Source organism: Bradyrhizobium genosp. A, from assembly GCF_049949275.1.
Classification (GTDB): domain Bacteria; phylum Pseudomonadota; class Alphaproteobacteria; order Rhizobiales; family Xanthobacteraceae; genus Bradyrhizobium.
In genome coordinates this window covers 6,546,964-6,656,768 of sequence record NZ_CP188196.1, presented here as the reverse complement: position 1 = coordinate 6,656,768, position 109,805 = coordinate 6,546,964, and the positions used below count along the sequence as shown (strand labels likewise).

The window sequence follows — 109,805 nt, the reverse complement described above, 5'->3', positions numbered from 1 at the left end:
CAGCCGGGCATGGCGGGGTGCAAGGATTGCGGAGACCTTGCGGCCGAGCAGCCGGCGAAGGTCGGCAGCTTCAAGCCGAATCCGTTCGGCCTCTACGATATGGGTGGCAGTATCGATCAGTGGGTCGAGGATTGCTGGCGCAAAAACTATCAGGGCGCAACCGGTGACGGCTCGGCATGGAGCGGCGGGGATTGCGCGTCGCATGTCCTGCGCTCGGGCTCCTGGAAGAACGATTCGAGATATGTGAGGCCGTCCAATCGCGATGGCTACGACACCAATGTCCGCTATCCGACGCACGGCTTCCGCGTCGCGCTCAGTCCTTGAGCACAGTCCATTGAGTGCAGGAGTTGGTTTGATGCAAATCATTCGCTGCATCGCGCTGTCGGCGGTGCTCGTATTGCTTCCCGGCGCCGCCTTTTCGCAAGGCAAGTCCGCTCCCAAGGACGCAAAGCTCTATTTCATCACTCCGCATGACGGGCAGAGGGTTCGCGGTACCTTCCTGGTCCGGTTCGGCTTGCGTAACATGGGTGTTACCCATGCCGGCGACGACTATCAGAACTCCGGTCATCATCATCTGCTGATCGACGTCAACGATCCCATCGATCCCAAGGAGCCGATCCTGCAGGACAAGTCGCATCTGCATTTCGGGGCAGGGCAGACCGAGACCCAGCTCGAGCTACCGCCGGGGACCCACACGCTCCAGCTGGTGCTGGGCGATGCGAAGCACTATCCGTTCGAGCCGCCCGTCGTGTCGGAGAAGATCTCCGTACGCGTCAGGCCGCCCGCTTCGGCGCGGTAGAGCGTTGGCGAGAGATCACCGCAGGCTGGCGTTGAACTTGTCCAGCGCCGCCGAGCCCGGGCAGAGCGTGTCGGCTTCCAGCGAATTGAGCGGCGTCTCGACCGTGTTGAGATGGCTGTGCAGATCTTCCGCATCGGGATCGACGTAAAGCAGCCCGGTGACGATCTGGCCCTTGGCGGCGTGCCTCGCGAGGAAGGTCTGGGCACCGAGCCGGTCATGCGGATCGTAGTCGGCATCAATCTTGCGCAATGCGATCTTGCTGCCATCGTGCTGCTCGACCACCTGCACCGTGCCCGGCGCATAATCGACCGCGATCGGATCGCGGCCGACCAGCACGTCGAGCCGGTTCACGGCGTCGTTGTGCTCGCGGACATAGTCAAAGCTCTTGGTCGAGCCCGCGTGGTTGTTGAAGGCGATGCAGGGGCTGATGACGTCGATGAAGGACGCGCCCTTGTGGCCGATCGCAGCCGCGATCAGCGGCACGAGCTGGCTCTTGTCGCCGGAGAACGAGCGCGCCACGAAGGTCGCACCGAGCTGCAGCGCGATTGCGACCAGGTCGATGGCGTTGTCGGTGTTGGTCACGCCCTTCTTCGACTTCGAGCCGCGGTCGGCGGTGGCCGAGAACTGGCCCTTGGTCAGGCCGTAGACGCCGTTGTTCTCGACGATATAGGTCATGTTGACGCCGCGCCGGATCGAATGCGCGAACTGGCCGAAGCCGATCGAGGCGGAATCACCATCGCCGGAGACACCGAGATAGATCAGGTCGCGGTTGGCGAGATTGGCGCCGGTCAGCACGCTGGGCATGCGGCCGTGCACGGAGTTGAAGCCGTGCGAATTGCCGAGGAAGTAGTCCGGCGTCTTCGACGAACAGCCGATGCCGGAGATCTTTGCCACCCGGTGCGGCTCGATCGAGAGCTCGTAGCAGGCCTCGATGATCGACGCGGTGATCGAATCGTGGCCGCAGCCGGCGCACAGCGTCGAGATCTTGCCCTCGTAATCGCGATGGGTGTAGCCGAGCTCGTTCTTCTTGAGCCCGGGATGATGGAATTTCGGTTTTGCGATGTAGGTCATGACCGTCTCTCTCCACTCCCTCTCCCCGCCCTTCGCGGGGAGAGGGTTGGGGTGAGGGGCTCTTTCGACGAGCTCGACTCGTGGAGAGTCCCCCTCACCCGGATTGCTGCGCAATCCGACCTCTCCCCGCACGCGGGGAGAGGTGATTGCATCCGATCCTTGCGATTTGCCATCATGACACGGCCTTGCGGAGCGGGGTCACCTTGAGGTGATCCTGGTGGTCGCCAATGGCTTTTGCGATATAGCGGGCGGTGATCGGGGTGCCGTCATAATGCACGATCGGCACGAGGCGGACGGGATCGATGCCGTTCTCGTTGACGATGAGCTGACGGAGCTGGCTGTCGCGGTTCTGCTCGACCACGTAGACGAAGTCGTGCTCGGCGAGGAAGCTCGCCACGCTGGAGTGGAACGGGAAGGCGCGGATGCGCAGGCGGTCGAGCTGGTGCCCGCGCGTCTCCAGCAGGCCAATCGCCTCGTCCATTGCCGGCGAGGTCGAGCCGAAATAGATCACGCCATATTTGGTCGGCCGTTCCGCATTGGCCTGGAGCGGCCGCGGCACGAGGTCCTGCGCGGTCTCGAACTTGCGCACGAGCCGCTGCATGTTGTCGGCATAGACCGAGCCTTCCTCGGAGTAGCGCGCATAGCGATCACGTGACGTGCCGCGGGTAAAATAGGAGCCCTTGGTCGGGTGCGTGCCGGGATAGGTGCGGTAGGGGATGCCGTCGCCGTCGACGTCGAGATAGCGGCCGAAGTCGCGGCCCTCGTCCAGCATCTCGGTAGTCATCACCTTGCCGCGGTCATACTGCTTGGAATCGTCCCACTTCAGCGGACGGCAGAGCCGGTGGTTCATGCCGATGTCGAGATCGAGCATCAGGAAGATCGTGGTCTGCAAGCGCTCGGCGAGATCGAAGGCGGCGGCTGCGAACTCGAAGGCCTCGGCCGGGTCTTCCGGGAACAGCAGCACATGCTTGGTGTCGCCATGCGAGGCATAGGCGCAGGCGATGATGTCGCATTGCTGGGTGCGGGTCGGCATGCCCGTGGAGGGGCCGGCGCGCTGGATGTTCATGATCACGGCCGGGATCTCGGCAAAATACGAGAGGCCGATGAACTCGGTCATCAAGGAGATGCCGGGGCCGGAGGTCGCGGTGAACGCGCGCGCGCCGTTCCAGGACGCGCCAATGACGATACCGATGGAGGCCAGCTCGTCCTCGCCCTGCACGATCGCGTATTTCGCCTTGCCGGTCTCCGGATCGTGCCGGTACTTCTTGCAGTGGGCAGTAAAGGCTTCCGCCACCGACGAGGACGGCGTGATCGGATACCACGCGCACACCGTCGCACCGCCATAGACGGCACCGAGCGCGGCGGCGCTGTTGCCTTCGATGAAGATGCGGTCGCCGACCTTGTCGGACTTCTTCACCCGCAGCCCGATCGGGCATTTCAGGTTTTGCAGCGCCCAGTCGCGGCCCAGATGCAGCGCATGGACGTTAGAGGACAAGAGCTTCTCCTTGCCCTTGTACTGCTCGCCGATCAGCTGCTCGATCAGCTTCGGGTCCATGTCGAGCAGCGCCGAGAGGCTGCCTAAATAGATGATGTTCTTGAACAGCTGGCGCTGGCGCGGATCGGTGTAGGTCGAGTTGGTGATCGCGGTGAGCGGCACGCCGATCACGGTGATGTCGTCGCGGAATTTGGTCGACGGCATCGGCTTGGTGGAATCGTAGAACAGGTAGCCGCCGGGCTCGATGCCGGCGACGTCCTTGTCCCAGGTCTGTGGATTCATTGCCACCATCAGGTCGACGCCGCCGCGGGCGCCGAGATGGCCGTCTTCGGTGACCCGCACCTCATACCAGGTCGGCAGGCCCTGGATGTTGGAGGGGAAGATGTTGCGCGGGGACACCGGTACGCCATGGCGCAGGATCGCACGTGCGAACATTTCGTTGGCGCTGGCCGAGCCCGAGCCGTTGACGTTGGCGAAACGGACGACGAAGTCGTTTACGCTGCTGATCGGCTTTTTGTCGGACATGTCGAACCTGCGTAAGTCATCTCGATGAAATATTTCTGCATGTCCCAGGCACCGGTGGGACAACGCTCGGCGCACAGCCCGCAATGCAGGCAGACGTCCTCGTCCTTGACCATCACGCGTCCGGTCTTCAGACCAGACGAGACGTAGAGGTCCTGGTCCGGATGCGGTGAGGGCGCCTTCAGGCGATGGCGCAGATCGTCTTCCTCGCCATTGTCAGTGAAAGTGATGCAGTCCATCGGGCAGATGTCGACGCAGGCATCGCACTCGATGCAGAGCGAGGTCGAGAACACGGTCTGCACGTCGCAGTTCAGGCAACGCTCGGCTTCCCCGAGCGCCAGCTTGACGTCGTAGCCAAGCTCGACCTCGGTGCGGATGTCCTTCAGCGCGATCACCTTGTCGCGATGCGGCACCTTGAAGCGCTTGTCGTTGGAGATGTCGTTGTCATAGCTCCATTCGTGGATGCCCATCTTCTGCGAGGAGACATGCACCTCCGGCAGCGGCCGCTCGGTGATGTCCTCGCCCGAGAGCAGCTTGTGGATCGACAGCGCGGCGTCATGGCCCTGCGCCACCGCCCAGATGATGTTCTTGGGACCGAATGCGGCGTCGCCGCCGAAAAAGACCTTGGGATTGGTCGAGACAAAAGTCTTCGGATCGACCTTGGGCATGTGCCATTTGTCGAACTCGATGCCGCAATCCTGCTCGATCCAGGGGAAGGCGTTCTCCTGGCCGACCGCGACCAGCACGTCGTCGCATTCGATGGTCTGGTCCGGCTCGCCTGACGGGACGAGATTGCGGCGGCCCTTGGCATCGTATTCGGCCTTCACCTTCTGGAAGGTGATTCCGGTGAGCTTGCCGTTGTCGTGGATGAACGAGACGGGGACGAGGAAGTTGAGGATCGGGATGTCCTCGTGGATCGCGTCCTCCTTCTCCCAGGGCGAGGCCTTCATCTCCTCGAAGCCGGAGCGCACGATCACCCTGACGTCCTCACCGCCGAGGCGGCGCGCGGTGCGGCAGCAATCCATCGCGGTGTTGCCGCCGCCCAGCACGATCACGCGCTTGCCGATCTTGTCGGTGTGGCCGAACGACACGGACGAGAGCCAGTCGATGCCGATATGGATGTTGGCGGCCGCTTCCTTGCGGCCCGGAATATCGAGCTCGCGACCGCGCGGCGCGCCGGAGCCGACGAAGATCGCGTCGTATTTCTCCGCGAGCAGAGCCTTCATGCTCTCGATGCGGTGGCCGCCTTTGAAATCGACACCGAGACCCAGGATGTAGCCGGTCTCCTCGTCGATGACGGAATTGGGCAGGCGGAATTTCGGGATCTGGGTCCGCATCATGCCGCCGGCTTCGGGATCGCCGTCGAACACGGTGCAGTGATAGCCGAGCGGCGCGAGATCGCGCGCCACCGTCAGCGAGGCGGGACCGCCCCCGACGAACGCGACGCGCTTGCCGTTCTTGGCAACGGGATGCGGCAGGCGCTGCCTGATATCATCCTTGAAGTCGGCGGCGACGCGCTTGAGGCGGCAGATCGCCACCGGCGTTTCCTCGACGCGTCCGCGGCGGCACGCCGGCTCGCATGGACGATCGCAGGTGCGTCCCAGAATTCCGGGAAACACGTTCGATTTCCAATTGATCATGTAGGCGTCGCTGTAGCGGCCTTGTGCGATCAATCGGATGTATTCGGGAACCGGGGTGTGCGCAGGACAGGCCCACTGGCAATCGACCACTTTGTGAAAGTAGTCGGGGGCCGCGATATCGGTCGGTTTCATTCCTACCCTGTCCGCACAGGCCCAAAGACCCCCGCGGCCTTTTCTTGAGCTTGGCGAACGCTTAACACGCGTCGATCTGGTTTCTGAATGACGTCATTGGGTTAGCTTATTAGAACCGCTCCGAAGTACAACGGCAAAGTTTCGCGCTTCCGCTCTTTCATGGGAGCTGCGCGCAGACAGCATTAACAGCATACGCAGCCGATGCGGCGGTGCAATATGTTGCGATGCGGACAATGCTTCAGCTGCCCGCGATATCGCTCTTCGCGAGGTCCCACATCAGCGCATAGGTGCCGACGGAGACAGGCAGCGGGAACGGCGCGGCCGCAGGGCCAGTGAAACGCTCGGCGATGACGGCCGAGACCGCGCCGACATGCGTGCCGTCGATCAGCACGAACCAGTCGCGCGCGCCTTCGTTGCGCACCGCTGGAATCTCCGCCGTTGCGCCCGACAATTCCGGCTCGCTCTCGAGCAGATGCATCGAGATGATGCCTTCGCGATCCCACGGCGCCAGCTTTTCTTGCAGTGCATCACGCCACGCGCCGGCGTCGTCGGCTGTGGGGCGCAACCGCACGAGGCCGAGCGCCGCGCCACGGCCGGTGCCCTTGCTGACGGTGATGCGCGCGACCACGCGCAGCATGTTCTTGAAATGCGCCATGGTTCGCCGCGACCATTCGGTCTGGTTGGCGAGCCGCGCCCGGTAGGCAGGGCTGTCGAGCACGTCGAGCGTCGCGGTCGAATACAGCGAGAGATATTTGGGATCGGCGGCGTGCGCGACATAGCGCCGCGCTTCCAGGAAACCCCCGATCGCGACGCGCTCTTCCAGATGCTCGCGATCGTACCAGCGATTGAAATCGGCTTCATCTGCTGCATCGATGTTCATCGACGTCAGCAGCATGCCTGTCCCGGCGAGCGGCATTTTCTTGTTGTCCTTTTTTCGCGCGTTAGCGCGCGGCCTTCGACGCGAGGTCGGCGATCGACTTCATGACCGCATCCCTGACGCCGGCATCATAGAGCGAATGCCCGGCTTCTTCCACGATCCGAATCTCGGAACCCGGCCAAACTTTCGAGAGCGCTTGAGATGTCTCAGGAGGGCACAACAGATCGTAGCGGCCCTGCACGATGATGCCGGGAATGCCGGCGAGCCGGCTGGCGTTTCGCAACAACTGGTCTTCGCTCATGAAGGAATTGTTGACGAAATAATGCGCTTCCATGAACGGTGTCGCCGGCAATGTGCGCCAGACGTTCAACGAGGCCAGGTCGATGCGTGTCTTGGCCGCCTTGTGCTCCGACAAAGCGCGTTCGGTGTCATGCCAGGCGCGCGAGGCGGGTCCATGCACGGTGGGATCGGCATCGAGGATACGGCGATAATAGGCGTCCACCGGGCGCGCACGCTCCTCCGGCGGCAGCACGCTGAGAAAATCCTCGTGCAGCGCCGGATAGAATTGTGCTAGGCGCGAGGTAAAAGCGGTCTCGACCTCTGCCCGTGTGCCCAGAAATGTCGCGCGCAGCGCGATGCCGGAGACGCGCTCGGGGTGGGCCTGCGCGTAAGCGAGCGCCAGCGTCGCGCCCCAGGAGCCGCCGACCACCATCCAACGGTCGAAGCCGAACTTTTCGCGGATCTTTTCCATGTCCGCGATCAGATGCGCGGTCGTGTTGTGCTCGCGCGAGCCCTTGGGCCGGCTGCGGCCGCAGCCGCGCTGGTCGAACAGCACGGCATGGAAACGGTCAGGATCAAAGAGCCGGCGATGATCGGGCTGGCAGCCGCTGCCGGGCCCGCCATGCAGATAGATGGCGGGGATGCCCTCAGTGCGGCCGACGCTCTCGACATAGAGCTCGTGGCCGTCACCGACGTCGAGCATGTCGGAGGTCAGCGGTGCAAAGGGATCGGCCCGTCTGGCCGATGCGGCCGCGTCGGCGTCAGGCACCATTCTCGGATTCCAGAGTGCCGCCCGCGAAGTTGCGGTACACGAAGCGGTTGGTCTCGCCCTCGGCCTCGCGCTCGGCCTGCTTGAAGATGGTCTCGTGCTGCGGCGACAGCGCGCAGGCCGGGTCGGTATTGGCGGCATCGCCCGTCAGCGCAAAGGCCTGGCAGCGGCAGCCGCCGAAATCAATCTCGCGGAACTCGCACGTCTTGCACGGCTCCTTCATCCAGCCGGTGCCGCGATAGCGGTTAAAGGCGTCGGAGTTCTGCCAGATCCAGGCGATCGAATGGTTGGAGCGCACGGATTCGAAGTCGAGGCCGGTGATGCTTTCGGCGGCGTGGCAGGGCAGCACCTTGCCGGCGGGCGAGATGTTGAAGAACTGCCGGCCCCAGCCGCCCATGCACTTCTTCGGCCGCAACGCGTAATAGTCAGGCACGACGTAGTCGATCGCAAGCGTACCCTTGAGCCGCTCGCGCGCCTCCTCGACGAGACGGGTGCATTCGTCGAGCTGGGCGACCGTCGGCATCAGCGCGGCGCGGTTCTTCAGCGCCCAGCCGTAATATTGCACATTGGCGACTTCGAGCCGGTCGGCGTCGAGATCAATCGACATCTGGATGATATCAGGGAGCTGGTGCAGGTTCTGCCGGTGCATCACCGCGTTCACGGTGAGCGGCAAGTCGAGCTCGCGCGTCCACTTTGCCACCTCGAGCTTCTTGCGATGGCCATTCTTGTAGCCGGCGACGCGATCGGCAAGACCTTCTTCGACGCCCTGGAAAGAGATCTGCACGTGGCAGAGGCCGGCGTCGGCCAGCTCGCCGAGCCGTTCACGCGTCAGCAACACGGCCGAGGTGATCAGATTGGTGTAGAGGCCGACGTCGTTGGCGTGCTTGACCAACTCGACGAGATCCTTGCGTGCCGTCGGCTCGCCGCCAGAGAAATGCACCTGGAGCACGCCGATCTCGGCGAGCTCGCTCAAGACCTTCTTCCATTCGTCCGTGGTCAGCTCCTTGCCCGAACGGTCGAGCTCCACGGGGTTGGAGCAGTACGGGCATTGCAGCGGGCAACGATGGGTGATCTCGAGCAGCACGGCGAGCGGAATGCCATACGTCTCTGCGGTCGAGCGGCTCTTCTCCAGCACCGCGAGACTGTCGCTGGCATCAGGCGGAATGATCGGGAGCACATCGCTCATGGCGTCTTCTCCCGGGCTTCGGTGAGAAAGCCCTTGTCGGCGAGATCCTGCAGCATGACCATGACGTCGGCGAGGATCGCCTCGCGCGGCGCTGCGTATTTCGCCGCCAGCTGATCGGACACATCGCCGACACTGCGCTTGCCGTCGCAGAGCTGCAAGACCTCGACCGCGATTTCGTCGGGCGCCAGCACGCGTTCCGGCGCCAGGATCACCCAGACCTGTCGCGTCTCGTCAAATTTCAGCCTGGCATGCCGCGGCAGCACGGGGCGGCTTGCCTCGCTGACGCTGATGTTCCGCGGCCCGGCCATTGCTATTCCTCTTAACTCGCCTTTTTAGTTTTCTTTGGGCACGAACGCGCCCGGCGGAATGTTGCCCTCGACATAGGCGTGCTGGAGCGCATCGAGCTGCACCCACAGCACGTTGGTCTTGAAGATCAGCGCGTTGCACACCTGCGCGCGCTGCTCCGGCGTCGTAGCGTGCGCCTTGACGTAGTCGAGCGCAAAGCCGGCATCGCGCGGCGCCTGCGCGAGGCGGCGCTTGAAGTAGCTCATGATATCAGGATTGACGAAGTCGTAGTGCTCCAGCATGCCGGAGATGCGTTCCTCGTGCAGGTTCGGCGCGAACAGCTCGGTGAGCGAGGACGCGATCGCCTCCAGCGGGCTTTTTTCACGGCAGTAGTGCACGTAAGCCTCCACCGCAAAGCGCGTCGCCGGCAGGATGCCTTCGGTCGATTCCACATAGGCCGTGTCGAGACCGAGGCCTTCGGTCAGCTTGAGCCAGCGCTCGATGCCGCCCTCGGAGCCGACGTCACCGTCATGGTCCTCGATGCGGTGGCGCCATTCCAGCCGCGTGGCGCGGTCGCGGAAGCGCGAGATCACCACCGCGTCCTTGATCGGGATCGTGCTCTGGTAATAGTAGCGGTTCAGCGCCCAGGCCTGCACCTGGCCCTTGTTGAGCTTGCCGCCGTGCAGCAGCTTATGGAACGGATGCAGGCTGTGATAGCGCGTAGCCCCAATATGGCGCAGCGTCGCCTCCAGCTCATCGGCGCTAGTGAGCCTGATATCCCTGCCCACAGAGAGCGCACTCATTCCAGTCATGGACGCGGCATTCACAGCACGATCTCCGTTCCGTCGGCGGGTATCTGCCATCCCGCTTCTTCAGCGGCCTCGCGCTCGGGGGAAGCGGGCAGCAGCGCCGGGTTCGAGTTATTGATATGCAGAAACATCTTCCTGTCGATAGTGAGATCGGCCAGCCGTGCGATCGCGCCGTCGTCGCCGGACATCGCGACATGGCCCATGCTCCTGCCGGTCTTGTGGCCGAGGCCAGCCCTGATCATCTCGTCGTCCTGCCAGACCGTGCCGTCGAAGAACACCAGCGCGGCGCCATCGATCTCGGTCTTGAGCGCGTCGGTGACCTCGGCGCAGGCGGCGATGAAGTAAAAGCACTTGCCGGTGGACCTGTCGGTGATCTTCAGCCCCAGCGTATCGCCGTCGCCGCTCTCGCCGCCGGGATGCGCCTTGCCTTCGAGATACCAAGCCGATTTGCCCGGCACCGCGAAGGCCAGCACTTCGAGGCCTGAACGCGCGCCATCGGGCAATCTTGGCTCGAAGGGCTCGCTGATCCCGATCGCCTGGCGCTTGACGTTCTTGTCGTTCAGCACGTTGAAGATGCTGTTGCTGGCCAGGATCGCCAGCACCTTCTCATGCGCATAGACCGTGAAGGGCGAGCCCTCGCGCATCGACAGCAGGCCCGCGACCGCGTCGACTTCGCTGTTGGTCAGGATCACGCCTGCAACAGGCGTATGGCGCAGCGCGCCGGCCTTGGGATGCAGCTGCGGCGTGGCATTCAATTGCTGGCGAAGGTCGGGCGAGGCGTTGATCAGGAACCAATGCTCGCCGTCGCCGCTGAAGGCAACCGAAGCCTGGGTTCGATAAAGCTCATGGCCGTAGATGCGCGCCGCCCGGCAGCCCTCGCAACCGCAATTCCATTGCGGGACTCCGCCGCCGGCCCCGGCGCCCAGGACGACGACGCGAAGCATGATCCGTCTCCTGGAAAACAACGTCGCCAGGTGGATCCTAGGCCAACACAGTTTCCATCATTCGGAAACCGATCGTGAGCGAAAGACCCACCTGCGCAAAGCGCGTACTCACCAACCGCTTACTTGCGGGTGGCGCTCACATACATGTTGATTTCCATGCCGCAGGGCACTTCGACGATTTTGGGGGCTTTCCAGGCCATTTTGGCTCTCCATTCTTGCGATTTCGGACGTTTACGCCCGAGGGCTAAGTTACTGCTCGCGCAAAAGTTCGCCAGTGAAATTTTCCCGAGAGCGACATGTTGCGCCGCGAAAAAATACCCGTGGAACGCCACTTTCTGGCGATGCAGCCTTGCGCTTGGCGCATTCGGTCGCGAACCCTGTCCTGATAAAGCAGTTGTGAGTGCAGTGCAGCTTTCAATCCGGTACAGGCGCCTCTAGCTGGATCTCGTGATGCCCAAATATTTCTTCAACACCCGTATCGGCGATGAATTGATCGTGGATCCCGACGGCGAGGATCTGCGCAATCCTGATCGCGCCTGGGAGGTCGCCCGCCAGATGATCCTGGAGGTGGTGAAATCTGAGGGCGCCCAGCCGGCGCTGATGGAGGCGGTCATCGAGGTGACCGACGTCGAGGGGGAGATCGTGCTGGAATTCCCCTTCACCGAGGCGCTGCTGGATATGCCCGACCAGTCGGCGACGAGGCACTAACCCGCTCTTCCACCCTGCGAAATCCGCATGGCTTTGCCGCGTGCCCGGCGCTAAAAGACGCCGGTCATACGGAGCACGTCATGCAAGATCTCTGGCGCCTGTCGGCCGCCGACCTCGCCACCCTTGTCAGGTCCAAAAAGGTGTCCGCCCGGGAGGCGGCCAAGGCTGGCCTCGATCGCCTGGACGCCGTCAATCCCACGCTCAACGCCGTGATCGACCACCGGCCCGAGGACGTGCTCAAGCAGGCTGACGCCGTCGATGCCGCCATTGCCAGGGGCGAGGACCCCGGCATGCTCGCCGGCGTGCCCGTCACCATCAAGGCCAATGTCGACCAGGAAGGCTTTGCCACCACCAACGGCTTAAAACTCCAGCGCGACCTGATTGCGCGCGAGGACAATCCGGTGGTCGCCAATTTCCGCAAAGCCGGCGCGGTTCTCCTTGGGCGCACCAATTGTCCGGCCTTCTCCTATCGCTGGTTCACCACCAATCTGGTCCATGGCGACACCAAGAACCCGCGCGACGCCTCGTTGACCCCGGGCGGCTCGTCCGGCGGCGCCGGCTCGGCGGTTGCGGCCGGCATCGGCCACATCGCCCACGGTACCGACATCGCCGGCTCGATCCGCTATCCCGCCTATGCCTGCGGCGTGCACGGCCTGCGCCCGACGCTCGGTCGCATCCCCGCCTTCAATCCGGCGCTGCCGGAGCGCCCGATCGGGCCGCAGATCATGGCGGTGTCGGGTCCGCTGGCGCGCACCGTGAACGATCTGCGGATCTCGCTCGCCGCGATGTCGGCGCGCGACGTGCGCGATCCCTGGTATGTGCCGGTGCCGCTGGAAGGTCCGGCAGTGCCGAAGCGCGCTGCGCTGTGCCTCAACCCGGATGGTCTTGCGACCACGCCGGAGGTAAAGGCAGCCGTGACCGACGCCGGCAAGCGCCTCGAGCGCGCCGGCTGGACCGTCGAAATGATCGAGAATACTCCGCCGATGCGTGAAGCCGTCGCGTGGCAGCGCAAGCTCTGGCTCGGCGATGCCTACGAGGCGCAGCTGGAAATGGCCGAGCGCGAGGGCGATCCGGGCGCGCTGGCCTGCCTGCACGGCAACCGCGCCAAGGTCACGCCGATGGACCAGGCGAATTACGCGCAGGCGCTGACCCGCCGCGCCACGCTGACCCGCGACTGGATGCTGTTCTTCGAGAAATATGCCGTCGCGCTGACGCCGGTCTCCGGCGAGCTGCCGTTCCCCGATCATCTCGACCGCAAGGACGCCGCATCCTTCGAGCGCGTCTGGGAGGCGCAGCTGCCACAGATCGCGACGCCCTTCATGGGCCTGCCGGGCCTCGTGGTCTCGACCGGCTTCGTCGGCAAGGCGCCGGTCGGCGTGCAGATCGTCTCCGGCCGCTATCGCGAGGATCTGTGTCTGCTCGCAGGCGAAGCGATCGAGGCGGGCGGCGTGCCGCCGTCGCCGATCGACCCCGTGGGTTAGCGATGCCTGCGATCTACGACTTCAAGGCCAATTCGCTTGCCGGCGACGAAGTGCCGATGCGCCAGTTCGAAGGACAGGTGCTGCTGATCGTCAACACTGCGAGCAAATGCGGCTTCACGCCGCAATATCGCGGGCTGGAGGATCTGCACCGCGATCTCGCGCCGCGCGGCTTCTCGGTGCTCGGCTTTCCCTGCAACCAGTTCGGCGCGCAGGAGCCGGGGCAGGCAGCCGAGATCCAGACGTTCTGCTCGACCAATTACGACGTCACCTTTCCCCTGTTCGAGAAGATCGACGTCAACGGCGCCCACGCGCATCCCTTGTATGACTACCTGAAACGCCAGCAATCCGGCCTGTTGGGCGCCTCCATCAAATGGAATTTCACCAAATTCCTGGTGGACCGTGCCGGCCACGTCATCGCGCGCTACGCGCCGACCGCGCGGCCGGAAGGATTGCGGCAGAAGATCGAGACCCTGTTATGAGCGAGACAATCATGAGCGACGAATTTCCGGACCGCCTGTCGGTCGACCCCAACAGTCCCTATTACAACGCCGACATCCTGTCGCGCGACGTCGGCATCCGCTTCAAGGGTGTCGAGAAGACCAATGTCGAGGAGTACTGCATCAGCGAAGGCTGGGTCCGCGTCGCCGCCGGCAATGCCAAGGACCGCTACGGCAATCCGCTGACCATCAAGGTGCATGGGACTGTGGAGCCGTATTTCAGGGATAAGAAGTAAGTACTGTCACTGTGAGGAGCGAGCTCAGCTATTAGTCCCTCATCCTGAGGAGCGCGGAACGCGCGTCTCGAAGGATGAAGGCCCGGCCAGTGGCCTCGCCCTTCGAGACGCCTGCTTTGCAGGCTCCTCAGGGTGAGGGTCTTCTGGATCGCTTCGCTCGCAATGACGAAAGTGAAAGGCCAAGCCCATGTCCGTCCGCATCGTCGACGTCCGCGAGATCACAAAGCCGATCTCGTCCCCAATCCGTAACGCCTATATCGACTTCACCAAGATGACGACGAGCCTCGTTGCCGTCGTCACTGACGTCATGCGCGACGGCAAGCGCGTCGTCGGCTACGGCTTCAATTCCAACGGCCGCTACGGCCAGGGCGGCCTGATCCGCGAGCGCTTTGCCTCGCGCATTCTCGAAGCCGATCCGAAGTCGCTGCTCAACGCCGCCGGTGACAATCTCGACCCCGATAAAATCTGGGGTGCGATGATGACCAACGAGAAGCCGGGCGGCCATGGCGAGCGCTCGGTCGCGGTCGGCACCATCGACATGGCGGTGTGGGATGCGGTGGCGAAGATCGCCGGCAAGCCGTTGTTTCGCTTGCTGGCTGAACGTCACGGCGTCACAGCCAATCCGCGCGTCTTCGTCTACGCCGCCGGCGGTTACTACTATCCCGGCAAGGATCTCTCGATGCTGCGCGGCGAGATGCGCGGCTATCTCGATCGCGGCTACAACGTCGTGAAGATGAAGATCGGCGGCGCGCCGATCGAGGAAGACCGCACCCGCATCGAGGCGGTGCTGAAGGAGATCGGCAAGGACGCGCGGCTCGCTGTCGACGCCAACGGCCGCTTCAATCTGGAGACCGGCATCGCCTACGCCAAGATGCTGCGCGATTATCCGCTGTTCTGGTACGAGGAAGTCGGCGATCCCCTCGACTACGCGCTGCAGGCCGCACTTGCAGAGTTCTATCCCGGCCCGATGGCCACAGGCGAAAACCTGTTCAGCCACCAGGACGCCCGCAACCTGATCCGCTACGGCGGCATGCGTCCCGATCGCGACTGGCTGCAATTCGACTGCGCGCTGTCCTACGGCCTGTGCGAATATCAGCGCACGCTGGACGTGCTGAAGACCTACGGCTGGTCACCCAGCCGCTGCATCCCGCACGGCGGCCACCAGATGTCGCTCAACATCGCAGCCGGCTTAGGCTTAGGCGGCAACGAAAGCTACCCCGACCTTTTCCAGCCCTACGGCGGCTTCCCCGACGGTATCAGCGTCGAAAACGGCCACATCACCATGCCGGATCTTCCGGGCATCGGGTTCGAAGGCAAGTCCGATCTCTACAAGGAGATGAAGGCTCTGGCGGAGTAGGCGGGGCTGGGGTCCGTCATTGCGAGCGCAGCGAAGCAATCCAGAATCTTTCCGCGGCGGCAGTCTGGATTGCTTCGTCGCTTCGCTCCTCGCAATGACGACGTGGCCAGAGCTTCGCAACTGTTCGCCGCTGTCGCAGGCGTTGCTCGCAATCATCTTCTGGTTGTGATATCGTGAAAGCTGACTTTCAGCCGAGCACGATCATGAAGCAGCCCTGCGTTTACATGTTCGCCAATCGCCGCAATGGGACGATCTACACAGGCGTCACCTCGAATCCGCCGCGCCGCGCGTTCGAGCATCGCGAGGGGTTGGTGAAAGGATTCTCAACGAAGCACGGCTGCAAGCTCCTCGTCTGGTACGAGCTGCACGCGACCTTGACCGACGCGATTACGCGCGAGAAGCAGATCAAGGGCGGCAGCCGGGCAAAGAAGCTGGCTTTGATCGAGAGCGTCAATCCGGACTGGATGGATTTGTACGAGACGCTGATCTGATTGCTTCGCGTGTGGTGACGGCGAGACGCAGGCCGCCGCCACATTCTCCGTCATTGCGAGCGCAGCGAAGCAATCCAGAATCTTTCCGCGGAGACAGACTGGATTGCTTCGTCGCAAGGGCTCCTCGCAATGACGACGTGGCGTGAGCAGGGGCTACGACAACCGCATATCCAGCAACCGCCGTCCTTCGCCCTTGAGCAGTTTCTTCACCGCGCTCGAGGCCACGACCTCGCCGTCATTGGCATAGGCTTCGTGGTTCTTCTCGATGTCGTCGAGGCGGTAGAGGTAGTTCACCATCACGCCGGCGGACTCTCGTACGCCCTTGGGCGAGAGGTCGCCGAGCCAGTTGATGCGCTCCAGCCGGGCGCCGTTGCCGAGGTGGAAGCGGGCGACGGAATCGATCAGGCGGCCCTTCGGCGTGCGCGCCTTCAGGAAGTAGTGGGCCACGAGCGGCTCGATCACGCTGCGCAGCTGCGCGGTCGTCTCGGGATTCTCATACCATTTGGGATCATCGAGGCGCTTCAGGATCTCGCGATCCTCGTCCGACAGCGGCAGGTCCGTGTCCTGCTTGACCCACTCCATGAAGCCCGGCACCGGCGACAGCGTCACGAAGGTGTCAAGCTTCGGCGTTTCGCGGCGCAGCTCCTCGACCACCTGCTTGATCAGGAAGCTGCCGAAGGAGATGCCGCCAAGGCCGCGCTGGGTGTTGGAGATCGAATAGAACACGGCGGTGCGCGTCTTCTCGATCGGAAGGTGCTGGCGATCCACCGCGAGCAGCGGCGCGATCGCACCGGGAATGGTCTCGGTCAGCGCCACCTCGACGAAGATCAGCGGCTCGTCGACCATCGCGGGATGGAAGAAGGCGTAGCAGCGGCGATCGACCGGATCGATGCGGCGGCGCAGATCGTCCCAGTCGGAGATCTCGTGCACGGCTTCGTATCGAATGATCTTTTCGAGGATGTTGGCCGGGGTCGACCAGTCAATCCGGCGCAGCACGAGAAACCCCCTGTTGAACCACGACGAGAGAAGATGCGAGACGTCGCGGTCGAGCGCGGCGAGATCGGTGTGTCCGTTCATCATCCCGAGCAGGTCGGCACGCATGGCAACGAGATCGCTGGTGCCGCCCGGCGCGCGGTTGAGGCGGCGGATCAGTTCCTGCCGTCGTGGCTCTGAGGCGAAGTGAAGGGCGCTGGCGTCCTCGTCGGCCGGCTGGGCGCGCCATTTTTCGATCGCCTGGGCCAGACGTTCCCGGTCCGGGCCGAAATCGCGCACCAGTGCCTCGAAGAAGGCGCAGCGTCCTGCCGCATCAAGCTCCTGGTAGACGTCGAGCACTTCTCGCGCCATGGCTGTGCCGGAGGCTTCGCCCCGGCCCGACAGCAGCGCGCCGCAGAGCTCGATCAGCCCGTCGGCATCCTGTTTGGTATCGACAGAATCGCGGCGCAACAGCGTGCGGCCGCGCTCGGAAATGGTGGCGAGCAGGTCGGAGAAGAAGGCGTTAGCCATCTGGGCCTTTCGAAACCGGGTTTGTGCGGCGCGGAAGCTTACACGGGATTTAGGTGGAAGCCGATCACAATCAAGCAGGGGATTTGGCAACTTTCGCTGGGCCATGCGTCCCAAAGAAAGCTGCCATGTCCCGCGATGGCGGGGCGTCCGGTACCCGCAGCCCGTCGGTGGCGGCGCCGCTCCCGGATACCAGCCCGCCGGCACCTGACGTTCGTCTCGCTTTTACGATACTGGAGAAACCAACCAATTATCGTTCATTCCATCGCGTTCATCAGGCTGGCGATATTGATCGTCGCGAAATTGGAGAATGTATCCGAGACGGCGTAAGGGAAGATGATCTTGTCGTGATGCCGCAATGCGCCGCAGGTGTACACGACGTTCGGGACATATCCCTCGCGTTCGGACGGATCGGGCCGAAGCAAGGGTTCATGCAGGCGCGCAAGCACTTTCGAGGGATCGTTCTTGTCCAGCAACGCCGCCCCGATCGAATATTTTCGAACCGGCCCGACACCGTGGGTTAGCAACAGCCAGCCCTCATCCAGTTCGATCGGCGATCCGCAATTGCCGATCTGCACGAACTCCCACGGGAATTCGGGTTTCAGAACCGCGTGGCCGCCATCGTCCCATGTATGGAGGTCGTCGGAATAGATGAGATAGAGATTTTCGTTGTCTTGCCGGGCGATCATGGCATATCGGCCGCCGATCTTCTTCGGAAACAGCGCCATGCCCTTGTTGCGCGCGGCGCTGCCCTTCAGGGTGGACAGCCTGAACGACACGAAATCGGACGTCTCAATCAGCTCCGACCTGATCGCCCTGCCGCTATAGGCGGTGTAGGTCGCGTAGTAGATCTGCCGTTCGCCATCGCTGAACTGCACGAAGCGTGCATCCTCAATGCCATTCGACTGGGATGCGGTAATGGGAAAGATGACCCGTTCGCTGATATCCTCGCCGCTTTGGAAAGCGACCTCGACATCGTCCCCGGCCGGCCCCTGCGTCTGCGCGACAATGGAAGGGCTCGAGGCCAGGCGCGTCGTCGGATCGACGCTGACCGTTCCGTCTGCCGCGATCATTCCGGACCGAAAGGTCAGCGACGAGATGTGGCCTTCTCCGACGGCACGCAGGCTCAGGATGAAGCGTAACGCACCGGGAGGCGCGCCGGACTGATCGGGATGCGCTACGATGCTCGGGTTGAACAAGGCAGACGCTTCGAACGAATATTCGTTGAGAAAATAGGCACCGACCAATTGGCGTTGCGTTTGCGTGAACGAGGCGTGGACGGCCAACGCATCTTCCATTTCGTCGGCGCGTGCCTCGAAGGCCCGCAGCAAATTTCGGTGCCGGCCGAGGAAATTCTCAAGAACATCGTCGAGTTGGCGGGCTGCCGCATCGGCACCGAGTGCCAGAACCCGATCGACGATGTGGTTCGCACGGGTCTTGTCGGTGGGGTTGAGATCGCGCGGCTCGGTCGCCGGCTTGAAGGGGCGCACGATGACCCGCGTCGGGTCGGGCCGCAGATAAAGCGCCTGACGGTTCAGGAATGGAGATTGCGACAAAGCGTCCTCGGATTGTTTTCAAGGAGAGGGAAAATGATCGAAGATCCTCAAGCAACCAGAGGTGCGGGCTGCACGCGGCTTTCGCTCAGGCGGGCGAGTTGCCTGATTTCGCAGAGGCCGAGCAAATACGACACGACCGATTCCCCGCCGCGATTCTCGTTCGCACGGTCCGGATGCAGGCCGTCCCGGCAACTCCCGGTTTCCAGATCGACCAGGGAAGTCGAAAGGTCGTTGCTGCCGAGGAACCATGCGAACACACGCGCGGCTTCGGGCTTCCACTCGCTATCATGGTCGGCACGCCACGCGGCGAGACAGGCGGCGATGGTGGCCGCAGCCTCGAGCGGCTGTTGATCGAACGGCCTCGGCTTCCGGCGTGTCTCGCCAAAACCTGCGGTGCCGACGGGCCGGAATTGACCGCTCGCGGCAGTCTGCTGCTTCACCAGCCAGCGCAGCGATCTCAAGCCGGCGTCCAGATAGACGGCACTCTTGGTCGCCATGCCGGTCAAGATGAGGGCTTGCGGCAAACGGGCGTTATCGTAGGCAAGGCCTTCTTCGAACCAAACCCAGTCCCGCGTCTCCACCGCATTGAAGATCGCGATCAATCTATCCGCCAGGCGAAGCCGGAGATCGGCGGCGCCCGCGTCGCCGGGGACTGCGGCACAATAGCCGTCGAGCCCCAGCAGGACGAAAGCCCAGGCGCGCGGCGAGTGAAAGACTTCCACACTCCGCGCAGCCTCGGCGAACAGCACCGCAGCCCATTTCCGCCGTGACAGATTGGCGTCGGTCAACGCGCAGACGCCGAGAGCCCATAATGTCCGGCCATGGCTGTCTTCCGAGCCGCTATCCTCGAGCCAGCAGCGGTTAAAGCCCATGAAATTGCGAAACCGCTTTGTGTCGGGATTCCACGCGTGCTGGACAAAGCCGGCAAACCGGGCCGTCAACACTTCCGGCAATCGCTCCTCGCCGGGAATGTTGAGCGCGCACGCCAGCAGCAGCGCGCGAGCGTTATCGTCGACACAATAGCCATGGGAGCGATCCGGCACGCAATGTACGGCGTGTTGGAACAATCCGGTGTCGTCGCACATCGACAGGAAATGACCGATGCGCATTTCCGGCGGCGCGCGGCTGTCGCGCAGCAGCGTGCTGGTGTCCGAGCGCACGATTGCCTTCAAACGATGCCTGCGACCGGCACTGTCGAACGTCGACACGTAACGTTCGGCTGTCCGCTCCCACGTCATGGGACGACTGCTCGAATAGGCGCGCTTACGCATGGCCTGCCGCAACACCGTGTTGGTCAGCAGCTTCGCGATTTCATGGCCAATGGCCGCGGTATCGCCAAACGGAACCAGGATACCGCGGCCGTCGGCCAGCAACTCGCGCGCATGCCAGTATGGTGTGGAGACGACCGCCTTTCCCAAGCCAAAACTGTAAGCCAGCGTGCCCGACGTCATCTGAGCTTCGTTTAGATACGGCGTAACATAGACGTCGCACATCGAAATGAAATCGAGCAGCGTCGGCTGGTCGACGAACTGGTCAAGAAACACGACGTGCCTGTCGATACCGAGCTTGCGAACACGCGCCACGAGGCTGTCGCGATAGGCCTCGCCCTGGTCGCGTATCAGGTTCGGATGGGTGGCGCCGAGCACGACATAGACCGCATCCGGACGACTTTTCAGGATCGCGGGCATGGCGTCGATCATGACTTCGATGCCCTTGTTGTGCGACAGAAGGCCGAAAGTAAGAATGACCGCCCGGCCGTCGAAACCTCGCCTGGCTTTGGCCTCGTCCGGTTCGACGAATGCGAATTCCGGAATTCCGTGCGCGATGACCTCGATCTTTTCGTCGGCCACCTGATAAACGGTTCTCAGTAATTCGCGGCCCTTTTCGGCCATCACCACGATCTTGGACGAGCTATCGGAAATCCGGACGATGACTTCGCGTTGCACCTTTGTCGGCTCGGCTAGCACGGTATGGAGCGTGGTCACGACTGGCATATTCAGGCGCGACAGCAGGGCCAGAATGTGACTGCCGGAGTCGCCACCGAAAATGCCAAACTCATGCTGAAGCGAAACAACCTCGAACCGGCCGCGGTTCAAGAACTCTGCCGCACGAATATAGTCCTCCGGCTGATCGTCGTTGATCTGAAATCCAACCGTAGAAGGATAGTCATAGGCCTGGCCGTGGTCGGTCATCGCGACGACGACCGTTTCCAGATCAGGCCGCGAGACGGCGACAGCGTGCTGAAGATCGGTAGTGAACGTGGCTATGCCACATCGGCGAGGCAGCGAATTGCCGATGAATGCGACCCGATTTAACGCGACCACGTTTGCAGCTCCTCCGTTTTCGGCCGGGGATGCCCGGGCATGTCTAGGTAGTGCTCAACGAGTGCAACTGAATCTGCATGCGGGCCGGGATAGGCGAGGAGAGCGGTCAGGCCGTCGGGGCCGGCCTCGATCTTAAGCTGATCTGCCTCGAGAAAGACGGCCTGACCGGCGGACATTGTCGCTGCTGCCATCTGGCCTTGTCCTTTAATCAAGACAATCCACGCCTCGTTTCGGGCGTCGAGCGTCCAGACCGAGCCGGCGGCAAGATCGATTTGTTCAAGGAAAAAATGCGCACTGGTGACGAGGGCCGTTCGCGTCTCATTCAGTTTTCGCGAAGGCCATTGACGCGGCGCCGGCGCCGCCTTGGCAGCGGCAACGGCATTGTCGGGATGCAGCTCACGCTGCCGCCCATAGTCGAAAAGGCGGAAAGTGGCGTCGCTGTGCTGCTGGATTTCGGCAAGAACGATGCCCGCGCCAATCGCATGAATAGTGCCGGCGGGAACAAAAATAGCGTCGCCGCAGCGAACCGGACGCCACTGCACGAGGTCACCGATCGAGCCATCGGTAATGGCGGTTCGCAGCTCCGCCGATGAGAGCGACCGCTTCAATCCGATGGCAACCCGGGCACCGGGTACTGCCGAAAGAATGTACCACGCCTCGGTCTTGCCATTGGCCAGACCGATCGATCGGGCGAACGTATCGTCGGGATGAACCTGAATGGACAGCGGCTCGGTCGTGAAGAGCAGCTTGAGCAGCAGCACGCTCTCCGGAGAAGTCGCGTCCGCGCGCCGAAACCATAATTCGCCGATGGGATCGTCACTGGCGGCGATGTCGCTCCAAGGAAGCAAATTGCGGCTTCCCCACGGCTTGCGTCGGGCCTCTACAATGGCGCGTTCGATCGACACTCGGTCTCCCTGGCCTCTGCGGCGCAAGCCGTACCACTCGCGATTCAGGCGACGCTCTCTCTTCGAGAAAGAGAGCGGCGTGGGCTTGGCCTCGGTGATGTGGTTGCGCTAGTGGCGTTCGCTGCCAACACCGCTTACGGCGACTCGCATGGCAGCTCAGTTCCGCAAAGGATGACGTCCAGATTGGCATCATCGTTCGACGGGCGACGAAATCGTCACCGACTGTGCGCTCTTTCCTGCTGGATAGATATGACTATCTTCGGTCATGCCGCAGTCGACAGTCCGGCACGTTCTGACTATGAGGTGACCAATACCTCCACATCCATGTTCAGAAAGCTGTCAGTGCTGCCAAAGAAGCTCCCTGACACCGGCGTGCACTGGCTGATATCGCGAGCGACCGCAACGGGGATGAGATTGCGGCCTCCGACGCTGCGGTTGGTCGGGTCGAAGGTGATCCAGCCCGCTCCGGGGACAAAAACCTCGGCCCAAGCGTGGGTCGAGCCCGCTTCGGCCGAGCCCAGCCGGTCGTGGTTCGGATCGTGCAGATAACCCGACACCACGCGCGTGCCGAAGCCGAGCTTGCGTGCGGCCTCCGCGAACAACACCGCGAAGTCGCGGCACGAGCCCCAGCCACGGTCGAGCGTCTCGTTGGGCGATTGGGTGCCCTCGACTTCACGGCCCTGATACTGGATGCGTTGCGCGACACCGGCATTCAGGTCCTTGAGCAGGGAAAGGGTATCGGTCGGACTGCTGCGGACGAAACCTCTCGCCCAGTTTTGCAACCGCTCGGCTGGATCAGGATATTGCGCGATCGTCAGTGCTCCGAGGTCGGTCCATTCGTCGGTGGAATAGTGGAACGGGTAGGAGATAGCCGAAGCGGCGATGGCAAAAACCGGCCAATCAGCCGCGTTGAGCGAGATATTCACCACGCTATCGATGATGAGCATATCGGTCATGGCCGTGAACGTGGCCACAGCGACCGCATTGCCGAAGACGTCATGTGCCCATTCCGGCACCGCTACCGGCGTTATCGTCAGGTTCTGCGATGCGAGGCGAAGGTCGCGACTTTCGCGCGGACGAAGCATCAGGCGGTGTGGCGCAAGGCTCACCAACTCGCGGAAACGATAGGTAGTTTTGTGTTGAATTCGAAGCGTAACCAACAGGAGCTCCAATATCCGCGCCTACGAGCAGTCCGACACAGACTAGGCGATCTCGGCGCACGTCGCACTTGTAACTGCGGAACTCAGGCTCATATTGCTGTTATGGCCAAATCCCCAGTTCGCCTGCTTGACGTCGCCGTGTCGCAATCCGGTCAGGGACGTTGGAAGTGGAACGTTTCAGACGGTGCAACAGAGATCGCGTCGGGGTTCGAAATTACGCGGGAGGCTGCTCAGATTCAGGGTGATTCAGCCCTGTTCGCGCTGCTGTCCATTAACCGACGATAAAAACGGCTTAGTCGGCGCGCAATGGCGGCTACACCTTCCCCGCAAACTCCGTCGGCGTCCGCCCCGTCACCTGACGGAACGCCGCCGAAAACGCCGGCACGCTGGCATAGCCGAGCTGGGTCGCGAGCTGCTTCACCGACACGCTCGCGTCCGTCGACAGTCGCTGGATCGCCGCCGCGATGCGGGCGCGCTGGCACCAGCTCTTGAAGCTCAATTGCGTCTCCGCCGAGAACAGTCGCGACAGCGTGCGCGCGGAGGTTCCGACCTCGCGCGCCAGCGTGTCGATATCGTGCAGTCCCGTCGGATCGTCTAGCACGATCATCGCGGCGCGCCGGCAGCGCGGCTCGTGCGGAAGCGGCACGAAGGTCGCGGAATCCTCGGCCTGGTGCAGTTCCAGCATCACCAGACGCACCAGCAGCTCGGTGCGCTCCTCGCTGTTGCGCGCGTCGAACAGCGCGAGGATCGCCTGATTGAGCAGCGGCGACACCCGCACCACGAATTCCCTGGTCAATCCCTCATAGCGCTTCTCGCGCTTCAGCCAGGCGAGGTCGAAATACAGCGTGCGCATCTCGATGTCGGCGAGCACGTCGATGGCGTGCTCGAGCCCGGCCGGGACCCAGACCGCGCGGTCCGGCGGCACCAGCCAGCGTCCCCCCGGCGTGTTCACCTGCATCATGCCTTGCGCGGCATAGACCAGCTGCGCCTCGCGGTGCATGTGCGGGTCGAGCCGCAAGCCCTTGGGATAATCGCGCGCAACCAAATGCACGCCCGCGGTGGAGCGATGGTTGCCCCGGACCTCCCGGAGGATTGGCGTTTCGACGACAGTCATTGGCAGCATCCCGTCATGGCCAGGACATATAACTCATTTCGGAGCCAGAGAGGATTCGTATGAACAGCCCCAGCCGGGTCATCAGTTTCGTCAACGCAGGCCATTTCATCGACCATTATGCGATGCTGATCTTCGCCGCCGCCGTGATCATCATGGGGCCGGCGCTCGGCATGGCCTATTCGGAACTGCTTCCTTTCGCGACCCCGGGGTTCATCGCCTTTGGTGCCGGCTCGCTGCTCACCGGCTGGTTAGGGGACCGCTGGAGCCGCCGCCACATGATGCTGATCTTCTTCATCGGCATCGGCGCGTCAATGATCTCGGTCGGCTTCGTGCAGACGCCAGTGCAGCTCGGCGCGGCGCTGCTTGCGATCGGCGTGTTCGCCTCGATCTATCATCCCGTCGGCACCGCGATGATCGTGTCCTATGCCGACCGGCTCGGCCGCGAGATGGGCATCAACGGCGTCTGGGGCAATCTCGGCGTTGCCTCGTCCGCGCTGGTCACCGGCGTGATCGGCCAATATCTCGGCTGGCGTTTCGCCTTCATCGTTCCCGGCATCGTCACCATCCTGATCGGCATCGCGTTTGCAATGCTGGTCGTGCATGAGGACCGCAAGGGCTCCAAGCAGGCGGCGGCGCAAGCGCGCGTCGCCAAGCAGGACATGTGGCGCGTGGTGCTGTCGCTGCTCATCGTCGTGATCGCGATCTCCACCACCTTCAACGCCGTCACCGTCGCGCTGCCAAAGCTGTTCGCGGAGCGGCTCGCGGACCTGACCAGGAGCCCGGCGCTGCTCGGCGTCATCGCGGCCTGCGTCTACGTGTTCGGCGCCATGACGCAGTACACGATCGGCCGCCTGCTCGACCGTTACTCGTTGAAGACGGTGGCCTTGCCGCTGTCCTTCATGCTGGCGCCGTTCCTGTATTTTGCCGCAAGCCTGTCCAACCTGCCGCTGATATTCGTGTCGATCGGCATCGTCATGGGCGCGTTCGGGCAGGTCACGGTGAACGACGCCATGGTCGGAAAATACACCAGCGAGGAATGGCGCTCGCGCGCCTATGCCGTACGCTACTTCATCGGCTTCACCGCGGCGGGCGCCTCGGTCGGCCTGGTCGCCTGGCTCTACGAGCAGGGCGGCTTCGTCACCATGCTGCACGCGTTTGCGGCGCTCTGCCTGCTCGCGATTGCGGCGGCGATCATCCTGCCGCGCGAGATCAGAACGCCGGCGGCGGCGTGAGGGGATTCACCTCTGTCGTCATTCCGGGGCGTCGCGTAGCGACGAGCCCGGAATCCATTTCTCCGCAGTCTCTGTTGTTCGATGGATTCCGGGCTCGCGCCTGTCGGCGCGCCCCGGAATGACGGGAAGCGACGCTCGCAATAACGGGGAGGTGGAGGGACGTCGCGGCACGCCACGCACACCACCCATGATGCCACTATGCCGGTGTTTTGCCCGTCGGAGCAAGTGATTTCGGCAAGACCGAAATTACTCAAGCTTTTTCAACCTGGTCCCTACTGTGCATGGGGTTGTTTTCGACTTTTTGTTTTCGCCCCCTTAACCCCAGCGCGCGAGGCGGGAACCCGCGCCACCTCCCGCGGGTTCTATCCGCTGTGGCCCCGGCACCTTGCCGGGACGGAACGGGGGAAAGACACCTGCATGCAGTGGAGCCTGCTCCGACCGGTCGGCCTTGTCCCCGCGGCGCTTGTCCTCACCACCATTGCGGCCAGCGCCGAGGGCGGCAAATCGGCAGGTCCATCAGAATTCCTGCTGGTGGCGCAGATCGTGCTGCTGATCGCGGTGGGGCGCGGCCTCGGCGAGATCATGCAGCGGATCGGCCAGCCCTCAGTAATCGGCGAACTGCTCGCCGGCATTTTGCTCGGGCCGTCGCTGTTCGGCTGGATCTGGCCCGATGCCCAGCAAGCGATCTTCCCCAAGACGCCCGAGCAGAAGGCGATGATCGACGGCATCGCCCAGTTCGGCATCTTGCTGCTGCTCTTGCTCACTGGCATGGAGACCGACCTCAAGCTGGTCAGGAAGGTCGGCAAGGCCGCGATCGCGATTTCGATCGCCGGCATTTTGGTGCCCTTCGCCTGCGGCTTTGCGCTCGGCGAGTTTCTGCCCGATGCGCTGCTGCCGAAGCCGGAGCAGCGGCTGGTGGCCTCGCTGTTCATGGGCACGGCGCTGTCGATCTCCTCGGTGAAGATCGTCGCCGTGGTCGTGCGCGAGATGAACTTCATGCGCCGCAATGTCGGCCAGATCATCGTGGCGACCGCCGTGATCGACGACACGATCGGCTGGGTCATCATCGCCGTGATCTTCAGCCTCGCCTCGCAAGGCACACTTGATATCGCTTCGGTGGCGAAGGCCGTGCTGGGCACGCTCGCCTTCCTCGCCATCAGCTTCACCATCGGCCGGCGGCTGGTGTTTCAGCTCATCCGCTGGGCCAACGACAACCTCGTCAGCACGGCGGCGGTCGTCACCGTGATCCTGCTGTTGATGGGCGTCATGGCGCTGATCACGCATGCGATCGGCGTGCACACCGTGCTCGGTGCCTTCGTCGCCGGCATCCTGGTCGGGGAGTCGCCGATCCTGACGCGGCAGATCGACGAGCGCCTGCGCGGGCTGATCGCGAGCTTCTTCATGCCGGTGTTCTTCGGCCTTGCAGGCCTCAGCGCCGATCTGTCGGTGCTGCGCGATCCCAATCTGCTGATGCTCACCGGCCTGCTGGTCGTAATCGCCAGCGTCGGCAAGTTCGGCGGCGCCTTCGTCGGTGGCACATTGGGCGGATTGAACACGCGGGAGTCTCTGGCGCTCGCGAGCGGCATGAATGCGCGCGGCTCGACCGAGGTCATCATCGCCACCATCGGCCTGTCGATCGGCGTGCTCAGTCAGAACCTGTTCACGATGATCGTGACCATGGCAATCGTGACGACGATGGCGATGCCGCCGACGCTGCGCGCGGCTCTGGCAAAACTGCCGATGAACCGGGAGGAGAAGGAGCGGCTGGAGCGGGAGCAGTTCGAGAAGCGCGGCTTCGTCGCCAATCTCGAGCGCCCCTTGCTGGCAGTCGACGAGAGCGTCAGCGCCACCTTCGCGTCGCACATCATGGGCCTGATCGCCGGCATGCGCGGCCTGCCGATCACCGTGCTGCATATCGGCAATCGCGCCAGGGAGCAGGAGAGGGGCCGCGACGAGGAGGAGAGCCACGAAGCCGTGGTGAAGAAGGCCGCCGAAACCGTCTCCGCCAATGGAGACGGTGACGCCGGCAGCGTCGATGTCGTCACCCGTGCCAGGCGCGCGGAGCTCGGCGAGACCATCGCCGACGAGGCACGCAAGGGGTTTGATCTCCTCGTCGTCGGCGTCGACAGGGTCGCTGCGACCAAGGACCGTTTTGATCGGAAGATCGAGGACATCGCCGCGAAGTTCGACGGACCGCTTGCGATCGTGGCGGCCAAGGGCAAGCACCTCAAGCAGCCGATGCCCGATGCGCTCAACATCCTCGTTCCCGTCTCTGGCAGCAGCGTCTCCAAGCGCGGTGCCGAGGTCGGGGTCGCGCTGACGCAGGCAGGATCAGGCTCGCTGCGCGTGATCTATGTCGCGACGACGCGGGACAAGGGCGCGCAGCGCGGTGCGTCGCGAGGCCTGAGCCAGGAAGCCGGCATCCTCAAAGACGCCAGCGATCTCGCCGCCCGCTACGACGTCGACATCACCACCACGCTGCGGGTGAACCGGGCGCCGGAGGCTGCGATCCTGCGCGAGATCGACACCACCGATGTCGATCTCGTCGTCATGGGCGTCGACCGCATCCAGTCCGACCATCTCTCCTTCGGCGGCGTGGCCGATACCGTGCTGAGGCAGTCGAAAGTCTCGGTCCTGCTGGTTTCGAGCGGCGAGACGCGGCAGGCGCCTAGCGATAAAGCCTAGGACTTCACCTCCGCGACAGGCTGCGCCTTCGGCGCCTTCCTCGACACGCGCCAGTTCTCGAAGCGCTGCACCACCACGAAGAAGGCCGGCACGAACAGCACCGCGAGGCAGGTCGAGGCCAGCATGCCCGAGAAGACCGTGATGCCGATCGACTTGCGCGCGCTGGCGCCGGCGCCGGTCGCGATCACCAGCGGCACCACGCCGAGGATGAAGGCGAACGACGTCATCAGGATCGGGCGGAAGCGGGCGCGCGCCGCCTCGATCGCACTTTCCGCGACCTGCTTGCCGTCGCGGCCGTGCAGCTCGAGCCCGACCTCGACGATCAGGATCGCGTTCTTGGCCGACAGCGCGATCAAGAGGATCAGGCCGATCTGGCAGTAGAGGTTGTTGTCGATCTTCAGGCCGTTGAGGATCAGCATAGGCCCGATCAGCGATAGCGGCACCGCGAGGATCACCGAGATCGGCGCGTACCAGCTCTCGTACTGGCCGGCGAGCACGAGATAGACCAGAAGCATGGCTAGGCCAAACACCCAGTAGATCTGGTTGGAGACGGCCTTCTCCTGGTAGGACATCGCGGTCCATTCGAAGCCGGTGCCCGGCGGCAGCGTCTTGTCCGCGATCTCCTCCATCAGCTTCAGCGACTGGCCGGAGGAGTAGCCCTGAGCGGGCAGGCCGATCACGGTCGAGGAGGGATAGAGATTGTAGAGGCTGATCAGCGAGGGGCCGGTGGCCGGCGTGATGGTGGCGACGGTGCCGATCGGGATCATGTCGCCGTTCTGGTTGCGCACCTGCATGTTGGCGATGTCGCGCTCGGTGATGCGGAACGCGGGGTCGGCTTGCGTGTAGACCTGGAACACGCGGCCGAACTTGTTGAACTGGTTGACGTAGGACGAGCCGAGATAGGTCGACAGCGCGGCGAACACCTGGTCCGTCGTCACGTGCAGCGTCTGGGTCTTGATACGGTCGATCTCGACGTTGTATTGCGGGACCGAGGAGCGGAACGAGGACTGCACGCGCTGGAGCGCACTCTGGCTCTGGCCATTGCTGACCATCGCGCTGGTGATGGCCTGGAGCTTGGCAAAATCGCTGTTGCCGTCGCGCAGTTCGACCTGCATCGAGAAGCCGGCCGCGTTGCCGATGCCTTGAATCGGCGGAGGCGGCAGCACCAGTGTGCGCGCCTCCATGATGCTCGCGACCTTGTCGTTCAGGCCGTAGACCAGCGAGCGCAAATCTTCGCCGGGGCCTTTGCGGGCCCCCCAATCCTTCAGGATGATGTAGGCGACGCCGGCATTGGCAAGGCTGGCGCTGTTGTCGAGCGCGGAGATGCCGGCAATGGTGATCACCTGCTGGACGCCGGGCGTCTCCTTGATGAGATCGGCAGCCTTGTCGAGCACCTTCTGGGTCCGTTCCAGCGAGGCGCCGTCGGGCAGTTGCACGGCGGCAATCAGATAGCCCTGGTCCTCGATCGGCAGGAAGCCGGTCGGCACCCGCGACAGGCCGTAGCCGCCGATCCCGATCAGCACCAGTGCGAATGCGACAGAGATCGTCGCATGCCCGCACAGCAAGCTGATCAGCCGCGTGTAGCCGCGCTCGACGCGGTTATAGACGTTGTTGAAACCGCGATAGAAGAAATTGCGCTGCTCCGGTGGCACGGTCGGCCGCAGCCAGAGCGCGCATTGCGTCGGCTTCAGCGTCGCCGCGTTGATGGCGGACAGAAGCGCGGTCGCCGCGATCACTAGTGCGAACTGCGAATAGATGCGGCCCGTCAGGCCGGCGAGGAACGAGGCCGGCAGAAACACCGAGATCAGCACCAGCGTGATGCCGACGATCGGCGCGAACAGCTGGTCCATCGCCTTGATCGCGGCATCGTGGCCGTTCATGCCCTGCTCGATGTTGTGGGCCGCGCCTTCCACCACGACGATGGCGTCGTCGACCACGATGCCGATCGCGAGCACGATCGCGAACAGCGTCGACATATTGATGGTGAAGCCGAGCGCCGCCATGGCGGCGAACGCGCCGATGATCGTGACCGGCACCGTTGTTGCCGGCACCAGCATCGCGCGCCAATCCTGCAAAAACACCAGGATCACGACCAGCACCAGCAGGCCAGCTTCGATCAGGGTCATATAGACTTCGTGCACCGAGGCCTGCACGAATTTCGTGGTGTCGAACGGCGTGTCGTACTTCATCCCTTGCGGGAAGGCCTTTGCGAGCTCCGCCATCTTCTTCTCGACGGCCTGCTCGACCTGGAGGGCGTTGGCGCCGGGCGACTGGAATACGCCGATGCCGACCGCCGGCTGCTTGTTGAGCGAGAAGATCTGGCTGTAGGTCTGCGCCCCCAATTCGACCCAGCCGACGTCGCGCACACGCGTGACGTCGCCGCTGGTGCCCGTCTTGACGATGATGTCCTCGAACTCGGTGGTGTCGTCGAGCCGGCCGTTGACGTTGAGCGTGTATTGGAACGCCTGTCCGGGCGGCGTTGGCGGCGCGCCGACCTGGCCGGCGGAGACCTGCTGGCTCTGCTGCTGGATCGCCTGGATGACATCCTGCGGCACGAGGCTGCGCACTTGCAGCTTGTTCGGATCGAGCCAGATCCGCATCGAATACTGGCCGGCACCGAACACCGTGACGTTGCCGACGCCGGGCAGGCGCGAAAGCTCGTCGCGAAGGTTGATGGTGGCGTAGTTACTCAAATAGAGGCTGTCGAACGTTCGGTCCGGCGAGGTCAGCGTCACGAACAAGAGGATCGAGGTCGACCGCTTCTGCACGGTGACGCCCTGATTCTGCACCGACGACGGCAGTTGCGACAGCGCGCTGGAGACGCGGTTCTGCACCAGCACCTGCGCGAAGTTGAGGTCGGTGCCGATCTTGAAGGTTACCGTCAGCGTGTAGGTGCCGTCGGAACCGCTGTAGGACTGCATATAGAGCATGTCCTCTACGCCGTTGACCTGCTGCTCGATCGGCAGCGCCACGGTGTCGATCACGGTCTTGGCGCTGGCGCCGGGATAGCGCGTGGTGACCTGCACGGTGGGCGGGACCACATCGGGATACTGCGCGATCGCGAGGTTGAACAGCGCGACGCCGCCGATCAGGATCATCAGGAGCGCGATGACGTTCGAGAGGACCGGCCGCTCGATGAAGAATTTTGAGATCATGACCGGCGGCTCCTATTTGGACGCCTGGGGCTGGTCCATCTTCGTCACCTGCGGGTCGATCTTCTGGCCCGGGATCACGCGCAGCAGCCCCGCGATCACCACGCGGTCGTCCGGCTTCAGGCCGTCTTCGATCACGCGCAGGCCGTTGTCGACGGGACCGATCTGCACCTTGCGCTGCTCGACGACATTGTCCTTGTTGACCACCAGCAGATAGCGGCCGCCCTGGTCGCTGCCGAGCGCGGTATCGGGTACGAGGAGGGCGTCCTTCTCCTGGGTGAAGGGCACGCGGACGCGGACGAAATAGCCGGGCAGCAGCACCCGCTTGTCGTTGGGGACGAGGCCGCGCACCGCGAGCGTGCCGGTCGATGAATTAAGGGTCGGTGCCACATAGTCGAGGTGGCCTTCATGCGGATAGCCGGTCTCCGTCTGGAGCCCGATTTCGATCGGGAATTGCTTGAGGTCGGCGGCAATCAGCCCGCGGCGGGCGGCCTCGGCGCGGATGCGCAGCACGTCCTGCTCGCTGACGGTGAAGTTCACATAGACCGGGTCCATCGCAACGATGGTCGCGAGCTGGGTCGGGGAGGAGACACCGACGAGTTCGCCGATCGAGACCATGTGCGCACTGACGATGCCGTCGAATGGCGCGCTCACCTTGGTGTAGCCGTAGTTGACCTCGGCGAGTCTGGTATTGGCCTGGGCCTGCTGGAGATTGGCCTGGGCGTTGTCACGGGTCGACGTCGAAGTGTCGAGCGTGGCCTGCGACACGGCCTGCCGCTGCACCAGGTCGCTCTGTCGCCTGAAGTCGGCTTCCGCCTGCTTGAGCGAAGCTTGCGCGCCGGCCTCGGCCGCCTGCGCCTGGTCCAGCTTCAGCTTGTAGGTCTCCGGCTCGATCGTGAACAGCTGGGTGCCCTGCTTGACGAAGGTGCCGTCCTGATAGTCTTGCGATTGCAGAAAGCCCTGCACCCGTGCGACGAGATCGACGCTCTTGATTGGTGCGGTGTTGCCGGTGGCCTCGACATAGCGCGTGACGGGGCGCTGGACGGGCGTTGCGACGTCCACCTTCGGCGGTGGGGGAGCTACAAAAGTGTTCTTGTCCTCGCAGCCGGCGAGCGCGACCACGGCCGCTGTCGTGGCCATCGTCAGACCAAGATGTCTCCACTGTCCGTAGCGTCGAGCGGGAATCGCACAAGTCATTCGGTGGCCCCCGATGATTGTCTGTCGGTGCGGCAAGGCTAGCAACAAATGACCGGTCGTGGAACACCATAGCCATGGCAGTCGCAGCCCTTGCACTGCAAACGGTGGTGTGGCCTTTGACAGGTTTGTCATGACAAATTGCTTTTCACCGAGTGCATGATCGACCAGAATTGTGTCAAAGGCCGCGCGACGGGCGGGGCTGTCGGATGGACTCAGACAAAGACAACAAAGAAGAAAGCGCGAGGAGACAATGACATGCCAACTCCATTCTGGTCGGCCTGCGCCGGCCTCGTTCTCGCCGCTGTGGTCGCCATGCCAGCGCTAGCCGATGGCTTGAAAGACGAGATCGCGCCGACCGGCAAGCTGCGGGTCGCGATCGCGATCAGCCCGGCGGGCGGCGCGTTCTGGTCGACCAAGACCGAAGCCGGCTATGCCGGCGTGCCCGTCGATCTCGGCAAGGAGATGGCGGCGGAAATCGGCATTCCCGTCGAATATGTCGTGTACCAGAATTCCGGGCAGGTCACCGACGCGGCCGGCAAGGGCAGCTGGGATGTCACCTGGTTGCCGAAAGATCCCGAGCGCGAGACCAAGATGATGTTCGGCCCGATCTACGAGGTCGCGGACGCCACCTATATCGTCAAGGCGAGTTCGAGCGTCGTCAATTTCGCCACGCTCGACCAACCCGGCATCAAGGTCGCGGCCGTCAACGCCACCACCACGATGCGCGGGGCCGTTGTGCATCTGAAGAACGCGAAAGTCACGGGCTATCAGACCTACGATGAAATCTTCGGCCTCCTGAAGAATGGCGAGATCGACGCCTTCGCGCTGTCGCGCGACCAGCTCAACAAGATGGCGCAGAAGATTCCGGGGACCAAGGTGCTGGACGAGACGTTCAAGAAGACGGTGACGGCCGTTGCGGTGCCGCTCGGTCATCAACGGGCTTTGACCTTTGTCACAGGGTTCATGAACGAGGCCGTGACGAACGGCGCCCTGCGCAAAGCCTATGACAATAATGGGCTGAAGGACTCGCCGATCCGCACCGAATAGGCCGGCCACATTGGATTTCGATTGGGCGCACATGCTTGGACGCTGGATTACAACCGCTACATTTTTGCTGGTATTGATGATGCAAAGCGCCCCTACGGACCGGTGACCACGCCATATTGCGCGAATGCCGGCCGCGGTGCGGGCGCCAAAGTCAAACAGCTCTGGCTCTACGCCGACAACGATCGCCTCTACAAGGAAGAACTGATCCGCGAATATCAGCAGGCGTTCGTCGCCGCCGGCGGCACGGCGCGCTTTGAGCTGCTGCATGGCGTTCCCGGCGACGGCCATTTGTTGCGGCTCTATCCCGAGCGATGGCGTGCGATCGCCGACCAGTATCTCGCCACACTCGACCGATAAATACAGCTGCCGCGCGGACGCTTGCGGCTCGGCGGTGCGGATGCCGGCAGGGTTCACATGCGCAAGGTCTCTTGCGTCAAACTGACACAGCGCTGTCACCGGCAGTGTTTAGAATATTTCTGCTCGTAACATTCCTACTTTCCGGGGCGTCAAAAATGAAATCTAAACTTTTGGCGACGGTCGCGATTTTCGCGGCCGCGACTGCATTTGCCTGTTCCCTGCCAGTCCTCGCCGACGATTTCGATCGGGACCACGATCGTGATCATCATGCGCATCACACGCATACCGAAACGCCGATCAAGCATCTCGTGATCATCTTCAACGAGAACCGCTCGTTCGACCATTATTTCGCGACCTATCCGAATGCCGGCAATCCCTCGGGCTCGATCCCCTTCGTGCCGAAGCCGCATACGCCCAAGGTCAACAACCTCGCCAATGCCGATCTGCTGGTGAACAACCCGAACACCAACCCGGCCAACGGCGCCGGCGCGACGGACCCGTTCCGTCTCGACCGCACCCAGGCCAACACGCAGTCGCAGAACCACGCCTATACTGCGGAACAGCAGGCCTATGACAACGGCAAGGCTGATCTGTTCCCGAAATATACCGGGCGCGGCACATCCGGCGGCGCCGGCGCGTTCGGCACCACCGGCCAGGTCATGGGCTATTTCGACGGCAACACCGTCACCGCGTTGTGGAACTACGCGCAGTACTTTTCGATGAACGACAACGCCTACACCGACACCTTTGGTCCGTCGACGGTCGGCGCGCTGAATGTGATTTCCGGCCAGACCAATGGCGCAGTGGCGGTGCTCGGCAGTGCAGCAACGCAAATCATCCCGGACGGCCAAGGAGGCCTGACGGTGATCGGCGACCCCGGTCCGGCCTATGATCCTTGCAGCACCCCGGGCTATTCGACGCAGGTCACGATGACCGGCAAGAACATTGGCGAGCTGCTCAACGACGCCGGCGTCAGCTGGGGCTCGTTCATGGGCGGCTTCGATCTTTCCGTGAAAAACGCGAACGGCACCACCGGCTGCGCACGAAGCACGTTCTCGACCGTCACCGGCGGCTCCAAGGCGGACTATGTTCCGCATCACGCCTGGTTCCAGTACTACAAGTCGACCGCCAATCCGAACCATTTGCGGCCGAGCTCGGTCGATGCGGTCGGCCACAGCTACCAGACGGACGGCAAGACCCTCGATCCCGCCAATCACGGCTACGATCTCGAGGATTTCTATGCGGCCGTGAAGGCAGGCAATTTCCCGGCGGTGTCCTACGTCAAGCTGCCGGCCTATCAGGATGGCCACGCCGGCTATTCTGATCCTCTCGACGAGCAGCAGGGAACTGTCGAGCTGATCAACTTCCTCCAGAAGCAGCCCGAGTGGCGTGAGACGGCCGTCATTATCACCTACGACGACTCCGACGGCTGGTACGATCACGCTTACGCCAAGCCGACCAGCGCCTCCTATGACCCGACCGCCGATCAACTCAACGGCTCCGGCCAGTGCGGTCTCGGCGTCGCCCAGCAACCTCAACTGAACGGCGTCGGCGGCAAGCCGGTGAACGGCCGTTGCGGTCCCGCCACCCGCGTGCCTTTCATCGTGATCTCGCCCTACGCCAAGACCAACTTCGTCAGCCACACCGCCATCTCGCAGGCTTCGGTGGTGCAGTTCATCGAAGACAACTGGTTGAAGGGCAAGCGTCTCGGCGGCGGCGCGTTCGATGCCACCACCGGATCGATCATGGACCTGTTCGATTTCGATCAGGATCACGGTCACGATCTGCGAACCGACGCGCTGTTCCTCGACCCGACCGCCGGTACGGTGATCGTCAGCCCGCCGGACGAGCACCACCACCACTAGTCCAACGGGACGTCATAATGCACAGCCGCACTTTGTGGCTTCTCGGCGCCGGCCTGCTCTCGCTGGCCGGCGCTGTCTTTGCAGTCGCGACGCAAGGATTTGCGGAAGCAACTCCGTCGGTTCTCAATCCGAACCCGGTTCGTCTGTATCGCCCGCCGGTCGCGCCGCTCTCGTCAATGGCGCAGCTCGGTAAAGAGATCTTCTACGACGCCTCGCTGTCGTCGTCCGGCTCGCTCTCTTGCGGGTCCTGTCACAGCCCGGATCACGCCTACGGCCCGCCGAACGACGGACCAGTGATGCTCGGCGGCGCCAATCTTTTGCGGCAAGGCGCGCGCGCCGTTCCGTCGCTGACCTATCTGGAGCGGCAGCCGAATTTCAGCATCGGCCCCGACAAGGGCGACGACGACAACATCATCGACCTCGCGCAGATGGCCGCGCTTGGCCAGCAGGCCGCACGCACGACCAAAACCGCGGGCGGCAATGCCGCGTCGGCGCAAAACATCGTACCGCAGGGCGGCCTGTTCTGGGACGGCCGCGCCGATACGCTGCAGGACCAGGCGCTGTTTCCGCTGCTCGATCCCAACGAGATGGACGGCGGCAGCGCCGAGATCGTCGCCGACAAGCTGCGCCGCGCACCTTACGTCCAGCGCTTTGTCGAACTATTCGGCGCCGGCGTGCTTCGCAATCAGCGGCTGCTGATCGCGGAGGCGATGTTCGCGGTCGCGCGCTATCAGGTCGAAGAGCCGAGCTTCCATCCCTATACCAGCAAGTACGACCACTGGCTCGAGGGCAAGGCGCGGCTGTCCGAAAGTGAATTGCGTGGCCTGCAATTGTTCAACGATCCCGACAAGGCGAACTGTGCCGGCTGCCACACCTCGGCGCCGACCCGCGACGGCTTGCCGCCGTTGTTCACTGATCATCAATATGAAGCGCTCGGCGCGCCGCGCAATGCGTCGCTCGCCGCCAATCGCGACCCGAATTTTTTCGATCTCGGTGTCTGCGGTCCGCAACGCACCGACGTTGCCGAGCAGACGCAGTATTGCGGCATGTTCCTGACGCCGACGCTGCGCAACACCGCGACCCGCCACGCCTTCTTCCACAACGGCGTTTTCTCGACCCTCGAGCAGGTGATGGATTTCTACAATTTCCGCGATACCAATCCGGAGAAAGTGTTCCGACGCACTGCCGACGGCTCGGTGCAGAAATACGACGACATTCCGCAAAAATATCATGCCAATGTCGACGTGACCGATCCGCCCTTCGATCGCCATCTCGGTGACAGGCCGGCGATGACGGATCAGGATATGGCAGACATCATCGCTTTCCTGACGACGCTGACGGACGGCTACAAGGTGGAGAACTAGAAGGCGCGCCCGGCACGGCGTGACCCTAGCGCGGCTTGATCTCCGCATATTTCACCATCGCCTTCTCGAACTTCCGCTTGAACAGCCACATCGCGCCGAGAATCTCGCGGAAGCTGGCTGAGCTTCGCGCCCGGTCGGTCCTGCCGAAGGCGAAGATGCTGTTGTTGCGCAGATGCTTCATGATGGTGGGATCGGACACCCGGTAGTTCAGCAGGTCGCCCGACTTGAGTGCTGAGCGGGTTGGTGTCGGGATGATCTGGATCAGCTCGAACAGCTTCATCTGGTCGATCGGATCGGGCAGCGTCTTCACGATCGCGGGGATCTCGGCAAATAGCTCGGCATGTGCGTTCATGAGGCCGTCACGCACATTGGTCCAGTGATTGAAACGGCGATCGGTGCCGCGGGATCGCGCCTCCTCCTTGTCGTCGCGCGCGTTTAGCGCGGGATCGGCGGCCGCGATCGCACTCTTGATCGCCTCCCATTTGCGCTGGCCGTTGCGGTCCTCGGATGGGCCGGTCTGCAGGCTGCCCATATAAGTGTTCGAGCGCGCATTGCGGACATTCTGCTTGCCGTTGGTCTCGGCAAAGAACAGCCCGAGGCTGATCCGGCCGGCCACGTCGGCATGAACGGGCGCAAGCCCCTTGGCGCGCGCAATCGCTGCGGCGAGATCGACGACATCCTTGAACGGCGTCGCCGAATTCTGCGCGCTCGCCGGCGGCGCCTCCATGATCTCGAACAGATCAGCATATTCGTCGACCAGCGGCTCGATCGCGGCATCGAAATAGGCCGGAGGAATTTCGAACTTGTTCGGTTTGCCGATCCGCGACGGTACGGCGTCGGTGAGATCCTTGTACGTGCTGATCACCGCAACGCGCGCGAGATAGAGCGCCTGGCCCGGCAGGTTGGGCAGCGGCTGCTTCGCGTCGATCTGGCGGCGACGCTCCGCGAGGATCGATTTGAAATCGCCGAGCGCGCGATCGTAGGCGGCTTGCGCTTCCGATTGCGTTGCCGTGAGCGTTTGCGCCTGACCTACGGCGGGCGTCGTGAGGAAGAGTGTAAGTCCCGCGATGGCCGCGGCTGCGTGGTGTTGTGGTCGCATCGCGGGCTCCCGGTCCAGTCGATTCGGTCACTCCTTGGAGCCTAAGCTCCAAAGATGCAGCTTGGCGAGGCACAACTCCTGATCGGTCCCGGCCGCGCCGAAACTCCGTAGAACAACGGATTGGTCCGTCGAGACCGACAGGGAGCCGACAAAACGCCCACGCGATTCGCGAGGCGACTTTACGATTAAGTAGCGCGCCATCTGCACAATGCGTCGTCTCGTCAGGAGCGATGCGAGTACTCCAGCGCGAAACTTGTCATTTCCGCTACCGCGCGTTGGTCCTGGCGTCAGTTTCGTCTTCCAGCAATTCGTCTCAGTGATTTCACAAACGAACAGTCGAGCGGGGGCTTGGCAATGGCAATGTCAGGAACGATCCATCATGCAGGCCGGCTCGTCTCGCGATTGAAGCGCGACACCGGGGCCAACGTTGCCGCCATTTTCGCCATCGCGATGGTGCCGCTGATCGCCTCGATCGGATGCGCGATTGACTACAGCGTGGCAACGCGCATCAAGGCCAAGCTGCAGGGTTCTGCGGATTCGGCGAGCGTGGCCTCGATCTCGGTGAACTCGGCCGGTTACAAAGCGGCGATGGCGATGACGTCGAATGGATCGGTTAGCGCCGGCGTCACGGAAGCGGACAACGTCTTCAACGGAAACGCTGCGACGTTCGCCGGCAGCTACACCAATCTGGGTGAGACGAGCACTGTCACCAAGACGGGCTCCAGGCTGACCTCGTACGTGCAGTTCAGCGCGGACGTGCCCGTGACCTTCATGCAAATTCTCGGCTACAAGAAGTTGACCGTGACCGGCAGCTCGTCCTCGTCCACGACACTGCCGCTGTATCTCGATTTCTACCTGACGCTGGATGTCTCGGGCTCGATGGGCCTGCCGTCGACCACCAAGGAAGCCCAGCGCATGCAGGCGATCAATCCCGACAACTACCGGCAATATCCGACAGGCTGCACGCTCGCCTGCCATTTCTCGCCGCAGAACAGCGCCTGCACTGACACGGGAACGCAAGGCTATCCCACCAACAATTACTGTCTCGGCTATGCAATCTCGCGCGTCAGCCAGAACGGGTACAAGGGCCTGCTCACCACGAAGACGACCAACCCCATGGGGGTTCAGCTGCCGTCGTCGATCGTCTCCGGACTGCCGAACTCGCTTTACTCCAACCTTGCGACGGTGGCGAACTGTCCGACGGATGGGACCGATTCCTGCATTCAGTTGCGGCTGGACGCCGTTGGCTATGCAGTGAACCAGCTGTTCGTCACGGCGAACAATACCGAGAAGGTGGCGAACCAGTTCCGCATCGGTCTCTATCCCTTCATCCGCTATCTCTATTCGTACTTTCCGCTGACCAGCAGCATCAACGGTTCGACGACCAATCCCGCGACGATCAACTACGCGGCGGCCAATCTGGCGACCCTGCTCGATACCAACATGAACACGGATCTCGGTTCCGGCGGCACGCATATCGACACGGCGTTGTCGGGCGTGAACACGTTGATCACAAGCGTGGGCGACGGAAGCGCATGGAACAGCACGTTGCCCTACGTCTTCCTCGTGACCGACGGTGCGCAGGATCCGCAGGTGAAGGGTGTTCCGAACGGCTCCTGGTCGGGCAGCAACCATGCCACGACGATTGATCCGGCCACCTCGTGCACGCCGCTGAAGAAACGCGGTATCATCATCTCCGTGCTGTACATTCCCTACCAGACGATCAACCCGGTCAACACGTCCTTCGCCGGCGACGAGGACGACTACGCCAACTGGAACATCCCGAACATTCCGACAAGCCTGCAGAATTGCGCGTCGCCGGGCTTCTTCTACACCGCAAACACGCCGGCCGACATCACGGCGGCGTTGAACGCGATGTTCAACCATGCGGTCGCCGAGGCCCGCATCACCAATTAACCCGCCGCCAAGTACTCCGGCGCTGACGCCAAAAATTTTGCGTAGGCATCTGCGTCGGGCGGCAAGAAGTGCCCGGCGAGCCCGCCGCGCTTCCGGGTCTTGGCGCCGATGTCGGCCATCAGCTCGTCGAAATGGCGGTAGTGATAGGGCGCGACGCACAGGCCGCCATAGACGCCGGCCGCCGGCCGCTCCACGCGCTTGAAGTGCAGCATCATCTCGATGTTGTCGCGCATCTGCTGCGCCGTCGGCTGGTTGGCGAGTTGCCCGTCGGCATAGCGCACCAGCCAGTTTGCGGCGAGATCGGCGCAGAGTACGGTGCAGAACGACGAGTTGAAGCCGACGAAGCCGAGGTCGGGCAGATCAGGGTTCGCGATCAGGCGGTAGAGCCGGTACTGCCCGTCCGCATCGACCAGCTTGGCCTGATAGGCGTCCGGCAGGAAGGGCACGCCGAGCTTGTAGCCGATCGCGAGCACGGCGATGTCGGCGCTGATGCGCTCGCCGCCGCTCATCACGATGGTGTTGCCTTCGTAGTGGTCGAAGCTGCCGAACACGGCCTTGATCCGGCCATCGGCAACCATCGGGTAGAAGCAGGGCGTTGCGATCGGCACCGAGCAGTTGACGCCGTCCTCGATCCGCTCCTTCGGCACCATCTTGCACCGGCTGAGCTTGAGCTGGGCCTTCAACAGGCTCTCAAGCCCGCGCCAGTTTGCCCAGATCAGGGGCGCGGCGACGCGGTACGCCAGTCGCGACATCGCGCCGATGCCCCAGCCCGGAAACATCTCCTCCTGCGCGCGGATGTAGAGGATGCGCTTGAAGTTCACGAGCCCGCCGATGAAATAGGGGATGCGCCAGACCGGTTCGCGCATCACGATGGTAACCTCGCGCGCGCCTGATTTCACCGCGTTCACGGCGATGTCGGTCGCGGACTTCGAGCCGCCGAGCACGACGACGCGGCGTCCTTTTGCCAGCGTGGGATCGCTGTATGTCGACGAGTGCAGGATCTGCCCGCCCTGCGCCAGAAAGCCGTCCTCGCCCGGGCAATGCAGCTCGCGCGGCTCGTTGAACTGCCCGGTGCACACCGCGACGAAATCGAAATCCTCGTTGGTGGCCGTACCGTCCTTGCCTGATAACGCGAGCGTCCAGCCCGGTCTGCCGTCGGTGCGTCGCGCCATGCCGGCGACCGCAGTGTTGAGGCGCAGCATGCGGTCGAGACCGAAGCTTTTCGCGTAGTCGGCGAGATAGGCGTGGACCTGCGGCCCGGTCGGCCATTCCGGATAGGAGTCCGGCATGGCGCGATCGGTGTAGCGGTAGAGATCCTTGGGGCTTTGCGTCTGCACCTCCGGATACGAGCGCGCCGGCTCCCAGACGCCGCCGAGATCGGCGCTGCGCTCGACGATGGTGACGCGGTGGCCGCGGGCGGAGAACGCTTTTGCGGTGGCGAGGCCGGAGACGCCGGCGCCGATCACGCAGACATGCTTTGGGCTGACCATGAGATGGCTCGCAATCAATGTGTTTCGCGCGCAAGCGGACTCGTTCGGCCGCAAGGCGCGGCCGGCGGACCAGCAAGCAGATGAAAGTGGACGAGGAGGGCCCGGCGCCTAGTCGTTGGCCTCGGGCGGCAGAAAGTCGACCTCGTGCAGCGCCGAGATGCGCACGACTTCGGCAGGGTCGGTCAGATTGTGGAGCTGGTTGAACAGCGCCTCCAGCTTCTGCATCGGCGAGACCCAGAACAGCGCGCGACACGGTTTGTCGGATTTGTTGAAATAGCCGTGCGGGATGCCGCGCGGCATGCGCACGAGGTCACCGGCATGGGCCTTGACCCATTTGCCGTCGAGCTTGAGGTCGAGGGTACCTTCCTGCACCAGGATGAACTCGTCCTGGGTCGGATGGATGTGCACCGGCACGAACTGGCCGGGATCGCTGTTGGTCTCGAACGCGAAAGTGGACTCGGTGACGGCCTTGGGGAAATAGACCTGACCCAGGATGTTCCAGGTCTTGCCGCCATAGCCTGTGCCAGCGGCGGTAATGCCCTTTTCGAGTGCAGTCATGCTCGCCTCCATATGAACTCCGGCGGGTACCGAGCTTCGGCCACGTGCGAGCCGGTGTCTATCCGCTAAACGAATCCGGAGAGCGCTGTTGCCATGCAACACGACGATTTTGCGACGCGGCCCTTTTCGCGTCGGCGGAACCATTATAGGCTTAAAGCAATTCCGTGACGCGAAGCGTGGTCGACGATGTCCGCAGCCGTGCAGGAAATGAGCACACGGTGCTCCCAAGCCGAAAGGCTTGCGGGGTTCGCTCGCGTCACCACCGATGATGTCGACGAGGCGGCCGAGCAGATCGGACGCATTTTCTGTCCGCACGATCTCAAGCCGGCGCATGCCCGTGCTTCCGGATTTTCGGCCCGGCACAATTGCGCAACCTTCGACGGCTTTTCTATCAACTACGTTGCCTATGGTGGGACTGTCAGCATCGATCCGGGCTGCCTCGACCGCTTCTTTCTTCTACAGATCCCGCTCACGGGCACCGCGCACATTTGTGCAGGCGCCGGCGGATTCGATGCCGCGCCGGATCGGACGGCGTCGCTGCTGTCGCCGACGGTCCCGACCCGGATGATGTGGCGCGACTGTGCGCAAGCGATTGTGCTGCTCGACCGTCGCATGGTTGAGCAGCGTGCCGCAGCGTTGTCGGGCAGGGCGACCGGCGCGGTCGAGTTCGATTCCGCGATCGACCTGAACGCGCTGTCCGGCCGCCACCTGCAAGCCAGCCTTGCCGAGTTGATGCGGCTTGCCGAACGGCTCGGGCCGTCCGGCCGGCTTTCACCGGTCGCGATGGCCGACTGGCGCGAGGCGCTGCTCGATCGTCTCCTCAATGGCCAGCGGCACGGCTTGTCGGATGCGATCAGGACGTTCTCAGGGCAAGCCGAACGTCTGCCGCGCGCACTCCGCGCCGCGCGAGACTATCTCGCGGAAAATGCCGGTGAGCCGCTCGATCTCGCGCAGCTCGCGGGCGTGTCCGGCATCGGCATCCGCGCGCTCCAGCTCGGCTTCCGCCGTCACTTCGGCGTGTCGATCTCGGAGATGCTGCTCGATATGCGCCTTGCTGGTCTCCATGCCAGGCTGGCGCAGGCTTCGCCAGGCGTCTCCATCACCGACAGCGCTTTCGATCTCGGCTTCACCCATCTCGGCCGCATGGCCGGAGCTTACCGCGAAAAATTCGGCGAGACGCCGTCGGCAACGCTGCGGCGGCGGATGATCTAGCGAGGGGCGCCGGGAAAGTTCATTTCCGCGATCGCGTCGTGCCCTCGTCGGTCTCCTGCTTGCGCAAGAACCCTTCGACCTCGGCCTGTACCGAATAGGGTGTCGGGATCGGGTCGCCTGCCGCATCGATGGCGGTGTCGAGCGAGCGGCGCAGCATGCGTGCGAGCTCGGCCTTGCGGTAGGGTTTTGTCAGAAGCGGCGCACCCATGGTGGCGTGTCCCGGACCATGCGGGGCGTTGTGAGCATAGCCCGACGTGAACAGCACCCGTAAGGAGGGCCGCGCGGCCACCATCGCGTCGGCGAGCTCCCGTCCATTCAAGGCGCCGGCCATCACGATATCGGTGAAGAGCAGATCGAACGGCGTACCCTGGGCCGCGATGGCGAGCGCGTCGGCCGCGTTGGTGGCGGGGATGACCTTGTAGCCGAGGCTTTCGAGCTGGACCGTGACGTAGTGACGGACATCGCGGTCATCCTCGACGCAAAGGATGGTTTCCGTCCCGCCCACGATCTTGCGCTCGTCATAGCCGGTCGGGCGAAGCACGCTGGTCTCGGCCTTCGGCAGGTAGATCGCGAATGTCGTGCCGCTGCCTTCGGCGGATTCGACCTTGATGCCGCCGCCCGACTGCTTGACGAAGCCGAACACCATGCTGAGCCCGAGGCCCGTGCCCTTGCCGACCTCCTTGGTCGAGAAGAACGGATCGAAGATGCGTTCGAGGATCGCCTGCGGAATGCCCGTGCCGGTGTCGGCAATCTGGATCTCGACATAGTCGCCGGCATAGCCGGCGCCGACCGCGACGGCCTCGCGCACGCCGAAGACCACGTTGCGCGTCGTCAGCGTCAGCCTGCCGCCCTCGGGCATCGCGTCGCGGGCATTGATCGCGAGGTTGAGCAGCGCCGAAGAGAGCTGCCCGCGGTCGGCGAAGGCGAGCCAGATGGCGCCGTCGAGCCTCCTCACGATCTCGATCTTCTTGTCGAAGGTCGCCAGCATCAGCTTTGCGAGCTCTTCGAGCAGGTCGTTGACGTCGATATCGGCTGGCTGCAGCGCCTGCTTGCGCGCAAAGGACAGCAGGCTCGAGGTCAGTGCGGCGCCGCGATCGACGGCCTCGCTGACCAGCTTGGTGATGGTGGCGAGCGGCGGGTTGTCCTTGACGGCCTCGGCGAGGATCTCGATCGTGCCCGTGATCACCGTGAGCATGTTGTTGAATTCATGCGCGATGCCGCCGGTGAGCTGGCCGACCGCTTCCATCTTCTGCGCCTGGACCAGCTGCTCCTCGGCGGCGCGCTTCCGGGTGACGTCCTTGACGAAAGTGTTGATGACGGTGCGCCCGCCGAGCTGGAGCGTGGTGCTCGACGCATCGATCAGGATCTCGTCGCCTTCCCGGTGCAGCAGGGTCGCCTCAAACCGGATGCCGATCGGCGCATTCGAGAGCTCGGGCAGAAGGCGCATCATGCGTTGCCGGAAACCGTCGCGGAGCGGCTCGGCGATGAGAAGGTTGACGACGTCAACGCCGAGCGCCTCCTTGCGCGTCCATCCGGTCAGCGCCTCGGCCTGAATGCTCCACTCCAGGATGATCCCGTTCGCGTCGGTCTGGACGAAAGCATCCAGCGCAGTCTTGATGACGGCCTGGGTCATCTGTGCGCTCGACTGCGCCTGCTCGGCGAGTTGCGCGGCAGTGCGCTTGTCCTGCGCCGCCTCGATCGTGCGCGTGCAGAGCCGCGCGATCAGCACCGCGACGGCGCCGCTTGCGAACAGGGCAATGATCTGGGCAACGCCGAACCCGGGTCCGGTCAGCGCATACGAGACGAGGAGAGCCGCGGCGGTCACGACGACCTGCGCGGCCATCGCAAGTGTCAGAAGCCCCTTGAGTTTCATGGTCTCCCACCAACGACGTCAGTCGCGGACCTCCAAGGAACCCCCAAGGGACGTTCAAGGGACCTCCAAGTCCGACTTGTCAAATGAGTCCGGCTCCAGGTGAGCTACAGACTCGCTGCGGCGGCGTCGAGGGCAATTTCGGGCGGTATCGGGGCGAGACGTTGCGCAGGCTCAACCTGTCGGCGAATCGGTCTGGCGCAGCGTCGTGACCCAGATCACACGCGCCGCTTGCTGGGTCGGATTGTCGAACATATGCGGCACGGTGCTTGGAAAACGAAAACTGTCGCCGGCCTCGAGCACATGGGCCTGGTTGTCGAGCCACAGCCGCAGGCTGCCGGAGAGGATGTAGCCGGCCTTCTCGCCGGTGTGCTGCAGGAAGTCGGTGCCGGACGAGGCGCCGGGATTGAGCGTGAGCTCGTAGAACTCGAGCTGTCCTTTGCCTTCCGGCGTGAGCGCTTCCTTGACGACGCCGCTGGCGGTGAGGCGCAGCAGGCGCCGGCTGTTCTTGTGCACGATGTAGCGCTGCACGTCGGCGGCATCGGTGGTCTCGAAGAAATAGGAGATAGGCACGTCGAGCGCGATGCTGAGCAGGCGCAGCGTGCGGATCGACGGCATGGCGCGCGCGCGTTCGAGCTGGCTGATCATGCCGTTGGAGAGGCCGGTCTTGTTGGCGACGTCCTGGATCGAGAGGCCGGCGCGCTGGCGCAGCAGCCGCACAGTCTCGCCGAGACGCTGGTCGACCGCATCATCGGTCTCGATCGTCGGGGCGTCCTTCGGACGATTCGTGTCGCCGCGACCATCCATGTCGCTCTCCCGTGCATGGCCTCACCGCCGGAATGGCCGGCGGTGTGAAAAGGTCGCGCATCCTAGCAATCCGATTGACAGCTGTATTTAGTCATGATGAACTTTTGGCTGAAAAGTTTAGAAGCACTAAAGCCCACTCCTGTCCCCTTGCCGGGGTCTCGGGGCGCGGGAGAACGGTGCCGCGTGCGGGAACGGAGACTGGTCATGGCAGACAGCACCGGCAAGTTCGGCGTTGGCGGACTGCATCATCTCGGCATTCCAAATCGCCGACAATTCTTCCAGCTTGGCGCAGGCGCCGCGGCGGGATGGTCGCTTTCAGGTAGCGCCTTTGCGCAGACCGAGCGTCCGAGCAATCCGCCGGACAAGCCGCGCGGGCAGGTGATCGCAGCGCTGTCGCAGGAGCCGACCGTCTTTCATCCGCTGATGCCCGGCATCGAAGTCGACCAGGGCGTCTGGTGGCAGGTGTTCTCGCCGCTCTGGTTCATCGATCCCGACGGCAAGTTCATCCCCGATCTTGCCCGCGAAGTCCCGACGATCGAGAACGGCGGGCTTTCGGCCGATGGCCTCACCTGGAAGATCAAGCTGCGCAGCAATGCGAAGTGGCACGACGGCACGCCGTTCACGGCCGACGACGTCAAGTTCTCGCTTGAGCTGAACAACAATCCCGACTTTCGCGCGCGCAGCCGTGTCGGCCACAGTCTGGTCAAGGACATCACGATCGTCGCGCCCGACGAGATTCATTGGCGGATGGAAGCTCCCTATTCGCCCTACATGTCGATCCTGTCGCTGACCTTCATCGTGCCGAAGCATATCCTGGAGAAGGCGTCCGATCCGAACGCTTCGCCGTTCCACAATTCGCCGGTCGGCACCGGGCCGTTCCGCTGGGGCGAGCGCGTGCCCGGCGACCACATCCAGCTAAATGCCCATGCGGGTTATCACGGCAAGGGACCTTATCTCGAACGCGTGGTCTTCAAATACATCCCGGATCTCACCGTCCTCTACACTCAGTTCCGCACCGGCCAAGTCGACTACACTGGCCTGCAAGGCATCCTGCCGAACTTCGTGCAGGAGGCGAAGACGCTGAAGGCGCGCAAGATCTTCGTCTCGTCGACGTCCTCGGTGGAGCACATCGCACCCAACCTGGAGTTCGGCGCCTTCGCCGACCGCGCGGTGCGCGAGGCGCTCTATCTCGCCATCAACAAGCAGGCGATCATCGATGCGCTGAACTACGGCCTGCCGACGCCGACCGAAAGCTTCGTGCCGCAGCAGGCGTGGTCGTTCCAGCAGGGCCTGCCACAGCACAAATACGATCCGACCAAGGCCAATGCGCTGCTCGATGCGGCCGGCTGGGTTCGCGGCTCTGGCGGCGTGCGCGAGAAGGGTGGCGTCAAGCTCGAATTCACCAACTCGACCACGTCGGGCAATGCGGTGCGCGAGCAGACGCAACAGCTTCTGATCCAGGACTGGCGTGCGATCGGCGCGGCCATGCGCGTGAACAACATGCCGGCTGCTGTGATCTGGGGCGATTTCTGGCAGCAGTCGAAGTTCAATTCGGTGATCGTCGGAGTGAACTTCATGCTGGGCAGCGATCCCGACGTGACGCCGCGGTTTGGCTCCGGCGCGATTCCTGCCAAGGGCGGCCGCGGTTACAACACCTATCAGTACCAGAGTGCGGAGGCCGATCGTCTGCTGGCCGAAGGCGCCAAACAGTTCGATCTCGCGCAGCGCAAGACGACCTATGGCGATCTGCAAAAGCTGGTCCGCAATGACCTCGCGATCCTGCCGCTATTCCAGGGCTTTATCGCCGAAGGCGTGAAGGAGGGGCTGCAAGGCTTCCGTCCCAACATCAACACCTCGATCAATTGCTGGAACATCCGCGAATGGTACTGGGCCTGATGCCTCAGGCTGGCTGGATCGCCTAGATGGCCCGTTACGTCGCCAATCGTTTGGCGCAGGCGATCATGCTGCTGGTGATCGTCTCCGCGATCGGCTTCGCCCTCCTGCATCTGGCGCCCGGCGGTCCCCTCTCGCAATTCGCGGCCTCCGCACAGATGACCCAGGAGGATCTCGACCGCGTCACCAAACAACTCGGCCTCGATCGCCCGCTGCCGATCCAGTATCTCGACTGGTTCGGCCGCATGCTGAAAGGGGACTGGGGCAAGTCCTATCGCGACGGCGATGCGGTGCTGTCGGTGATCTCCTCGCATCTCGGCGCCACGCTGGAGCTGATGACGACGGCGACCATCATCGCGGTGTTGCTCGGCTGCTGGATCGGCATACTCGGCGCGCTCCGGCGATATTCGCTGTTCGACTCGCTCGCGACCGTCGGCGCCATGATCGCGCTGTCGATCCCGACCTTCTGGTTCGGCCTCGTCACCATCTACGTGTTCTCGGTGACGCTGGGCTGGCTGCCGGCGGGAAACCGCGAAACCGTCGGCGACGGCTCCTTCCTCGACCTGCTGCATCACCTGATCGCGCCGGCGATGGTGCTGGCGCTGGTCGAGACCGCGATGTGGGGCCGCTTCATGCGCTCCTCCATGCTCGAAGTGATCAACCAGGATTACATCCGCACCGCGCGTGCCAAGGGCATGCCGGAATGGCGCATCCTCACGGTACACGCCCTGCGCAACGCGCTGCTGCCGATGATCACGGTCGCGGGCCTCCAGTTTCCGACGCTGCTCGGCGGCGCGCTGGTGGCCGAGACCGTGTTCACCTGGCCCGGCATGGGCCGGCTGTTCCTGGATTCCATCGGTTATCGCGACTACCCCGTGGTGATGGGCATCCTGATGTTCTCGGCGACGATGGTGCTGATCGGCTCGCTGATCGCCGACATCCTCTATGCCGTCGTCGATCCGCGCATCCGGGTGGGCTAGGCGATGGCGATGGCTGCTCTCTCCACCGCTCAATCCGCCCCCGGCCAGGCCGCGTGGCGGCGCTTCTGCCGGCACCGGCTGGCGCTTGCGGGTGCGGTGATCATTGCGGTCCTTGTCCTCGGCTCGGCGCTCGGTCCTTATCTGCTGCCGTTCGACGACACCCATATCGACATCATGAAGCGGTTCGCGCCGCCATTCACGGGCGCGCACATCCTCGGCACCGACGAGCTCGGCCGCGACGTGCTGGCGCGACTGATGATGGGCGCGCGTGTCTCGCTGTCGATCGGCATCGTCGCGATGGTGATGGCGATGGCGGTCGGCATCGTCGTCGGTGCCTTCGCTGGCTTCTATGGCGGCGTGGTCGGTGCGGTGCTGATGCGGCTGGTCGATGCCGTGCTGTGCTTTCCAACCATCTTCCTGCTGCTGGCGCTGGCGGCGCTCACCGAGCCCGGCCTCGTCACCACCACCGTGCTGATCGCGGCGACCGCCTGGATGTGGGTGGCCCGCGTGGTCGAAGCCCAGGTCCGCTCGCTGCGAGAACGTGAGTTCGCGGTGGCGGCACTCGCCTTCGGCTCGTCGAACCTGCGGATCATGTTCCGCGAGCTCGTGCCCAATGCGGTCGCGCCGATCATGGTTGCGGCGACGCTCAACGTCGCCAAGGCGATCCTGCTGGAATCCTATCTCAGCTATCTCGGCTACGGCATCCAGCCGCCGGCCGCGAGCCTGGGCAACATGCTCAACAACGCGCAGATCTATCTCACCAGCGCACCATGGCTCGCGATCGCGCCGGGCGTCGCCATCACCTTGGCCGTAACGAGCTTCAATTTCCTCGGTGACGGCCTGCGCGACGCGCTCGATCCGCGAATGAACATCCCATGACGGGCAAAGTCTCGATCGAACTGAAATGCAGGAGTGCATCATGTCCCCGCCGCTCAACCGTATCAACAGCGACGAACGCCTGCCGGCGCAGGTGGACGTCGTCGTCATCGGCGGTGGCGTCATCGGCGTCTCCGCCTCCTATCATCTTGCGAAGAAAGGCCTCTCCGTCGCGCTGGTCGAGAAAGGCCATGTCGGCGGCGAGCAGTCGAGCCGCAATTGGGGCTGGTGCCGCCAGCAGGGCCGCGCGCGAGAGGAGATTCCGCTGGCGCGCGAAGCGCTTCGGCTCTGGGAGGACATGCAGAACGATGCCGGCGTCGATGCCGGCTTCCGCCGCACCGGCGTGTTGTTCCTGACCAAGAGCACGGACGAGCTCGCAAGCTGGGAGCGCTGGGCGGCCGTCGCACGCGAGATGCAGGTGCACTCGACCGTGCTGACCCCGGCCGAGGTCGCCGAGCGCATGCCGGGCAATACCGACAAATGGGTCGGCGGCCTGCACACGCCGAGCGACGGCCGCGCCGAGCCGTCGATGGCCGTGCCGGCACTGGCTACGGCCGCGCGAAAGCATGGTGTCACCATCCACCAGGGCTGCGCCGCGCGCGGCTTGGAGACGACCGGTGGCCGGGTCAGCGCCGCCGTCACCGAGAAGGGCACCATCCGCACCCAAGCCGTGCTGCTGTCGGGTGGCGCATGGTCGTCGCTGTTCTGCCGCCGTCACGGCATCGAGCTGCCGATCGGCCTCGTCAACGCCACCGCATGCCGGACCACGCCGGCACCGGAGATCACCTCGGGCGCGCTCGGCACCGATCTCTACTGCATCCGCCGCCGTCTCGACGGCGGTTTTACGCTGGCGCTGCGCAACCGTGGCACGGTCGAGCTGTCGCCTGACTTGTTTCGTTATGCGCGCACCTTCTGGCCGACCTACATGCATCGCCGCAATGGATTGAAGATGTCATTCGGCAAGTCGTTCTTCGACCAGATCATGCGCGGCACCAGCTGGAGCTTTGACAAGCCGTCGCCGTTTGAGACCGAGCGGGTGCGCGATCCCAAGCCTGACATGTCACTGGTCAATGCGGCGCTGGCGTCGCTGATCAAGGCGAACCCGGAATTGAAGGACATCGAGATCGCTGAAGCCTGGGGCGGTACCATCGACTGCACGCCCGACACGATCCCGGTGATCTCGCCGGTCGATGCTTTGCCAGGCTTCTTCCTCGCGACTGGCTTCTCCGGTCACGGGTTCGGCATCGGTCCCGCGGCCGGCAAGCTTGCCGCCGACATTGTGACCGGCGCGACGCCGCTGGTCGATCCCGCCGCCTACAGCCACAAGCGCATGATCGACGGCCGGCGGCTCGCGCCGGTCAGCCCGTTCTGAGGGCGGCATGACGGTTCTCTATAAGGCCAACATGGTGCGCGGCGCGGAATGGGCGACCTTCTTTGCCGAGCGCGCGCCTGACCTGCCGTTCCGGCTCTGGCCCGACATCGGCAATCCCTCAGACGTGCGCTATCTCGTGGCGTGGGTCCCGCCGGATGACATCGCAACGACCTTTCCCAACCTTGAACTCGTCTTCTCGGTCGGCGCGGGCGTCGACCAGTTCGACGCCACCAAACTTCCAGCGCATATTCCGTTGGTCCGCATGCTGGAGCCCGGCATCGCGGAGACCATGGTCGAGTACGTCACCATGGCCGTGCTCGGCCTGCATCGCGACCTCCTGCACTTCATCAACCAGCAGAAGGAGCAGGTCTGGCGCGAGATCCGGATCACGCCGGCCAAGCGTCGTCGTGTCGGCGTGATGGGGCTCGGCCAGCTCGGCCAGGCCGTGCTCGAGCGCCTTAGGGCGTTCGGCTTTCCGCTTGCAGGGTGGAATCGTTCGCCGCGCGAGATCGAGGGCGTCACCTGTTATTCGGGTGCGGATGCGTTGCCGGATTTTCTCTCGCAGGCTGACATTCTCGTCTGCCTGCTGCCGCTGACCGACGAGACCCGCGGCATCCTCAACGCCGATTTGTTCGCGCGCCTGCCGCGCGGGGCAGGGCTCGTCAATGTCGGGCGCGGCTCGCATCTCATTGAGGCCGATTTCCTCGCGGCAATCGACAGCGGCGCGCTGTCGGGTGCGGTGCTCGACGTCACCGATCCCGAGCCGCTGCCCGTGGGTCATCCATTCTGGAGCCATCCGCGCATCCTGCTGACACCGCACAATGCCAGCATGACGAGCCCCGACACGGCCGTCGATTTCGTGCTCGATGTCGTCGCACGTCATCGCCGCGGCGAAGAGTTGCCGGGACTTGTCGATCGTAGTTGTGGCTACTGAGGGCGCGATGGTGATGGTCACACCGGTGCAGCCACGAGCTCCTCTCACCTCTCCCGCTTGCGGGAGAGGTCGCGCCAGAGGCGCGGGTGAGGGCTCTGTCCTCTTGGGGGGTCTCGACTGCGGAGACACCCTCTCCCCAACCTTCCCCCGCAAGCGGCCCGCAAGCGGGGGAGGGAGCGCACCTTTTCCGCGGCAGGCATTTGGGGCTCCGCATGAGTAGCGGCGCAAGCAGACCTGACCAAGCGATTGCCGAAGCACAGGCGCCCGTGCTGTCGGTTGCGGGCCTCACCACGTCCTTCATGCGCGAGCGGCAATGGATCCCGGTCGTTCGCAATGTCTCCTTCGATGTCGCGCCCCGCGAAACCGTCGCGATCGTCGGCGAGTCCGGTTCGGGCAAGAGCGTCACCGCGCTCTCGATCATGCGGCTCATTCCGAAGGAGAGCGGCCGTAGCGAGGGCCGTATCATGCTCTCCGGCCGCGATCTGCTGACGCTGCCTGAAACGAGCATGAAGGACATCCGCGGCAACGATGTCGCGATGATCTTCCAGGAGCCGATGACGAGCCTCAATCCGGTGCTCACGATCGGCTTCCAGATCGCGGAAGCGCTGATCCAGCATCGTGGCCTGTCGCGCGCGGCGGCGGAAGCCGAGACCATCCGCCTGCTCGATCGTGTCCGCATTCCCGCGGCAAAATCGCGCTTCCACGAGTATCCGCATCGCTTCTCCGGCGGCATGCGCCAGCGCGTGATGATCGCGATGGCGCTTGCGTGCAAGCCAAAACTCCTGATCGCGGACGAGCCGACCACCGCGCTCGACGTCACCATTCAGGCCCAGATCCTGGAACTGCTGAAGCAGCTTCAGCAGGAGGAGGGGATGTCGATCCTCTTCATCACTCACGACATGGGCGTGGTCGCCGAGATCGCCGACCGGACCGTGGTGATGTATGGCGGGCAGGCGGTGGAGACGGATGCGACGTCGCGCATTTTTGCCGCACCCTCGCATCCCTATACGCGCGCACTGCTCGCGGCCGTGCCGCGGCTCGGCTCGATGGACGCCCGGACGCGGCCGATGCGGTTTCCGATCGTCGACAAGGTCACCGGCACCTCGGACGAGCCGGTGGAGACGCCGGACACGGTGTCGAGCGCGGAGCGTCCGTTGTTAGAGGTTTCTAATCTCACCACGCGCTTTCCGATCCGCTCGGGCCTGTTCGGCAAGGTCTCGGGCCGTGTGCATGCGGTCGAGAACATCTCGTTCACCTTGCGCGCCGGCGAGACGCTGGCACTGGTCGGCGAATCCGGCTGCGGAAAGTCGACCACGGGCCGCTCCATCCTCAAGCTGACCGAGCCTGACGCCGGCACGGTCCTGATCGACGGCCAGGATGTGCTCGCCATGAACGGCCGCACCTTGCGCGATTTCCGCAAGCACATGCAGATCGTGTTTCAGGATCCGTTTGCGAGCCTCAATCCGCGCATGTCGGTGGGAACGGCGATCGCGGCGCCGCTGTTCGCCAACGGGCTCGCCACCGCCACGCAGGCGCGCGACAAGGTCGCCGACCTTCTCTTGCGCGTCGGCCTCACCGCCGACATGGCCGCGCGCTTTCCGCACGAATTCTCCGGTGGCCAGCGCCAGCGCATCTGCATAGCACGCGCCCTCGCGCTCGGGCCAAAACTGATCGTCGCGGACGAGGCGGTCTCGGCGCTCGACGTCTCGGTCAAGGCGCAAGTCGTCAATTTGATGCTCGACCTTCAGGCCAGCATGGGGTTGGCCTTTCTCTTCATTTCCCACGACATCGCGGTGGTCGAGCGGATGAGCCATCGCGTCGCGGTGATGTATCTCGGCGAGATCGTCGAGATCGGCCCGCGTGCTGCCGTGTTCGGCAATCCGCAGCATCCCTACACGAAGAAGCTGATGGCCGCCGTTCCCGTGCCGGACCCCGCACGCCGCGGCTCCAGGCGCGAGGTCGCAAACGACGAGGTCAGAAGCCCGGTCCGCGCGCCCGACTATCAGCCGCCGGCCCGGCAATATCGCGAAGTCTCGCCCGGCCATGTCGTGCAGGTGTGGGGTGAGGAGTGGTCGGCCTGAGGCGGCCGCCGGCTTACGAATTCACGTGCACGAAATCTCGCAGCAGCGGATAGATCTCGTTATTCCAGCGCTTGCCCGAGAACACGCCGTAGTGGCCGACGCCGGCCTGCATGTGATGGACGCGGCGATAAGCTCGCACGCCGGTGCAGAGGTCTTGCGCCGCGAGCGTCTGGCCGATCGAGCAGATGTCGTCCTTCTCGCCCTCGACCGTCATCAGCCCCATGCGGCCGACGGCCCTGGTGTCCACGGGACGGCCGCGATGCATCAGCTTGCCTTGCGGCAGCAGGTGCTCCTGGAACACGTCGCGCACGGTCTCGATGTAGAACTCGGCCGGCAGGTCCATCACGGCGAAATATTCGTCGTAGAAGGTCTTGATGCTCGCGGCCTTGTCCTTCTCGCCCTTGGCGATGTGGTTGGCGAGATCCATGTGCTGCTTGATGTGGCGCTCGAGATTCATCGAGACGAACGCGGTGAGCTGCACGAAGCCGGGATAGACTTTCCGCAGCGCGCCGCGGCACTGCACCGGCACGTAGTTGATCAGGTTCTGCTCGAACCATTCGATCGGCTTGCTCTTGGCGAAGTCGTTGACCTTGGTTGGCTGGATGCGCGTGTCGATCGGCCCTGCCATCAGCGTCAGCGTCGCCGGCCGCGAAGGGTGATTGCCCTCGCACATGATCGCGGCGGCCGCGAGCGCTGAGACCGAGGGCTGGCAGATCGCGACCATATGCGGGCGCGGACCCAACTGTCCGAGGAAGTCGATCAGGTGCTCGGTGTAGTCGTCGAGCCCGAAGCGGCCTTCGCTGCGCGGGATCTCGCGCGGATTATGCCAGTCGGTGATGTAGACGTCGTGGTCCTGCAGCAGCGTCTTCACGGTGCCGCGCAGCAGCGTGGCGAAATGGCCGGACATCGGCGCCACCAGCAGCATGCGCGGCTGCTCGGTCACGCCGTGCTTTTTGAAGTGCAGCAGCGAGCCGAACGGCGTGGCGTAGGCGACCTCCTCGGTCACGCCGATCTCGCGATTGCCCACCGTCACGCTGTCGATGCCGTAGGCCGGGCGGTCATAGGTCAGGGTGGAGCGCGAGATCAGCTCCAGCGCCGCCGAGAGCCGGCCGACGACCTGGTCGGACAGGCCCTGCGGTACCAAATTGAGGAATTTGAGCGCGGACGAGGCGCCCGCCCGCCACGGCGCAGTCAGGTCCATCTGGTTCTGAAAAGCCTGATAATACATCGACATCATACTGAAGCGCCCACCTGTCCAATGGTGTCATGCAATATCGGAGCCAGAAGGGCATTGGGCCGCCCTCAAAATTGGCACGTCGCTTGCTGCTTGTTCGGTTGGAAACGTGAGGGAAGGGCCCTATGGCGAAGGCGACACTGACCATCAGCAGCAAGAATTACTCGTCCTGGTCGCTGCGCGGCTGGCTGCTGACGAAGTTTTCCGGGCTCGATTTCGAGGAGATCGTCACCGCACCGGACGACGCGTCGGCGCGCGCCGAAATCCTGCTGCTGTCGTCCTCGATCCTGGTGCCCTGCCTGCGGCATGACGGCGCCACCGTCTGGGATACGCTCGCCATCGCCGAATATCTCAACGAGGTGATGCCGGACGCCGGGCTGTTGCCGGCCGATCGCGTCCAGCGCGCGCATTGCCGGTCAATCTGCGGCGAAATCCATTCCGGCTTCACCACCTTGCGCGCCTCGCTGCCCGTCAATCTGAAGGGGCATTTTCCCGGCTTCAAGATCTGGTCGCGCGCGCAGGCCGACATCGACCGGGTCTGGTCGATCTGGCGCGACTGCCTGGCGAAATCGGGCGGCCCGTTCCTGTTCGGCGAGACGCGCACCATGGCGGATGCGATGTACGCCCCCGTGGTGACGCGCTTCGTCACTTACGACGTCAAGCTCGAGCCACCTCTCAAGGCGTATGCCGACACCATCATGGCGATGGACGAGATGAAGGAGTGGATCGCGGCGGCGAAGGAAGAGCCGGCCGAGATCGAGGAGCTCGAGGTCGAATATTAGGCAGACGACGCGCAGCCCTGCCTGTTTCCGGGGCGGCCGCGACCCGCGTCCTTGCTGACCTCTATGTCTTTGCTATCGTTAACTTTTGCTGCCGGTAATTGGCGAGGGCGGTGCTTGCGTCGCGCAGATATTGTGCGCCCCGGCCCTGCCTTGTCGACATCTAGCCGTGAACAGCGGCGTACGGGACCATTCGGCTGATTCGGACATGATTCGTTCGGGCCGCGTTCCGTTCGTTAAGGCGGAGCGCGGCCCCGTTGCATTTTGAGACAGACGAACGCCGTCAGGCCACGCCGGAATGCTTCATACGCGGCACGCGCCAGCCGATGACGGTGGCCTCCACTGGGACGCCGGCCGCGTCGTTTTGCCAGCGGCCCTCGACATAGCGGCAGGCGAACGGCAATTGATACGTTCCGCTGTGGTCCTCACACAGCACTTCGACCGGCAGGCCAGGTGGCGGCTCGCCGGCACCGTCGAATTCCGCCAGACGTCTATCACGCGTTGCCATTCCGAAAATCTCCCCTAATCAAAGCCGCGGAAAGAGCGCCCACTTCTTCCGCGCGCGGTTCACTGCTCCCGTCCGAGGGAACAACCCAAGCTCAACGCGAGAATGCGGTACGAGTGTGGTAGCCTCACGCAGCTGCACGCAATCGGCGCACATTGCCGTGATTAATTCGATGAGGAACCTGAATGCCGCGGACGCTCGCCGCCGTTTGTTTCGCCATGTTACCGCTCGTCGCGCGTACGCCGGCCGCGGCGCAGGACGTGCCCGGCATCGAGATCTGCACGGTCGAGAAGACCATGGAGCGGCGCACCGGCTGCCTGCAGAGCAATGTCGACTTTCTCCAGAAGACCATCACCAAGCTCAACCTCGATCACCAGCAGAAGATAGATGCCGCCAATCGCCAGATCGACGCGCTGAAGGTGACGCTCGTTGGCCTTCAGAAGACCATCGGCGATCTCCAGGCCGCCCAAGCGAAGCAGGCGGACGATCTGAAGAAGAAGCAGGACGCGCCGCCACCGAAGGATGCGAAGTAGGGTGGGTTAGCGAAGCGTAACCCACCAAGGTCTGTCTGTCCGCGCCGAAAGCAACGAGGTGGGTTACGGCTGCGGCTAACCCACCCTACGATTTCGCGTGACCGCAACGCCGATCAAGCGAAGAGGCTGCTGGCAGCGCATCATCATCACGCTTCGAACGAGAGTCGCAACCCATGAACCCAGCCCAGCGCGCGCTCTGGTACATCGAGAGCCATCTGGCCGAGCCGATGACGCTCGACGAGATCGCTGCGATCGGCGGCGTGTCACGGTTCCACATGGTGCGTGCGTTTGCCGCAGCCACTGGTCTGCCGGTGATGCGTTTCGTGCGCGCACGGCGGCTGAGTGAAGCGGCGCGCAGTCTTGCGAAGGGCGCGCCGGACATTCTGTCGCTGGCGCTGGAGGCGGATTACGGCTCGCACGAAGCATTCACCCGCGCGTTCCGCGACCAGTTCGGCACTACGCCCGAAGCGGTGAGGGCGGCGACGTGCGTCAACCAGCTCAAGCTTCAGGAGCCGATCCTCATGGAGTCCACCATGCTCGACAATCTCAAAGCGCCGCGTTTCGAAACCGCAAAGGCCTTCCTCGTCGGCGGCCTTGCCGAGCGCATCTCCTGCGACAACGGCGCGATCATCCCCGGGATGTGGGCCCGCTTCCACCAGGAGGTCGCCGACATTCCCGAACGTGTCGGCAACGTCGCTTACGGCGTCTGCTGCAACAGCGATGATTCCGGCAATTTCGATTACATCGCCGGAGTCGAAGTCGGTGACTTCTCCAATCTGCCGCGCGGGCTCGGCCGCATCCGCATCCCCGAGCAGCGCTATGCGGTGTTCACCCACACCGACCACGTCGCCTCGATCCGCCGCACCGTCAACACGATCTGGAATCAATGGCTGCCGGCTTCCGGCCTCAAGGCCGCGGACGCACCGAACTTCGAGCGCTATGACGAGAAGTTCGATCCGGTGACTGGTAACGGTGGTTTTGAGATCTGGGTGCCGGTGCGCGAGTAGCGCTGCAACGCTGGCATACCATCCCGCTTGCTTGGCAAGTGGGACCTACTTTGTCATAACCGCTGGCAAAACTTGCCAGCGGGGCCCGTGCCGGACATCCCGAGCAAGCCATAACAAGCAGCCGGGAGGGTCCCACCATGTCCAACATTCGCGTTCTCGCCACCGACCTCGAATTTCCCGAAGGGCCGGTGGTGATGCCTGATGGTTCGGTGGTGCTGGTGGAAATCCGCGGGCAGCGCCTGACCCGCGTTTACCCCGACGGCCGCAAGGAGATCGTCGCCAAGGTGCCGGGCGGCCCGAACGGCGCGGCCCTCGGGCCCGACGGCAAGATCTATATCTGCAACAATGGCGGCTTCTCCTGGATCCCGACCCGCAACATGATTATGCCGGGCCCGCAGCCCGAGGATTATCTCGGCGGCTCGATCCAGCGCGTCGATCTGCAATCCGGCAAGGTCGAGACCGTCGTCACCAAATGCGGCGAGCACGATCTGCGCGGGCCGAATGATCTCGTGTTCGACAAGCACGGCGGCCTATGGTTCTCGGACCTCGGCAAGCGTCGCGCCCGCGAGATGGATGTCGGCGGCATGTACTATCTCAAGCCCGGCATGAAGGAGATCGTCGAGGTGGTGCACGGCGTGCTGCCGGCCAACGGCATCGGGCTCTCGCCGGATGAAAACACCGTCTACATCGCGGAAACGCCGACCGGGCGGCTCTGGGCCTATGAGCTGTCCGCACCCGGCACGCTCAAGCCGGGCGACGTGATCTATCGCGGCGAGCGCGGCAAGCCGATCTGCGGCCTCGGCGGCTACCAGATGTTCGACTCGCTCGCGGTCGAAGCCAACGGCAATGTCTGCGTCGCCACCCTCGTCTCCGGCTGCATCTCGGTGATCGCGCCCGATGGCACCCTGGTCGAGCAGGTCCCGACCGGCGACCGCGTCACCACCAACATTGCCTTCGGCGGCCCCGAGCTGAAGACCGCCTACATCACGCTGTCAGGCAAGGGCGAGCTTGTCGCCATGGACTGGCCGCGCGGCGGTTTGCCGTTGAATTTTCTGAATAAGTGAGCCAAGCCGTCATTGTACGGGAGGCGAGGCAACTCTCAGACCCTCACCCTGAGGAGCGCGCCCTTTGCGCGCATCTCGAAGGGCGAGGCCACCAGCCGGGCCTTCATCCTTCGAGACGCTTGCTTCGCAAGCTCCTCAGGATGAGGGTCTTTCAGTCTGGATTGCTTCGCTTCGCTCGCAATGACGTAAGGAGAGACTTCAATGCCCTGGCCTGATCCCATCACCCTGCGTGGACAGCACGCCCGTCTCGAGCCGCTGTCGAAAGAGCATCGCGAGGGGCTGGTGGTGGCCGTGAAGGACGGCGAGCTCTACACGATCTGGTACACCGCGATCCCGACGCCGGAGAACGTGGCCAAGGAGATCGACCGCCGTCTCGGCCTTCAGGCAGCGGGCTCGATGCTGCCGTTCACGGTGTTCGACGCCGGCGGCAAGATCGTCGGCCAGACCACCTACATGAACATCGATGCCGCCAATCGCCGCGTCGAGATCGGCTCGACCTGGTATGGCAAGAGCGCGCAGCGCGGGCCGCTCAACACCCAGTGCAAGCTGTTGCTGCTCACCCACGCCTTCGAGACGCTGAGCTGCATCGCGGTCGAATTCCGCACGCATTTCTTCAATCACCAGAGCCGCCGCGCCATCGAGCGCCTCGGCGCCAAGCAGGACGGCATTCTGCGCAGCCATCAGGTCGCGCCGAACGGCACGCTGCGCGACACCGTCGTGTACAGCATCACCGCCGCGGAATGGCCGACGGTGAAGGCCCATCTCGAATATCAGCTCAACGACAAGCCGCGCTAAAGGCGGCCGAGGCACCATGGATAGATTTGACTATGTGATCGTCGGCGCGGGCTCCGCCGGTTGCGTCCTCACCAGCCGGCTCAGCGAAGATCCCAACACCAGCGTCTGCGTGCTGGAGGCGGGCCCGAGCGACTGGCACCCCTACATTCACCTGCCCGCGGGTTTCATCAAGACCTTCCACATGAAGAGCATCAATTGGGCCTACCAGCAGGAGGTCGGGCCGTACACCGGCGGGCGTAGCATCTACGCGCCGCGCGGCAAGACGCTCGGCGGCTCGTCCTCGATCAACGGCCACATCTACAACCGCGGCCAGCGCATGGATTTCGACACCTGGGCGCAGATGGGCAATCGCGGCTGGGGTTATGCCGACGTGCTGCCCTATTTCAAGCGGCTGGAAAAGCGGGTCGGCGAGGGGGACAACACTTTTCGCGGGCGCGACGGGAACCTCACCGTCACCACGATGGATTGGCGCGATCCGCTCTGCGAAGCCTTCATGGAAGGCGCGGTCTCGCTCGGCATTCCCCGCAACCCCGACTACAACGGCGGGATTCAGGAGGGCGTCTCCTACTGCCAGCGTACCATCGATAAGGGCCTGCGCGTGTCCGGCTCGACCGCGTTCCTGAAGCCCGCGATGAAGCGGCCGAACGTGCATGTGCAGACCCATGCGCATGCGACCGAGATCATTTTCGAGGGCAAGCGCGCCGTCGGCGTGCGCTACACCAAGGGCGGCAAGGGTGGTACACCGGTCGAGGTTCGCGCCAACAAGGAAGTGATCCTGTCCGGCGGCACCTATAATTCTCCGCAGTTGCTGCAGCTCTCCGGCATCGGCTCGCCCGAGCTGCTCGGCGCCCACGGCATCCAGGTGCGTCACGCGCTACCCGTCGGCGAGGGCCTGCAGGACCACTACGCCCCGCGAACGGTGGCGCGCGTCAAAGACATCAAGACCATCAACGAGCTTCGTCGTGGTTTCTCGCTCTGGATCGAAGCGCTGAAATGGGCGACGACGCGCCGCGGCCTGCTGTCGCTGTCGCCGACCATGGTCTATTGCTTCTGGCATTCCGGCGAGAGCGCGGACTCTTCCGATCTCCAGCTCACCTTCACGCCTGCTTCTTATAAAGAAGGCGTGCAGGGTCAGCTCGAGGACGAGCCCGGCATGACGGTGGCCTCCTGGCAGCAGCGCCCCGAAAGCCGCGGCTATGTCCGCATCCGCTCGTCGGATCCGTTCGCGCCGCCGATCATCCAGACCAATTATCTGGCCGCCGAGCTTGATCGCCGCGTCATCGTCGGCGGCATGAAGCTCGCTCGGCGCCTTTTGAAGTCCGCACCGCTGTCGCCCTATTACGCCTACGAGGATTTTCCGGGGCCGAACATCAACACCGACGACGAATTCCTCGCCGCCGCCACCGAGCGCGGCACCACCACCTTCCACCCCGGCTGCACCTGCCGCATGGGCCCGGCGGAGTCCACCTGGGCGGTGGTCGACGACCAGCTCCGCGTCCACGGCCTGGAGGGCCTCCGCGTCATCGACGCCTCGGTGATGCCCCGCATGATCTCGGCGAACCTCAACGCATCCACCATGATGATCGCCGACCGCGCCTCGGACCTCATCCGCGGCAAGGCGCCGATGGAAGCCGCGCGCATTCCGGATGCGGTGGCGGGCACAGCTGCGTAGGGTGGGCAAAGGCGCAACGCGCCGTGCCCACCGTCGCTCCAAAGCTCGGGCTAGATGCGCCGCGGAGGATGCGGGCGTGTGTTTGCAATTCAAACTGCAAACTGGAAGAGCGAGGCCGTTGCCTCAAACTCCGTCATTGCGAGCGCAGCGAAGCAATCCAGAGTCGTTCCGCGGAGGGATTCTGGATTGCTTCGCTGCGCTCGCAATGACGAAGTTGGAGAGAGCGTCCGCCAAACCTCGCTCTCGTGCCCCGGACGCGGCGCAGCGCTACTTCAGCGGTGCGCTGCAGAGCCGGGGCCCATGTCTCCGAGCAATCCGTGTCGCCTTCTGGGTCCCGGCTCTGCGCAGCAGCGCGAGCGCTGCTGCGCGTCCGGGACACGAGAAGCCTACACTTCCCGCCGGCTCAGGAACGCCAGCCGCTCGAACAGATGCACGTCCTGCTCGTTCTTGAGCAGCGCGCCGTGCAGCGGCGGGATCAGCTTGCGCGGGTCGCGCTCGCGCAGTTGCTCGACGCTCATGTCCTCGTTGAGCAGCAGCTTGAGCCAGTCCAGCAGCTCCGACGTCGACGGCTTCTTCTTCAGGCCGGGCACTTCGCGCACCTCGAAGAAGATGCGCAGTGCTTCCTCGACCAGGCGCTTCTTGATGCCGGGGAAGTGGACGTCGACGATGCGCCCCATCGTGTCGGCGTCGGGGAACTTGATGTAGTGGAAGAAGCAGCGGCGCAGGAAGGCGTCCGGCAGCTCCTTCTCGTTGTTGGAGGTGATCATCATGATCGGGCGCTGCTTGGCCTTGATCGTCTCGCCGGTCTCGTAGACATGGAATTCCATGCGATCGAGCTCGAGCAGCAGGTCATTCGGGAATTCGATGTCAGCCTTGTCGATCTCGTCGATCAGCAGCACCGGGCGCTGCTCGGCGGCGAACGCGTCCCACAGCTTGCCGCGCTTGATGTAGTTCTTGATGTCGGAGACCCTGCTGTCGCCGAGCTGGCTGTCGCGCAGGCGCGACACGGCGTCGTATTCGTAGAGGCCCTGCTGCGCCTTGGTGGTGGACTTGATGTGCCAGGTCAAGAGCGGCGCGTTCAGCGCCTTCGCCACTTCCTCCGCCAGCACCGTCTTGCCGGTGCCGGGCTCGCCCTTGATGAGGAGCGGGCGCTCCAGCACGATCGAGGCATTGACGGCGACCTTGAGATCGTCGGTCGCAACATAGTCCTTGGTGCCGGTAAATTTCATTGCGCGTCCTTGTTGGTCGTCGGCCGAAGCGGTCCTCGGTCGCGACGTGGGAACGGCCGCACGTGGCGGCCGTTCCTGGTTCGGTCAGGCTTTCAGACCCGTTTTATCAGCGAAAGGATGACGAGCACAATCACCGCACCGACCGTTGCATCCACGATGGCGCCAACCGTGCCGGTCGCAAGCTCGATGTGCAGCTGGGGCAGTACCCAGCCTGCGACGAGCGCGCCGATGATGCCGACGACGATGTTGCCGATCAGCCCAAATCCCGCCCCGTGGACAATCTTCCCGGCTAACCAGCCGGCGATCGCGCCAATGATCAGTGCTGCGAGAATTCCCATTGCCAACGTCCCCCAAACAAGCCCTCGAAGCCTCAATTCTAGAGCAAAAAGCCCACCGGTCCAGCGCTCCACGCCGGTCTCCGCCCCTTGACGTTCGCCACCCGACGGGCAATCTGTCACCCATGTTCCTGCAATTCTTCACCTCTCTGCGCGATGCGCAGGTCCCCGTGACGCTGCGCGAATACCTCACGCTGATGGAGGCGCTCGACGCCGACCTGTCGGATTATTCGGTCGAGAACTTCTACTATCTGTCGCGCACCTCGCTGGTGAAGGACGAGCGTAACCTCGACAAGTTCGACCGCGTCTTCGGCACGGTGTTCAAGGGGCTGGAAAGCCTGCTCGACGCCATGGAGAAGGCGGAGATCCCCGAGGAATGGCTGAAGAAGCTCGCCGAGAAATACCTCAGCGAGGAAGAGAAGAAGCAGATCGAGGCCATGGGCTGGGACAAGCTCATGGAGACTTTGAAGAAGCGCCTCGAGGAGCAGAAGGGCCGCCACCAGGGCGGCTCGAAATGGATCGGCACCGCCGGCACCTCGCCGTTCGGCGCGCACGGTTACAATCCCGAAGGCGTTCGTATCGGCCAGGAGAAGAACCGCAACAACCGTGCCGTGAAGGTGTGGGACAAGCGCGAGTTTAAGGATCTCGACGGCAATGTCGAGCTCGGCATTCGCAACATCAAGGTGGCGCTGCGCCGCCTGCGCAAGTTCGCGCGCACCGGCGCACCTGACGAGCTCGATCTCGACACCACCATCCGCGAGACCGCCAATCACGGTTATCTCGACGTCCACATGCGTCCGGAGCGGCGCAATGCGGTGAAGCTTTTGGTGTTCTTCGACATCGGCGGCTCCATGGATTCGCATATCGAGCAGGTCGAGGAGCTGTTCTCGGCGGCGAAGAGCGAGTTCAAGCACATGGAGTATTTCTACTTCCACAACTGCCTCTATGAAGGCGTGTGGAAGCAGAACAAGCGCCGCTTCACCGACCGCACGCCGACCTGGGACGTGCTGCACAAATACCCGCACGACTACAAGGTCGTGTTCGTCGGCGACGCCTCGATGTCGCCTTACGAGATCATGGTGCCCGGCGGCTCTGTCGAGCACGTCAACGAGGAGCCCGGCTCGGTCTGGCTCGACCGCATCATCCGCACCTATCCGCATACGGTATGGCTCAATCCGGTCGCTCAGAAGCACTGGGACTATTCGGAATCGACCACCATCATCAAACGCATCTTTGCCAACCGCATGTTCCCGATCACGATCGAGGGACTTGAGGGGGCGATGAAGGAATTGACGCACTAGTGATCCGCCGTCAGTCCGGGCGGCCGCGCGGCGGCAGACAAGAGGGAGAAACACATGCCCCAAAACATCACCCGCGGCATCAAGGCGCTGATCGACGAGGCCAATGCCGAGATCGAAACGCTCACCGCCAAGGATGCCATCGAGATCTCCAAGAACGGCGACGTCGTCATCGTCGACATCCGCGACCCCCGCGAGATCGAGCGCGACGGCCGCATCCCGGGCGCGTTCTCCTGTACGCGCGGCATGCTCGAATTCTGGATCGATCCGCAGAGCCCCTACGCAAAACCGATCTTCCAGGAGGACAAGAAGTTCGTCTTCCATTGCGCCGGCGGCATGCGCTCCGCGCTCGCCGCGAAGACCGCAAAGGATATGGGCCTGAAGCCGGTCGCCCACATCGCCGGCGGCTACGCCGCCTGGCGCGACGCCGGCGGCCCGACGGAGCAGTGGGAGCCGAAGAAGAAGGGGTGAGATGGATACTGCAGGTAACACACACTCCGTCATGGCCGGGCTTGACCCGGCCATCCACGTTCTCACCCGCTGACAGCAAGACCGTGGATGCCCGGGACAAGCCCCGGGCATGACGACTGAGACAACTGCCGGAGCATGCAATGACCACCGATCCCCTCGTCTCCACCGAATGGCTCGCCGCCCACATCAACGACGCCAACGTCAAAGTGCTCGACGCCAGCTTCAAGCTGCCGGGCGTGCTGCCGCTGCCGAAGGATGACTATCTCGCCGCGCATCTGCCGGGTGCCGCGTTCTTCGACGTCGATGCGGTGTCGGACCATTCCAATCCGCTCCCGCACATGTATCCGAGCGCTGAGCAGTTCGGCCGCGACGTCGGCAATCTCGGCATCTCCAATGCCGACACCGTGGTGCTCTACGATGCCGGCGGCTGGGTCGCGGCTCCGCGCGCGTGGTGGATGTTCCTGGCCTTCGGCCACAGCAATGTGCGTATCCTCAATGGCGGCCTGAAGAAGTGGCGCGCCGAGGGCCGCGCCGTCGAGAGCGGCGAGGTCAAGCCGAAGGCTGCGACGTTCAAGGCGAGCTACGATCCGAAGCGCGTGCGTAGCATGCAACAGCTGATCGCCAATGTCGAAAGCCGCGCCGAGCAGGTGATCGACGCGCGCGCCGCCGACCGCTTCGAAGGCCGCGCCCCCGAACCGCGCGCGGGCATCCGCTCCGGCCACATCCCCGGCGCGCGCAATGTGCCTTACAACCAGCTGTTCGATGCCGCGACTGGCACGATGAAGCCGCTCGAGGATCTGCGCGCCGCCTTCACCGGCGCCGGCGTGAGGCTCGATGCGCCGATCGTCACGAGCTGCGGCTCCGGCGTCTCCGCCGGCGTGCTGACGCTTGCGCTCTATCGCTTGGGGGTCACCGACACCGCGCTCTATGACGGCTCATGGTCTGAATGGGGCCAGGAAAAAGGCCCGCCGATCGCGACTGGCCCGGCTTAAATCTTATTGGCGCGTGCGCGTGGCCGTCGTGGCGAGCGTCTGCTGTTGCCGGCCGAACGGATCGAGCGTCTGCTGTAGCTGCTGAGGCGGCGGGCGTCGCACGATGCGGTGACGCTTCTTCGGCGCGCGCGGCTTGCTGTCGGGCGCTGCGCTGTCGGCCTTGACCTTCGCCGGTGCGAGGTCGTTCAGCGCAGCCACCCTGGCTGCTGCAATGTCGCTCACGCGCGATGCCAGCGCCGGTGTCGCGGTGCGCGCCACCTCGGTGGCGCTGACGGTTGGTACGGGCGTTGTCGTCGCGGTGGAAGCCGCCGTGTCGGCCGGGGTCAGTGTGTCAGCCGGCGCGGGAGCCGCAGCCTCGCTCTTGGCTGGCTCAGGAGCCGGCGCTTCGGTGGCGGGCGGAGCCGTCTCTGCAGGTGGCGCGATGGCGGCGACCTGAGGCTCAGGCTGGACCTTGGCCTCGAGCGTCACTGCGGCCATCTGCTCGGGCCCGGTCTCGACCGCGGGCAGCCCGATGCTCGGGACCTGGTTGCTCGGGATCTGGTCCCGCATCGCAGGCGTCGCCTCATTGGTAACAGACGCGACCGGCTCCACGCGGAGCGCCGCGAGCACCGGCTGGGCCGGCTCGGAGGCTTGCGCGAACACCTGCTCCTGCGGGCCGTTCCGCCACGAGGGGTTGCTGACATACTGCTCGTGGCTCGCCCGCAATAGCGAGGCGGCTCCCAGGCCGAACACCAGGACGGAGGTAGACAGCAGGATCGCGGCAAGCAGGAAGCGAAAGCCGGGAAGCATTGACGGGTTACGAATTTCCGCCCCGGCGGCTCGCCAGGGCCCATGAGCCATCTGAACGCGGTGACGGTACTGAGCGCCGCGTTCGCCACGCGGGGATTCGAGCTCAAATCGGTGGCGAATCAGGCTGATTCGACCATATCGCAACGTCTCTGCGCCGTTCCGTAAAAATCGGGGCGGAAGACTCCGGCAATTTACGGCGAGATGCGATTTCCATCCCCGTGATGCAACGGAGCAACTATGTGCGATTGCATCACAAATCGCGAAACAGGCACAAATCAGCCTGTCATGTCTTGAATGTGCCGCTATCTTCGGTCATCTGGCCGTTAACGGCTCGGACGGGGCCTGGGGACTATACAAGAGCGATGATGATCAAACATTTTCTGACGATATGCGCTGCCGCAACAGTCGCTGCGGCGGGAACCTCGCTCGCACAGGCCCAGAGCTATCCGGTCCAGCAGGCGCCGAGCTACGGCGCTCCGGCCGAATACCGGCCCGGCGACCGCACCCCGAATTTCGACGCGCTGGAAGATGACGACGACGCGATGCCGCAGGCCTCGCTGCCGCCGCCCGGTCCGGCTGACGATCCGCGCTATGGCCGCCCGGCCGGCGCTCCGCCGGTCTACTCGGCCGCCCCGCCGCAGGGCCCGGTAATGTCGCCGGATGATCCGCGCTATGGCCGTCCGGCTGGCGCTCCGCCGGTCTATTCCGCCGCCCCGCCGCAGGGGCCGGTGATGTCACCCGATGATCCGCGCTATGGCCGCCCCGCCGGTCCGCCCGCGGTGATCTATGCCGACCGTCCGGGCCAGGCGCCCGGCAACGATGGCATGCGTCCGCCGGAAGCCGTTGGTGGCCCGGCCGCGACCGGCGCGGTCTCGCAGCAGCCCGCCGCCGGTCCCAACGGTCGGCCGATGTCGGTCGCCTCACTGCCGCCCGAGGAGCAGCCTGACGCGGCACCGGCGCAACTCGCGCCGAACCTGCGCCGCCAGGAGGTCGCGTTCCAGACCAAGGAGCCGGCCGGCACCATCGTGGTCGATACTCCGAACACCTATCTCTATTATGTGCTCGGCAATGGCCGTGCGATCCGCTATGGCGTCCGCGTCGGCCGCGACGGCTTCACCTGGACCGGCGTGCAGAAGATCACCCGCAAGGCCGAGTGGCCGGATTGGCATCCGCCGGCGGAAATGATCGAGCGCCAGCCCTACCTGCCGCGCTTCATGGCCGGCGGCGAAGGCAATCCGCTCGGTGCCCGCGCCATGTATCTCGGCTCGACCGTGTATCGCATCCACGGCACCAACCAGCCCTCGACGATCGGCAAGTTCGTCTCCTCCGGCTGTATTGGTATGCTGAACGAAGACGTCTCGGATCTGTTCGACCGCGCCAAGGTCGGCACCCGCGTGGTGGTTATGCAGGGCGGTACTGCACTGGGAACGGCGACCGCATCGGCTGCGCCGGCTCCGATGGCTGCGCAAGCCGGCCCGGTCCCGGGTACGCAGCCGACAGTCGTGCCGCCGCTGCCCGCGCCAGTCACCGTGCGCTAAGCGCGTCGCGACAATTCAGATTGCCGAAGGGCGTGCCATTGGTGCGCCCTTCGTCATTTCAGGTCTGCGTCGCTTCAGGTCTGCGTCGCTTCAGGCGAGCTTGCGCGGCAGCTCGTTGCCCATGGTGAAGGCGTCGATCGCCTCGACCATCTGGCCGTAATGGATGCGCAAGCCGTCCTCGGTCGCATAGCCGAGATGCGGCGTCAGCACGAGATTGTCGAGCTTGCGGAAGGGATGATCGACCGGCAGTGGCTCGACCGAGAAGACGTCGATGCCGGCGCCGGCGATCTTGCGCTGCTGCAAGGCCTCAAGCAGCGCCTGCTCGTCCACGATCGGCCCGCGCGCCGTGTTGACGACGAAGGCGGTCGGCTTCATCCGCGCGAGGTCCGCGCGGCTGACGAGGCCGCGTGAGCGCTCGCTCAGCACAACATGGATGGTGACGATATCAGCCTTGGCGAACAGCTCCTCCTTGGTGGCGTAGCCGACGCCGGCCGCCGCGCACTTCTCCGGCGTGAGGTTCGGGCTCCAGGCAATCACGTTCATGCCGAAGGCCTTGGCAATGCCGGCCATCTTGGTGCCGAGCTTGCCGAGGCCGACAACGCCGAGCGTGAGACCCTCGATCTCGACACCGGCAAAGGTTTGCCAGGGCTCACCGGCATGCATGCGCGCATTCTCGCGGCCGATGCCGCGGGTCAGTTCCAGGATCAGGCCCATGGCGAGCGGAGCGGTCGGATCGCGGGAATATTGCGTGCCGCCGATGGTGACGCCGCGCGCCTTCGCGGCCTCCATGTCGATTGCGGCATTGCGCATGCCGGAGGTAAGCAGCAGCTTCAGCTTCGGCAGGCGCTCGAAGAGGCTCTTGGGGAACGCGGTGCGCTCGCGCATCGCGCAGATGATGTCGAAATCGGCCAGAGCGCTGGCTGCGGCTTGCTCGGAGGCGAAGGGATGGCTGAACACGGTGGCATCGACGCGGTCGGACAGTTTCGTCCAGTCGGCGACGTCGAGGGCGAGGTTGAAATAGTCGTCGAGAATTGCACAGCGCAGCCGCGTCATCAGCGTTCATCCATGGCGAGAGGTGGCGCGCCAGGCGGAGGGCGCCATCGTCGGAACCGGGCCATGGTTGCGCGCAATCACGCCTGCGCGCAAGCAGTCTGGGTCTTCAAGAATCCGTAGGCAAAATCCGAGAGGGAACGGCGGCTCAGAGGCCGCGGGGCTTCAGCCGGATCGGCCCGTCCATGCCGTGCTTGGCGCGCCAGGCAGGACCCGGGCCGCGCATGTAGTGCAGTTCGGGTCGGTAGGGGTTGAAGGCCGTGGCGAAGAAGCGCTTCCAGAAGCCCTTGATCTCCAAGACGAGCGCGGTGGCGCGGCCGTCATCTAACGGAACGGGAAGGGAATTGGTCTCGATCAGAGCCATGATGGGCCTCGCTGTGCTCCCCGTTCATTCTGAGCGGGTGGCGCTGTTTCCGCGCGAGACCGAGCTTTGGCCTGATTTATTAAAAGATGGTTTCAATTGTCCGGATCGGGGTCCGGATGGTGTCCGCCCAGTATTCATCCGTGGTGAACGGAGGGAAAACATTGCCCTTTGGGGGCGGGATCGCTACATCGGCAGCAAGCAAATATCCTCAAATTGAAGGTTTCACGGGACCGATGGCGCGCCAATTTGTCTACTTCATGGACGGCCTGACCAAGAGCTATCCGACCCGCAAGGTGCTCGACAACATCCGCCTGAGCTTTTACCCGGACGCCAAGATCGGCGTTCTCGGCGTCAACGGCTCCGGTAAGTCGACCCTGCTCAAGATCATGGCGGGCCTCGACAAGGAGTACACCGGCGAGGCCTGGGTCGCCGAGGGCGCGCGCGTCGGCTATCTCGAGCAGGAGCCGCATCTCGATCCGACGCTGTCCGTGCGCGAGAACGTCATGCTGGGCGTCGCCAAGCAGAAGGCCATCCTCGATCGCTACAATGAGCTGGCGATGAATTATTCCGAGGAGACCGCCGACGAGATGACCAAGCTGCAAGACGAGATCGAGGCCCAGGGCCTCTGGGATCTCGACAGCAAGGTCGACCAGGCGATGGACGCGCTGCGCTGTCCGCCCGACGATGCCGATGTGACGAAGCTCTCGGGCGGTGAACGCCGCCGCGTTGCTTTGTGCAAGCTGCTCCTCGACCAGCCCGAGCTTTTGCTGCTGGACGAACCGACCAACCATCTCGACGCCGAGTCGGTGTCATGGCTGGAAGGCCATCTGCGCAGCTATCCCGGCGCGATCCTGATCGTCACCCATGATCGCTACTTCCTCGACAACGTCACGAGCTGGATCCTCGAGCTCGATCGCGGAAAGGGCATTCCCTACGAGGGCAACTACTCGTCCTGGCTGGTGCAGAAGCAGAAGCGGCTGGAGCAGGAAGGCCGCGAGGACGCCGCGCATCAGAAGACGATTGCACGCGAGCAGGAATGGGTCGCGTCCTCGCCGAAGGCGCGCCAGGCCAAGTCCAAGGCGCGCTACCAGCGTTATGAGGATCTGCTCAAGCAGGCGAGCGACAAGCAGACCCAGACCGCGCAGATCATCATCCCGGTTGCCGAACGTCTCGGCGCCAACGTCGTCGATTTCGAAACCCTCAGCAAAGGCTATGGCGATCGCCTCCTGATCGACGATCTCACCTTCAAGCTGCCGCCGGGCGGTATCGTCGGCGTGATCGGCGCCAACGGCGCCGGCAAGACCACGCTGTTCAAGATGATCACCAAGCAGGAGACGCCGGACAAGGGCACCATCACGGTCGGCGAGACCGTGCATCTCGGCTATGTCGACCAGTCGCGCGACGCGCTCGATGGCAGCAAGAACGTGTGGGAAGAGATCTCCGGTGGCAACGAGCTGATCCTGCTCGGCAAGAAAGAAGTGAACTCGCGCGGCTATTGCTCGTCGTTCAACTTCAAGGGCGCCGACCAGCAGAAGAAGGTCGGCGCGCTCTCGGGCGGTGAACGCAACCGCGTGCATCTCGCCAAGATGCTGAAGTCCGGCGCCAACGTGCTGCTGCTCGACGAACCGACCAACGACCTCGACGTCGACACGTTGCGCGCGCTCGAAGAGGCGCTGGAGGATTTCGCTGGCTGCGCCGTCATCATCAGCCATGATCGCTGGTTCCTCGACCGCATCGCGACCCACATCCTGGCCTTCGAAGGCGACAGTCATGTCGAATGGTTTGAGGGTAACTTCCAGGACTACGAGAAGGACAAGATGCGCCGTCTCGGCCAGGACAGCATCATCCCGCACCGTGTGAAGTACAAGAAGCTGACGCGGTGACGGCGTGATGGTGCGGCGGGCGCTCTTCGCTGCGGTGATCGCGGTCACCTGCAGCTGGTCGCCCGTTCGTGCCGCCGACGCGGCCTTCACGCAGTTCATCGCCTCGCTCTGGCCGGAAGCGCAAGAGGCCGGCGTCTCGCGCGCGACGTTCGATCAACAGACGCGCGGGCTCGAGCCGGACTACAAGCTGCCTGATCTGATCCTGCCCGGGCGGCCGGCGACTGGCGCGCCCTCGCAGGCCGAATTCGTGCAGGTGCCCGCGGACTATGTCAGGGAAGGCTCGATTGCGAATCTCGCGGGCGAGGGGCAGCGGTTGCTGCAGAAATACAATGCCGCGCTGACGAAGATCGAAAAGAGCTCCGGCGTGCCCGCCACCGTGATGCTCGCGATCTGGGGACGCGAGACCGATTACGGCCGCTACACGCTGCCTTACGATCTCGTCCGCGTGCTGGCGACGCAGGCCTATGTCGGCCGGCGCAAGGACACCTATCGCAACGAGTTCATCCTCTCGCTGAAGATCCTCGGCGAGGGCGTAGTGACGCGCAAGGACATGCGCTCGTCCTGGGCCGGCGCCACCGGGCTCACGCAGTTCCTGCCGTCCGAATATTACAAGCACGGCGTCGATTTCGACGGCGACGGCCGCATCGACATCTGGCACTCGGTGCCGGATGCGCTGGCCTCCGCTGCGCAACAGCTCGTCAACAAGGGCTGGCAGAGCGGCGTGCGCTGGGCCTATGAGGTGAAGGCGCCGGCAAAGGTCGACTGCACCACCGGCGTGCCCGAGGTGACGAAGCCGATCGGCCAGTGGCTGCGTGAAGGCTTTGTGCCGGTGCGCGGCGAGAGGCTCAGCGCAGCCGAGCAGGCGCAGCCGGCGTCACTGCTCCAGCCCGAGGGCATCTACGGTCCGGCGTTCCTGACCACGAAGAACTACTTCGTCATCAAGGAATACAATTTCTCCGACCTCTATGTGCTGTTCGTCGGTCATCTCAGTGACCGCATGACGAGCCCGCTCCCGTTTGCGACGCCGTGGTCCGCGTCGAAGCAGTTGCGCACGAAGGACGTCGAGGCGATGCAGCGTGGGCTGACGCGCGCCGGGCTCTACAAGGATAAGATCGACGGCAAGGCCGGCATGCAGACGCGCGCTGCGCTTGGCGCCTATCAGAAGTCGGCCGGGCTCAAGGTCGATTGCTGGCCGAGCGAAGAGGTGCTGCGCTCGATCCAGGGGGCGCGCTGACAAAGCCGCCAAAAAGGAAAAAGCCCGGCCGATGGTCTCGGCCGGGCTTCGATCGCGGCGCTTGATCAGCGCCCTGCGATCAGATCAGTAGCAGACGCGAACCGGGCGGATGACCCAGCCGTAGCCGTCCCAGTAGCGCTGGCGCTGCCAGTAGCAAGGGGGCGGGGCGGGTTCCGCCACATAGACCGGGCCGCCATAGGCCGGACGACTTGACGCGATGGCGCCGCCGATGATCGCGCCGCCGAGCAGGCCGGCCGCGATGCCGACACCGACGCCGTCATTGGCCTGGGCGGACGGCGTGGCGGTCACCAGCGAACCGGCGATCGTCGCAACCGTGAGGGCGGCAACAATAGTCTTCTTCATGCTCTTGGCTCTCCTGGGAGATGGACGCACCTCGTTAGGAGCGTCCGGGTTTCAAAGGTTCACGCACACTCTGATGGAATTGGCCTTGCAGCTAGGAAGCGCGCAAATGGTCAATCCACGGTAAACGCACACAGAGCTGTGATGAGAAAAAGCGGTCTTTTTCAGGCCCGGAGATGAACGGCTCATCCGTAGTGAACCGGCTCAATTGAATCGGTTCAACCGAGCGGCCTGACGCGCCTCAGCCGCAGACTCTGACACGGCGGATGCGCCAGGCGTAGCCGTCCCAGAAGCGCTGCTTCTGCCAGACACAGCCATCGCCGTAATAGTCGTCGGCGACGTAGCCGGGACCCGGCGCGTAGTAGCGGGGCGGATAGTAGCCGGGGCCGTAACCCGGGCCATACGCGTAGCCCGGTCCGGGTCCGTAATAATACGGGGAGGCCAGCGCGCCACCGACGATGGCGCCCCCGATGATCCCGGCGGCGACGCCGGCAGCGACACCACGCTGTGCATGGGCCGGCGTACCTGCTGCTAAAACCAGGGTGGCGGCGGCGGCGACCGCCATAAGCGACTTCTTCATTGGGGCGACCTTTCACAGCGTGCACGGAACTCTTGCGGCCAGAGTTCCATACTTCGTTTGAATGATCAATGAACGGCGCATCGGCCGGGTGCGACCAATTGGTAGACGTGGCCGATTTCAAGCCTGGGAGGCGATGATGAACGTCCTGACCAATGCCCTGATCGCCCTCGGGGCCGTCGGCGTGGTCGGTTATGCCCTGGTAACTCATTTGCAGAGCCGCACCCCACGCCCGCGCGCCAGGGCAGGCGGCAACGGCGGAAGCGACAGTTATTCGGATCCCACGAATGACGGCTTCTCGCTTGGAAGCTGGTTCTCCAGCGACAGTTCCGGAAGCTCAACCGACAGCGGCAGCTGCTCCACGAGCGATAGCGGCGGGGGTGGAGATTGCGGAGGCGGGGGCGATGGTGGGGGAGGCGGGAGCAGCGACTAGGCCCATCAGGTATCATCTTGATCCAGCGCAGCTCCCTATTTTAGAGCCGTTCTAGGCTGTTTCCGGGCCAGTTTGGAATAGCTTGAAATAGCGGTTTTTCCTTTTGCATCCGGACGGCCCGTTAAATATCGATGATGGTGCATCACCGAAGGGCCCACCGCTTCCATGATCGTTTGTTCTTGTAACGTGCTGAGCGATGACGACATCCGCGCCGCCGTCGCCGAGTCCGACGATGCCGTGCGTCATGCCAAGCAGGTCTATGGATGCCTCGGCTGTAGCGCCGAGTGCGGCCGCTGCGCCCGGACGATCAAGACCATCATCGACGAAGCGCTTGGCCCCTGCGCTCAGTCCTGCTGCTCCGGCTGCCCGCATAGCCACACCGTGGCCGCTAATGACGAGACGGCCCAACCAGCCCAGTTCGCCCTCGCGGCCTGCTGAAACTTCCCCTTCGTTGGCTGAGCTTTTCCCCCGACTGCGTCCCCGTAGCCGGTTGCCGTCACACTTAAACTCACTTAGAAGCGTTCTAAGTTCGATTTAGGACCGATTTGGACTTTAAGAGCTGGAGTGAACCATGCAGGGCGACGCAAAAGTCATCGACTATCTCAACAAGTCACTGCGTCACGAGCTGACTGCGATCAACCAGTACTGGCTGCACTACCGCTTCCTCGACAATTGGGGCCTCCTCGACATGGCCAAGGTCTGGCGCAAAGAGTCCATCGAGGAGATGGAGCACGCCGACAAGCTCACCGCGCGTATCCTGTTCCTCGACGGCTTCCCGAACATGCAGGTGCTCGATCCCCTGCGCATCGGCCAGAACGTCAAGGAGATCATCGAGTGCGATCTCGCCGCCGAGATGAGCGCGCGCGCGCTCTACCAGGAAGCGGCGACCTACTGCCACGGCGTCAAGGACTACGTCACGCGCGACCTGTTCGAGAAGCTGATGAGCGACGAGGAGCACCACATCGACTTCCTCGAAACCCAGCTCGACCTGATCGGCCGCATCGGCCTCGAACTCTACACCCAGAAGCACGTCGGCGGGCTCGAGGGCGAGGGGCACTAAGCTCCGGCGTCAGCCCCGCGCTCCCATATCGTTCCGGTGCAGGCCGGGACGACATTTTTGTTAGGGCACTAGTTACAGCTGCGTCTTGTAACGCTCTTCCACGATCTCCTGGCTCTCCGGCTCGCCGAGGCTGGTCTGGTCGTGGATGACCTGGCTGATGCTTGGCATCACCGAGCGCTGCACCTTCTCCGGCGCCCATAGCTTCGAGCGCATCAGTGCCTTGCCACAGTGGAAATAGACTTCGCTGACAGCGACGCTCAGCACCGCGCGCGGCGGTTTGCCGAACTCGACCATCGAGGCGAGCAGATCCGGATCGGCCGATAGCGTGCCGCGTCCGCCGACGCGCAGCGTCTCGTCGATGCCCGGCACGAAGAACAGCAGATGCACGAAGCCGGAGCCTTCGACGACGTTGCGAAAACTGTCGATGCGGTTGTTGCCGGCGCGGTCGGGCATCAGCAGCTGATTGGGGCCGGCGACATGGACGAAGCCGATGCCGCCGCCGCGCGGCGAGGCGTCGACGCTGCCGTCGGTGCCTGATGTCGCGAGCACGCAGAACGGCGACATCTCGATGAACTTCTTTGCATGCACGTCGATCGCGGGACGCGCCTTTGCGATCACGCGCGGGGTGGGCTTCGCATAGATGGTGGCGAGGTCTTCGGCGCAGAGGTCGGTCACGAAGGTCTCCCTGGTTGAGGCTTTAAGGATATCACTCCCCGGCCTGACCGCTATCCCCTTTGTGACGTCGGCACCCGGGCGCCATCGCGCGCGCTACACTGCGTCCGCGGGCACGAAGCAACTGATGATGACGGCGCCGCGGTGGTGGACGTACCACACGACGGCATGACCGACCGGATTGCCGCGATCACGGATGATGGCGCGCTCGGGCACCTCCATCCATTGTCCCTCGATCGGTACCCAATAGGTGCCTTTGCGCACGTCGTAGTCGGTGCGATGACCGTCGGAGATGTCGCAGCAGGGCACGCCGTTCGGCGCGATCACGCTCTTGAACCAGGCGCGGATGTCGGGCGGAACGTTGTCGTATTGGCCGTTGTCGAACGCGAACGCGGCGCTCGTCATCGCGGCGAGCCAAACGCACAGCGCAAGCCTGTGCATGTGATCCTCCTCATCGCGTGTCGATTCGTATCGTTCACGCGATTAAGCCCGAGCCGTCGGCTCATTGCATGCTCAAATAATATGCGGCGCCGAGGCGCCGCATATGATGCGTTGCGATATCGGAGCGGCTTCGACGATGCCTACATCGTGCGCTGCGGTGCAGTTTGCAGCAATTGCCGAACCTGCTCGCTGTAGAACTTCGCGTTGCCGGTGGTGCCGTGGCCGCGCGTCTCGGTGCTTGCGGGGATGAGATACAGCTTGCCGTTCTTGACCCGCTTCATCGCGGCATCCGTCAGGCCGGTCTCGGGCGGATTGCGCTCGTCGTCGGCGGAATTGATCAGCAGCAGCGAGGCCTCGATTCCCTCCAGCTTGTCGGCGGCATTATAGTCGTGCGAAGAGTCCCACTGGTAGATGAAGTCGTTGGCATCTGCCGTGATCGGCGTCGCCAGCCGTTCGTCGACGATCTTGTCAGCCTTCGCCGCGGTCGGTGCCTGTTGCTGATAGGCGAGCGTGCCGCCGCTGCTGGTGATGCCGTAGGCCGTAATGGCGTATTTCATCATGCGCGGCTGGCTGGTGTAATTGCCGCCATTGTAATCTGGATCGTTGCGGATGGTGTCGAGCATGATCCGCCGCATCATCCAGTTGCGCGACGCCATCTCGGTCGGCTGGGAGGCCATCGGCACCAGCGCGTCCATGTCCTTGGGATATGTTTCGCCCCACAGCCAGGTTTGCATGCCGCCCATTGAGTTGCCGATCACGAGCCGCAGATGCTTGACGCCGAGGCCTTCGGTCACGAGACGATGCTGCGCCTCCACCATGTCGTCGTAATTGTATTTCGGGAAGCCCGTCTTCATGCCGTCGGACGGCTTTGACGATTTGCCGTGGCCGATCGCGTCGGGAATGATGATGTAATATTTGGACGTGTCGAGCGGCTGTCCGGCGCCGAACAGCTCGCCGGCGAAAGCGGGCGTCAGCATGCTCGCGCCCGGGCCGCCGGTGCCGTGCAGCACCAGCACCGGTTGCCCGGTCGGCTCACCGACAGTGGTGTAATGCAGCTTCAGTTCCGGCATGACCTCGCCGGTGTGGAACTTGAAATCCCTGGCAATCCAATCGCCCTGTTTCGGCGCCGGATAGTCGGCGGCAAATACCGATGTCGAGACGGACAGCAGAACGGCCGACAACGCCGCGAAAGAAGCCCTCATGTTTGTCTCCCCATGTGCGGCTCATGGCTCGTGGCCGCATTGAGATGGACCTTAGCAGAAGCGTCCGGAAGGATGTAGGATTTCGGCTCCGCCGATCGTCCTATGAGGAAATCATCGGGAGAGACTGCATGTGCCGCAACATCAAAACGCTGTTTAATTTCGAGCCGCCGGCGACGGAGGACGAAATCAATGCCAGCGCGCTCCAGTTCGTGCGAAAACTCTCCGGCTTCAACAAGCCGTCGCAGGCCAATGAGGCGGCATTCGACCGCGCGGTCGCTGAGGTCTCGGAGGCTGCGCGAAAACTGCTGACCTCGCTGCACACCCATGCACCGACGCGCGACCGCGAGGTCGAGGCAGAGAAAGCGAAGGAGCGCTCGCGGTTGCGCTTCGGTTAGGGTTCCCCCAGGCACGACCGTGATCTGGCTCACGGAAGTCGTGGCCCTCACGCGCGATGATGTTCGCCGGGGTTTTGATAACCCGGAGCACGATCATGAGCCGCCCCCTTCTTCCGCTGAAAGCAGGTGCCATCATTTTCACGCTGTTGTGGACCGCGTGGATGATGTGGTGGAGCGGCTCGTTCTCGAGCGCGTACGTGGTGATCCTGGCCGTTTGCGGCGCGGCGGTCGGCTATCTCTGGTACCGCGCCATGCGCTGGCAATTCGAGCGCATGGGCATGCTGCCAAGGCGTGAGGATCAGGCGAAGTAGCCGCTGCTGCTAGTCCTTGTGGCCGTGCTTCTTCTTCTTTCTCTTCTTCTTGTCGTCGCCTTCGACCTCGTCGCTCTCGTCGTCGGATGGCGCATCGTCAGCTTCGTGCACGGCGGCTTCGAGGGCCGCCCGTTCGGCGGCCTCCTGCTCGCGCTGGCGGCGGCGTTCGTCCCAGGCGTCGAACAGCTGCTCGAGCCACGGCAGCACCTGCTCGATCGACGGCAATTGGCCGGGCGGGCCGGCCTCGCCGCGCGGGCCTTGAGGACCGGCGGGACCTTGCGGACCCACGGCGCCCTGCGGTCCAGCTGCGCCCCGTGCGCCGGCTTCGCCTGGCTTGCCCGGCAGACCGGCCTTACCTTGCGGTCCGGCCTTTCCGGCCGGTCCCGGCTTGCCCTGCGGTCCCGGCTTGCCGCGTGCGCCGTCGGGGCCCCGCTTGCCTGGATGACCTTGCGGCCCCGGCCGTCCCGGCTCGCCCTGCCGTCCGCGCGGACCTTGAGGTCCCTGCCGTCCCTGTTCGTCTGCCACGCCGCTGCTCCTTCTGCGCACGCAAGCTACTTAGCGGCGTTTGACGACGGCAGCAATTCCGCCCGCGCATCCTGCCGGGCATGATCAACATCAATCGGCGCCGCGGGGCGCCGTGTCATAGATGACGCACGGCCTCAACCCTTGCGAGGAACCACCGATGCGCGCAGCGTGGAAAGTCCTTTGCCTGGCTGCGATCATCTTCGCGGCGGCGGTCGGCCTCGCCCATCTGCTGGTGCCCGATGTCGTGCCGGTCGGTTACGCCGAGGAGCCGCAGGCGTCATGGGCGATCCTGACGGCCTTCGTCCTGCGCGCGGTCGCGCTGACAGCGGCCTGGGTCGCGATTATCACGTTGTCGCTGCTCGTCGGCGCCAAGCTGTATCAGATGGTCTTCCGAACGATACCGCGCGCGGAATGATTGGCGCCGTCACGCGCTAATCGTGATACGCCGGCACCTCGATGCCGGAGGCCGCGTAGATCCTGATCTTGTTGCGCAGCGTGCGCACCGACAGGCCGAGCACGCGCGAAGCACGCGTGCGGTTGCCGTCGCAGCGTGCGAGCGTCTGGAGCACGAGCTCGCGCTCGACCTCGCCGACGGTCGCGCCGATCAACAGTGGAACGATCTCGTTGGGTGCAAGGAATTGCGCGCCCTGCTCGGGCGCCGCGACATGAACAGTGGTCATCAACACACTCCCCGATCAACGCCCGCTTCCATCGTTGGAAGCGGATCGAGAACAAACGACCCCCAAGCCGTGGATCTACGGTGGGCGGGTTTGGTTAATGAAAGGTTAATTGCGAGCGATCGCACCAATTGACCTTGGGAATGCCGCCGCATTGCCGCGATTGGCACGAGATGCATAGCGAGGCGGACCGATTTCGCGCTCACACCGTGCGATACCCGCCGTCCACCATCACGATCGTTCCCGTGACGTAAGATGACAGGTCCGAGGCGAGGAAGATCGCGGGGCCGACGATGTCCTCGGGCTTGCCGGTGCGCGCGAGCGGTGTGTGATCGACGAAGGCCTGCACCAGCGCCGGATTGGTGGCGCGTACATTGGCGTTGATGTTGGTCTCGATGAAGCCAGGCCCAATCGCGTTGACGCGCACGCCTTCCTTGCCGAGCTCGACTGCGAGCGCCTTGGTGAAGCCAAGCACGCCGTGTTTGGAAGCGGTGTAGGCCGCCGAGCTCGGCGTGCGCAGATGCACGAAGGACTGGATCGAGCCGATATTGACGATGCGGCCCTTGCTTGCGCGCAGGGGGCTAAGGAACGCCTGCGTCGTGTTGAAGACGCCGTTGAGGTTGAGCGAGATGATGTCGTTCCAGTCCTTCGCCACCGTCTCGGTCTCCGCGGTGAAGGCATTGCGGCGGGTGATGCCGGCATTGTTGACGAGGATCGAGACCTGTCCGACCTTGTCGGCGACTTGCTTTGCCAGCCCAAAGCAGTCGTCACGCCTGGTCACGTCGAGCGCGAAGCTCTCGGCCCGACCGCCGGCCTTGCGGATCTCCGCGGCGGCCTCCGCGACCGTGTCGGCGTTAACGTCGAGCAGCACGACCTGCGCCCCCTCGCGGGCGTAGCCGGCAGCGATCGCCCGGCCGATGCCGGAACCGGCGCCCGTGACGACAGCGATATGGTTTGCCAGCAATGCCATGACAATTTCCTCCCGGATTCGTTTCTAAGTTTCATGAAAGGCTAACCCGAAATTAAGGGGTCGGAAACGGCCGCCTTGGCATACTCATCTCCATTGCTAAACGTTGCGCGCATGATGGAACGACTGGAATCCTGGAAATTGGCGCTCGAGCGCCTGCGATCGGCGGAATTCGCCGACTGGGCCGAGGCAGGCCGGCTCGTCGCCGAGATCGCGCGGATGAGCCTTGATGCCACGCTGCGGCAGGCCGCCGAGCAGGCATTGCCCGTGCTGCGCCAGGCCGCCGACAATGACGATCATGGCGTCACGCTGGCGGCGCGGCGCCGCGTCGGCGTGGTCCTCGATGTCGTCCATGATCTGACAGCGCCACGCTTCGGCCGCCGCAACGCCGCGCCGAAGAAATTGTCCAGCGAGGATCGCGCCCGCAAGATGCTGGGCCTTCCGCTCGCGGTGCAGCTCACGTGCGACGACATCAACCAGGCCTATCGCCGCGCCGCCAAGGGCGTGCATCCCGACCAGGGCGGCAGTGCGCAGGCCTTCATCGACCTCGCCGCCGCACGCGATGTTTTGATTCATCCCGGCGCGCACAAGGACGCGTGAGAGCGCTCAGCTCTTGTTCACGCAGCTCGGATAGGGCGCGGCTTCGCCCGGGATGATCGGGCAGAGGTCGATCGGACTGAGATCGCGCAGGCGCGCTTCCCAGCGTTCGTCGTTGACCGGCGGCTCGTCGCTTTCGGGGCCGCGCTCGGCCCATTGGATGGTGTAATAGTCGGTCGCACCCTTGAGCGTGACCAGCAGCGCGGTTTCGCTGTGCCGCGTCGGGCCGCTGTCGATACGGCCGCAACCGATCACGGCGACAAAGCCCTCGAAGCGGCCGAATCTCGTCTCGCCCAGGGGCCTGGCGGCAAAGCTGTCGGGGCAGGCCGTCTTGAACCCGCCTGCGATGGTGCCTGCGAAAATCTGCGGCGAGCTACCTGGCGTCAATGTCATGCCCTTCTCGCCGGTGACCGTGATCATCTGCGTCCAGCGCTCGGGCGTCTCGCCCTTGAGCACGGCTTCGCGGATGTAGTGGCCGCCCTTGGTGTTCTCGAACGCCGCGACAAAATCCGACGGCATCGTGAAGCTGACGAGCTGGCCGAAGATCGGCGAGATCACGCGGAGCGATTGCGGGGCCTGCGCCTGCGCCGCTGCGAGCAGGAGTGATGCGGCGAGAGCCGCAGCTGTCGTCGTCCGTGCGCACATCGACCTGCTCCAAATCCGCAAGGTGAAAAAACGACCGGGCAAGGATGCTAGCAGCGCATCCTTGCCCGGCCCTTGTCGTCCGCCGATCGAATTCTTACCAGCTGCAGTGACCGGCCTTCAACGCGTGATCCTTCAGGGCGAGGGCGTCGAGGAAGGTCGGCACGGAGGCGCTGGCGCGATGGTAGCCGGCCCAGCGCAAAAGGAAAGGGCGGGCTGCTCGCGCAACCCGCCCTCAAGCTGGATTGGCCGATCGGCTCAGAGCATGCAGCGGCGCTCGGCGCGCATCTTGATCTGGAGCTCGGAGGCAGCCGTGAAGGTCGGGAGCGGCTTGCTGACGATCTTGTAGGTCGAAGCGCCCCACTGGAACGGCTTGTAGCGGAGATCCTCGTTCCAGACCTGGCAGATGCCGGTGTTGTCCCAGCGGATCACGTAATAGCCGGCCGCTGCGGATGCAGGCACGGCAAACACGGAACTGGCGATGCCGGCAACGGCACAAAGGGCGAGAACGCGACGCATGAAAAACCTCCTGATGGGAACGTGACGAGAGACTGGTGCGGCAAAATGGTGCAGCTTGCAAGCCGCAGGGTGACCGATCACGGATATGTCAGGTAGACCCCCGTTGACTATCCCTTGGACTATCCCTTCGCCAGCGAGGCCACCGCCTCGATCTCGATCAGCATCTTCGGATCGGGCAGCGCCTGCACCACGCAGGTGGTGCGTGCGGGAAAGGGCGGCGGGCCGAACGCGCCGGCATAGAGCGCGTTCATCGCGGCAACGTCTGAGGCGCGGGTCAAGAGCACGTTGACCTTGACGAGATTGCGCGTCGTTGCGCCGGCCTCGTCCAGCACGCGCTTGATGTTGACGACGACGTTGGCGAACTGCGCCTCGAAGCCGTCAGGCAGCGCGCCGTGGGCGTCGAAGCCGGGAATGCCGGACACGAACAGCAGGTCGCCGACGCGCGTCGCGAAGGAGAGCGGCGGCGCCTTGACGTGCGGCGGAGGCGCAAAGTGCTGGATCGGCATGGGGACCTCGGATGCAACGGGGGAGTTCGCAGCAGCGTAGCGGCATGCGCGGCGTGCTCCAACACAAAACGCGAAAACAACCCCATGCACAGTAGAAATGATTGGCAAAATTGGAATTCGGGAAGGCAGAAATATTTGGTTGACCTGTCGGGCAAAACAGGGGCAGGATGACATGATGGGGATGGCGCGTCGATGTGCGCAGGCGGCTTACGTCGCCTCGTGGCCCGCTGGCGGGGGGAGGCCGGAATCCATCCACCCGTCATTGCGAGCGCAGCGAAGCAATCCAGACTGTCTCCGCGGAGAGATCCTGGATTGCTTCGCTGCGCTCGCAATGACGGAGAATGAGGACCTTGCGCGAACCCAGCCGCCACCGCACTTGCGGAAATTCCCCCATCATGTTGCCGCCGCGATCGATCGGATAGATTGCGGCATCTGATTCGTTCTCTCCCTAAAAAATAGCCCCCGGAGACGCCCCATGAAGATTGCTTCCACCTTGCGTGCCGCGCTGGTCGCCATCGCCGCGCTCGCCGGCCTCTCGACCGCGGCGCAGGCCGATGGCGGCACAGTGGTGCTGACGATCTACAAGGCGGGCTGGTTCATCGGCGGGTCCGGCGGAAGCGGGGTGCTGAACTTCCGCGGCCGTTCCTATTCGCTCTCGACCGGCGGGCTCGATTACGGCCTGGTCTTCGGCGGCTCCAAGACCGTGCTGCGCGGCCGCGTCTCCAACATCAACCGTCCCTCGGATGTCGCCGGCGTCTATGGCGCTGCCGGTGCCGGCCTCGCCGTCGGCCGCGGCGCCCGCGCCATCGTGCTGACCAACCAGAAGGGCGCGGTGCTGGAGCTGTCGGGCTACCAGACCGGCCTGATGGCGAATGCCGATCTGAGCGGGCTCGCGATCACGATGCGATAAGAAGAGGTGCCGTAGGGTGGGCAAAGGCGCGTCAGCGCCGTGCCCACCATCTATCAACGCTCCCGGTGTTGATCCTCATGGTGAGGAGGCGCGAAGCGCCGTCTCGAACCATGAAGGCCCGCCTCTCGCCCGCGGCCATCCTTCGAGACGGCCGCTTTGCGGCCTCCTCAGGATGAGGTCGGTGATCGCGGTGACAAAGTTGGTGGGCACGCTTCGCTTTGCCCACCCTACGAGACCGGGGACTATGCGCTCACCATCGCATGAACCCGCTCGCAATGCGCGACGAGGTTCTTCTGCGCCTCGACGAACGCCTTCAGCGGCGTCGGGATCGGAAAGTAATAGATATTGGCGATGAAGCCGTAGATGCCGGCATCGCAGCTGGTCGGCCGCTCGCTATCGACAAAGCCGTTCGCGGGCACGATCTCGGCCAGCACCTGCAGATCGGCAAGGCCCCGTGCGTAAGCCTGCTCGGGCGTGTAGCGGCCGATGCCCTGGTAGTGATAGCGCTGCGCGTTGTAGGCCTTCGCTTTCTCGAAGCCATCAGCGTCGATCTGCTTATGCTGGGCGATGAAGCCATCGCGAAACGCGGGGTAGTAACGCTCGTCCTTCCAGCGCGAATACGACATTACCCAATAGAGATCATCCAGCATGCGGGTGACGAGATGATGGGTCCGGCGCTGCGCAGGCGACAGCGCGGCATCGATGCTCAGATGATATTTTGCGATCGCGTGCGCGATGATCGTCTCGCTGTCGCCGATGGTCTCGCCGTCATCGACGACATAGGGCAGCTGCCCGCGCGGTGCTGTGGAGGCATCGAACACGTGCTCGTGCACGAACGGCACGCCGGCGAGCTTCAGGAAGGCGTAGACCTTGAGCCCGTAGCCGTTGTTGTCGGCGACGCCGAAGAGCTCCGGATACGAATAGAGCGTCAGCATGGATCCTCCCTTTACTCGCGGGCCGGTTCGTTCGCCCGTTTGCCGGCGGCGCTCGCCTGCGCGCGCTTGCTGGAGCGGATCATCAGGAACGACCCTGATGTGCCCGGCAGGCGCCAGCGCCCGTCGATCTCGGTCGCCTCTCCATTCATGATGCCGTCATAGTGGACAATGCCGAAGCCGTAGCCGGGCGGCTCATAGCGTTTGACGAACGACACGACGTGGCCCGCGCGATGGCCCGTGATCGAGGCGCTGTGGGTGCGCAAGGGGCAGCGCGGATTCGAGCAGGGCTCGGTGACGCTGCCGCTGATCGCGCCGCCGGCCTCGACCAGCGTCGCCGTGAACGTGACCATTCCCGTGCCGGGTTGGATGTAAGTGCCGTCCCAGACACCGGAGAGATCGTCGCTCATGGCGGCGGCTTCCTCGATATGTGCGCCGGTTGAGGCCCGGCTGTTCCACCTCAAGTTCTTCCACCGGAAGTCGTATCGCTGCCATCACGCCCTGGCAATAGTCCGCGAGCGACGTCGATTGACCGGAGGACGTTTGGCCTCATCAACGCGTTGATGCGGCAGTAAAAACCGCGAATTGAGCATCGAAAGCGCGGCGGAAGGCCGGCCTCGCTTCGCCGCGCGCGACATAGGTGGAAAGGCTGGAATATTCGCCCAGTATCTTGCCCTCTCCCTCCCTACGAATTGCCGTTGGCGATAGGGTCAAAAAAATCCCGCCCCCCTGTCGGGACGCCCGTCCCTCCCTCGTCCTTGGACCAGCGGCGCACGGCCGCGTGTCCGGCTTGAAGCGAAAGGATATCCGCCCATGACCTCCATCACGCCGTTCCTCTGGTTCGACAACAACGTCCCGGAGGCCGTCGCCTTCTACAAATCGGTGTTCCCCAACGCGAAAGTCGAGACCGTCAGCGACTTCATGGCGGTGTTCGAGCTCGAAGGCCAGCGCTTCCACGCGCTCAATGGCGGGCCGCAACATCGCTTCAACGAGGCGGTGTCGTTCTTCATCAGCGTGGAGACGCAAGGCGAGGTGGATCATTTCTGGGAGAAGCTCACGGCCGACGGCGGCGAGGAATCCCGCTGCGGCTGGTTGAAGGACAAATTTGGCCTGTCCTGGCAGGTGGTCCCGACCGCGCTTGGCCGCTACCTCGGCGACCCCGACCGCACCAAGGCCAACCGCGTCATGCAGGCGATGATGGGGATGCGGAAGATCGTGATTGCGGAGTTGGACAAGGCGTATGCGGGGTGATGGTGCTGTAGGGTGGGCAAAGGCGCGCTCTTCGCGCGCCGTGCCCACCATGCTGACGGATTTGCGGAGACATGGTGGGCACGGCGCTTCGCGCCTTTGCCCACCCTACGAAGCCGGCGATCCACTTCGCCAATTTGCCTGAGATCGCTATACTGCTGACCATCAGCTGGATGGTGATCCCATGACGAGAGAATTGGAAGGCAAGGTTGCCGCCGTGACCGGGGCCGCGTCGGGCATCGGGTTGGCGAGTGCCGAGGCGATGCTGGCCGCAGGCGCGCGGGTGGTGATGGTCGACCGCGACGAGGCCGCGCTGAAGGCGCTCTGCAACAGGCATGGCGACGCGGTGATCCCGCTGGTCGTCGACCTCTTGGATCCCAAAGCCTGCGCAACGCTGCTGCCGCGCGTCCTGGAGCAGGCAGGGCAGCTCGACATCCTGCATGCGAATGCGGGCACCTATGTCGGTGGCGACCTGGTCGATGCCGACACGATGGCGATCGACCGGATGCTGAACCTGAATGTCAACGTCGTGATGAAGAATGTGCACGACGTGCTGCCGCACATGATCGCGCGCCGGACCGGCGACATCATCGTCACGAGCTCGCTGGCGGCGCATTTTCCGACGCCGTGGGAACCGGTCTATGCGTCATCCAAATGGGCGATCAACTGCTTTGTCCAGACGGTACGGCGCCAGGTCTTCAAGCACGGCATTCGCGTGGGCTCGATCTCGCCCGGCCCGGTCGTCACCGCACTGCTCGCGGACTGGCCGCCCGAGAAGCTGCAGGAAGCGAGGGACTCCGGCAGCCTGCTGGAGGCCAGCGAAGTGGCTGAAGTGGTGATGTTCATGCTGACACGGCCGCGCGGCATGACAATTCGCGACGTGGTGATGATGCCCACCAATTTCGATCTTTAGGGCGTGTGCCGACGGTGATACCTCCTCATGGTGAGGAGGCGCGAAGCGCCGTCTCGAACCATGCAGGCCCGCATCTCGCCCGTCGCCATCCTTCGAGACGACCGCTTCGCGGTCTCCTCAGGATGAGGTCTGTGCGTGTGGCGCGCTCTCGTAGGGTGGGTTAGCGAAGCGTAACCCACCTCTTTAGTTTCCGCGGCGACAGAAGTGGTGGGTTACGCTACGCTAACCCACCCTACAAGCCGATCCACTTCGCCAACTCCCGCCACGGCTCCAGCGTCCAATGCCCTGACGCCGCACCGGACGGCGAGGGCAGCACAAAAATCTCCGGCCAGCCCTCGTCGCGCGGCTGCCGCCCGAGCGCAATTCCGCTCGACGGCCTGCCATAAAACAAGCTCGCCCCCTTCTTGCTCGTGAACGCAATCGTCCGCGGCCGATACTTTTCGATCTTGGCCCTGAACCCCGGCACGTCGATCGTCTCACGCGCGATCTGATGATCCATCCCGGCGCCCGACTTGGAGAGATCGGTGAAGCCGATCCCGAGCTCGATCAGCGCCGCGAACTCACCCGGCTGATACCGCCGCGGCGTGATCCCGGCCTCGTGGATCGCGCGCCAGAAGCGGTTGCCGGGATGGGCGTAGTAGTGCCCGACCTCGGCCGAGCGCGTGCTGGCGGCGGTGCCGACGAAGACGAGGCGGAGGTATTCGCGGAGCTGATCTGGGAGGCGGTGGAGATCGCGGTCGGACATCTTGAGCAATGGCTACCATCTCCCCAGCATTCATCCTATACCTCGGCGATGGACCGCCAAGAACTGGCTGCTGCCTACACGACGCCCGGCCGCCATTATCACAACCTCGCGCATATCGAGGATTGCCTGGCCGCACTTGTGCAGGTGGACGGTATCTCGGCTCACGAGCGCGAGATCCTGACCGAAGCGATCTGGTGGCACGACGTCGTTTACGATCCGACCCGACGGGACAACGAAGAGCTCAGTGCCCAACTGGCCGAACGGCATGTGCGCGTCGATATCATTCACGAGGTCGGCCGCCTGATCCGGCTGACGAAATCTCACGATGTCGCGGCGGATGATCGGCTTGGAGCCATCCTGATCTCGATCGATCTCAGTATCCTGGGCGCGGAGCCGACGCGCTATGACGCCTATGCCGCCGCGATCCGGCAGGAGTTCATCCACGTCAGCGACGCCGACTATCGAGAGGGGCGCGCCGCGGTGCTCCGCAGGTTCGCCGCCCGCCCGGTCATCTATCCTGACGCTGGTTTTGCCACGAAATATGATCAGCGAGCCCGCGATAATCTCGCGCGTGAATTGGCGTCGTTAAGTTGAGCGGCGTAGTGTGGGTTAGCCGCTCACAAGCGTAGTCGTTCGACACGCGACGGCGTAAGGCGTAACCCACCACGTCTGGAGAGGCTTTGGATGGCAAGTGGTGGGTTACGCTACGCTAACCCACCCTACGGGCTCGCTGCGCAGGGTAGGTCAGCGTGGCGTAGCCCACCAATCGTCCAGCATCCTGCGTGCTGTCACGAGCATTGGCACAAGCAATCGCCCTGCAACGGTCATGCAGCCGGGGCCGTGCTGCTCTTCTTTCTCCTTGAGAATGCCGGCAGCAACAAGCGCGTCGCGATCATCCGGGCAAAATTCGGATGATTTTCGATCCAATTCCTCGAGGCTGAGTGAAGTTGCGAGAATGCAGGCGCCCGTGCCGCGATGTCCTGCGGTCTGTGCGATTGATTTGAGAATCAGCTTGTAAGCGCGCGTCGCCGTTATCTGGTGGTCCCAAGGCGATTGCAGCCACCAATTGCCGGCAACGATCCGCGCGGTAGAGACGATGCCGGCGTGGTAGGACGTCGTTGGGTCGCCAAAGCTCGTAGAAAATGCATAGCGCCAGTTCCAAGCCTCGACCTTCATATCGTACGGAATAAGAAGGTACTTGAACGAAGGCGCATTTCCTTCGTTTTCCGTTCGCTGGATGAAGCGGTCTGCCACCTTGGTGACCTCGAACTGCGTGGGCGTTGCGCGCAATTCGGGTCTGAGTGGAAGGTCGAGAGCCTGCACAGAGATGGGTGCGGTGAGCACGCGCTGAAGCGCGCAAACCAGCGGATGAACGAACTCTGTGCGCTTCAAGTCTGATTGGATATAAAGCACGACCTCTGCAGGCGCGATCGGCCCGCCGGCCACGCGCGGCTGCTCCTGCGCCGGCGCACCTGAAACGCCGGCGACTAGGAAAAAGAATATCACATGATGTAATCTGTACTTCAAAGGTGCGATACCGCTCGCGCCACAACGTCTTGCGTTCTACCTTACATCGATATGAAGCGAATTCGCGACCAACGGAGGCAGAGACTTCACAGAGTAGGTTAGCGAGGTGTAACCACTATGTTGAAGAAGAAAGCGAATGATGATTCTGCCCTCGCTCTTCGAGCTATGGCCGATTGTCGTAAACAAAAAGGCCGGGCTTTCGCCCGGCCTTCAACGCAAGTCCAGCTCGAGCACCCTCACAACACCCGATTGCTCTCCTTCACCTTCTCCGCATCCAGATACACGCTGCTCCCCATCTCCTTGAACTTCGCGCTCATCTGCTTCATGCCGTCCTCGGCCGTCCCGCTCATCGACATCCCCACCGAGTTCGGATCGTTCAGCGTCGCCGCGTAGTCCCGCACGTCCTGCGTGATCTTCATCGAGCAGAATTTTGGGCCGCACATCGAGCAGAAATGGGCGACCTTGTGGGCTTCCTTCGGCAGGGTCTCGTCGTGGAAGTTTTTTGCGGTGTCGGGATCGAGGCCGAGGTTGAACTGGTCGGTCCAGCGGAAGTCGAAACGGGCGCGGGAGAGGGCGTCGTCGCGCAGTTGCGCGGCGGGGTGGCCCTTGGCGAGATCGCTGGCGTGGGCCGCGATCTTGTAGGTGATGACGCCGGTCTTGACGTCGTTGCGGTCGGGCAGGCCGAGATGCTCCTTCGGCGTCACGTAGCAGAGCATGGCGCAGCCGAACCAGCCGATCATGGCCGCACCGATGCCCGAGGTGATGTGGTCATAGCCCGGTGCGATGTCGGTGGTCAGCGGTCCAAGCGTGTAGAACGGCGCCTCGCCGCACTCCTTGAGCTGCTTGTCCATGTTGATCTTGATCTTGTGCATCGGCACGTGGCCGGGGCCTTCGATCATGACCTGGCAGCCCTTGTCCCACGCGATTTTCGTCAGTTCGCCGAGCGTTTCGAGTTCGGCAAACTGCGCGCGGTCGTTGGCGTCCGCGATCGAGCCCGGACGGAGGCCATCGCCGAGCGAGAACGAGACGTCATACTTGCGCATGAGGTCGCAGATCTCGTCGAAATGCGTATAGAGAAAGCTTTCCTTGTGATGCGCCAGGCACCACTTCGCCATGATCGAACCACCGCGCGAGACGATGCCGGTGACGCGGTTGGCAGTGAGGTGGATGTATTGCAGGCGCACGCCGGCGTGGATCGTAAAGTAGTCGACGCCCTGCTCGCACTGCTCGATCAGCGTGTCCTTGTAGAGCTCCCAGGTCAGCTGCACGGGGTCGCCGTTGCACTTCTCCAGCGCCTGATAAATCGGAACGGTGCCGATCGGCACCGGCGCGTTGCGCAAGATCCATTCGCGGGTGGTGTGGATGTTGCGGCCCGTCGAGAGGTCCATCACGGTGTCGGCGCCCCAGCGGATCGCCCACACCATCTTCTCGACCTCTTCCTCGACCGACGACGTCACCGCCGAATTGCCGATATTGGCGTTGATCTTGGTCAGGAAGTTGCGGCCGATGATCATCGGCTCGAGCTCGGAGTGATTGATGTTGGAGGGGATGATGGCGCGGCCGCGCGCGATCTCGCTGCGCACGAACTCCGGCGTGATGAAGGCGGGGACTTCCGCGCCAAAGCTTTCGCCGTCGGCAAGGGCTGCTTCCGCGCGCTCGAGCTGCTGCTTGCGGCCGAGATTTTCGCGGGCGGCGACGTAGATCATCTCCTTGGTGATGATGCCGGCGCGGGCGAATTCGAGCTGGGTGATCTTGTGGCCGTCGAGGCCGCGTAATGGCTTGTGATAGGCCGAGAAGGAGCGCGCGGCGTTGTCGGCGGAGACGCTGCCGTTGTCCTCCGGCTTGATCTGGCGCCCGTCATACTCCTCGACGCCGCCGCGCTCCAGCACCCATGATTTGCGGCCGCGCGCGAGGCCGGCGTTGACGTCTATGGTAACGGACGGATCGGTGTAGGGGCCCGAGGTGTCGTACACCGGCAGGTTCGGCTCGCCGGCGCCTTCGGACAGGATGATCTCGCGCAGCGGCACGCGCAGGTCGGGCGCGGCGTCGGGCGAGGCGAAGATTTTTCGCGACGAGGGCAGCGGGCCGGTGGTAACGGCGGGAACGGTTTTTTCGGGGTTGGAGCGGATGTTCATGGGATCCTCCGGTTACTCTTAATTCCTGGGTGCAATTTCAATCTCGTCATCCTGAGGTGCTCGCGGAATGCGAGCCTCGAAGGATGAACGAGCCGGGCCGTCACCCTTCGAGGGCCGCTTGCGCGGCCACCTCAGGGTGACGGGGTGAAGAGTGCTTCTCCGTCATTGCGAGCGCAGCGAAGCAATCCAGATTCTCTCTGCGGAGGCAGTCTGGATTGCTTCGTCGCAAGTGCTCCTCGCAATGACGGCGTGGAGAGAGTGTGTCCATCACGCCGCCTCTTTCGACCGGCCGAGCCATTGCCGCACCCGCGCATCCGGGTCGGCGTTTTGGGTGACATCGGAAACGACGGCGATGGAATCGGCGCCGGCGGCAAAGATTTCCGCGGCGTGCTCGAACTTGATGCCGCCGATCGCGACCAGCGGGATTGAGCCGATGCGCTTCTTCCACTCCGTGATCTTCGGAATGCCCTGCGGTTCGAACCGCATCGATTTGAGCGTGGTGAAGAAGATCGGGCCGAGCGCGACGTAGTCGGGTTTTGCCGCGAGCGCCGTCTCAAGCTCCGCGTCGTCGTGGGTGGAGACGCCGAGCGACAGGCCGGCCTCGCGGATCGCCTTGAGGTCGGCATCAGCAAGGTCCTCCTGGCCGAGATGCAGATATTTTGCACCCGCGACGATCGCCGCGCGCCAATAGTCGTTCACGACCAGCTTGGCTTGCGTGCCCTCAGTGATCGCCAGCGCGTCGGTGACGATCTGGAGCGCTTGCGAGTCGTCGAGATCTTTCGTGCGCAGCTGAATGGTGCCTACGCCGAGCTTGGTCAGGCGCTCGACCCATTTGAGGCTGTCGACGACGGGATAGAAGCGATCAGGATATTGCATGCCAGAACGGGGTCCCAACGACAGGAGTGGAGGGGGAGGCGAAATCGCGGGCGTTCATCAGCCCGGCCTCGTATGCGGTGCGGCCGGCCTCGATGCCGAGGCGGAAGGCGTTGGCCATGGCGACCGGGTCGGCGGCCTTTGCGATCGCGGTGTTGAGCAGCACGGCGTCATAGCCGAGCTCGAGCGCCTCGGCGGCATGCGAGGGCGCGCCGATGCCGGCGTCGACCACCAGCGTGATGTCCGGCAGACGCTCGCGCAGCAGCTTCAGCGCGTCGCGATTGGTGATGCCGCGGGCCGAGCCGATCGGCGCGGCCCATGGCATCACCACCTTGCAGCCGGCATCGACCAGCCGGTTTGCGACCGAAAGATCCTCGGTGCAATAGGGGAACACTTCAAAGCCGTCCTTGATCAGGATGGCGGCGGCCTCGACCAGGCCGACGACATCGGGCTGCAGCGTGTCGTTGTCGGCGATCACTTCCAGCTTGATCCAGGAGGTGCCGAACAATTCGCGCGCGAGTTTTGCGGTGGTCACCGCTTCGCGCACGCTGCGGCAGCCGGCGGTGTTCGGCAGCACGGTGACGTCGAGCTCGCGGATCAGCTTCCAGAACGCGTCCCCGGTCTTGCCGCCGGCGGATTCGCGCCGGAGCGAGACGGTGACGATGTTCGAGCCGGAGGCGCGGATCGCGTCCTGCATGATCGCAGGCGAGGGGTAGAGCGCGCTGCCGATCAGCAGGCGGGAGGCGAAGGTTTTGCCGTAGAAGGTCACCATGAAGGTGTCTCCTCAGATGCAGTGCGCTCCCTCGCCCCGCTTGCGGGGAGAGGGTTGGGGTGAGGGGGAGTCTCCGCAGGCGAGGTGAGAGTCGGACTCGCGGAGAGTCCCCCTCACCCGGAATTTGCTTCGCAAATTCCGGCCTCTCCCCGCAAGCGGGGAGAGGCGAAGCAAGACGATAGCTGGGCTTAGCATCCTCACCCTCCCTGCCGCGGCGTGATGATCTCGACCTCGTCGCCGGCCTTCAGGTGGGTCTCGGCCCAGCGGCTTTTCGGCACGACGTCGTAGTTGAGCGCGATGGCGAAATGGGTGCCTTCGTAGTCGAGCTCGCCGAGCAGCGCGTCGACGCTTCCCGAATTCACCTCGCGCTGCTCGCCGTTGATGATCACGCGCATTGCATCACCTCATTGTCGATCTGGCCGCGCTCGACATAGGAAAGCGTCAGCTCGGCGAGTGCCGGCGCGAGCAGGAAGCCGTGGCGGTAGAGCCCGTTGACGCTGATCTTGCCGCAGCGCACGCCGATGCGCGGCAGATTGTCGGGAAAAGCGGGGCGCAGGCCCGAGCCGAATTCGACGATGCGGGCCTCGCCAAAGGCCGGATGCACGGCATAGGCCGCGCCCAGCAGCTCCAGCGCCGAGCGGACGCTGACGCCGGTGTCCTCGGCCTCGATCGAGGTCGCGCCCAGCATGAACAGATTGTCCTCGCGCGGGATCACGTAGAGCGGCCAGCGCGGATGGATCAGCCGCACCGGGCGCGAAAGCTGTATCTCGCTGGTCTCGATCAGGATCATCTCGCCTTTGACGCCGCGAAGCTCGCTTTGCTCGTCGCGCGCGGACAGGCCGCGGCAGTCGATCACGATGCCGTCGAGGCCTTGCAGATCCTGGGCGGTGACGTCGCTGCCGAACTTGATGGTGCCGCCGGCCGCAACGATGCGCTCGTGCAGTTTTGGCAGCACGCGACGCGGCTCGACATGACCTTCGGTCGGGAAAAACAGCGCATCGCGGAAGCGGCCTTCCAGCGAGGGCTCCAGCTCGGCGAGGCCTGCCGCATCGAGCCGGCGGTGGCCCTCGGTCATCCGCGCAAAGCGCTCGAAATCGTTGCGCTCGCGCGGATGGGCGACGACGAGCGAGCCGTTGAAGGGGGTATCCGGCAATTCGCGCCGCCAGATGTCGAGCGAGCGCAGACCCAAGCGGCTGATGATGGGTTCGGCGACCTCCGCCTCGCAATAAGGCGCGAGCATGCCGCCGGCCCAATGGCTGGTGGCGTCGGTCATTCCTGCGTCACTGCGCTCGTGTAGCGTCACGGAATGGCCGGCCTGCGCGAACAACAGCGCCTGCCAGGCTCCGGCTATGCCTGCACCGATGATAGATACCGGAGACTCCGGTCGCTTGGTCGTCTGCAACATCCCTGTCCCTTCGCCGGCATGACCCGGATCAGGTTCAAAGGGTCACCGCGGTCCTGGGCCTTCTGACCCATTTAGCGGTATCTCAGCTCCTCCTCGGAGCACCCCTCGGAACGGCTCTAATGTAGGCTAGTGACGGCTGGTGTCAACGCATGTTCCCGGGAACTTGCGCCCGCGCATTGCGGATATGTTGCGCCAGCTTGCGATGCGGTGCGGCGCCGAACATCGGCTGCGGATTGCCGTTCGGCTCGAGCTGAGGCTCGAAGCTCGCCTGCTGCACGGCTTGCTGGCGCTGCCGCTTTGCAGCGTAGTAATAGCCGCCCGCGAAATAACGCACGGCTCGGTCGTGGTCGCCATTTGCGGCGTGGTAGGCGCCGGCGAGGTATTTGACCGCATAGGTGAGATTGGTGTTGGGGTCGCGCAGGCCGGCGGCATCGCCGGAGTAGCCGAGGCCGCGGGCGGTCGCGAGCTTGATCTGCATCAGCCCGACCGTGCCGCCATGGCCGACCAGACCAGGCTGGTAGCGGCTCTCGCGCATGATGACGCGATGCACCAGCGCCTCCGGCACGCCGTTGGCGCGCGCATGCATGGCAACCATCTCGGCATAGTCGGCCTGGCCTGCGAAAGCGGCCTGCGGTGACATCAGTCCGGCCGCGACGAATGCGGCGACGCGTAAAATTTTCATCAGATATCCTTCGGCACAACCTGCGCCCTTGTGCGTTAGGGCGCGGGAACGCGGCGATGATGTGGCGAAACCATCTGCGATTTTCGCCGGGGCCGTCGCTTTTACGACTCAAACATGAGTTAACAGGGGTCTCGGCGGAGTGCCCACGCGACAGCAGGTCTGTCCATTCGTGCTTTCGCCCAAAAACGCCTACCCAAAAACGGCAATTCGGGAGGACGTCCATGACCACAGTACACATCGACGACATCCCCAAGCAGAACCCCTGTGCCCAGTGCGGCGCGCCGATCGCGCAGCCCGACTGGATCGAGCCGGGCGAAGGGCGGGTTTCCTATCTCTGGACATGCCACGCCTGCGGCTATCGCTTCGAGGCGATCGCGATCTTCGACGAGCCCGTCGTCGAATATCCGCCGCTCGCGGCTTAAGATTTACGCCGCGAGCCGCGGCCGCTGCCACACCGGCAATTGCATCCGCACGATCAGTCCGTGCGGCTGACGGTCGTGCAACGATAGCTCGCCGCCATGGGCGAGCGCGATGGCGCGCGCGATCGACAGGCCGAGGCCGAAGCCGGTGGACTCGTCCATGGTGCGCGCGTCGTCGCCGCGCACGAACGGCTCCAGCATCTCCTGCTTGCGCGCGTCCGAAATGCCGGGGCCGTCATCCTCGACGTCGATGACGAGCCTGCTGCCGTCGACATCGAGGCGGATCGTCACCTCGGCGCCGAAGCGCACCGCGTTCTCAACCAGATTGGTGACGCCGCGGTGCAGATCGTCCGGCCGCGCCGCGGCGGTCGCCGACAGCGGTCCCTCGTAATGCACGACATGGCCCATGTCGCCGAACTGGTCGGCGATCAGCTGCAGCGTGCTGGCGATATCGACCAGCGTCACCGCCTCGATCTTGCGGTCGTTGCGCAGCAATGACAGCACGGATTCCAGCATCGAGCGCATCTGGTCGAGGTCGATCAGCATGCGCTTGCGATTGCCCTCATCCTCGATGAACTCGGCGCGCAGGCGCAGCCGCGTGATCGGGGTGCGCAGATCGTGGCTGATCGCAGCGAGCATGCGGGTGCGATCCGACATCAGCCGCGCGATCCGCTCATGCATGCGGTTGAGCGCGCGGGCCACTGAGCGGATCTCCTCCGGGCCGCGCTCGGGCAGCGGCTCGGCGGCGCCGTCCAGGCTGAAATTCTCGGCCGCCTTGGCAAAGGACGACAACGGCGTCGCCAGGGCGCGCGCCGCCCACAGGCCGAGCACGCTGATGCAGATGAAGGCGGTCATCAGCGTGATGAGCCACGGTGCGCCCCAGAACCACGGCCGCGGGCCGTTCTCGACATGGCCCGCGACCACGGTGCCGTCAGGCAATTCCACGCCGATGCGGTGGACGCCGCCCTCGGGCGCGAGCTGCACCACCTTGTAGCCGCGGCCGAGATGGCGGCGGAGCCCGTGCAGGTGTTGGCTTTCGCTGTCCTCGACCACCGTCGCCGTGCCCGGCGCGTGCGTCTCGATGTTGAGCTTCGGGAAGGCGCGCGCGAGATCTGCGGTGAGGCGCGGCCGGTCCTCCGGCCCTGCCGAGCCGAGCAGCAGCGCTGCGTCCATCAATTGGGGCGCGCCGTCGGGCGGTGCGTCCGGTCGGTCGGGCCGGCTGATCAGGAAGGCGGTGGTGACGACGAGATGCAGCGCGACGGTCGAGGCCAGCACCAGCGCGGCGATCTGCCCGCCGATCCCCTTGAGGTGGAAGAACCCGAACGGCCTCATCGTCGCACGCCCCGTCAGCTGCTCAAGGGCGTCGTAACCGCTTCCGTTCTGGGCGTAAACAAATAACCGCCGGAACGCACCGTCTTGATGATAGTGGGATCGGCCGGATTGGGCTCGATCTTGCGGCGGATGCGGCTGACCAGCACGTCGATCGAGCGTTCGAACGAGCCGGTGTTGCGGCCCTGCGTGAGGTCGAGCAGGCTGTCGCGCGACAGCACGCGGCCGGGACGTTCGCAGAACGTCCGGAGCAGGTCGAACTCGGCGCTGGTCACCGCGACGCGCGCGCCTTCCGGATTGCGCAGCTCGCGCAGCCGCAGGTCGATGCGCCAGCCTTCGAAGGCGAGCGTGGAGGCGCCCTCGATCGAGCTCGCGGCCTGTGCGGAGGCCTGACGCCGCAGCACCGCGTTGATGCGGGCGAGCAGCTCGCGCGGGTTGAACGGCTTCGGCAGATAATCGTCCGCACCCATCTCGAGGCCGACGATACGGTCGACGTCCTCGCCGCGCGCGGTCAGCATGATGATCGGCGTCTGTGCTTCGGCGCGCACCTTGCGGCACAGGCTGAGACCGTCCTCGCCCGGCAGCATGACGTCGAGGATGATGAGATCAACGCGGTGGTCGGCCATGGCACGCGACATCTCGCGCCCGTCGCTCACAGCGGTCACGTTGCAGGAGTTGTTGCGGAGATATTTCGCAATCAACGTCCGGGTTTCGCGGTCGTCCTCGACGACCAGGATGTTGGGAGAAGGAATGGCCATGAGCTTTATTTGTCCAAGATTCGGGCCAAATGGCGAAGATTTTTGTTACAGTTTGTTTCTGGATATGTTTCCGCAACACCCCGCAACGACCGCGTAGTCGTACGGCAAGGTCTCGTTAAGGCCGTTAACCATACCGTGGCGCCGGAATGCACGAAACCCCGCAAAAACCACGGTGCCATCATGACCTCGATTTCGGCGGCCTCCGCCGGTAACTACCAGTCGCCGCTGCAGAAGCTGCAGCAGGAATTGCAATCGGAAGTTTCCAACGGCACGATCTCGTCGTCGGACCAGTCCGCGCTCACGACCGCCCTGCAAGACATCGACACCGCGCTTCAGCAGAGCAAGTCCAGCGATCAGTCGAGCGGCACCAAGCCGTCCAAGGACGGCCTGAAATCGAAGATCGACGATCTCATCTCCAACGAGGTCTCGAACGGGACGTTGACGTCGAGCCAGGCCGACGAGCTGAAGGGCGTGTTTCAGTCCGCCTTCTCCAAGGGATCCGGCGGTCCCGGCGGCGCGGGTGGCCCGCCTCCCGGTCCGCCGCCGTCGGATGACGGCTCTTCGAATTCCGCGTCGTCCACGGACCAGACGAGCAGCAGCAGCTCGACTGATTCCAGCACGGCCAAGATCCTCGAGCAGTTCATCCAGGCGCTGCAGCAGTCGCAGTCCTCGAGCTCGTCCTATGGTGCCAATGGCACGACGAGCTCGTCGGGCAATTCGGATTTTTCGGCGCTGCTGATCGACTACAAGAGCTGACCTGGGCGACGCGGGTCGGCGCGTTCCTCGCCGCGATCGTGTGACATCCCAGGGCGCGTGATCGTCGGCGGGGAACCGCAAAACGTTCCTGTGTGACGCAGGAACCTTCCCCGCAATGCAGCGCCGCAATGGCGCAACGAAATTGCCGCAGCTCAGGAACTGCACGTGATCGTGGCTGTTCTCTCCGCATGAGTTTCTGCTGAAGGAGAGGACAACCATGTTGATGAAATCGATCGCCGCCGGCCTTGCCGGCACAGCTTTGCTTGCGACCGTTGCGTTTGCGCAAAACCCGACCGCCACCACCGATAAGTCGCCACCCGCGGCCACCGCGACGACCACGACCGCGTCGGGCGAATGGCGTGCGTCGAAGATGGTGGGTTTGAAGATCTACAACGACGCCAACGAGAGCATCGGCTCGATCAATGACCTGCTGATGGACAAGACCGGCGCGGTGAAGATCGCGGTGATCGGCGTCGGCGGCTTCCTCGGCATGGGCGAGCATCTCGTCGCCGTGCCGTACGAGAAGCTGAAATTCGTCAATGAGGCAGTGGCCTATACCGGCACCGGTGCGGCTCCGGGCGCTCCCGGCACCATGAGCAAGTCGACCACCACCACCACCGGCGCTGCGACCGGCACCGAGAAGACGACCACGACGGCGCCGTCGGGCTCGAAGTGGTATCCGGACCACGCCGTGTTCAGCGCATCCAAGGACGAGCTGAAGAACATGCCCGAGTTCAAGTATTCCGAGTAATGCAGCTCACGCGACGGCCTAAACGCTGCGCGCCCGGTTTTCACCGGGCGCGCTGTCGTGTCTTTCGTCACAGGATCTGTTGATCCTCACCCTGAGGAGCGCACTCTTCGCGCGCGTCTCGAAGGGCGAGGCCACCGGCCGGGCCTTCATCCTTCGAGACGCTTGCTTCGCAAGCTCCTCAGGATGAGGAATGGGCAGAGCAGGGGGAGGGAGAAGACCTCACTTCACCAGCGGGCAACCGCCCTTGTCGAGCGGACGGAAGGCTTCGTCGCCGGGCACGGTGGCGATCAGCTTGTAGAGGTCCCACTCGCCCTTGGACTCTTCCGGCTTCTTCACCTCGAACAGATACATGTCGTGGACCATGCGGCCGTCGATGCGGATCTTGCCGTTCTTGGCGAAGAAGTCGTTGACCGGCGTCTTACGCATCTGCTCCATCACCTTCGGTGCCTCGTCGGTCTTGATGGCCTCGATCGCCTTCAGATAATGCATGGTCGCCGAATAGAGACCGGCCTGGATCATGGTCGGCATGTGGCCGACCTTCTCGTTGAAGCGTTTTGAGAAGGCGCGCGTCTCCTCATTGCTGTCCCAGTAGAACGCGTCGGTGATGATCAGGCCCTGCGTCGCCTTGATGCCGAGCGAGTGAACGTCGGTGATCTCCATCAACAGCGCGATCATCTTCTGGCCGCCTTGCGTCAGGCCGAACTCGGCCGCCTGCTTCAGCGCATTGGTGGTGTCGCCGCCGGCATCCGCCAGCGCGACCACCTTGGCCTTCGAGGCCTGGGCCTGCAGCAGGAAGGATGAGAAGTCCGACGAGTTGAGCGGATGACGGACCTCGCCGATCACCTTGCCGCCGCTCTCCTTGACGACATTGGCGGCGTCGCGCTGCAGCGCCATGCCGAAGGCGTAGTCGGCGGTGACGAAGAACCAGGTGTCCTCGCCCCGCTTCACCATCGCTCGGCCTGCGACGTTCGAGAGCGCGTAGGTGTCGTAGGTCCAGTGCACCGTGTTGGGCGAGCAGGCGGTGCCGGTGATGTCGGACGAGCCGCCGCCGGAATTGATGTTGATCTTGTTCTTCTCGCGCGTCAGTGCCGAGATCGGCAGCGCCACCGAAGATGTCGGTACGTCGAGGACCGCGTCCACCTTCTCATTGTCGTACCAGTTGCGGGCGATATTGACGCCGACGTCGGGCTTGTTCTGGTGGTCGGCGGAAACGATCTGGATCGGAACGCCGGCGACCTTGCCGCCGTAATCGGCCACGGCCATCTCGACAGCGGCCAGCGAGCCCTTGCCGGTCGCGTCGGCATAAAGGCTCGACATGTCCGTGAGCACGCCGAGCTTGACGACATTGTCGGAAATCTGCGCCTGCGCCGTTCCGCAGGTCGTGGCGATGGCGAAGCTGGCCGCAACGGCGGCGATGAGTTTATGCATATCGTTTTCTCCCTCAGCGTTGTTGTTTGGGCTTTGTTGCGGGGACTGTTCTAGCGACAAACCATCGCGGCGGCAAAGCCGGGGAGACGTGAAAACGATTGAGAATAAGCAGGGGGAGACGGTGTGAACCCTTTCTGCTTCCGGGCGAACGCCGCTGTCTCACTGCACGTGCATGAGCCTATTCCGTGAGCATTGACTTGGATCAATACTGCCTACAATCTAGGTGCACCCAGTGTTGTGACGACTTGGAGGAAGTTCCAATGCGCACATTGGCTTTGACGATTTTGACGATGGGTATCGTCTTAACAGCAGGGCACGCCCGGGCTCAGAGATATGATCCGGCTTTTCCCGTTTGCCTGTACGTCGTCTCATTCGGAGCTACCCCTTACTATCGATGCAGCTACGCGACGATGGACCAATGCAGGGCGTCGGCCAACGGTCAGATGTGCGTCCTCAACCCGTATTACGCTGGTGCGACGACGCCGGTGAGAGGGAGCAATCGGCATTATTCTCGCCAAGTCGGATCAAGATCGCCCGCGCCCGCCGAGACCAGATCGTACGCGCCAGCTGCGCCGCCGATCCACTCCCGGTCCGCACCGTACAATCAATACAATGAACCGTATTATGGAGCTTCCCAAGGTTACGCGCCCGGCGAGAAACAACGATTTCTCGACAGCGTGAGACGATACATGTGACGGACAGGCCGAAGGGGGAAGGAAGAAGAAAGCTGCCAGCCAGCTCAGGCGCTACTGCCCTTGAGTCGTTCGTTGCGCCGGCGCAGGCCTTCCAGGGTGGCGAGGAGGATGACCGAGACCGTCGTCAGGACGACCGCCGCTGCGGTAATCGTCGGGCTGATGTTCTCGCGGATGCCGCTGAACATCTCGCGCGGCAGGGTGCGTTGCTCGGGACCGGCCATGAACAGCACGATCACCACCTCGTCGAAGCTGGTCGCGAAGGCGAACAGCGCACCCGACGCGAGTCCCGGCAGGATCAGCGGCAGGATCACGCGGCGGAACGCTTCGAGCGGTGAGGCGCCAAGGGAGGCGGCGGCGCGCGCAAGATTGGTGTCGAAGCTTTGCAGCGTCGCGCCGACCGTGATCACCACAAACGGCGTCGCAAGCGCGGTGTGAGCCAGGATCAAGCCGAGATAGCTGCCGGTCAGCCCGATCGGCGCGAAGAAGAAATACAGACCGACCGCGGTGATGACACCGGGCACGACCACCGGCGATAGCACGAAAGCCAGCACCAGCGGCTTGAAGCTGCTCTTCCACTGCGCCAGCCCCAGCGCGGCCAGCGTGCCCAAAACCATCGACAGCACGGTCGAAGCGACGCCGATGATCATGCTGTTCTTCAGCGAATTCATCCAGCGTGGCGAACTGATGAAATCGTCGTACCAGCGCAAGGAGAGGCCCGGCAGCGGATAGGTCAGGTACGAGCCCGAGCTGAACGACAGCGGCATGATCGCCAGGATGGGCGCGATCAGGAAGATGAACACCAGCGTCGAGATGAATATGGTCGCGGTCCACGCGATGCGCTGGCTGGGCGTGCGGAGGGAGAGATTCTCGCTCAATTCTTCATCCCTCCCGTAACCTGCTGGCCCTGCACCAGCTTGCCATAGACAAGCGCGAGCAGAATAGTGGCCAGCAGCAGCACCGCGCCCAACGCCGACGCAAGACCCCAATTGGCCGTCTCGGTGGTGTAGAGCGCGATGAAATAGCTGATCATCTGATCGGCGGCGCCGCCGACCAGGGCCGGCGTGATGTAGTAGCCGAGCGCCAGGATGAAGACGAGCAGGCTTCCCGCGCCGATGCCGGGCAGGGTTTGCGGCAGGTAGATCCGCAGGAAGGCGGTGAGGGGTGGTGCGCCGAGCGAGGCGGCGGCACGCATGTAAGCCGGCGAGATCGCCTTCATGCTGCTGTACAGCGGCAGGATCATGAACGGCAGGAGCACGTGGGTCATCGCCACGCAGACACCGAAGCGGTTGTAGATCAGGCGCAGCGGCTCGTCGATGATGCCAAGCCAAAGCAGGCTGTCGTTCACGACGCCCTTGCTTTGCAGCAGCACGATCCAGGCGCAGGTGCGGACCAGAAGCGAGGTCCAGAACGGCAGCAGCACGAAGATCATCAGCAGGTTCGACCGACCGGGCGGCAGCGTCGCCAGCAGGTAGGCAACCGGGAAGCCAAGGATCAGGCAGAGTGCGGTGACACTGATGCTGATGAGGAAGGTGCGGGCGAAAACATCGCGGTAGATGGCCTGATCCGGCGAGGTTGCGACGATCGCGCCGTCCACGTTCCGCGTCAGGTCGAGTGCTGCCAGAAGATAGAAGCCGGTCGCCGGGCCGCTGGCGTCCTTGATCGTCGTCCAGGTGGTGCGCTCGCGCCAGGCCGGGTTGATCTTGCCCAGCGTTTCCCTGGCCGTGCCGGGCTCGGGCGCCGCCTTGAGGTTGCGTGCGGTGCTGGTCAGGATCGTGCGAAAACCGTTCAGGGCGTAATTGAGCCGCTTGGCCGCAATCGCAATGGTGCCGGAGGCGCGCGCCGTCAGGATGTCGCTCGCCAGCGCCGCATAGGCCTTTTCGTCCGGCAGGTCCTTGCCGTCCCAGTCGGCGAGAGCCGCGACGGTTTGCGGCAGAACCTGGCGCACCTCGCGGTCGTCGACGGCACGCCACAGCATGCCGGCGATCGGGCCCGCGAAGGTGAAGAGTAGAAACAGCAGAAGCGGCACAACCAGTGCCAGCGCCTTGATCTGGCGGGCGCGCTCCGCTCGCTTGAGGCGGCGCTTGAGCGGCACCTCAGTCTGCGCATCGACGCCGGTCAGGGACGCTGCTGTCATGGCGCGAACCTCTTGGACCGGACATCCCTCGCCATTTTCGGTAGGGCAATCGCATGTGACGTTTTGGAGTGGCCTGAGCGCGCGCCTCGTCCTTCGAGACGACCGCTTTGCGGTCTCCTCAGGATGAGGCTCTTCGACATCTGCGCCTGTGAAATAGCCGCCACGCGCTCCGTCCTCATCCTGAGGAGCCCGCCTGATAAGGCGGGCGTCTCGAAGGATGGCCGCAACGAAACTACGCTCAATGTGCGCCGCACGCCGGTGCGTCCGCGCGCTATTTCGCGGCCCATTTGTTGAAGCGCTCGGTCAGGCGGTCGATGTTCTCGAGCCAGAAGGCGACGTTGATCTCGACCGCGTTCTTGATGTTGTCAGGCGCGGTCGGCAGATCTTTCAGAACGGCCGGCTGGATCAGGGCGGCGGCGTCCTTGTTCGAGGTGCCGTAGGCAATGTTCTCCGACAGTTTCGACTGGTTCTCCGCCTTGCCGGCGAAGTCGAGGAACTTGTAGGCCGCGTCCTTGTTCGGGCTGCCCTTCAGGATGACCCAGCTGTCGAGGGTGAAGAGCGCTCCGTCCCACACCATGCCAAAGTTCTTCTTCTCGTTCTTGTTCGCGGTGTCGATGCGGCCATTGTAGACCGAGGTCATCGCCACCTCGCCGGAGGCGAGCAGTTGTGGTGGCTGGGCGCCGGCCTTCCACCAGACGAGGTCGCCCTTGATGGTGTCGAGCTTCTTGAACGCGCGATCGACGCCCTCGTCGGTAGCCAGCACCTTGTAGACGTCCTTCGGCGCGACGCCGTCGGCCATGAGGGCGATCTCGAGCGTGGTCTTCGGGCCCTGACGCAGGGCGCGCTTGCCCGGAATCTTCTTGGTGTCGAAGAAATCAGCCCAGCCTTTGGGGGCGTCTTTCAGCTTGTCCTTGTCGTAGCCGAGCACGAAATCATAGAGGATGGCGCCGACGCCGCAGGGATTGACGGACGGCTGTATGTAAGCGGCCTCGCCGCCGATCTTGGAATAATCCAGCTTCTCGAACAGGCCTTCCTCGCAGCCGACTGCGAGCTCGTCGCTCTCGACCTGGACGACGTCCCAGGTGGCGGCACCACCCTGCACCTTGGCGCGCAACACGCCGACGCCGCCGTCCCAGGACTCGTCGTTCATGGCAATGCCGGCCGCCTTCTTGAACGGCTCGAAATAGACCTTCTTCTGGGCGTCCTGATACGCGCCGCCCCACGACACGACGGTGAGGTCACGCGCCTGCGCGACCGTAGCCAGCGCGGCGCTGGCGCTGAACGCCGCGGCGAAACCCAGAGCAATCTTGCCAATCTTGCGCTTCAGCATGGTCCTTGTTCCTTCTTCATCTGCGTTACGTTGAGGTTGATTGATGCAGGTTCGTTTGCGTTGGGATCAGACGGGATCGAGCGCGAGGCAGTCCTCGGGGCGGAAGCTGATGAACACGCTTTCGCCGTGTCGCAAGCTATCATGCGCCCCCGGCTGAAGCTTGACCATGAACTCGGCGTTCCCTGAGACATCGAGCACCGCCAGCGCGTGGTCGCCGAGATAGATGGTGTTCTGCACCTTGGCCGGCAGCCGGTTTGGTCCGTCGCTGGAGCTGCCGTCCAGGATAATGGCGATCCGCTCCGGCCGCACCGACAGGGACGTCGATGCGCCTGCGCCCGATACGTTGACCGCACGGGCCATGACGGAGCCGCCGGCCGCCAGCGCGACGCGGCAATAGTCCTTCTCGATCGTTTCCACGGCGCCGGCCAGCACATTGTTCTCGCCGACGAAATTGGCGACGAAGCTGTTGACCGGATGCTCATACAGCGCGTCGGGCCTGTCGATCTGCTGCACGATGCCGTCGTTGAACACGGCGATGCGGTCCGACATGGTGAGCGCTTCGCTCTGGTCGTGGGTGACGTAGACGACGGTGATGCCCATCGTCTCGTGCAGCTGCTTGATCTCCAGCTGCATCTGCTCGCGCAGGCGCTTGTCCAGGGCGCCCAGGGGCTCGTCCATCAGCACGAGCTGCGGGTTGAAGACCAGCGCGCGGGCCAGCGCCACGCGCTGCTGCTGGCCGCCGGACAGTTGCCCGGGCCGCCGCTGCGCCATTGTTTCCATCTTGATCATGCGCAGCGCCGCCTTGACGCGCGCTTGCGTTTCCGCCTTGTTGACCTTGCGCACGGACAGCGGGAAGGCGACGTTCTCCTCGATCGTCAGGTGCGGAAACAGGGCATAGTTCTGGAACACCATGCCGATGTCGCGCTTGTGCGGCGGCATGTTCTTGATCGGCCGCTCCGCGAGGTAGATCTCGCCCTGGGTCGGAACCTCGAAGCCGGCCAGCATCATCAGCGTGGTCGTCTTGCCCGAGCCCGAGGGGCCGAGCAGGGTGACGAACTCGCCCTTCCTGATGTCGAGATCGAGGTTCTTCACCACGAGGTGCTCGCCATCATAGGTCTTCTGAATACCGGAAAAGCGCACCAATGCCGGCGCAGGCGTGACCATGCCGGCTTCCATGTTGTCCTCGCGTGTCCCCTACAATGCTCCCAGCACCTCTTTCGAGGTTGCCACGAATAGCTTAGCACCCTCCGACGAGAATGCCAGCGGCGCGCGAGGCGGCAGGTGCCGCGAAGATGTGCTACATCCCCGACAGCTTGGTCACGTACACGTTGAGTGTACCGCCGGCTTCCGCAACCACGCGCAGCGTCCTGGAATCGAAGGCGATGTCGGCCAGCGTGAGGCTGCTGATATTGGCCTCGACCTTGACGCCGTCCTCGCTCTTCTGGAAATCGGCAATGACGCCTGCGATCTTCTCGCGCGCGTTGGCGGCGATCGGCTTCAGGTCGAGTGTCGCCTTCTGCACCAGCGCCTGCTGCATCTGCGGCACCACCGCGCGTGCCGCTGCGCCGAGCAGGCCGAAGGCCGCTTCGGACTCCACCGCGAGCTGGATGTCGGCGAGCCGCAGTGTCTGCTGCGCCTGGTCGAGCATCGGCCGGCCCCAGATGTGCACGGTCGCTTCGGCGCCGAGCCCGAGCCAGCTCTTCTTCTCCTTGGCGCGGACCAGCAGCGAGATCAGCAGCCGCTCGCCGGAGGGGACGACGTTGACGCTCTTCACTGTGACCTCGACCGGACCGGAGCCGTCCTCGGGATAGGTGTGGCCGACCATCTGGGCCGCGATCAGCTTGTTGATCTCGGTGAAGGGCACGTCGATGGGAACGCCGATGTTCACGCCGGTGCCGGTCGGCGGCACGATCGAGATCTTGTCGGGGAACGGGCAGTCCGGCTTGGTCGGCGTCGAGGTCACGCGCGTCTCGGCCTCGAGGCCGAGCAGCAGCGTCACGTTCTGCGCGTCGACGCGCGGCTGTGCTGCGATCGCGCGGGTCGGCTTCATCTCGAGCCAGAGCGGCGGCAGCGCGGCCGAGGAACCGTTGCCTTGCAGCGGGATCGAGCGGCAGGCCTTGGCCCATTGCACCTTCGCGTTCTCGCGCAGGCTGGGATCGTTGCGGATGCGCTCGGAGACGACGTTGAGCTGATCGCCGACCGTCTTGTCGATCAGCGGCTTCACCTGCGCGGGCACGTTGACCTTGGCGCCCGCGACGTTGAGGTTGGTGTCGCCGAGATTGACCTGTGCGCCGAGATTGGGCTCGAGATGCCAGGCGGCCGCGAGTTTTGGACGCGACGTGACGACCACATTGCCCTTGATCTCGGCGCTGGCATTCAAATTCTTGATGTTGACCGCGCCAATCCGTTTCGCCGCGTCACCGCCGAGCACCTCGCCGAGCGCGCCGGTGGCCTTCGACGACAGCGACCCCGTCACGTTCAGCTTGCCGGTGATCGGCGTCGACAGCGTCAGCACGTCCTTGTCGCCGGTCGCCGCCATCGGTCCGCGGACGGCGGTCCAGCCGATATCGGCGTCCTGCAGGATCTGCGAGATCGGATTCTCGGCCTTGCCGGCGAAATTGTGCGGTGAGGCCTTCTCGGCCTGCTCCCGGATCGCCGACAGCGCGATCGCCACTGGCGCTACCACGATCGAGCTTTTCGCGACCGGCGGCAGCGGCGGCAGTTGCGCGACCGGCGGCGCGGGATTGGTCGCGCGCGGCGACAGCAAGTCCATCGCCTTCAAGCTGATGAAAAACGACGCCGCGAGCACCGCAATGGCGATCAGGACAGTCTTCAAATCTAGCGTCAGTCGCATCAATCCCCCAGGCCGCCCTGACGGGGATTCTACAGGGCAGGCGAGGAGGGCGCTAGAGCGCACCGATGGGGTGGAATTGCGGCAAATCGGTTAACGGCTGCGGCTGCGCTGTTACAGTCTGTTCAGGCTGTCAGTGCGCAGCTAGCTGCGCCTCGGGCGGCGGACTGCTCTCACCTTGCCGGCCTCGCCGCCGCCGCAGAACAGGCGATCGCCGCCGTCGGATTCCAGCCCTGAGACCATCGTCCCGGCCGGCAGGTCGAGCTGCTCGAGCACCTTGCCGGTGTCAGGATCGATCCGCCTGATGTCGCTGTCCTCGCCTTCCCAGGTGCCATGCCAGAGCTCGCCGTCGACCCAGGTGACGCCGGTCACGAAGCGCTTGCTTTCGATGGTGCGAAGCACCGTGCCCGTGTCCGGATCGATCTGATGGATCTTGCGCTCACGGTATTGCCCGACCCAGAGCGAGCCTTCGGCCCAGGCCAATCCGGAATCGCCGCCGCCGCCGGGCGCGGGGATCGTGGTGAGCACCTTGCCTGTCGCGGCGTCGATCTTCTGGATGCGATCCTCCGCGATCTGGAACAGGTGGCGGCCGTCGAATGCCGTGCCCGCGTGTGCGGCGACATCGAGCGAGCGCGAGATCTTGCCGTTGGCGGGATCGACCGCATTCAGTCTGTCGCCCGATGCGAACCAGACATGGGTGCCGTCATAGGTGACGCCATGCACGGCCTCGACGCCCGGAAATGGCCCGTACTCGGTGACGATCTCGGCGGCGGAACGCTTCATCTGCTCGATCCCTGTGATGCGGCCAGCCTACGCCTTCAATAGCGGTCCGGGGAGTAACAAGCCTGTCGGGAATCCGGGGACGGGCGGGGTCATCCAGCGCCGCGCCCTGCCGTGTCCGAACGACTGCACCTTGTTCGATCGCGCCAGCTCTTCGAGCGCCCGCTGCACCGTGCGCGCGCTCATGCCGAGCGCGAGCGCGAGCGCCGAGCTCGACCACGGCTCGCCGTCGGCGAGAATGGCGAGGACGGCGGCGTGCTTCTCCTCGACGGGCCGCGCCAGCACGATGACGTCGCGCGTCCTGCGCGGCGCCAGCTCAAAACCCTGCTTCGTGGCGCTGATCTCGGCCAGCGGCTTGAGCTGGGTGCGCAGCCGCCCGATCTCGACGCGCAGGCGCGCGCGGTGCGACTCGTCGACGTGCCTGGCCTGGAACGCACCTGATATCAACGCCTCGCGCGAGACGTCCGCGGGCCATGCCTGCGCCAGCAGGCGGGCGAGCGCGAACAGCACGGGTCGCGTTCCGAGCGACACCGCGACGCCTTGCCTGCGCACGACATGATGGAAGGTGTCGATGACGAGCGCTGTCGAGGTCGCCAGTCTCTCGACCTCGCCGAGCAGCAGCGGGTGTTCGCTGCCGCGCGCGATCAGGCGCGCGGCCGGCGTGTTCAGGATCAGGCTCGCGCTGTCGACCTCGGCGACGAGCGCCGGGATTTTTGCCAGCCGCGCGGCCTTGCCTGCGCGGTCGAGCGCTACGCGCGCATCTCGTGTTTTTAGCCGCCTGATGGCAATGCCGGCGACGACGAGCTCGCGAACGACGAGAGATGCAGGCGGCAGCGGGGAGACGCCGATCTCGGCCAGCGTGCGCTCGGCCTCGTCGACGCGTCCAAGCAGGAGCAGACGGCGGGCCTCGATATGGCCGGCATGGGCGGCATTGGCGAAATCGCCATGGCTTGCGAGCGTCGCCCGCGCGCCGGCAAGGGTCTTGGCCGGCCAGCTGAGGTCGCGCGAGACCAGCGCGATCTCGGCTTCGGCCACCACGCATCTGGCGCGCGCGACCGCCTCTCTCGGCCCGAAGGCGCGCGCAGCGTTGCGCAGCAGCATCTTCGCCTTGGCGAGATCGCCGAGCTGCGCCATCGCGATGCCGCGCAGCGCCAGCGACGGCGCATCGTTGCGCAATGCGACGCGGTTCAGGGCGCCGAGCGGATCGCCGGCCTCTAACGCACGCGCTGCGGCCGTGATCAGCGACTCCATGAAAATCCCGCCACACTTGTTACTCCCACCGCGCAACCGCTTGGTGCCAGAAATCGTTGACGGCCGACGATGTGCGGTGAGGGGCGAGCAGTTCCGCCAGGCGCGGGATCGTCGCCCAGGCAAGAGGTTTGGAGAGCTATCATGACATCAGCAGACAAAGCAGGACGTAACGGACAGGCCGCCATGCAAACACCGCCAGTGGTGTCGCCGCAGGACTGGGAGGCAGCCCGTCAGCAACTGCTCGTGAAGGAAAAGGCACATACCCGCGCCCGCGACGCCCTCGCCGCCGAACGCCGGCGCATGCCGTGGATGGCAGTGGACAAAACCTACGCATTCGAGACGCCCTCGGGCAAGGCCAGTCTGCTCGATCTGTTCCAGGGCCGGCGGCAGCTGATCCTGT

The 109,805-nt window shown here is 64.0% G+C and carries 111 protein-coding genes, 1 pseudogene and 1 riboswitch (2 of these 113 only partly in view); of the genes and pseudogenes, 50 read left to right on the top strand and 62 right to left on the bottom strand.

What is annotated here, in order from left to right; translation table 11 throughout:
• Positions 1 to 324, top strand: the 3' portion of a protein-coding gene (locus ACP2YP_RS31245; protein ID WP_426420058.1) for an SUMF1/EgtB/PvdO family nonheme iron enzyme. 1,242 nt of this gene lie to the left of the window's left edge; the window shows 324 of its 1,566 coding nt (coding positions 1,243-1,566); its start codon lies beyond the left edge, outside the window; its stop codon occupies positions 322 to 324.
• A 31-nt stretch (positions 325 to 355) separates the two neighbouring features.
• The gene (locus tag ACP2YP_RS31240) at positions 356 to 799 is read left to right on the top strand and encodes a DUF4399 domain-containing protein (RefSeq protein WP_426420057.1); all 444 of its coding nucleotides are present in this window, start codon (positions 356 to 358) and stop codon (positions 797 to 799) included.
• 15 nt (positions 800 to 814) lie between these two features.
• Here the strand turns inward: ACP2YP_RS31240 and ACP2YP_RS31235 are convergent, their stop codons facing one another.
• From ACP2YP_RS31235 to pqqA, 10 genes are all read right to left on the bottom strand, one after another.
• Positions 815 to 1,870 (bottom strand): 2-oxoacid:ferredoxin oxidoreductase subunit beta, encoded by a 1,056-nt coding sequence (locus tag ACP2YP_RS31235; protein WP_426420056.1) that lies wholly within the window; start codon positions 1,868 to 1,870, stop codon positions 815 to 817.
• A 172-nt stretch (positions 1,871 to 2,042) separates the two neighbouring features.
• Entirely contained in the window at positions 2,043 to 3,890 is a 1,848-nt protein-coding gene (locus ACP2YP_RS31230; RefSeq protein ID WP_426420055.1) for a 2-oxoacid:acceptor oxidoreductase subunit alpha, read from the bottom strand.
• A complete protein-coding gene (locus tag ACP2YP_RS31225) occupies positions 3,860 to 5,659 on the bottom strand; it encodes an FAD-dependent oxidoreductase (RefSeq protein WP_426420054.1) in 1,800 nt (599 codons plus the stop codon). Before ACP2YP_RS31225 ends, ACP2YP_RS31230 begins: the two co-directional genes overlap by 31 nt.
• A 238-nt stretch (positions 5,660 to 5,897) precedes the next feature.
• Positions 5,898 to 6,575: a hypothetical protein gene (locus tag ACP2YP_RS31220; protein WP_426420053.1), complete on the bottom strand. Its 678-nt coding sequence runs from the start codon at positions 6,573 to 6,575 to the stop codon at positions 5,898 to 5,900.
• A 25-nt stretch (positions 6,576 to 6,600) separates the two neighbouring features.
• On the bottom strand, positions 6,601 to 7,587 hold the full coding sequence (gene pip / locus ACP2YP_RS31215) for a prolyl aminopeptidase (protein ID WP_426420052.1): 987 nt from the start codon (positions 7,585 to 7,587) through the stop codon (positions 6,601 to 6,603).
• Complete coding sequence (pqqE, locus tag ACP2YP_RS31210) at positions 7,577 to 8,770, bottom strand: pyrroloquinoline quinone biosynthesis protein PqqE (protein WP_426420051.1); 1,194 nt, start codon at positions 8,768 to 8,770, stop codon at positions 7,577 to 7,579. The genes pip and pqqE overlap by 11 nt, the downstream gene beginning before the upstream one ends.
• Positions 8,767 to 9,078 carry a pyrroloquinoline quinone biosynthesis peptide chaperone PqqD gene (gene pqqD, locus ACP2YP_RS31205; RefSeq protein WP_426420050.1) on the bottom strand — a complete coding sequence of 104 codons (312 nt, stop codon included), beginning with the start codon at positions 9,076 to 9,078 and terminating at the stop codon, positions 8,767 to 8,769. The genes pqqE and pqqD overlap by 4 nt, the downstream gene beginning before the upstream one ends.
• 24 nt (positions 9,079 to 9,102) lie before the next feature.
• On the bottom strand, positions 9,103 to 9,858 hold the full coding sequence (gene pqqC / locus ACP2YP_RS31200; protein ID WP_426426321.1) for a pyrroloquinoline-quinone synthase PqqC: 756 nt from the start codon (positions 9,856 to 9,858) through the stop codon (positions 9,103 to 9,105).
• 20 nt (positions 9,859 to 9,878) lie between these two features.
• On the bottom strand, positions 9,879 to 10,808 hold the full coding sequence (gene pqqB / locus ACP2YP_RS31195; protein WP_426420049.1) for a pyrroloquinoline quinone biosynthesis protein PqqB: 930 nt from the start codon (positions 10,806 to 10,808) through the stop codon (positions 9,879 to 9,881).
• Positions 10,809 to 10,927: 119 nt separating this feature from the next.
• Entirely contained in the window at positions 10,928 to 11,008 is an 81-nt protein-coding gene (gene pqqA / locus ACP2YP_RS31190) for a pyrroloquinoline quinone precursor peptide PqqA (protein ID WP_007595659.1), read from the bottom strand.
• 250 nt (positions 11,009 to 11,258) lie between these two features.
• Here pqqA and ACP2YP_RS31185 point away from each other — a divergent pair, with 250 nt between their 5' ends.
• The 6 genes from ACP2YP_RS31185 (at position 11,259) to ACP2YP_RS31160 (ending at position 15,578) form a co-directional block, all read left to right on the top strand.
• On the top strand, positions 11,259 to 11,516 hold the full coding sequence (locus ACP2YP_RS31185; RefSeq protein WP_254133528.1) for a DUF6894 family protein: 258 nt from the start codon (positions 11,259 to 11,261) through the stop codon (positions 11,514 to 11,516).
• Between the two features lie 80 nt (positions 11,517 to 11,596).
• Positions 11,597 to 12,997, top strand: coding sequence for an amidase family protein (locus ACP2YP_RS31180; RefSeq protein ID WP_426420048.1), 1,401 nt, complete (start codon positions 11,597 to 11,599; stop codon positions 12,995 to 12,997).
• Positions 12,998 to 12,999: 2 nt separating this feature from the next.
• Positions 13,000 to 13,476 (top strand): glutathione peroxidase, encoded by a 477-nt coding sequence (locus ACP2YP_RS31175; protein ID WP_426420047.1) that lies wholly within the window; start codon positions 13,000 to 13,002, stop codon positions 13,474 to 13,476.
• Positions 13,473 to 13,730, top strand: a complete 258-nt coding sequence (locus ACP2YP_RS31170) for a DUF3297 family protein (RefSeq protein WP_426420046.1) — start codon at positions 13,473 to 13,475, stop codon at positions 13,728 to 13,730. The genes ACP2YP_RS31175 and ACP2YP_RS31170 overlap by 4 nt, the downstream gene beginning before the upstream one ends.
• Positions 13,731 to 13,917: 187 nt before the next feature.
• Positions 13,918 to 15,087, top strand: a complete 1,170-nt coding sequence (tarD, locus tag ACP2YP_RS31165; protein ID WP_426420045.1) for a D(-)-tartrate dehydratase — start codon at positions 13,918 to 13,920, stop codon at positions 15,085 to 15,087.
• A gap of 203 nt (positions 15,088 to 15,290) precedes the next feature.
• A complete protein-coding gene (locus ACP2YP_RS31160) occupies positions 15,291 to 15,578 on the top strand; it encodes a GIY-YIG nuclease family protein (RefSeq protein WP_426420044.1) in 288 nt (95 codons plus the stop codon).
• A gap of 153 nt (positions 15,579 to 15,731) precedes the next feature.
• Here the strand turns inward: ACP2YP_RS31160 and ACP2YP_RS31155 are convergent, their stop codons facing one another.
• From ACP2YP_RS31155 to ACP2YP_RS31130, 6 genes are all read right to left on the bottom strand, one after another.
• Positions 15,732 to 17,081 carry a malonyl-CoA decarboxylase gene (locus tag ACP2YP_RS31155; RefSeq protein WP_426420043.1) on the bottom strand — a complete coding sequence of 450 codons (1,350 nt, stop codon included), beginning with the start codon at positions 17,079 to 17,081 and terminating at the stop codon, positions 15,732 to 15,734.
• 254 nt (positions 17,082 to 17,335) lie between these two features.
• Positions 17,336 to 18,634, bottom strand: a complete 1,299-nt coding sequence (locus tag ACP2YP_RS31150; protein ID WP_426420042.1) for a glycoside hydrolase family 130 protein — start codon at positions 18,632 to 18,634, stop codon at positions 17,336 to 17,338.
• 47 nt (positions 18,635 to 18,681) lie between these two features.
• Positions 18,682 to 20,958, bottom strand: coding sequence for a glycosyltransferase family 4 protein (locus ACP2YP_RS31145; protein WP_426420041.1), 2,277 nt, complete (start codon positions 20,956 to 20,958; stop codon positions 18,682 to 18,684).
• Positions 20,946 to 21,863, bottom strand: coding sequence for a class I mannose-6-phosphate isomerase (locus tag ACP2YP_RS31140; protein WP_426420040.1), 918 nt, complete (start codon positions 21,861 to 21,863; stop codon positions 20,946 to 20,948). Before ACP2YP_RS31140 ends, ACP2YP_RS31145 begins: the two co-directional genes overlap by 13 nt.
• Before the next feature lie 296 nt (positions 21,864 to 22,159).
• Positions 22,160 to 23,023, bottom strand: a complete 864-nt coding sequence (locus ACP2YP_RS31135) for a transglutaminase family protein (protein WP_426420039.1) — start codon at positions 23,021 to 23,023, stop codon at positions 22,160 to 22,162.
• A gap of 313 nt (positions 23,024 to 23,336) precedes the next feature.
• Complete coding sequence (locus ACP2YP_RS31130; RefSeq protein WP_426420038.1) at positions 23,337 to 24,137, bottom strand: AraC family transcriptional regulator; 801 nt, start codon at positions 24,135 to 24,137, stop codon at positions 23,337 to 23,339.
• A gap of 59 nt (positions 24,138 to 24,196) precedes the next feature.
• Here ACP2YP_RS31130 and ACP2YP_RS31125 point away from each other — a divergent pair, with 59 nt between their 5' ends.
• Together ACP2YP_RS31125 and ACP2YP_RS31120 are read left to right on the top strand one after the other, a co-directional pair.
• On the top strand, positions 24,197 to 25,369 hold the full coding sequence (locus ACP2YP_RS31125; RefSeq protein WP_426420037.1) for an MFS transporter: 1,173 nt from the start codon (positions 24,197 to 24,199) through the stop codon (positions 25,367 to 25,369).
• 417 nt (positions 25,370 to 25,786) lie between these two features.
• On the top strand, positions 25,787 to 28,054 hold the full coding sequence (locus ACP2YP_RS31120) for a cation:proton antiporter (RefSeq protein ID WP_426420036.1): 2,268 nt from the start codon (positions 25,787 to 25,789) through the stop codon (positions 28,052 to 28,054).
• On the opposite strand, the gene ACP2YP_RS31115 is transcribed toward ACP2YP_RS31120, so the two are convergent.
• Together ACP2YP_RS31115 and ACP2YP_RS31110 are read right to left on the bottom strand one after the other, a co-directional pair.
• Positions 28,051 to 31,209: an efflux RND transporter permease subunit gene (locus tag ACP2YP_RS31115; RefSeq protein WP_426420035.1), complete on the bottom strand. Its 3,159-nt coding sequence runs from the start codon at positions 31,207 to 31,209 to the stop codon at positions 28,051 to 28,053. The two genes, ACP2YP_RS31120 and ACP2YP_RS31115, sit on opposite strands and share 4 nt — an antisense overlap.
• A gap of 12 nt (positions 31,210 to 31,221) precedes the next feature.
• Positions 31,222 to 32,403 carry an efflux RND transporter periplasmic adaptor subunit gene (locus tag ACP2YP_RS31110; protein WP_426420034.1) on the bottom strand — a complete coding sequence of 394 codons (1,182 nt, stop codon included), beginning with the start codon at positions 32,401 to 32,403 and terminating at the stop codon, positions 31,222 to 31,224.
• Between the two features lie 255 nt (positions 32,404 to 32,658).
• On the opposite strand from ACP2YP_RS31110, the gene ACP2YP_RS31105 reads away from it, so the two are divergent.
• The 4 genes from ACP2YP_RS31105 to ACP2YP_RS31090 all read left to right on the top strand — a co-directional run bounded on the left by ACP2YP_RS31105 (position 32,659) and on the right by ACP2YP_RS31090 (position 37,036).
• Positions 32,659 to 33,450, top strand: coding sequence for a transporter substrate-binding domain-containing protein (locus ACP2YP_RS31105; RefSeq protein WP_426420033.1), 792 nt, complete (start codon positions 32,659 to 32,661; stop codon positions 33,448 to 33,450).
• A 21-nt stretch (positions 33,451 to 33,471) separates the two neighbouring features.
• Positions 33,472 to 33,807 (top strand): hypothetical protein, encoded by a 336-nt coding sequence (locus ACP2YP_RS31100; RefSeq protein WP_426420032.1) that lies wholly within the window; start codon positions 33,472 to 33,474, stop codon positions 33,805 to 33,807.
• Between the two features lie 155 nt (positions 33,808 to 33,962).
• A complete protein-coding gene (locus ACP2YP_RS31095; RefSeq protein WP_426420031.1) occupies positions 33,963 to 35,672 on the top strand; it encodes a phospholipase C in 1,710 nt (569 codons plus the stop codon).
• Positions 35,673 to 35,689: 17 nt separating this feature from the next.
• The gene (locus ACP2YP_RS31090; RefSeq protein ID WP_426420030.1) at positions 35,690 to 37,036 is read left to right on the top strand and encodes a cytochrome-c peroxidase; all 1,347 of its coding nucleotides are present in this window, start codon (positions 35,690 to 35,692) and stop codon (positions 37,034 to 37,036) included.
• Between the two features lie 25 nt (positions 37,037 to 37,061).
• Here the strand turns inward: ACP2YP_RS31090 and ACP2YP_RS31085 are convergent, their stop codons facing one another.
• Positions 37,062 to 38,135, bottom strand: coding sequence for a hypothetical protein (locus ACP2YP_RS31085; RefSeq protein ID WP_426420029.1), 1,074 nt, complete (start codon positions 38,133 to 38,135; stop codon positions 37,062 to 37,064).
• Between the two features lie 354 nt (positions 38,136 to 38,489).
• Here ACP2YP_RS31085 and ACP2YP_RS31080 point away from each other — a divergent pair, with 354 nt between their 5' ends.
• Positions 38,490 to 40,052, top strand: coding sequence for a TadE/TadG family type IV pilus assembly protein (locus ACP2YP_RS31080; RefSeq protein ID WP_426420028.1), 1,563 nt, complete (start codon positions 38,490 to 38,492; stop codon positions 40,050 to 40,052).
• Here ACP2YP_RS31080 and ACP2YP_RS31075 read toward each other — a convergent pair.
• Both ACP2YP_RS31075 and ACP2YP_RS31070 read right to left on the bottom strand, forming a co-directional pair.
• Entirely contained in the window at positions 40,049 to 41,542 is a 1,494-nt protein-coding gene (locus ACP2YP_RS31075) for a flavin-containing monooxygenase (protein ID WP_426420027.1), read from the bottom strand. The genes ACP2YP_RS31080 and ACP2YP_RS31075 overlap by 4 nt on opposite strands.
• A 108-nt stretch (positions 41,543 to 41,650) precedes the next feature.
• Positions 41,651 to 42,100, bottom strand: coding sequence for a cupin domain-containing protein (locus ACP2YP_RS31070; protein ID WP_426420026.1), 450 nt, complete (start codon positions 42,098 to 42,100; stop codon positions 41,651 to 41,653).
• A 186-nt stretch (positions 42,101 to 42,286) separates the two neighbouring features.
• On the opposite strand from ACP2YP_RS31070, the gene ACP2YP_RS31065 reads away from it, so the two are divergent.
• Entirely contained in the window at positions 42,287 to 43,312 is a 1,026-nt protein-coding gene (locus tag ACP2YP_RS31065; RefSeq protein WP_426420025.1) for an AraC family transcriptional regulator, read from the top strand.
• A gap of 19 nt (positions 43,313 to 43,331) precedes the next feature.
• Here ACP2YP_RS31065 and ACP2YP_RS31060 read toward each other — a convergent pair whose 3' ends face one another.
• Both ACP2YP_RS31060 and ACP2YP_RS31055 read right to left on the bottom strand, forming a co-directional pair.
• On the bottom strand, positions 43,332 to 45,185 hold the full coding sequence (locus ACP2YP_RS31060; RefSeq protein WP_426420024.1) for an ATP-binding protein: 1,854 nt from the start codon (positions 45,183 to 45,185) through the stop codon (positions 43,332 to 43,334).
• A 171-nt stretch (positions 45,186 to 45,356) separates the two neighbouring features.
• Positions 45,357 to 45,989: a cupin domain-containing protein gene (locus tag ACP2YP_RS31055; RefSeq protein ID WP_426420023.1), complete on the bottom strand. Its 633-nt coding sequence runs from the start codon at positions 45,987 to 45,989 to the stop codon at positions 45,357 to 45,359.
• Between the two features lie 204 nt (positions 45,990 to 46,193).
• On the opposite strand from ACP2YP_RS31055, the gene ACP2YP_RS31050 reads away from it, so the two are divergent.
• From ACP2YP_RS31050 to ACP2YP_RS31025, 6 genes are all read left to right on the top strand, one after another.
• Positions 46,194 to 47,885 carry a peptide ABC transporter substrate-binding protein gene (locus ACP2YP_RS31050; RefSeq protein WP_426420022.1) on the top strand — a complete coding sequence of 564 codons (1,692 nt, stop codon included), beginning with the start codon at positions 46,194 to 46,196 and terminating at the stop codon, positions 47,883 to 47,885.
• Positions 47,886 to 47,911: 26 nt separating this feature from the next.
• Positions 47,912 to 48,862 (top strand): ABC transporter permease, encoded by a 951-nt coding sequence (locus ACP2YP_RS31045; protein WP_426420021.1) that lies wholly within the window; start codon positions 47,912 to 47,914, stop codon positions 48,860 to 48,862.
• Between the two features lie 3 nt (positions 48,863 to 48,865).
• A complete protein-coding gene (locus tag ACP2YP_RS31040) occupies positions 48,866 to 49,741 on the top strand; it encodes an ABC transporter permease (protein ID WP_426420020.1) in 876 nt (291 codons plus the stop codon).
• Positions 49,742 to 49,781: 40 nt separating this feature from the next.
• Positions 49,782 to 51,110, top strand: coding sequence for an NAD(P)/FAD-dependent oxidoreductase (locus tag ACP2YP_RS31035; RefSeq protein ID WP_426420019.1), 1,329 nt, complete (start codon positions 49,782 to 49,784; stop codon positions 51,108 to 51,110).
• 7 nt (positions 51,111 to 51,117) lie between these two features.
• Positions 51,118 to 52,044 (top strand): 2-hydroxyacid dehydrogenase, encoded by a 927-nt coding sequence (locus ACP2YP_RS31030; protein WP_426420018.1) that lies wholly within the window; start codon positions 51,118 to 51,120, stop codon positions 52,042 to 52,044.
• Positions 52,045 to 52,256: 212 nt separating this feature from the next.
• Complete coding sequence (locus ACP2YP_RS31025; protein ID WP_426420017.1) at positions 52,257 to 54,125, top strand: dipeptide ABC transporter ATP-binding protein; 1,869 nt, start codon at positions 52,257 to 52,259, stop codon at positions 54,123 to 54,125.
• Between the two features lie 13 nt (positions 54,126 to 54,138).
• Here ACP2YP_RS31025 and ACP2YP_RS31020 read toward each other — a convergent pair whose 3' ends face one another.
• The gene (locus tag ACP2YP_RS31020) at positions 54,139 to 55,362 is read right to left on the bottom strand and encodes a polyhydroxyalkanoate depolymerase (protein ID WP_426420016.1); all 1,224 of its coding nucleotides are present in this window, start codon (positions 55,360 to 55,362) and stop codon (positions 54,139 to 54,141) included.
• Positions 55,363 to 55,484: 122 nt separating this feature from the next.
• Here ACP2YP_RS31020 and ACP2YP_RS31015 point away from each other — a divergent pair, with 122 nt between their 5' ends.
• Complete coding sequence (locus tag ACP2YP_RS31015) at positions 55,485 to 56,141, top strand: glutathione S-transferase family protein (protein WP_426420015.1); 657 nt, start codon at positions 55,485 to 55,487, stop codon at positions 56,139 to 56,141.
• 280 nt (positions 56,142 to 56,421) lie between these two features.
• Here ACP2YP_RS31015 and ACP2YP_RS31010 read toward each other — a convergent pair whose 3' ends face one another.
• Positions 56,422 to 56,646, bottom strand: coding sequence for a hypothetical protein (locus ACP2YP_RS31010; RefSeq protein ID WP_027529381.1), 225 nt, complete (start codon positions 56,644 to 56,646; stop codon positions 56,422 to 56,424).
• Positions 56,647 to 56,828: 182 nt separating this feature from the next.
• Between ACP2YP_RS31010 and ACP2YP_RS31005 the strand changes: the two genes are divergently transcribed.
• From ACP2YP_RS31005 to ACP2YP_RS30985, 5 genes are all read left to right on the top strand, one after another.
• Positions 56,829 to 57,176: a hypothetical protein gene (locus ACP2YP_RS31005; RefSeq protein ID WP_426420014.1), complete on the top strand. Its 348-nt coding sequence runs from the start codon at positions 56,829 to 56,831 to the stop codon at positions 57,174 to 57,176.
• A gap of 173 nt (positions 57,177 to 57,349) precedes the next feature.
• Entirely contained in the window at positions 57,350 to 58,183 is an 834-nt protein-coding gene (locus ACP2YP_RS31000; protein ID WP_426420013.1) for a GyrI-like domain-containing protein, read from the top strand.
• Positions 58,184 to 58,320: 137 nt separating this feature from the next.
• Entirely contained in the window at positions 58,321 to 59,247 is a 927-nt protein-coding gene (locus ACP2YP_RS30995) for an SMP-30/gluconolactonase/LRE family protein (protein WP_426420012.1), read from the top strand.
• Positions 59,248 to 59,448: 201 nt separating this feature from the next.
• A complete protein-coding gene (locus ACP2YP_RS30990; protein ID WP_426420011.1) occupies positions 59,449 to 60,042 on the top strand; it encodes a GNAT family N-acetyltransferase in 594 nt (197 codons plus the stop codon).
• A 16-nt stretch (positions 60,043 to 60,058) separates the two neighbouring features.
• Entirely contained in the window at positions 60,059 to 61,714 is a 1,656-nt protein-coding gene (locus ACP2YP_RS30985) for a GMC family oxidoreductase (RefSeq protein WP_426420010.1), read from the top strand.
• 386 nt (positions 61,715 to 62,100) lie between these two features.
• Here ACP2YP_RS30985 and ACP2YP_RS30980 read toward each other — a convergent pair whose 3' ends face one another.
• Both ACP2YP_RS30980 and ACP2YP_RS30975 read right to left on the bottom strand, forming a co-directional pair.
• The gene (locus ACP2YP_RS30980) at positions 62,101 to 62,943 is read right to left on the bottom strand and encodes an AAA family ATPase (protein ID WP_200469484.1); all 843 of its coding nucleotides are present in this window, start codon (positions 62,941 to 62,943) and stop codon (positions 62,101 to 62,103) included.
• Positions 62,944 to 63,035: 92 nt separating this feature from the next.
• Positions 63,036 to 63,281, bottom strand: a complete 246-nt coding sequence (locus tag ACP2YP_RS30975; protein ID WP_426426320.1) for a GlsB/YeaQ/YmgE family stress response membrane protein — start codon at positions 63,279 to 63,281, stop codon at positions 63,036 to 63,038.
• A gap of 122 nt (positions 63,282 to 63,403) precedes the next feature.
• Here ACP2YP_RS30975 and ACP2YP_RS30970 point away from each other — a divergent pair, with 122 nt between their 5' ends.
• From ACP2YP_RS30970 to sseA, 3 genes are all read left to right on the top strand, one after another.
• Entirely contained in the window at positions 63,404 to 64,579 is a 1,176-nt protein-coding gene (locus ACP2YP_RS30970) for a vWA domain-containing protein (protein WP_426420009.1), read from the top strand.
• A gap of 54 nt (positions 64,580 to 64,633) precedes the next feature.
• On the top strand, positions 64,634 to 65,047 hold the full coding sequence (locus tag ACP2YP_RS30965) for a rhodanese-like domain-containing protein (protein ID WP_426420008.1): 414 nt from the start codon (positions 64,634 to 64,636) through the stop codon (positions 65,045 to 65,047).
• A gap of 140 nt (positions 65,048 to 65,187) precedes the next feature.
• Positions 65,188 to 66,039: a 3-mercaptopyruvate sulfurtransferase gene (sseA, locus tag ACP2YP_RS30960; protein ID WP_426420007.1), complete on the top strand. Its 852-nt coding sequence runs from the start codon at positions 65,188 to 65,190 to the stop codon at positions 66,037 to 66,039.
• A gap of 3 nt (positions 66,040 to 66,042) precedes the next feature.
• Here the strand turns inward: sseA and ACP2YP_RS30955 are convergent, their stop codons facing one another.
• The gene (locus tag ACP2YP_RS30955) at positions 66,043 to 66,828 is read right to left on the bottom strand and encodes a hypothetical protein (RefSeq protein ID WP_426420006.1); all 786 of its coding nucleotides are present in this window, start codon (positions 66,826 to 66,828) and stop codon (positions 66,043 to 66,045) included.
• Positions 66,829 to 67,193: 365 nt separating this feature from the next.
• Here ACP2YP_RS30955 and ACP2YP_RS30950 point away from each other — a divergent pair, with 365 nt between their 5' ends.
• Entirely contained in the window at positions 67,194 to 68,366 is a 1,173-nt protein-coding gene (locus ACP2YP_RS30950; protein ID WP_426420005.1) for a L,D-transpeptidase family protein, read from the top strand.
• Between the two features lie 90 nt (positions 68,367 to 68,456).
• Here ACP2YP_RS30950 and ACP2YP_RS30945 read toward each other — a convergent pair whose 3' ends face one another.
• Both ACP2YP_RS30945 and ACP2YP_RS30940 read right to left on the bottom strand, forming a co-directional pair.
• The gene (locus ACP2YP_RS30945) at positions 68,457 to 69,419 is read right to left on the bottom strand and encodes a D-2-hydroxyacid dehydrogenase family protein (RefSeq protein ID WP_426420004.1); all 963 of its coding nucleotides are present in this window, start codon (positions 69,417 to 69,419) and stop codon (positions 68,457 to 68,459) included.
• Between the two features lie 145 nt (positions 69,420 to 69,564).
• The gene (locus ACP2YP_RS30940; protein ID WP_426420003.1) at positions 69,565 to 69,780 is read right to left on the bottom strand and encodes a hypothetical protein; all 216 of its coding nucleotides are present in this window, start codon (positions 69,778 to 69,780) and stop codon (positions 69,565 to 69,567) included.
• Here ACP2YP_RS30940 and ACP2YP_RS30935 point away from each other — a divergent pair.
• Genes ACP2YP_RS30935 through ACP2YP_RS30925 form a run of 3 tightly spaced genes read left to right on the top strand, consistent with a single transcriptional unit; the run spans position 69,779 to position 72,897 of the window.
• Complete coding sequence (locus tag ACP2YP_RS30935) at positions 69,779 to 69,997, top strand: hypothetical protein (protein WP_426420002.1); 219 nt, start codon at positions 69,779 to 69,781, stop codon at positions 69,995 to 69,997. The two genes, ACP2YP_RS30940 and ACP2YP_RS30935, sit on opposite strands and share 2 nt — an antisense overlap.
• 16 nt (positions 69,998 to 70,013) lie before the next feature.
• Positions 70,014 to 71,663 carry an energy-dependent translational throttle protein EttA gene (ettA, locus tag ACP2YP_RS30930; RefSeq protein ID WP_426420001.1) on the top strand — a complete coding sequence of 550 codons (1,650 nt, stop codon included), beginning with the start codon at positions 70,014 to 70,016 and terminating at the stop codon, positions 71,661 to 71,663.
• Positions 71,664 to 71,670: 7 nt separating this feature from the next.
• Complete coding sequence (locus tag ACP2YP_RS30925; RefSeq protein ID WP_426420000.1) at positions 71,671 to 72,897, top strand: lytic murein transglycosylase; 1,227 nt, start codon at positions 71,671 to 71,673, stop codon at positions 72,895 to 72,897.
• 84 nt (positions 72,898 to 72,981) lie between these two features.
• Here the strand turns inward: ACP2YP_RS30925 and ACP2YP_RS30920 are convergent, their stop codons facing one another.
• Together ACP2YP_RS30920 and ACP2YP_RS30915 are read right to left on the bottom strand one after the other, a co-directional pair.
• Entirely contained in the window at positions 72,982 to 73,260 is a 279-nt protein-coding gene (locus ACP2YP_RS30920) for a hypothetical protein (protein WP_426419999.1), read from the bottom strand.
• 238 nt (positions 73,261 to 73,498) lie between these two features.
• Positions 73,499 to 73,837: a hypothetical protein gene (locus tag ACP2YP_RS30915; protein WP_334527567.1), complete on the bottom strand. Its 339-nt coding sequence runs from the start codon at positions 73,835 to 73,837 to the stop codon at positions 73,499 to 73,501.
• Between the two features lie 595 nt (positions 73,838 to 74,432).
• On the opposite strand from ACP2YP_RS30915, the gene ACP2YP_RS30910 reads away from it, so the two are divergent.
• Positions 74,433 to 74,705 carry a (2Fe-2S)-binding protein gene (locus tag ACP2YP_RS30910; protein ID WP_247006817.1) on the top strand — a complete coding sequence of 91 codons (273 nt, stop codon included), beginning with the start codon at positions 74,433 to 74,435 and terminating at the stop codon, positions 74,703 to 74,705.
• 133 nt (positions 74,706 to 74,838) lie between these two features.
• Positions 74,839 to 75,327 (top strand): bacterioferritin, encoded by a 489-nt coding sequence (gene bfr, locus ACP2YP_RS30905; protein ID WP_027529403.1) that lies wholly within the window; start codon positions 74,839 to 74,841, stop codon positions 75,325 to 75,327.
• Positions 75,328 to 75,399: 72 nt separating this feature from the next.
• Here bfr and ACP2YP_RS30900 read toward each other — a convergent pair whose 3' ends face one another.
• From ACP2YP_RS30900 to ACP2YP_RS30890, 3 genes are all read right to left on the bottom strand, one after another.
• A complete protein-coding gene (locus ACP2YP_RS30900) occupies positions 75,400 to 76,002 on the bottom strand; it encodes an MSMEG_1061 family FMN-dependent PPOX-type flavoprotein (protein WP_426419998.1) in 603 nt (200 codons plus the stop codon).
• A 93-nt stretch (positions 76,003 to 76,095) separates the two neighbouring features.
• Entirely contained in the window at positions 76,096 to 76,440 is a 345-nt protein-coding gene (locus ACP2YP_RS30895) for a hypothetical protein (RefSeq protein WP_426419997.1), read from the bottom strand.
• 140 nt (positions 76,441 to 76,580) lie between these two features.
• A complete protein-coding gene (locus ACP2YP_RS30890; RefSeq protein WP_426419996.1) occupies positions 76,581 to 77,642 on the bottom strand; it encodes an alpha/beta fold hydrolase in 1,062 nt (353 codons plus the stop codon).
• Between the two features lie 128 nt (positions 77,643 to 77,770).
• On the opposite strand from ACP2YP_RS30890, the gene ACP2YP_RS30885 reads away from it, so the two are divergent.
• Together ACP2YP_RS30885 and ACP2YP_RS30880 are read left to right on the top strand one after the other, a co-directional pair.
• Positions 77,771 to 78,037 (top strand): DUF2277 domain-containing protein, encoded by a 267-nt coding sequence (locus ACP2YP_RS30885; protein WP_426419995.1) that lies wholly within the window; start codon positions 77,771 to 77,773, stop codon positions 78,035 to 78,037.
• A gap of 95 nt (positions 78,038 to 78,132) precedes the next feature.
• The gene (locus tag ACP2YP_RS30880) at positions 78,133 to 78,348 is read left to right on the top strand and encodes a hypothetical protein (RefSeq protein ID WP_426419994.1); all 216 of its coding nucleotides are present in this window, start codon (positions 78,133 to 78,135) and stop codon (positions 78,346 to 78,348) included.
• Positions 78,349 to 78,357: 9 nt separating this feature from the next.
• On the opposite strand, the gene ACP2YP_RS30875 is transcribed toward ACP2YP_RS30880, so the two are convergent.
• Entirely contained in the window at positions 78,358 to 78,873 is a 516-nt protein-coding gene (locus ACP2YP_RS30875) for a collagen-like protein (RefSeq protein WP_426419993.1), read from the bottom strand.
• A gap of 157 nt (positions 78,874 to 79,030) precedes the next feature.
• On the opposite strand from ACP2YP_RS30875, the gene ACP2YP_RS30870 reads away from it, so the two are divergent.
• Positions 79,031 to 79,288 (top strand): hypothetical protein, encoded by a 258-nt coding sequence (locus tag ACP2YP_RS30870; protein WP_426419992.1) that lies wholly within the window; start codon positions 79,031 to 79,033, stop codon positions 79,286 to 79,288.
• Between the two features lie 16 nt (positions 79,289 to 79,304).
• On the opposite strand, the gene ACP2YP_RS30865 is transcribed toward ACP2YP_RS30870, so the two are convergent.
• A complete protein-coding gene (locus ACP2YP_RS30865; protein WP_237865850.1) occupies positions 79,305 to 79,553 on the bottom strand; it encodes a helix-turn-helix domain-containing protein in 249 nt (82 codons plus the stop codon).
• 199 nt (positions 79,554 to 79,752) lie between these two features.
• Positions 79,753 to 80,520: an SDR family NAD(P)-dependent oxidoreductase gene (locus ACP2YP_RS30860; RefSeq protein WP_426419991.1), complete on the bottom strand. Its 768-nt coding sequence runs from the start codon at positions 80,518 to 80,520 to the stop codon at positions 79,753 to 79,755.
• A 111-nt stretch (positions 80,521 to 80,631) separates the two neighbouring features.
• Here ACP2YP_RS30860 and ACP2YP_RS30855 point away from each other — a divergent pair, with 111 nt between their 5' ends.
• Positions 80,632 to 81,117 carry a J domain-containing protein gene (locus ACP2YP_RS30855; RefSeq protein ID WP_426419990.1) on the top strand — a complete coding sequence of 162 codons (486 nt, stop codon included), beginning with the start codon at positions 80,632 to 80,634 and terminating at the stop codon, positions 81,115 to 81,117.
• Between the two features lie 6 nt (positions 81,118 to 81,123).
• Here the strand turns inward: ACP2YP_RS30855 and ACP2YP_RS30850 are convergent, their stop codons facing one another.
• From ACP2YP_RS30850 to ACP2YP_RS30840, 3 genes are all read right to left on the bottom strand, one after another.
• On the bottom strand, positions 81,124 to 81,759 hold the full coding sequence (locus tag ACP2YP_RS30850; protein ID WP_426419989.1) for a hypothetical protein: 636 nt from the start codon (positions 81,757 to 81,759) through the stop codon (positions 81,124 to 81,126).
• 255 nt (positions 81,760 to 82,014) lie between these two features.
• Positions 82,015 to 82,275, bottom strand: coding sequence for a hypothetical protein (locus ACP2YP_RS30845; RefSeq protein ID WP_426419988.1), 261 nt, complete (start codon positions 82,273 to 82,275; stop codon positions 82,015 to 82,017).
• A gap of 119 nt (positions 82,276 to 82,394) precedes the next feature.
• Complete coding sequence (locus ACP2YP_RS30840) at positions 82,395 to 82,781, bottom strand: RidA family protein (protein WP_426419987.1); 387 nt, start codon at positions 82,779 to 82,781, stop codon at positions 82,395 to 82,397.
• Positions 82,782 to 83,256: 475 nt separating this feature from the next.
• Here ACP2YP_RS30840 and ACP2YP_RS30835 point away from each other — a divergent pair, with 475 nt between their 5' ends.
• On the top strand, positions 83,257 to 83,691 hold the full coding sequence (locus ACP2YP_RS30835) for a hypothetical protein (protein ID WP_148750574.1): 435 nt from the start codon (positions 83,257 to 83,259) through the stop codon (positions 83,689 to 83,691).
• A 242-nt stretch (positions 83,692 to 83,933) separates the two neighbouring features.
• Here ACP2YP_RS30835 and ACP2YP_RS30830 read toward each other — a convergent pair whose 3' ends face one another.
• The 3 genes and pseudogenes from ACP2YP_RS30830 to ACP2YP_RS30820 all read right to left on the bottom strand — a co-directional run.
• Complete coding sequence (locus ACP2YP_RS30830; RefSeq protein WP_426419986.1) at positions 83,934 to 84,626, bottom strand: glutathione S-transferase family protein; 693 nt, start codon at positions 84,624 to 84,626, stop codon at positions 83,934 to 83,936.
• A gap of 11 nt (positions 84,627 to 84,637) precedes the next feature.
• Positions 84,638 to 85,033 (bottom strand): hypothetical protein, encoded by a 396-nt coding sequence (locus ACP2YP_RS30825; protein WP_426419985.1) that lies wholly within the window; start codon positions 85,031 to 85,033, stop codon positions 84,638 to 84,640.
• Positions 85,034 to 85,175: 142 nt separating this feature from the next.
• A pseudogene (locus ACP2YP_RS30820) lies at positions 85,176 to 85,292 on the bottom strand (glutathione S-transferase family protein); the annotation flags it as partial.
• 144 nt (positions 85,293 to 85,436) lie between these two features.
• Between ACP2YP_RS30820 and ACP2YP_RS30815 the strand changes: the two are divergent.
• Both ACP2YP_RS30815 and ACP2YP_RS30810 read left to right on the top strand, forming a co-directional pair.
• Complete coding sequence (locus ACP2YP_RS30815; RefSeq protein ID WP_426419984.1) at positions 85,437 to 85,874, top strand: VOC family protein; 438 nt, start codon at positions 85,437 to 85,439, stop codon at positions 85,872 to 85,874.
• A gap of 181 nt (positions 85,875 to 86,055) precedes the next feature.
• Entirely contained in the window at positions 86,056 to 86,784 is a 729-nt protein-coding gene (locus ACP2YP_RS30810; RefSeq protein WP_426419983.1) for an SDR family oxidoreductase, read from the top strand.
• A gap of 232 nt (positions 86,785 to 87,016) precedes the next feature.
• Here the strand turns inward: ACP2YP_RS30810 and ACP2YP_RS30805 are convergent, their stop codons facing one another.
• Positions 87,017 to 87,529, bottom strand: a complete 513-nt coding sequence (locus ACP2YP_RS30805) for a mismatch-specific DNA-glycosylase (protein WP_426426318.1) — start codon at positions 87,527 to 87,529, stop codon at positions 87,017 to 87,019.
• A gap of 48 nt (positions 87,530 to 87,577) precedes the next feature.
• On the opposite strand from ACP2YP_RS30805, the gene ACP2YP_RS30800 reads away from it, so the two are divergent.
• Complete coding sequence (locus tag ACP2YP_RS30800) at positions 87,578 to 88,123, top strand: HD domain-containing protein (RefSeq protein ID WP_426426316.1); 546 nt, start codon at positions 87,578 to 87,580, stop codon at positions 88,121 to 88,123.
• A 150-nt stretch (positions 88,124 to 88,273) separates the two neighbouring features.
• On the opposite strand, the gene ACP2YP_RS30795 is transcribed toward ACP2YP_RS30800, so the two are convergent.
• From ACP2YP_RS30795 to ACP2YP_RS30765, 7 genes are all read right to left on the bottom strand, one after another.
• Positions 88,274 to 89,035 carry a hypothetical protein gene (locus ACP2YP_RS30795; protein WP_426419982.1) on the bottom strand — a complete coding sequence of 254 codons (762 nt, stop codon included), beginning with the start codon at positions 89,033 to 89,035 and terminating at the stop codon, positions 88,274 to 88,276.
• Positions 89,036 to 89,292: 257 nt separating this feature from the next.
• On the bottom strand, positions 89,293 to 91,191 hold the full coding sequence (gene thiC, locus ACP2YP_RS30790) for a phosphomethylpyrimidine synthase ThiC (protein WP_426419981.1): 1,899 nt from the start codon (positions 91,189 to 91,191) through the stop codon (positions 89,293 to 89,295).
• A 267-nt stretch (positions 91,192 to 91,458) separates the two neighbouring features.
• The gene (locus ACP2YP_RS30785) at positions 91,459 to 92,067 is read right to left on the bottom strand and encodes a thiamine phosphate synthase (RefSeq protein ID WP_426419980.1); all 609 of its coding nucleotides are present in this window, start codon (positions 92,065 to 92,067) and stop codon (positions 91,459 to 91,461) included.
• Positions 92,054 to 92,836: a thiazole synthase gene (locus ACP2YP_RS30780; RefSeq protein WP_426419979.1), complete on the bottom strand. Its 783-nt coding sequence runs from the start codon at positions 92,834 to 92,836 to the stop codon at positions 92,054 to 92,056. Before ACP2YP_RS30780 ends, ACP2YP_RS30785 begins: the two co-directional genes overlap by 14 nt.
• A gap of 197 nt (positions 92,837 to 93,033) precedes the next feature.
• The gene (gene thiS, locus ACP2YP_RS30775) at positions 93,034 to 93,231 is read right to left on the bottom strand and encodes a sulfur carrier protein ThiS (RefSeq protein WP_426419978.1); all 198 of its coding nucleotides are present in this window, start codon (positions 93,229 to 93,231) and stop codon (positions 93,034 to 93,036) included.
• Complete coding sequence (locus ACP2YP_RS30770) at positions 93,222 to 94,241, bottom strand: FAD-dependent oxidoreductase (protein WP_426419977.1); 1,020 nt, start codon at positions 94,239 to 94,241, stop codon at positions 93,222 to 93,224. Before ACP2YP_RS30770 ends, thiS begins: the two co-directional genes overlap by 10 nt.
• Positions 94,229 to 94,357: riboswitch (TPP riboswitch) on the bottom strand. It overlaps the preceding gene by 13 nt.
• A 26-nt stretch (positions 94,358 to 94,383) precedes the next feature.
• A complete protein-coding gene (locus ACP2YP_RS30765; protein ID WP_426419976.1) occupies positions 94,384 to 94,923 on the bottom strand; it encodes a transglycosylase SLT domain-containing protein in 540 nt (179 codons plus the stop codon).
• Positions 94,924 to 95,144: 221 nt separating this feature from the next.
• Here ACP2YP_RS30765 and ACP2YP_RS30760 point away from each other — a divergent pair, with 221 nt between their 5' ends.
• Positions 95,145 to 95,345 carry a hypothetical protein gene (locus tag ACP2YP_RS30760; protein ID WP_426419975.1) on the top strand — a complete coding sequence of 67 codons (201 nt, stop codon included), beginning with the start codon at positions 95,145 to 95,147 and terminating at the stop codon, positions 95,343 to 95,345.
• 3 nt (positions 95,346 to 95,348) lie between these two features.
• Here ACP2YP_RS30760 and ACP2YP_RS30755 read toward each other — a convergent pair whose 3' ends face one another.
• A complete protein-coding gene (locus ACP2YP_RS30755) occupies positions 95,349 to 96,674 on the bottom strand; it encodes an ATP-binding protein (RefSeq protein WP_426419974.1) in 1,326 nt (441 codons plus the stop codon).
• A gap of 14 nt (positions 96,675 to 96,688) precedes the next feature.
• Complete coding sequence (locus tag ACP2YP_RS30750) at positions 96,689 to 97,429, bottom strand: response regulator (RefSeq protein WP_426419973.1); 741 nt, start codon at positions 97,427 to 97,429, stop codon at positions 96,689 to 96,691.
• Between the two features lie 180 nt (positions 97,430 to 97,609).
• Here ACP2YP_RS30750 and ACP2YP_RS30745 point away from each other — a divergent pair, with 180 nt between their 5' ends.
• The gene (locus ACP2YP_RS30745; RefSeq protein WP_426419972.1) at positions 97,610 to 98,185 is read left to right on the top strand and encodes a hypothetical protein; all 576 of its coding nucleotides are present in this window, start codon (positions 97,610 to 97,612) and stop codon (positions 98,183 to 98,185) included.
• 217 nt (positions 98,186 to 98,402) lie between these two features.
• On the top strand, positions 98,403 to 98,936 hold the full coding sequence (locus tag ACP2YP_RS30740) for a PRC-barrel domain-containing protein (RefSeq protein WP_426419971.1): 534 nt from the start codon (positions 98,403 to 98,405) through the stop codon (positions 98,934 to 98,936).
• A gap of 219 nt (positions 98,937 to 99,155) precedes the next feature.
• Here the strand turns inward: ACP2YP_RS30740 and ACP2YP_RS30735 are convergent, their stop codons facing one another.
• Entirely contained in the window at positions 99,156 to 100,364 is a 1,209-nt protein-coding gene (locus tag ACP2YP_RS30735; protein ID WP_426419970.1) for an ABC transporter substrate-binding protein, read from the bottom strand.
• Between the two features lie 260 nt (positions 100,365 to 100,624).
• Here ACP2YP_RS30735 and ACP2YP_RS30730 point away from each other — a divergent pair, with 260 nt between their 5' ends.
• Positions 100,625 to 101,059: a DUF3551 domain-containing protein gene (locus ACP2YP_RS30730; RefSeq protein ID WP_426419969.1), complete on the top strand. Its 435-nt coding sequence runs from the start codon at positions 100,625 to 100,627 to the stop codon at positions 101,057 to 101,059.
• Positions 101,060 to 101,103: 44 nt separating this feature from the next.
• Here ACP2YP_RS30730 and ACP2YP_RS30725 read toward each other — a convergent pair whose 3' ends face one another.
• From ACP2YP_RS30725 to ACP2YP_RS30695, 7 genes are all read right to left on the bottom strand, one after another.
• Positions 101,104 to 101,934, bottom strand: a complete 831-nt coding sequence (locus tag ACP2YP_RS30725; RefSeq protein ID WP_426419968.1) for an ABC transporter permease — start codon at positions 101,932 to 101,934, stop codon at positions 101,104 to 101,106.
• On the bottom strand, positions 101,931 to 103,193 hold the full coding sequence (locus ACP2YP_RS30720; protein WP_426419967.1) for an ABC transporter permease: 1,263 nt from the start codon (positions 103,191 to 103,193) through the stop codon (positions 101,931 to 101,933). Before ACP2YP_RS30720 ends, ACP2YP_RS30725 begins: the two co-directional genes overlap by 4 nt.
• Positions 103,194 to 103,464: 271 nt before the next feature.
• On the bottom strand, positions 103,465 to 104,523 hold the full coding sequence (locus ACP2YP_RS30715; RefSeq protein ID WP_426419966.1) for an ABC transporter substrate-binding protein: 1,059 nt from the start codon (positions 104,521 to 104,523) through the stop codon (positions 103,465 to 103,467).
• Positions 104,524 to 104,589: 66 nt separating this feature from the next.
• Entirely contained in the window at positions 104,590 to 105,699 is a 1,110-nt protein-coding gene (locus ACP2YP_RS30710) for an ABC transporter ATP-binding protein (protein ID WP_426419965.1), read from the bottom strand.
• A gap of 121 nt (positions 105,700 to 105,820) precedes the next feature.
• Positions 105,821 to 107,377 carry a DUF4403 family protein gene (locus tag ACP2YP_RS30705; protein WP_426419964.1) on the bottom strand — a complete coding sequence of 519 codons (1,557 nt, stop codon included), beginning with the start codon at positions 107,375 to 107,377 and terminating at the stop codon, positions 105,821 to 105,823.
• Positions 107,378 to 107,518: 141 nt separating this feature from the next.
• Positions 107,519 to 108,157, bottom strand: a complete 639-nt coding sequence (locus tag ACP2YP_RS30700) for a glutamine cyclotransferase (RefSeq protein WP_426419963.1) — start codon at positions 108,155 to 108,157, stop codon at positions 107,519 to 107,521.
• Positions 108,158 to 108,184: 27 nt separating this feature from the next.
• Positions 108,185 to 109,405, bottom strand: a complete 1,221-nt coding sequence (locus tag ACP2YP_RS30695) for a helix-turn-helix domain-containing protein (RefSeq protein ID WP_426419962.1) — start codon at positions 109,403 to 109,405, stop codon at positions 108,185 to 108,187.
• Positions 109,406 to 109,546: 141 nt separating this feature from the next.
• On the opposite strand from ACP2YP_RS30695, the gene ACP2YP_RS30690 reads away from it, so the two are divergent.
• Positions 109,547 to 109,805, top strand: partial view of a DUF899 domain-containing protein gene (locus tag ACP2YP_RS30690; RefSeq protein WP_426419961.1) — the beginning only. 524 nt of this gene lie beyond the right edge of the window; 259 of the gene's 783 nt are visible here — the first part of the coding sequence; its start codon is at positions 109,547 to 109,549; its stop codon lies off the right edge, out of view.

Bases quoted from the DNA above. Each gene is read 5' to 3' on its own strand.
- ACP2YP_RS31240 (WP_426420057.1), top strand. From the start codon at position 356: ATGCAAATCATTCGCTGCATCGCGCTGTCGGCGGTGCTCGTATTGCTT.
- ACP2YP_RS31235 (WP_426420056.1), bottom strand. From the start codon at position 1,870: ATGACCTACATCGCAAAACCGAAATTCCATCATCCCGGGCTCAAGAAG.
- ACP2YP_RS31230 (WP_426420055.1), bottom strand. From the start codon at position 3,890: ATGTCCGACAAAAAGCCGATCAGCAGCGTAAACGACTTCGTCGTCCGT.
- ACP2YP_RS31225 (WP_426420054.1), bottom strand. From the start codon at position 5,659: ATGAAACCGACCGATATCGCGGCCCCCGACTACTTTCACAAAGTGGTC.
- ACP2YP_RS31220 (WP_426420053.1), bottom strand. From the start codon at position 6,575: ATGCCGCTCGCCGGGACAGGCATGCTGCTGACGTCGATGAACATCGAT.
- pip (WP_426420052.1), bottom strand. From the start codon at position 7,587: ATGGTGCCTGACGCCGACGCGGCCGCATCGGCCAGACGGGCCGATCCC.
- pqqE (WP_426420051.1), bottom strand. From the start codon at position 8,770: ATGAGCGATGTGCTCCCGATCATTCCGCCTGATGCCAGCGACAGTCTC.
- pqqD (WP_426420050.1), bottom strand. From the start codon at position 9,078: ATGGCCGGGCCGCGGAACATCAGCGTCAGCGAGGCAAGCCGCCCCGTG.
- pqqC (WP_426426321.1), bottom strand. From the start codon at position 9,858: ATGAGTGCGCTCTCTGTGGGCAGGGATATCAGGCTCACTAGCGCCGAT.
- pqqB (WP_426420049.1), bottom strand. From the start codon at position 10,808: ATGCTTCGCGTCGTCGTCCTGGGCGCCGGGGCCGGCGGCGGAGTCCCG.
- pqqA (WP_007595659.1), bottom strand. From the start codon at position 11,008: ATGGCCTGGAAAGCCCCCAAAATCGTCGAAGTGCCCTGCGGCATGGAA.
- ACP2YP_RS31185 (WP_254133528.1), top strand. From the start codon at position 11,259: ATGCCCAAATATTTCTTCAACACCCGTATCGGCGATGAATTGATCGTG.
- ACP2YP_RS31180 (WP_426420048.1), top strand. From the start codon at position 11,597: ATGCAAGATCTCTGGCGCCTGTCGGCCGCCGACCTCGCCACCCTTGTC.
- ACP2YP_RS31175 (WP_426420047.1), top strand. From the start codon at position 13,000: ATGCCTGCGATCTACGACTTCAAGGCCAATTCGCTTGCCGGCGACGAA.
- ACP2YP_RS31170 (WP_426420046.1), top strand. From the start codon at position 13,473: ATGAGCGAGACAATCATGAGCGACGAATTTCCGGACCGCCTGTCGGTC.
- tarD (WP_426420045.1), top strand. From the start codon at position 13,918: ATGTCCGTCCGCATCGTCGACGTCCGCGAGATCACAAAGCCGATCTCG.
- ACP2YP_RS31160 (WP_426420044.1), top strand. From the start codon at position 15,291: ATGAAGCAGCCCTGCGTTTACATGTTCGCCAATCGCCGCAATGGGACG.
- ACP2YP_RS31155 (WP_426420043.1), bottom strand. From the start codon at position 17,081: ATGGCTAACGCCTTCTTCTCCGACCTGCTCGCCACCATTTCCGAGCGC.
- ACP2YP_RS31130 (WP_426420038.1), bottom strand. From the start codon at position 24,137: ATGACTGTCGTCGAAACGCCAATCCTCCGGGAGGTCCGGGGCAACCAT.
- ACP2YP_RS31125 (WP_426420037.1), top strand. From the start codon at position 24,197: ATGAACAGCCCCAGCCGGGTCATCAGTTTCGTCAACGCAGGCCATTTC.
- ACP2YP_RS31120 (WP_426420036.1), top strand. From the start codon at position 25,787: ATGCAGTGGAGCCTGCTCCGACCGGTCGGCCTTGTCCCCGCGGCGCTT.
- ACP2YP_RS31115 (WP_426420035.1), bottom strand. From the start codon at position 31,209: ATGATCTCAAAATTCTTCATCGAGCGGCCGGTCCTCTCGAACGTCATC.
- ACP2YP_RS31110 (WP_426420034.1), bottom strand. From the start codon at position 32,403: ATGACTTGTGCGATTCCCGCTCGACGCTACGGACAGTGGAGACATCTT.
- ACP2YP_RS31105 (WP_426420033.1), top strand. From the start codon at position 32,659: ATGCCAACTCCATTCTGGTCGGCCTGCGCCGGCCTCGTTCTCGCCGCT.
- ACP2YP_RS31095 (WP_426420031.1), top strand. From the start codon at position 33,963: ATGAAATCTAAACTTTTGGCGACGGTCGCGATTTTCGCGGCCGCGACT.
- ACP2YP_RS31090 (WP_426420030.1), top strand. From the start codon at position 35,690: ATGCACAGCCGCACTTTGTGGCTTCTCGGCGCCGGCCTGCTCTCGCTG.
- ACP2YP_RS31085 (WP_426420029.1), bottom strand. From the start codon at position 38,135: ATGCGACCACAACACCACGCAGCCGCGGCCATCGCGGGACTTACACTC.
- ACP2YP_RS31080 (WP_426420028.1), top strand. From the start codon at position 38,490: ATGGCAATGTCAGGAACGATCCATCATGCAGGCCGGCTCGTCTCGCGA.
- ACP2YP_RS31075 (WP_426420027.1), bottom strand. From the start codon at position 41,542: ATGGTCAGCCCAAAGCATGTCTGCGTGATCGGCGCCGGCGTCTCCGGC.
- ACP2YP_RS31070 (WP_426420026.1), bottom strand. From the start codon at position 42,100: ATGACTGCACTCGAAAAGGGCATTACCGCCGCTGGCACAGGCTATGGC.
- ACP2YP_RS31065 (WP_426420025.1), top strand. From the start codon at position 42,287: ATGTCCGCAGCCGTGCAGGAAATGAGCACACGGTGCTCCCAAGCCGAA.
- ACP2YP_RS31060 (WP_426420024.1), bottom strand. From the start codon at position 45,185: ATGAAACTCAAGGGGCTTCTGACACTTGCGATGGCCGCGCAGGTCGTC.
- ACP2YP_RS31055 (WP_426420023.1), bottom strand. From the start codon at position 45,989: ATGGATGGTCGCGGCGACACGAATCGTCCGAAGGACGCCCCGACGATC.
- ACP2YP_RS31050 (WP_426420022.1), top strand. From the start codon at position 46,194: ATGGCAGACAGCACCGGCAAGTTCGGCGTTGGCGGACTGCATCATCTC.
- ACP2YP_RS31045 (WP_426420021.1), top strand. From the start codon at position 47,912: ATGGCCCGTTACGTCGCCAATCGTTTGGCGCAGGCGATCATGCTGCTG.
- ACP2YP_RS31040 (WP_426420020.1), top strand. From the start codon at position 48,866: ATGGCGATGGCTGCTCTCTCCACCGCTCAATCCGCCCCCGGCCAGGCC.
- ACP2YP_RS31035 (WP_426420019.1), top strand. From the start codon at position 49,782: ATGTCCCCGCCGCTCAACCGTATCAACAGCGACGAACGCCTGCCGGCG.
- ACP2YP_RS31030 (WP_426420018.1), top strand. From the start codon at position 51,118: ATGACGGTTCTCTATAAGGCCAACATGGTGCGCGGCGCGGAATGGGCG.
- ACP2YP_RS31025 (WP_426420017.1), top strand. From the start codon at position 52,257: ATGAGTAGCGGCGCAAGCAGACCTGACCAAGCGATTGCCGAAGCACAG.
- ACP2YP_RS31020 (WP_426420016.1), bottom strand. From the start codon at position 55,362: ATGATGTCGATGTATTATCAGGCTTTTCAGAACCAGATGGACCTGACT.
- ACP2YP_RS31015 (WP_426420015.1), top strand. From the start codon at position 55,485: ATGGCGAAGGCGACACTGACCATCAGCAGCAAGAATTACTCGTCCTGG.
- ACP2YP_RS31010 (WP_027529381.1), bottom strand. From the start codon at position 56,646: ATGGCAACGCGTGATAGACGTCTGGCGGAATTCGACGGTGCCGGCGAG.
- ACP2YP_RS31005 (WP_426420014.1), top strand. From the start codon at position 56,829: ATGCCGCGGACGCTCGCCGCCGTTTGTTTCGCCATGTTACCGCTCGTC.
- ACP2YP_RS31000 (WP_426420013.1), top strand. From the start codon at position 57,350: ATGAACCCAGCCCAGCGCGCGCTCTGGTACATCGAGAGCCATCTGGCC.
- ACP2YP_RS30995 (WP_426420012.1), top strand. From the start codon at position 58,321: ATGTCCAACATTCGCGTTCTCGCCACCGACCTCGAATTTCCCGAAGGG.
- ACP2YP_RS30990 (WP_426420011.1), top strand. From the start codon at position 59,449: ATGCCCTGGCCTGATCCCATCACCCTGCGTGGACAGCACGCCCGTCTC.
- ACP2YP_RS30985 (WP_426420010.1), top strand. From the start codon at position 60,059: ATGGATAGATTTGACTATGTGATCGTCGGCGCGGGCTCCGCCGGTTGC.
- ACP2YP_RS30980 (WP_200469484.1), bottom strand. From the start codon at position 62,943: ATGAAATTTACCGGCACCAAGGACTATGTTGCGACCGACGATCTCAAG.
- ACP2YP_RS30975 (WP_426426320.1), bottom strand. From the start codon at position 63,281: ATGGGAATTCTCGCAGCACTGATCATTGGCGCGATCGCCGGCTGGTTA.
- ACP2YP_RS30970 (WP_426420009.1), top strand. From the start codon at position 63,404: ATGTTCCTGCAATTCTTCACCTCTCTGCGCGATGCGCAGGTCCCCGTG.
- ACP2YP_RS30965 (WP_426420008.1), top strand. From the start codon at position 64,634: ATGCCCCAAAACATCACCCGCGGCATCAAGGCGCTGATCGACGAGGCC.
- sseA (WP_426420007.1), top strand. From the start codon at position 65,188: ATGACCACCGATCCCCTCGTCTCCACCGAATGGCTCGCCGCCCACATC.
- ACP2YP_RS30955 (WP_426420006.1), bottom strand. From the start codon at position 66,828: ATGCTTCCCGGCTTTCGCTTCCTGCTTGCCGCGATCCTGCTGTCTACC.
- ACP2YP_RS30950 (WP_426420005.1), top strand. From the start codon at position 67,194: ATGATCAAACATTTTCTGACGATATGCGCTGCCGCAACAGTCGCTGCG.
- ACP2YP_RS30945 (WP_426420004.1), bottom strand. From the start codon at position 69,419: ATGACGCGGCTGCGCTGTGCAATTCTCGACGACTATTTCAACCTCGCC.
- ACP2YP_RS30935 (WP_426420002.1), top strand. From the start codon at position 69,779: ATGATGGGCCTCGCTGTGCTCCCCGTTCATTCTGAGCGGGTGGCGCTG.
- ACP2YP_RS30940 (WP_426420003.1), bottom strand. From the start codon at position 69,780: ATGGCTCTGATCGAGACCAATTCCCTTCCCGTTCCGTTAGATGACGGC.
- ettA (WP_426420001.1), top strand. From the start codon at position 70,014: ATGGCGCGCCAATTTGTCTACTTCATGGACGGCCTGACCAAGAGCTAT.
- ACP2YP_RS30925 (WP_426420000.1), top strand. From the start codon at position 71,671: ATGGTGCGGCGGGCGCTCTTCGCTGCGGTGATCGCGGTCACCTGCAGC.
- ACP2YP_RS30920 (WP_426419999.1), bottom strand. From the start codon at position 73,260: ATGAAGAAGACTATTGTTGCCGCCCTCACGGTTGCGACGATCGCCGGT.
- ACP2YP_RS30915 (WP_334527567.1), bottom strand. From the start codon at position 73,837: ATGAAGAAGTCGCTTATGGCGGTCGCCGCCGCCGCCACCCTGGTTTTA.
- ACP2YP_RS30910 (WP_247006817.1), top strand. From the start codon at position 74,433: ATGATCGTTTGTTCTTGTAACGTGCTGAGCGATGACGACATCCGCGCC.
- bfr (WP_027529403.1), top strand. From the start codon at position 74,839: ATGCAGGGCGACGCAAAAGTCATCGACTATCTCAACAAGTCACTGCGT.
- ACP2YP_RS30895 (WP_426419997.1), bottom strand. From the start codon at position 76,440: ATGCACAGGCTTGCGCTGTGCGTTTGGCTCGCCGCGATGACGAGCGCC.
- ACP2YP_RS30890 (WP_426419996.1), bottom strand. From the start codon at position 77,642: ATGAGGGCTTCTTTCGCGGCGTTGTCGGCCGTTCTGCTGTCCGTCTCG.
- ACP2YP_RS30885 (WP_426419995.1), top strand. From the start codon at position 77,771: ATGTGCCGCAACATCAAAACGCTGTTTAATTTCGAGCCGCCGGCGACG.
- ACP2YP_RS30880 (WP_426419994.1), top strand. From the start codon at position 78,133: ATGAGCCGCCCCCTTCTTCCGCTGAAAGCAGGTGCCATCATTTTCACG.
- ACP2YP_RS30870 (WP_426419992.1), top strand. From the start codon at position 79,031: ATGCGCGCAGCGTGGAAAGTCCTTTGCCTGGCTGCGATCATCTTCGCG.
- ACP2YP_RS30865 (WP_237865850.1), bottom strand. From the start codon at position 79,553: ATGACCACTGTTCATGTCGCGGCGCCCGAGCAGGGCGCGCAATTCCTT.
- ACP2YP_RS30860 (WP_426419991.1), bottom strand. From the start codon at position 80,520: ATGGCATTGCTGGCAAACCATATCGCTGTCGTCACGGGCGCCGGTTCC.
- ACP2YP_RS30855 (WP_426419990.1), top strand. From the start codon at position 80,632: ATGATGGAACGACTGGAATCCTGGAAATTGGCGCTCGAGCGCCTGCGA.
- ACP2YP_RS30850 (WP_426419989.1), bottom strand. From the start codon at position 81,759: ATGTGCGCACGGACGACGACAGCTGCGGCTCTCGCCGCATCACTCCTG.
- ACP2YP_RS30845 (WP_426419988.1), bottom strand. From the start codon at position 82,275: ATGCGTCGCGTTCTCGCCCTTTGTGCCGTTGCCGGCATCGCCAGTTCC.
- ACP2YP_RS30840 (WP_426419987.1), bottom strand. From the start codon at position 82,781: ATGCCGATCCAGCACTTTGCGCCTCCGCCGCACGTCAAGGCGCCGCCG.
- ACP2YP_RS30835 (WP_148750574.1), top strand. From the start codon at position 83,257: ATGAAGATTGCTTCCACCTTGCGTGCCGCGCTGGTCGCCATCGCCGCG.
- ACP2YP_RS30830 (WP_426419986.1), bottom strand. From the start codon at position 84,626: ATGCTGACGCTCTATTCGTATCCGGAGCTCTTCGGCGTCGCCGACAAC.
- ACP2YP_RS30825 (WP_426419985.1), bottom strand. From the start codon at position 85,033: ATGAGCGACGATCTCTCCGGTGTCTGGGACGGCACTTACATCCAACCC.
- ACP2YP_RS30815 (WP_426419984.1), top strand. From the start codon at position 85,437: ATGACCTCCATCACGCCGTTCCTCTGGTTCGACAACAACGTCCCGGAG.
- ACP2YP_RS30810 (WP_426419983.1), top strand. From the start codon at position 86,056: ATGACGAGAGAATTGGAAGGCAAGGTTGCCGCCGTGACCGGGGCCGCG.
- ACP2YP_RS30805 (WP_426426318.1), bottom strand. From the start codon at position 87,529: ATGTCCGACCGCGATCTCCACCGCCTCCCAGATCAGCTCCGCGAATAC.
- ACP2YP_RS30800 (WP_426426316.1), top strand. From the start codon at position 87,578: ATGGACCGCCAAGAACTGGCTGCTGCCTACACGACGCCCGGCCGCCAT.
- thiC (WP_426419981.1), bottom strand. From the start codon at position 91,191: ATGAACATCCGCTCCAACCCCGAAAAAACCGTTCCCGCCGTTACCACC.
- ACP2YP_RS30785 (WP_426419980.1), bottom strand. From the start codon at position 92,067: ATGCAATATCCTGATCGCTTCTATCCCGTCGTCGACAGCCTCAAATGG.
- ACP2YP_RS30780 (WP_426419979.1), bottom strand. From the start codon at position 92,836: ATGGTGACCTTCTACGGCAAAACCTTCGCCTCCCGCCTGCTGATCGGC.
- thiS (WP_426419978.1), bottom strand. From the start codon at position 93,231: ATGCGCGTGATCATCAACGGCGAGCAGCGCGAGGTGAATTCGGGAAGC.
- ACP2YP_RS30770 (WP_426419977.1), bottom strand. From the start codon at position 94,241: ATGTTGCAGACGACCAAGCGACCGGAGTCTCCGGTATCTATCATCGGT.
- ACP2YP_RS30765 (WP_426419976.1), bottom strand. From the start codon at position 94,923: ATGAAAATTTTACGCGTCGCCGCATTCGTCGCGGCCGGACTGATGTCA.
- ACP2YP_RS30760 (WP_426419975.1), top strand. From the start codon at position 95,145: ATGACCACAGTACACATCGACGACATCCCCAAGCAGAACCCCTGTGCC.
- ACP2YP_RS30755 (WP_426419974.1), bottom strand. From the start codon at position 96,674: ATGAGGCCGTTCGGGTTCTTCCACCTCAAGGGGATCGGCGGGCAGATC.
- ACP2YP_RS30750 (WP_426419973.1), bottom strand. From the start codon at position 97,429: ATGGCCATTCCTTCTCCCAACATCCTGGTCGTCGAGGACGACCGCGAA.
- ACP2YP_RS30745 (WP_426419972.1), top strand. From the start codon at position 97,610: ATGACCTCGATTTCGGCGGCCTCCGCCGGTAACTACCAGTCGCCGCTG.
- ACP2YP_RS30740 (WP_426419971.1), top strand. From the start codon at position 98,403: ATGTTGATGAAATCGATCGCCGCCGGCCTTGCCGGCACAGCTTTGCTT.
- ACP2YP_RS30735 (WP_426419970.1), bottom strand. From the start codon at position 100,364: ATGCATAAACTCATCGCCGCCGTTGCGGCCAGCTTCGCCATCGCCACG.
- ACP2YP_RS30730 (WP_426419969.1), top strand. From the start codon at position 100,625: ATGCGCACATTGGCTTTGACGATTTTGACGATGGGTATCGTCTTAACA.
- ACP2YP_RS30720 (WP_426419967.1), bottom strand. From the start codon at position 103,193: ATGACAGCAGCGTCCCTGACCGGCGTCGATGCGCAGACTGAGGTGCCG.
- ACP2YP_RS30715 (WP_426419966.1), bottom strand. From the start codon at position 104,523: ATGCTGAAGCGCAAGATTGGCAAGATTGCTCTGGGTTTCGCCGCGGCG.
- ACP2YP_RS30710 (WP_426419965.1), bottom strand. From the start codon at position 105,699: ATGGAAGCCGGCATGGTCACGCCTGCGCCGGCATTGGTGCGCTTTTCC.
- ACP2YP_RS30705 (WP_426419964.1), bottom strand. From the start codon at position 107,377: ATGCGACTGACGCTAGATTTGAAGACTGTCCTGATCGCCATTGCGGTG.
- ACP2YP_RS30700 (WP_426419963.1), bottom strand. From the start codon at position 108,157: ATGAAGCGTTCCGCCGCCGAGATCGTCACCGAGTACGGGCCATTTCCG.
- ACP2YP_RS30695 (WP_426419962.1), bottom strand. From the start codon at position 109,405: ATGGAGTCGCTGATCACGGCCGCAGCGCGTGCGTTAGAGGCCGGCGAT.